The sequence below is a fragment of the Amycolatopsis sp. VC5-11 genome (assembly GCF_037034185.1).
Classification (GTDB): domain Bacteria; phylum Actinomycetota; class Actinomycetes; order Mycobacteriales; family Pseudonocardiaceae; genus Amycolatopsis; species Amycolatopsis nivea.
This window is the reverse complement of the sequence record NZ_JBAGKF010000006.1, coordinates 226821-339812: the sequence shown is the minus strand read 5'-3', so window position 1 is coordinate 339812 and position 112992 is coordinate 226821. Positions and strand designations below refer to the sequence as shown.

Sequence of the window (112992 nt, the reverse complement as noted above, 5' to 3'; positions counted from 1 at the left end):
TGCGGTCATGCCCCCCGGCGTGCTCGCCGACGCCGGCGAACTGCTCCGGGCGCTCGCCGCTCCGGTGCGGATCGCTATCGTGCTGCAGTTGCGGGAGGCGGACCGGTGCGTGCACGAACTCGTGGACGAACTCGACGTCGCCCAGCCGTTGATCAGCCAGCACCTCCGCGTTCTCAAGACCGCGGGCGTGGTCCAGGGCGAGCGGCGCGGCCGCGAGGTCGTCTACCGGCTGGTGGACGACCACTTGGCGCACATCGTCGTCGACGCGGTCGCCCACGTGCAGGAAGGGAAGTGACGATGTCCTCGGCCCCCAAACCGGTCCCGGTGCCCGGCCGGCGCTCCACGAAGCAGCGTGCGGCGGTGGTCGACCTGCTGAGCACCGTCGACGACTTCCGCTCGGCCCAGGAGCTCCACGACGAACTCCGCAAGCGCGGCGACGGCATCGGCCTGACCACCGTCTACCGGACGCTGCAGTCGCTCTCCGAGGCGGGTGAGATCGACGTGCTGCGCACCGACTCCGGCGAGGCCATCTACCGCCGGTGCTCGTCGCACCACCACCATCACCTCGTGTGCCGGGTGTGCGGGCGCACGGTTGAGGTCGAGGGTCCCGCGGTGGAGCGCTGGGCGGAGAAGATCGCCGCGGACCACGGGTTCACCGACATTAGCCACACCGTGGAGATCACCGGCACCTGCGCCGAGCACGCGAGCTGACCTTCGTCCGCGTCACGGCCCTCGTCGGCACCGCGGGCGTCGTCCGTGTCGTGACCTTCGTCCGCGTCACGGCCCTTGTCGGCACCGCGGGCGTCGTCCGTGTCGTGACCTACGCTCGCGTCGCGGCCCTCGTCGGCATCACAGCCCTCGTCTGCAGCGTGGCCCACGCTCGCGTCTCGGCCCTTATCGGCGTCGGGGCTCGTCCGCACGTGACCCACGTTCGCGTCGTAGCCCTCGTCGGCCAGGCCCGTCGGGCAGGCGACCCGACCGGTGTCCGGCGGCGGAATCGCTCCGGGCTGGGCGGAGACGCGGGCGTCCAGGGGTCGGAGCAGGCTTCCGGCAAGCGGAGCCGCTGCGAGGCCGTCGGGCCGCGGGGTTTCGCAACTCTGAGGAACTCGGGCCGACCGTGGACGGGGTCCGTTCGAGAGCTGGTCAAGCGGCGGGCTTGAAACAGCGCACGAGCAGGACGCTCCGGGGATCAGCCGAAGAAACTCAGGTGCACCGGGCGGGCCGAGGCGGCGGTCCGCGTTCCGAGGCGGGTGCGGCGGGCGTGTCGGCGGCGTTGGTCCTCTCAGTATTCATACGGATCCTTCGGCGCGGTGATCCGTTCGACTGTCACCGGGACCAGGTCCGGCGTGTAGCCGTTGGCCTGGGTCGCGGTGCCCGGGACGATCTGGCCCGCGACGCGCAGCCAGGTGTCGCTCGGGAAGCGGTCGGCGCCGCCGCCTTTGAGGTGCACAGTGACGGGGGCCGCGTCGGCTGCGCAGCAGCTGATTACCAAGCGGGCCAACAGGGTTTGGCCTCCGGTGTGCACGACGAAACCGGAGATCTCGACGGTGCGTCCGTTCATGGTGCCGTTGGCGTCCCAGCCTGCGCGCGTGACGACCTCGTTCATCGCCATCGGCACCACCGCTCCGGCGGGGAGCGGAGGGAACGCGGCAGCGGAGGTGGTCGCGGCGCTGGCGGGAAGGCGTGCTTCGGTGCGGGTGACCGAATCCGCGCCGAGTGCGGGCGGGGCGACCAGGAACACCGCCAGTACCGGGACGACGAGCAACCAGGCTGAGCGCGCGGGGTGATGGTGGTGGCCGTGCGCGTCTGGATGTTCGGTGTCTGCTTCGGATTCGTTCGCTGCTTTCGCCGCGGCGCGTGCGGCTGCGATGTCGCGGATGATGGCTGTCGCGCCCAGCACGAGCATCACTGCGCCGCCGGCGATGATCCATGGTTGCTGGGCTGGTTTTACGTAGCGCAGGTAGTCGCCGTTGAGCGCGATCTTCACCAGGGCGCCGCCCAGGAGGATCAGCAGGACGTTCTGCGTTTCGCGCCTCATTGGACGCCTCCGAGGAAGATCACGCCCGCGACGGTCCCGCACGCGATCGCCACCACGAAGGTGACCGGGGCGAACCGTGCGGCGAAGGAACGGCCGAAAGTGCCGGTCTGCAAAGCGAAAAGCTTGACGTCGATGGCCGGGCCGACCACCAGGAACACCAGCTTCGGCAGCAACGGCACGGCGGTGAGCGAGGCGGCGACGAAGGCGTCGGCCTCGCTGCACAACGCGAGGACCACGGCCAGAACTGCCATCACCACGACGCCGACGATGATCTGCCCGGACAGCACTTCAAACCACTTCGCGGGCACGAGAACGTTGAGCGAAGCGGAAATCAGCGCGCCGAGGACGAGGAATCCGCCTGCTTCCACGAGATCGGTGCGGGCGGTTTCGGCGAATACGCGCCACCGTTGCCCCGATTCGACATCGGGCAAGCGGCGCAGCGCCCGTTCGGTGATCCAGGAGAGTTTGCCCCAGCGGGCCCAGATCCAGCCCATCACCATCGCGGTGGCGAGCGAGCCGGCGAACCGCGCGAACACCATTTCCGGACGGCCGGGGAACGCGACCGCGGTGGCCACCAGCACGACGGGGTTCACTGCGGGCGCGGCGAGCAGGAAGGTGAGCGCGGCGGCGGGTGCGACGCCTTGGCCGATCAACCGGCGCGCGACGGGAACCGACGCGCATTCGCAGCCGGGCAAGGCGACTCCGGCCAGCCCGGCGACGCCGACTGCGGCCGACGCTTTCTTCGGCAGCACCCGTTCCAGCGCGCGGGCGGGCACGAAGGCGGCAATCGCGCCGCTGATCAGCACGCCGAGCACGAGGAACGGCAGCGCCTGCACGCACACCGCGACGAACACGGTGGATCCGGTGCGCAGGGCGGGCACGTCGAAGAGGTCTTGGAGCTTGCTTTGCGCCAGGACCGCGACCAGCAGGACGGCGCACAGGATCTCGATGGAGCTGATCCGGAAGCGCCGCGTGCGGGGGCGTTCCTCGGCGGCGTTGTTGGAAAGGGTTTCCACGAAGGCGATGATGCCAGCCGGGTCCGACAGAACCCCAGCCGCCGGTGGTGCGAGGGGACCCCTCGCACCGGTTTTGCGTGAATGTCACCCGATTGGGAGGGAGGAAGGGGCGGAAACGGGCGGGCGGTGCGAGAGAGAGCGGGGGCGGGGCGGGTGGCTTGGACGGAAGGGCTTGGCAGCAAAGCGGCGCATCGGGCGGGTGGCGGGGCTCCGCACGCAGCCCAAGCCGGGACAAGTAGCGGAGTGGCCTGGGCAGGAAAGCTTGGCAGCGAAGCCGCACACCGGACAGGCGACAGAGGTGCAGTCAAGCGCGCGACCCCATGGCGGAACTGCGTGAACCGAAGTGCTTGTCGGTGAACGGCCACACCGAGCAAGGGGCAAGGCTCCGCACCCAGCGCACAGACCACGCCAAAGACGAGTAGCGCAGCAGCCAGGACGGACGAGCGTGGCGGCGAAGCGGCACACTGCGCAAACGGCATTGCTCGCACGCAGCGCAATCCAAGCCGGGACGAGTGGCGCAGCAGCCTGCACAGAAGAGCAGCGAAGCCGCACACCGAACAGACAGCAGAACTCCAGCCCAGCGCGCGACCCTAGCCCAGACGGATAGCGGAGTGGCCGCGAACGCGGAAGCCAAGCAGGGCACCTGCCAGCGGCGGACTGGTCAAGGCGCGAGGTTGGGCCCGGCTAGGGAGATCCGTGATGCAGCAGAAACACGTGCGGGCGAGGCACCAGCACCGTCCGTCCGGGCCAGGCAGGGCACGAAACATGGTCTCGCCAAGGAAATTTCGCCAAGAGCCCAGGCACCAGCGACACACACGGAGCGCGAAGCCAATCAGGCAGCCAACCCGCCACCAGGCCGCTCAGACCGCTCAGACCGAGGCCACAGCAGCAGCGAAGCAAAAACCGCATGCCCAGCCGAAACCTGACTCAGGCCTCCACCCCAGGCAACTCCGTCCGCAGCTGCGAAGCAGTCGAAACCACCAGCATCAGCAGCGTCCCCAGCGGCGAAGGATCCATCCCCTCCGCCGGGAAGGCGTACCGCAGGGTCACGTCCACCCCGCGCTCCGTGTGGCCGACGCCCAAGGTCCCGAACAGCCCCTGTCCGGCCCGTTCGGCGACCGCGACCGCCAGGGCTGGGTCGTCGGGCAGGTCCCAGGCCACTACGCAGGTCAGGCTGAGCACCGTGAGGCCGTCGGCGAGGCGGGTGGCCTGGATGACGCACGGGACGTCCGCGTGAGAGAACGTGATCGCACCGTCGTCGTCGACGTGGACCTCCAGGTAGCGTTCCAGTGCTTCGCGCGCCCGGGTGAGCAGTGCGCCGGTCTCGGCGGCTTCCGCGGTGCTCATTTCGTGCTCCCTGCCTGGTCCACCGCGCCGCCGAACCGGCGGTCGCGTTTCGCGAAGTCGAGGCACGCCTGCCACAGGTGGGTCCGGTCGAAGTCCGGGAACAGCGTGTCCTGGTAGACCATCTCCGCGTACGCCGACTGCCACAGCAGGAAGTTCGACGTCCGCTGCTCCCCCGACGGCCGGAGGAACAGGTCCACGTCCGGCATTTCCGGCTGGTACAGGTACTTCCCGATGGTGCGCTCGTCGATCTTGTCCGGGTTGATCTTCCCCGCCGCGACGTCCTGGCCGATCCGGCGCATCGCGTCGCCCAGTTCGGCCCGGCCGCCGTAGTTGACGCACATGGTCATGTTGAGCTTGGTGTTGTTCTTGGTCTTCTCTTCGGCGACCTGCAGTTCCTTGATCACGCTCGCCCACAGCTTCGGGCGCCGCCCCGCCCAGCGGATGCGCACGCCGATCGAGCCGAGGTAGTCGACCTGGCGGCGGATGGTGTCGCGGTTGAAGCCCATCAGGAACCGGACTTCCTCGGGGCTGCGCTTCCAGTTCTCCGTCGAGAAGGCGTACACCGAAAGCCACTTCACGCCGAGTTCGACCGCGCCGCTCGCGACGTCGATCATCACGGCCTCGCCGCGTTTGTGGCCCTCGATCCGCGGCAGGCCGCGCTGGTTGGCCCAGCGGCCGTTGCCGTCCATGACGAGCGCGACGTGCTTCGGCACCAGGTCCGCCGGGATCTCCGGCGGCTTCGCGCCCGAGGGATGCGGATCCGGAGCCCGCAGCTCGTACCCCGCCGAGCGGGTCTCCCGTCCCCTGCGCAGCACTCCCGGCCTCCTGAAGAATGGATTTCCTACCCGGCCGACCCTACTGGGCCCGGACCGGCGGCCTCCCGGGCACGCCGCTCCACGAGCGGGAGAGACCGCAGCTGCCGTTCCAGATGCCATTGCAGATGCGCCGCGACCAGGCCGGACGCGTCCCGGCGGGTGATTCCCGGCGACGATTCCGCGACCGCCCACTCCCCCTGCAGCAGCGCGTCCAGCAGGGTCAGCACCTCGGGCGCGGGATGCACCGAACCGGCGATCCGGCAGTCCGGGCACATCGAGCCGCCCGCGGCGACGTTGAACGCGGCGTGCGGGCCGGGCAGGCCGCAGCGGGCGCATTCGGTGATGGCCGGGGCCCAGCCCGCGTAGGCCATGGCCCGGAGGAAGAACGCGTCGAGCACCAGCGACGCGTCCCGCTGCCCGCCGGCCAGCGCCCGCAGCGCGCCCACGACCAGCAGGTACAGCTTCATGACCGGCTCGCCCTCTTCGGCCGAGAGCCGGTCCGCGGTCTCCGCGATCGCCGACGCCGCGGTGTAGCGCTGGTAGTCGGCCACCAGCGGCAGCGCGAACGCGTCGACGGTCTCGACCTGGGTGATGACGTCCAGCGACCGGCCGGGATAGAACTGCACGTCCACGTGCCCGAACGGCTCCAGCCGCGCCCCGAACCGCGACGACGTGCGCCGCACGCCCTTCGCGACGGCCCGGACCTTGCCGTGCCGCCTCGTGAGCAGGGTGACGATCCGGTCGGCCTCGCCCAGCTTGTGCGTGCGCAGCACCACCCCGGTGTCGCGGTAGAGGTTCACCACCCCGACATCGTCCCACTTCGGGGGCGACGCCGGGGCGGGACACCCTGGTTCAGCAGTAGCTGCCGGTGCAGTAGTAGCTGTGCACCTCGGACGCGGCCACGAGACCCACGATGATCATGATGATCGCGACGACCCAGGCGAGCGCCCCGATGATGGTGGCGATGAGGCACAGGGTCTTCGTCGTCTGCGACGCCTGCTGGGCCATCGCGTAATTGCCCTGCATCTTGTACGACTGGACTTCGTTCGACTTCATGATCGCGAAGATCGCGAGGATCCACATCAGGAAGATGCAGCCGATCGCCCAGCCCTTGTAGTCCTTGATGGCGCTCAGGTCGCCGCCGGGCGCGCCGCCGAAAGCGGGCTGGCCGTACGGGGCGGGCTGGCCGTAGGGCTGCTGCGGGTACGGCTGCGCCGGCGTCGCACCGGACTGCGGGTACGGCTGCTGCTGGCCGTAGGGCTGCTGCGGCTGGCCGCCGTAGGGCTGCTGGGGCTGGCCGTAGGGATTGGTCATCTGGGTTCCCCCGAGTTCCTCGTACTTACCGTGATCCGGTGCGGATCAGGACTGGGCCGGACCGGGCTTCGGCGATTCCGGCTTGATCATCTGCGTCGCTTCCGGCTCGCCTGCCGGATGCACGACCTGGGTGCGTTCAGCGGCGCCGAACGCTTCGGACGGTGGTTGCTGGGGCGCGGGCGGGCGCACGACCTGGGTCGGCTCGGGCTGGTCGAACGGCGTGGGGCCCGGCTGCGGCGCTCCCGCGGACGGCTGCCCGAATCCCGGCTGCGGCTGGCCCGGCTGCCCGAACGCGGGCTGCGGCTGGCCGAATCCTTGCTGCGGCGGGGTTCCCGGGACCGGCGGCTGACCGAATCCCGGCTGCGGGGCCCCGAATCTGGGCGATGCGGCGGGAAAACCGGCGTTCGGCGCCAGCTGCGCGGGGAAGCCGCCCGAGGCGGGCTGCCCGAAACCAGGCTGCGGCGCGGCGCCAGGGAAACCGCCCGGCTGACCGGGAAAACCGCCGGGCTGGCCGAACCCTCCGGGCTGACCCGGCTGACCGAACCCGCCAGGCTGACCGGAAAACCCGCCCGGCTGCCCGAATCCGCCCTGCCCGAAACCAGCCGCGCCCGAAGGCTCTGAACCGGCGGGCAGCACCACCGTGCTGAGGATCTTGTCCGAGAACGTCTGCGCCTTGTCGTCCCACAGCGGCCACAGGTAGCCGAGCGCGAACGCCATGCTGTCCAGCGCGTGTGCGAGGTCGCGGACGAACGCCATCCCGGCCCCGATCGGTTCGCCGGTGGCCTCGCCGACGAGTTTGATCCCGACGATCCGCTTTCCCAGCGACTGGCCAGTGTTGCCGCCGTTGATCCAGCGGTTGAAGACCGTCCAGGCGAGACTGCCGAGAATCGCGAGGAGGTAGACGATCGTGCCCCCGACGCCGGAGAACAGCGACACGAGCAGGGCGATCAGCACCCCGCCGAGAAGCGGGGCGAAGTCGATGAGATAGGCGCCGGCGCGCTGGCCCCAGTCCGCGTAGACCCGGCCGTACGGCTGGCCGAAGCCGGCGGGCTGGGGGTACCCCGGTGCCTGCTGTCCCGGCGGCGCGCCGAACGGCGGTCCGCCGGACTGGCCGTAGGGATAGGTCATCGAGTGTCCCCCTCGTTGCAGCAAGCTGGGCCTGGCCGCGTCCGCTGTGGACACGTCAGTGCGCGGGAGCGTACCTCGTCTGGCGAGGCCGGGCCGAGCAGGTGTCCGCATCGGGTGATGCGGGGGACGGCACTGCCGCCGGAACCGTTCCAGGCACAGCGAAAACGGGGCTAACTCAGACGTACAGGCCGGTGAACGGCGAGAACGGAACGTTGCGCGCCACGAACCACAGGACGAACACGACCGCGACGACGTGCGGCGTCCAGCGCCAATGCAGCCAGGACCGCATCGTCCGGCCGCGCAGCCGTCCCATCGTCCAGGCGAGACCGCTCCACGCGAAGAGCGCGGCGAACACCAGCGCTACCGCGTTGTAGTGCAGTGCCGCGGAAAAATCGCCGTGCAGCACGCTGTAGGCCATCCGGAGCCCGCCGCAGCCCGGGCAGTCGATCCCGAAAAGCAGCTTGGTCGGGCACACCGGAAGCGGGCCGCCTGGGGTGGTCGGATCGCCGAACCACACCGCGACGCAGGCGAGGCCGATGCCGCCCGCCGCGGCCGCCGGGCCCGCGAGAGCCCTTGCCACCGCACGGGTTCCGCGCGCCGACTGTCCGGTGTAGACGGTGCTCAATGCCACCAGAGCACGTTCCCGGCCACCGCCAGCACGATGATCGCGACGAGCACGTACAGCCCGATCAGGATGGCGATGCTGAGCGCCGACCACATCGCCCACTTGCGCGCCTCGTCCGCCGCGCGGTGCGCTTCGGCCGCGTATCCCTGGTACCACAAGGTGTTCACCTGGCTGGCCTTGACGATCGCGACGATCCCCAGCGGGAGACAGCAGAACACCGTCGCCAGGATCGCCCACACCAGGTTGCTGTCCGGCGGCGGCGGATACTGCGGCGGGTAACCGTACGACGGCGGGTACGGGCCCTGCGGCGGATACGGGCCGGTCATGCGGTCCCCCTGGACAAATCGGATGCGGTTCGGCTCGACGTTACCCGCCCGCGCCGCCGGGCACGGCCACAACCGGTCAGAAACCCAGCCTGCGGAGCTGCTTCGGGTCCCGCTGCCAATCCTTGGCGACCTTGATGTGCAGGTCGAGGTACACCTTCGTGCCCAGCAGCCGCTCGATGTGCTTGCGCGCGGTCGCGCCGACCTCGCGCAGCCGTTCGCCCTTGTGCCCGAGGATGATCCCCTTCTGGCTGGGGCGTTCCACGTACAGCAGCGCGTGGATGTCGATGAGGTCGTCGCGGTCCTCGCGCGGCAGCATTTCCTCGACGGTCACCGCGATGGAGTGCGGCAGTTCGTCGCGGACGCCTTCGAGCGCGGCTTCGCGGATCAGCTCGGCGACGAGGGTCTGCTCGGGCTCGTCGGTGAGCTCGCCGCCCGGGTACAGCTGCGGGCCTTCGGGCAGCCGCTGCACCAGCAGGTCGGCGACCGTCTGCACCTGGAAACCGTCGACGGCGGACACCGGCACGAGGTCGGCGAACTCCATCACCTCTTGCAGCGCGACCAGCTGCTCGGCGACCTGCTCCGGCTTCACGAGGTCGGTCTTGGTGACGATGCCGATCACCGGGGTGCGCCGGGCGATCTTCTTCAGCTCGGCGGCGATGAACCGGTCGCCGGGGCCGACTTTTTCGTTGGCGGGCACGCAGAACCCGACGACGTCCACTTCGGACCAGGTCTCGTGCACGATGTCGTTGAGCCGCTGGCCGAGCAGCGTGCGCGGACGGTGCAGGCCCGGGGTGTCGATGATCACCAGCTGCGCGTCGTCGCGGTGGACGATGCCGCGGATGGCGTGCCGGGTGGTCTGCGGCTTGCTGGAGGTGATCGCGACCTTCGTGCCGACGAGCGCGTTCGTGAGCGTCGATTTGCCCGCGTTGGGGCGGCCGACGAAGCAGGCGAAACCGGAACGGTGCGGTTCGGTCACGACTGCAGCACCTCGACGACGGCGCCGGACGGGTCGGCGAAGATGATCGGCGCGGTCTTGGTCACGTCGCGGACCGCGTGCACGGACGCCTCGGCGACCAGCGCGTCCGCGGTGACCACGGCGGCGGCTTCGAGGCCTTCGGCTCCGCTGGACAGCGCGGCGGCGACGGCGGCCTGCACGGCGGTGAGCTTGAACGACGGCTGGTCGACCGTGGTCGCGGCGTAGGTGCGGCCGTCGGTGTCGCGGACCGCGGCGCCTTCGTCCGCGCCGTTGCGGGCGCGGGCCGAACGGGCCAGCGTGACCAGCTTCTGGTCCTCGGCGTCGAGGTCAGGCATGTTCGACTCTCCTGTCGTGCTCTTCGGGCTGGGGCGGGCGGGTGCGCGGGCGCGCCGACGACGGCCGGACGACCACGGAGGTGATGCGCATCCGGCCGCGGCGGTCCTTGCCCCCTTCGGCGAACAGCCGAAGACCGGCGACCTCGGCTTCGGCCCCCGGCAGCGGGACCCTACCCAGTCGCTCGGCGAGCAGCCCGCCCACGGTCTCCACGTCGTGGTCTTCGAGGTCGATGCCGAACAGTTCGCCGAGGTCGTCGACGCCGAGCCGGGACGACACGCGGACCGACCCGTCCTCGAGCTCCTCGACCTCGGGGCGTTCGTCGGCGTCGGATTCGTCGGTGATCTCGCCGACGATCTCCTCGAGGATGTCCTCGATGGTGAGCAGGCCGGCGGTGCCGCCGTACTCGTCCACCGCGATCGCCATGTGGTTGTGCGTGCGCTGCATTTCCTTGAGCAGCTCGTCGAGCCGTTTGGAGTCGGGCACGAAGCTCGCCGGGTTCATCACCGCGCCGACGACCGTGCTCGGCCCGTCCGGGCCCATGTACTCGGGCATGAGGTCTTTGATGTTGACCACGCCGACGATGTCGTCCACCGAATCGTCGATCACGGGGACCCGGGTGAAGCCGGTGCGCAGCGCGAGCGCGAGGGCCTGGCGCACGGTTTTGGTGCGTTCGATCCACACGATCTCGGTGCGCGGCACCATGACCTCGCGGGCGACGGTGTCGCCGAGTTCGAACACCGAGTGGATCATCTCGCGTTCGGAGTCCTCGACGACGCCGCGTTCCTGGGCGAGGTCGACGAGTTCGCGCAGTTCGACCTCGGAGGTGAACGGGCCTTCGCGGAAGCCGCGGCCGGGGGTGATCGCGTTGCCGAGCACGATCAGCAGCCGCGACAGCGGGCCGAGGACGGTGCCGAGGGCGCGGACCGGCCCGGCGACGATCGTGCCGACGCGGTACGGGTGCTGGCGGCCGATGGTGCGCGGGCCGACGCCGATGAGGACGTAGCTGACCACGACCATGACGACCGCGGACACCAGGATGGCGAGCCACAGCCGGTCGAACCAGGCGACGAAGGACACGGTGACCAGCACCGTGGCGGTGAGTTCGCAGGCCAGCCGGAGCAGGAGCAGCAGGTTGATGTGCCTGCGGCGTTCGGCGACGACCGCGGCGAGCTGGCGGGCTCCGACGCGGCCGTTGCGGACGAGGCCGTCGACCCGGGCTTGCGACACCGTGCCGACCGCGGCGTCCGCGGCGGCGAACACGCCCGCGAGCAGCACCAGCGTCACCGCGATGACGACCTGTGCCGGGGGGTTTCCCATCGTCGGAGCCTAGGGCGTTTCCCCGGGCCGCGGCGCGTCGAGCCCGGCGATGCCGAGCACGCGGTCGTCGACGTCGCGTTGCGCGTCGCGGGCCTGGTGCGCGGCGACCGCGGCCTGGAATTCGCCGAGGATCCGCTTCTGCAGCCCGAACATCTCGCGTTCCTCGGCGGGTTCGGCGTGGTCGTAGCCGAGGAGGTGCAGGCAGCCGTGGACGGTGAGCAGGTGCAGTTCGTCGATCAGCCGGTGGCCCGCGGTTTTCGCCTGGTCTTTCGCGAAGGCCGGGCAGAGCACGATGTCGCCGAGCAGCGCCGGGGACGAGTCGGGCGCGTCGGGGCGGCGCGAGGAGTCGAGTTCGTCCATCGGGAAGGCCATGACGTCGGTGGGCCCGGGCAGGTCCATCCAGCGTTCGTGGAGGTCTTCCATAACCTCGAGGGTGACGCACAGGATGGACAGCTCGGCGAGCGGGCTGACCTCCATTTTCTCCAGCGTGTAGCGCGCGGCGGAGACGATGGACGCCTCGTCGACGTCGACGCCGGATTCGTTGGCGATCTCGATGCTCATCGGCGGGTGCCTTTCCAGCCGCCGGTCTGCTGCTCTTGCGCGTCCTGCACGGCCTGCCACTTCTCGTACGCGTCGACGATGTCGCCGACCAGTTTGTGCCGGACGACGTCCTGGCTGGTGAGCTCGGCGAAGTGCAGGTCCTCGACGCCGCCGAGGATGTCGCGCACGACGCGGAGCCCGCTGCGCTGCCCGCCGGGGAGGTCGATCTGGGTGATGTCGCCGGTGACGACGATCTTCGCGCCGAACCCGAGGCGGGTGAGGAACATCTTCATCTGCTCGGGCGTGGTGTTCTGCGCCTCGTCGAGGATGATGAAGGCGTCGTTCAGCGTCCGGCCGCGCATGTAGGCCAGCGGTGCGATTTCGATCGTCCCCGCCTGCATCAGCCGCGGAATCGACTCCGGTTCGACCATGTCGTGCAGCGCGTCGTAGAGCGGCCGCAGGTACGGGTCGATCTTCTCGTTCAAGGTGCCCGGCAGGTACCCGAGCCGCTCGCCGGCCTCGACCGCCGGACGCGTCAGCACGATCCGCGTGACCTGCTTGGCCTGCAACGCCTGCACGGCCTTCGCCATCGCGAGATACGTCTTGCCGGTACCGGCGGGCCCGATCCCGAAAACGATCGTGTGCTTGTCGATCGCGTCGACGTACCGCTTCTGGTTCAGCGTCTTGGGCCGGATGGTCTTCCCGCGCCGCGACACGATGTTGAGGCTCAGGACCTCCGCGGGCGACGCGTCGCCGCTGGACAGCATCCCCACAGTCCGCCGCACCGTGTCGGGCCCGACCTGCTGCCCGCCGCCGGCGAGCTGCACCAGCTCGGTGAAGACCCGCTCCGCGAACGCCACATCGGCCGCGGCACCGGTCAGCGTGACCTCGTTGCCGCGCACGTGCACGTCAGCAGCCAGCAGTTCTTCGGCCACCCGCAAGTTCTCGTCCCGGGACCCCAGCAGGCTCAGCTGAGCCGCCTCCGGGATCGGGAATCGAACCTGTGCCTCGGCCGATACCCGATTGTCAGGTCGGGCGGCTCCACCCGTCTCAGTTCCGGCCACGTGGCCTCGGTCCTGCTTTCTGCGCACTTCGCAAGTCAACGTACAGGGACCCCATAGATGCTACTTGTCCCCGACACCCGCTCGCAGCCCGGTTTCAGTGCACCCCGGCCTGCGGCTTCCCGAACAACCCGAGCTGCTCCCCGCCGAGCACATGGGCATGCACATGAAACACCGTCTGCCCGGCATCGGCGTCAGTGTTGAAAACCACCCGATACCCACTGCCAGAGATCCCCTCGATCTCCGCAACCTTCCGCGCCGTCAACAACACAGCGCTCAACAACTCCGGATCCGCCTCCGCCAACTCCCCGACGTTCCGGTACCTCTTCCGAGGCACCACGAGCACATGCACCCGCGCCTGCGGATTGATGTCCCGAAACGCAAACGTGGCGTCGTCCTGATACACCACATCCGCCGGAATCTCCCCAGCAATAATCCGCTCGAACAACGTCTCCGCCGCATCGCTCATACGCGACACCCTACAAACCCCCACTCGCCAAGGCGACGAACACACGCCACGCAACCACCCCACTCGCCAAGGCGACGAACGCACGACACGCAACCACCGCACCGTGGGGGTCCGGGGGGCTCGGCCCCCCGGGAGTAATGGCGGAACCAGCGGCGGCGAAGGATCGCCGCCAGGCGATACGAAGACGCCGCGGCGCGGTGGAGCCTGGGGGTCGCTCCACCGCCGCCGCGGCTCCGCCGGACCGAGGGGGGAGGTGCCCGGCGGGGTATGGGTTCGCGTACTCAAGGGTAATGCCCGCGTGGGGGCGGGCTGAAACCCTTGTGTTCCCACGTTGCGAAGCAGAGTAGCTGGCGGGGCTGCGGCGCGCCATCACCTGGTGCGGATGTTTAGGGGTTCTGCCGGGTTTCGCGGGCGCCGGGCGGTCAGTGCCAGCGGCCGGTGAGGACGCCCAGTGCGCCTAGTGCGACGGCGGCCGCGGTGGAGGTGCGGAGGACGGTCGGGCCGAGGCGGACCGTGGTGGCTCCGGCTTGTTCGAGGGCGGCGAGTTCGTCGTCGGTGATGCCGCCTTCGGGGCCGACGACGAGGAGGAGGTCGCCGCCGTCGGGGAGGTCGAGGTCGGTGAGTTTGCTGGTGACGCCGGATTCGAGGACGAGCGTCGCGGACATCGTCGCGGCCAGTTGTGCGAGCTCGCGGGTACCGACTGGTTCCGCGACGGCGGGCACGTGAGCGCGGCGGGCTTGTTTGGCCGCCGAGCGGGCGGTGGCGCGCCAGCGGGCGAGGGCTTTCTCGCCGCGGGGTCCGTCGTCCCAGCGGGCGACGCTGCGGGCGGCGCGCCAGGGCACGATCGCGTCCGCGCCGGCTTCGGTGGCCAGTTCGACGGCCAATTCCCCGCGGTCGCCCTTGGCGAGGGCCTGGGCGACGTGGACGCGCAGCGCGGGCGGTTCTTCTTGCCAGCGCTCGAGAACCGTGAGCGTGACCGAGGCCGCCCGGCCCGCTTCGACGGCGTCCACGGCGCAGCGGGCCATCGCGCCGGCGCCGTCGGAGAGCACGAGCTGCTCCCCCACGCGCAGCCGGCGCACGGTGGCCGCGTGCCGGGCTTCCTCGCCGTCGAGCAGCGCCCGCCCTTCGGCGGGCACCGCCGGGGCGAGGAAGACCGGCAGTGTGGTGTCCGGCACAGTCAGCGGTTCTTCGCGCGGAGCTTGGAGAACAGGCCGCCGTGCTTGCTGCCGTTGGCGGCAAGCGTCGGGACCTCTTCGCCGCGCTGCTGGGCCAGGTCGACGAGCAGGTCGCGCTGGGCCTCGTCGAGCTTGGTCGGCACCACGACGTCGATGTGCACGTGCAGGTCGCCGCGGCCGTCGACGCGGCCGGACGAGCGCAGCCGCGGCATGCCCTTGCCGGTGAGCACCAGTTCGGTGTTGGGCTGGGTGCCGGGCTCGATGTCGAGTTCGTAGTCGCCGTCGACCAGGGTGGCGATCGGGACCGTCGCGCCGAGCGCCGCGGTGGTCATCGGGATGCGGAAGTTGCAGTGCAGGTCGTTGCCCTCGCGGACGAACACCTCGTGCGGGGCCTCGTCGATCTCGACGTAGAGGTCGCCCGCCGGGCCGCCGCCGGGGCCGACCTCGCCCTGGCCGGACAGCCGGATCCGCATGCCGTCGCCGACGCCGGGCGGGATCTTCGCGGTGACGCCGCGCCGCGACCGGATCCGGCCGTCGCCGCCGCACTGGCGGCACGGGTCGGGGATGACCTCGCCGAAGCCGCGGCACACCGGGCACGGGCGCGCGGTGACGACCTGGCCGAGGAACGACCGCTGCACGGACTGGACCTCGCCGGCCCCGCCGCAGGTGTCGCAGGTCTTGGTGCTGGTGCCCTCGGCGGTGCCCGCGCCGCGGCACAGGTCGCAGACGATCGCGGTGTCGACGGTGATCTCGCGGTCGACACCGGTCGCGCACTCCTCGAGGGTGAGGCCGAGCCGGATCAGCGCGTCGGAGCCGGGCTGCACGCGGCTGCGCGGCCCGCGGCCCCGTCCGCCGCCTCCGCCCGCGGCGCCGAAGAAGGCGTCCATGATGTCGCCGAGCCCGCCGAAGCCCGCGAACGGGTCGCCGCCGCCTCCGCCGCGGCCGCCCCCGTCCATCGGGTCGCCGCCGAGGTCGACGATCTTGCGCTTCTGCGGATCGGAGAGCACCTCGTACGCGGTGGTCACCTCGCCGAAGCGGTGCTGGGCGTCCTCCGACGGGTTCACGTCGGGGTGCAGCTCACGGGCCAGCTTGCGGTACGCGCGCTTGATCTCCTGATCGCTCGCGTTCTTGGCCACCCCGAGGATCCCGTAGTAGTCCCTCGCCACGTTGCTCTGCCTTCTCCTTCGTGTTCCGCCACGTCCCCGGCCTGCCGCCGGTCAGCGGCCGGACAGGATCTGCCCCACGTAGTTGGCGACCGCTCGGACCGCCGCGATCGTGCCGGGGTAGTCCATCCTGGTCGGCCCGACGACGCCCATCCCCCCGAGCAGCATGTCGTCCCGGCCGTAGCCGATGGACACGACCGAGGTGCTGCGCATCTGCTCGTCCTCATTTTCCTCACCGATGAGCACGGTGACCGCACCGGGGTTGCGGGCGGCGGCGAGCAGCTTCAGCACCACCACCTGTTCCTCGAGCGCTTCGAGCACCTGGCGCAGCGACCCGGGGAAGTCCGCGACGTTGCGGGTGAGGTTGCCGGTGCCGCCGAGCACGATCCGCTCTTCCGGGTGCTCGACCAGCGATTCGACCAGTGTGGTGCAGATCCGGGTGAGGTGGTCGCGCAGGTCCGGCGGAGCGGCCTCGGGCAGCTCCGCCACGTTCGCCGCCGCGTCGGCCAGCCGCCGCCCGGCGAGCGCGCCGTTGAGCACGGTGCGCAGGCGCAGCACGGTCTCCTCGGTGACCACGTCGCCGAGGTCGACGGTGCGCTGGTCGACCCGGCCGGAGTCGGTGATCAGCACGAGCATGAGCCGCGCGGGCGTGAGCGGGACCACCTCGAGGTGGCGCGCCACGGTGTTGGTGAGCATCGGGTACTGCACCACCGCGACCTGGCGGGTGAGCTGCGCGAGCAGCCGGACCGACCGGCGCAGCACGTCGTCGAGGTCGGTGCCGGAGTCGAGGAAGCTGGTGATCGCGCGCCGCTCGGCGGCCGACAGCGGCTTGATCTCCGAAAGCCGGTCGACGAACAGCCGGTACCCCTTGTCGGTCGGGATCCGGCCCGCGCTGGTGTGCGGCTGGGCGATGTACCCCTCTTCTTCCAGGGCGGCCATGTCGTTGCGCACGGTGGCACTGGAAACGCCGAGGTTGTGCCGCTCGACGATCGTCTTCGACCCGACCGGCTCCTGGTTCGAGACATAGTCGGCGACGATCGCGCGCAGCACCTCGAAGCGACGCTCGTCCGTGTTCGCCACCGGCACCTCCTTCGCGGTCCTCCTGCTACTCACAACGAGTTTACGGACCCGGCGGTGCCCGGCGCGCCCTCCGGTCCGGGCGAGCGGGAGTAAAAGGCTGGCAAACAATTTTTAATAGCGACGAACCGGGCAACTCGGAACTTCGCTTGCACGGGGAACCGGAACCCGGTTTTCTGCCTCGGAAAGACTATGAACCACTCGATCCGAAAGCAGTGGCCGACATGAACGCACTTTCTCCCGAAATCGCCGAAATCCGGCAGCGGGCCGCGGAGGCCCAGGAACGGCTGAAGCACGTGTCGGCGACCGCGACGAGCCAGGACGGCGCGGTCACCGCGACCGTCAACACCGCCGGTGCGCTGCAGGAACTCCAGTTCGGCTCCCGCGCGGACGAGATGCCGCGCGCCGCCCTCGCGGCCGCTGTCCTGGCCACCGCCCGGCGCGCCCAGGCCCAGGCGGCGCAGCAGCTGACCGCGATCATGGCACCGGTGATCGGCGAGAACAGCGACGCGATGAAATTCCTCGAAGAACAGATCCCGGAACCGGAAGTTCCGGAGGAAACGGCCCCGCCCGCGCCGCCGCAGCCGCAATTTTTCGACGCGCAGGACGATTCCGCGCCTCCCGCCGCTCCGCCGTCCCGTCCCGCGCGCCCGGCCCGCCCGGCACCGGACCCGACGGACGACGACGACTACTACGGCGGCGGCTCGTTCCTGGGGAGGAACTGATGGCAGACGGATCGAAGGTCGACCTCCCGGCGCTGCGCGCGCACAAGGGCGAGGTCGAGGACATCGCGGCCGGGGTGCACACCGCGGCGCAGGCGACCGAGTCCGGACAGTCCCTCGGCGACGACGCGTTCGGCCTCGTCGGCCAGGTGTTCGCGGCGCCGCTGCAGATCTGGATGTCGGTCGCGACCTCCTTCGTCCAGGACGTCGCGGACACCGCCGACGACATCGCGGACCGCCTGCAGCAGGCGCACGATCACTACGACAACCACGAGAAGCAGACCGTCGGGCACATCAACGGTCTCGGCAAGGAGCTGCCGGAATGACCGAAACACAGGAGAACCCGCTGGTCGCGAAGTCGGAATCGCCGAGCGGCCTGACCACGAACATGGGGTCGTCCTCGAACGAGCTGGACAACCTCAACGCCCAGACCGCCGGCGCCGGCATCGTCAACGACGGCGCCGCGACGCTCACCGACCTCCGGCACGGCGACTGGGGCAACTTCGGCGTCGACGTGGTCACCGACGGCCTCGACCTGCTCGGTGCGGCGATGGACCCGCTCGGCACGCTGGCCAGCGCCGGCGTCGGCTGGCTGATCGAGCACATCAGCTTCCTCAAGGAGGGCCTCGACCAGCTCGCGGGCAACCCGGAGGCCGTCACCGCCAAGGCAGTGACCTGGTCGAACATCTCGAAGCAGCTCAACGAGAGCGCGGACCAGTACACACAGGCGGCGAGCAAGGTCGCCCCCGGCTTTCAGGGACAAGGCGGCGAGGCCTACCAGGCCAAGGCGAAGGAGTACATCGGCTACCTCAAAGGCGCGGCCACTCAGGCGAGTGCCGCGTCCACCGGGATGAACGTCGCCGCCGCCCTGGTAGGCACGGAACGCGGACTGATCCGCGACATGATCTCGTCGTTCGTGGGCGAGCTGATCGTCAAGGGCATCGCCGCGTTGGCGTCGTCGTGGTGCACCTTCGGCGGCACGGTCGCCGCGTTCATCGCCGACACCGTCGTCGAGGGCGGGATCCTGGCGGAGAAGATCGGCACCCGGATCGCGAAGGTCGTGGAGAAGCTGGACAAGCTCGCGGAGAGCGCGGGCAAGTCCAAGGCCGCGATCGAGCAGGCGGCGAACGCACTGCGGAAGGCAGGCAAGGCCGCGGGCAAGGTCACGGACAAGAGCGTCGACATCGCCGCCGGTCTCGAGAAGAAGGCAGGCGATCTCAAGGAGGCGGGCAGGGCCGAGAGCGCCGCGGAAAAGGCCGATCGGTGGACCGACAACGCCAAAAAGAAGGTGCCGGGACGCGAACACTTCGAACACGCCGGCGACACGTACTCCGAGGACGGGCGCAAGTTCTTCAAGCTCCAGGAATGGGAGAAGGGGGAGGGCCGGCCGCCGTTTACGATGGCCGACGGCGCGGGGCTCGGCACCGAAGCCCGGAGGCAGGAGAACGAGCAGTACGACCGGTACTCCGAAGGATCCGAAGCCTATGAAAAGGAGCACGAGAAGGCAGAGGGCGGCGGCGAAGGCGGCACCGGAGAGTGAGCAGCGAAACCGTGCAGGCGGCCGCCGACCAGGCCAACCGGGAAGGACGCCTGCATCCGTCCCAGCGGACGATGATCCTCAACGCGGGCTTCTCGATGGCGGTCGTGTGGATCATCCTGTTCGTCGCCGCCGCGATCATGGCTCCGATCGGGATCGGAGTGAGCGCCGACCAGGTGCGGGGCCTGGACCAGTTGCACGCCGACGCCGGTCTGCCGCCGGTGTCGTACTGGTCGCTGAACTGGCAGGTGTATCTGCTGACGGTGTTCTTCCTCGCGCTCGCCGTGTTCCCCGCCCGGCTCATCTGGCGGCGGGTGGCGGAGGTGCGCAGCGGCAAACTCGACGTGGTGCCCGGCTGGACGCACGACTACGGGCACGTCACCAAGATCCCGCCGCGCGGGCAGCACGCGATGTACCTCTACGAGATGACCGACCGGATGACGTTCACGTATCTCGTCGTGCACGGCAAGACCTACCGGCTCGATTACGACATGCGGCAGCGAGTGCTCGGCAACCGCACGAACGCCGCGATTCTGACCCCGCGCAGCAAGATCCTGGTCAACGTGGTCGCCGCGTGACCGCGAAAGCCGATCCCGGCGAGGTCGCCGCCGCCAACCTCGCCGGAAGACTGCACCCGAGCCAGCGCGGGGTGGTCTTTGACGCCCTCTTCTGGGCGGTCTGGGTGTTCACCGCGGCGATAGGCGCAGTCGGGGTCGTGGGAGTGGTCAATTCCGGGTTCACTGCCTCCGCGCTGGTCGCGGTCGCGGTCGCTGTGGCGGCGATCGCGGGCGCGGTCCGGTTCAGCGTGCGGCGCTGCGCCGAGTTCCGCGAGCCCCTGACCGTGATCACCGGACCGGCACACGACTTCGGCTCCGGCCCGATCACCGACGACTACCCGATCGGCCTCAAGCACACCCCGCGCGGGCCTGGCCAGACCGAGCGGTGGCAGTTGCGCGCGGGCGGGCGCACGTATCCCGTCCAGCGCGCGCGGCGGGATCGCATGGTCGCGGAGCGGATCACCGCCGTCTGCGTGCTGGGCAACGGGCGGTGGCTGGTGAACATCGTGCTCGACGGCGGAGCCCGATGAAACCGGACGCCGTCGCGACCGCGAACTTGGCCGGGCGGCTGCACCCGTCCCAGCGGTCCCTGCTGGTCGGCGGATGGTTCCGATTCCAGCTCGGACTGGCCGCCGCGCTGATCGTGTTCGCGGTCGTCCTGCCGCTGACCACGAACGTCCTCGACGGGCCGCACCGCGCGCAGACTCTCGGCGCGGCGCCGTTCGTGCTCCTCCTCATCGTGGCCTTGCTGGTCAGCTGCCTCCGCAGCTACCAGAACCTCAGCCGCCCGCTGACCGTCATCACCGGCTGGACCCACAACTTCGAACAGGACGGCCAGTCCCACGCCTACCCGATCTGCGTGCGGCACTACTTCGCCCGCACCTCGCAATGGGAGATGAACGCGGGCGGCACCACTTACCGGCTCACCGAACGGCAATTCGAAGCCCTCCAGCCGAACCGGAACAACACCGTCTGCGTGATCCCGCGCAGCAAGATCGTGGTCAACATCCTTCCGGCGTGAGCGGAGAACAGGTGCGGGAAGAGACTGTGCAGGCGGCCGCCGACCAGGCCAACCGGGAAGGGCGCCTGCATCCGTCCCAGCGGAACATGGTGCTGGACGGCAACTTCTGGACGCTCGTCCTGGTGCTGCTCGTCCTCGTCGCGCTGGCGGTCCTGACTCCGATCTGGTTCGGCATCAGCCCCGCCATGATCCAGGCCACCAACAACATCAACGCCTACTTCGGCAAGCCGCTGGTGTCCTACTGGTCGAAGAACGCGTCCCTGTACGTGATGTCGCTCGTCTTCCTGGTGCTCGCGGTGTATCCCGGGCGCGCGATCCGACGGCGGCTGGCGGACTGGCGCGAGGGCAAGGTCACCGTGGTCCCTGGCCTGACGCACGATTTCGGGCACGTGCAGCACCGGCCGTCCGGCGTCCTGCCCCCGATGTACCTCTACGAGATCACGGAACGGATCGCCTTCACCTACCTCGTCGTGAACGGAAAGAGCTATCGGCTCGATCCCGATCTGAAGAGCCGGGTGCTCGGCGGCCGCACCAACGGTGCGATCTTCACCCCGCGCAGCAAATTGCTGGTCAATGTGGTCGCCGCGTGACCGCGAAGGCCGATCCCGGCGAGGTCGCCGCCGCCAATCTCGCTGGGAGGCTGCACCCGAGCCAGCGCGGGGAGGCGCTCGGCTGCTTCTTCTGGGCGGTCTGGGTGTTCGTCGCGATCGAGGTGGCGATCGCGGTCGTCGCGGTCGCCAAATCCGGCTTCACCGCGTCCGCGTTGGTGGCGGTGGCGGTCGCCCTGGTCGTCCTCGTGCTGGCAGTCCGGTTCGGGCGGCGGCAGTTCGCCGACTGCCGCGCGCCGCTGACGGTCGTGCCCGGGCCGGTGCACGATTTCGGCGCCGGTCCGATCACCGACGACTATCCGGTCGGGTTCAAGCACACCCCGCGCGGCCCGGGCACCACCGAAAAATGGCAGCTCCGCGTGGGCGGCCGCACTCATTCGGTCAATCCGGCCCGTGGCAAACGGCTGGCGGACGAGCGAGTCGTCGCGGTGTGCCTGCTCGGGAACAGCGGCACGGTGGCGAGCATCGTCGGCGAAAACGGCGTGTGGTGAGCCCGGGTCACGAGTTCTTCGGGAACCCCAGATTCACCCCCGCGTGCGAGGTGTCCGGCCACCGCGATGTGACCACCTTTGTCCGCGTGAAGAAGTGGAATCCCTCTGGTCCGTAGGCGTGCGTGTCGCCGAACAGGGAGTCCTTCCAGCCGCCGAACGAGTAGTAGCCGACGGGCACCGGGATGGGGACGTTGACGCCTACCATGCCTACCTCGACCTCGTTCTGGAAGCGGCGCGCGGCGCGTCCGTCGCCGGTGAAGATGGCGGTTCCGTTGCCGTACGGGTTGGCATTGATGAGCGCCAGCGCGTCGTCGAAGCTCGTCGTTCGGGCGACGGACAGGACGGGGCCGAAGATTTCGTCGGTGTACACCGCCATACTGGGCGTGACGCGGTCGAAAAGCGTGGGGCCGAGCCAGAATCCGTCGTTCTCTCCGTCTGCCTCCACGCCCCGGCCGTCCATCACGAGTTCCGCGCCTTCGGCCACTCCGGTGTCCACATAGGACGCAACTCGCTCGTGGTGCGCCCTGGTCACCAGCGGGCCCATCTCCGACGACGGTTTGCGGCCGTCCCCGACGCGCAGTTTCCGCATCCGGTCCACTATTTTGGCCACCAGTTCGTCCGCGATCGGCTCGACGGCGACCACTACCGAAACCGCCATGCACCGTTCGCCCGCCGAGCCGAAACCGGCGGACACGGCGGCGTCCGCGGCCAGGTCGAGGTCGGCGTCCGGCAGTACGACCATGTGGTTCTTCGCCCCGCCCAGCGCCTGGACGCGCTTTCCGTGGCTGGTGCCGGTTTCGTAGACGTAGCGGGCGATCGGGGTCGAGCCGACGAAGGAGATCGCCTTGACGTCCGGGTGCGCGAGAAGTCCGTCGACCGCGACTTTGTCGCCCTGCAGCACGTTGAACGCGCCGGACGGCAGGCCCGCTTCGGCAAGCAGCTCCGCGATGAACAGCGCCGCGGACGGGTCCTTCTCACTCGGTTTGAGCACGACGGTGTTGCCGCACGCCAGCGCGTTCGGCACGAACCAGAGCGGCACCATCGCCGGGAAGTTGAACGGCGAGATCACGCCGACCACGCCGAGCGGCTGAGCGATCGAGTACACGTCGACGCCGGTGGAGGCGTTCTCGCTGAACCCGCCCTTGAGCATTTGCGCCGCGCCGCACGCGTATTCGACGTTCTCGATCGCGCGCGCGACCTCGCCCGCAGCGTCCGATTCGACCTTGCCGTGCTCGCTCGTCACGATCTTCGCCAGCTCGTGTTTGCGCGCCTGGAGCAGCTCGCGGAAGGCGAACAGCACCCGCGTGCGCCCGGCGAGCGACGTTCCCCGCCAGCCCGGCAAGGCGGCGGTCGCGGCGGCTACCGCCTGGTCCACCTCGGCCGGCCCCGCGAAGTCCACCTGCGCGCTGACCTGGCCGGTCGCCGGGTCGTACACGTCGCCGGTGCGTCCGGTGCCGACGACCGGCTTGCCGTCGATCCAATGGCTGATGCGGTCGGTCACGACGTCCGCTCCTTCCGGTCGGGTGCCCCCGAGTCTCCGGGCGAGACGGGCGGGTCCGCCATCGACAACGTGTACGGACTACCCCTCTCCGCCGTACAGTCTGTGCCCTGCCGGCCAGCAAGGGGGACCGATGTACCCGACCGTCGCCGAGGCGCTCGCGTTGCCGGTGCTGCGCCAAGGGTGTCCGCGCGTGGTCGCGGGCAGCACCGGGCTCGAACGGCGGGTGCGCTGGGCGCACGCGGCCGAGGTCGCCGACATCGCGCACCTGCTGCGCGGCGGAGAACTCGTGCTCACTACGGGGGTCGCGCTCCCGGACGACGACGCGACGCTGACCCGGTACGTCGCCGATCTCGCCGAGGTGGGCGTCGCGGGCCTGGTGGTCGAGCTGGTGCGGCACTGGAACGACCGGCTGCCGCGTGCCCTGGTCACGGCGGCTGAGCAGCGCGGATTGCCGCTCGTGACGCTGTCCCGCGAGACGCGCTACGTCGCGGTGACCGAGGCAGTGAACGGGATGATCGTGGACGCGCAGCTCGCTGAGCTGCGGGCGGCGGAGCGGGTGCACGAGACGTTCACGTCATTGACCGTCGCGGGAGCTGAGCCCGCCGCGGTGCTGGCCGAGGTGGCGCGATTGACCGAGCAGCCGGTCGTGCTGGAGACGCTGGAACACGAAGTCCTCGCCTACGACACGGCGGGCACGGATCCGGGCGAATTGCTGATCGGCTGGCCGGCTCGGTCGCGAGTGGTGCAGGTCGGCGAGCGCACCGGGTACCACTCGGCGGCGGGCTGGCTGGTCACCGTGGTCGGCGCGCGGGGCCACGACTGGGGTCGGCTGGTGCTCGTGTGCGCCGAGCCGCCACCGCATCGGTACCAGGTGGTCGCCGAACGGGCCGCGTCGGCGCTCGCGGTGCACCGGCTCGTCGCGCGCGACTCCGACACCCTCGAACGGCAAGCGCACCGCGCGGTGTTGACCGAGTTGCTGAATTCGCCAGCGCCGACCGCGGAGATCCTCGCGCGCTCTTCTGCGCTCGCCGTGCCGCTGACCGGACGACAGCTGGTCGGCCTGGCGGTACGGCCACGCATCACTGCGACTACGCGCCACACGCTGTCTACGCCGCCACTGTTGCGCGAGCTAGCCGAAGCGACCGCGCTCGCCACACGCCGGGCGAAGGTGTCCGCGCTGGTTTCGACGGACGAGACTGCCGTACGCGCGCTTCTCGCACTCTCGCCGGAAGCCAATGCTGACGCCGTCCTTCAGCGCCTAGCCACCGACATCCACGACGCGCGCGCTTCCGCGCCGGCCGCGCTCGGCGTAGGCACGACTGTCACCGGACCCGCTGAGGCACAACGCACTTTGGTCGAAGCCGCACACGTCGCTGCCGCCGCCCTCGACGAGGATGACGGACAACCGTTGCACCGTCTCAAGGACGTTCGACTACGCGGTCTCCTGCACCTTCTCGCCGACGACGAGCGCGTACACGCCTTCGCCGCGCGAGAGCTGGGCCCGCTCCTCGAACGCGACGCTGCGTCGGGCAGTCGCCTCGTCCCGGCTCTGCGGCACTACTGCGCACACGGCGGCAACAAGTCCGCCGCGGCCGTCGCCGCCCACACCTCGCGGACGGCGTACTACCAGCAACTCGCCCGCATCGAACAGGTGCTGGGAGTGCGACTGGAAGATCCGGAGTCGATGTTGTCGCTGTACGTGGCATTGCTCGCGCACGACCTCGGCACCGCCACCCGTCCGAGCGAGGAAAACCCACCCGGACGAGGAGCACAGTGATCGGGTTCGCGGTGCCGATATCCCTCGTATGGTGTTCTCTTCCTTCGCTCCGGTCGCAGCGGCCGTGATCGGGTTCGGCGGCCTGGCCGCACCGCACGTCCCGGAGTCCGTGCTGCAGCTGACCGTGCACGAGACCTCCGGGCGCGTCACGAGCGCGTCCCTCACCTGCGACCCCACCGGCGGCACGCACCGCCACCGCGACACCGCCTGCGCGACCCTCACCGCGGTCGACGGCGATTTCGCCCGCATCACCCCGCACCGGCAGAAGTGCACGATGATCTACTCCCCCGTGGACGTCACCGCGCTGGGCAGCTGGCACGGCACCCGGGTCACGTACCGGGCGACGTACCCGAACAAGTGCGCGGCGGACAGCCAGTCGAACGGGGTCTTCGCGCTGTAGGTCCCGGCGGCGATCGGTTCCGGCGGCCCCGGAATCGGTTGCCGCGGCGGGAAATTCGGTGGGACGCCGACACTGTCCTCCGTAGGCTGCGTCGTCGTGATGACCCCGACGACCCTGCGCGAGCTGTACTTCGCGGTGCACGAATACACCGGCTCGGCAGTGTTCTCCGACGTGCTGTCCCCGTGGCTCGGCGAGCATGCCGCCGACGCGCGCGAGATGCTGGCTCCGCTGGCGGTCTGCGGAGAATGGCAGCGGACGGAATACGTCTGGGGCGATCTGCTCGAGCAAGCGTATGCGCTCCACCGGATCAGCGATCTCCTGCTGCTGGGCTTCCAGTCCGGCCTCCCGGACGGTGCCGCAACGCCGTGGGCGCACCGATTGCACCTGCCCGACCACGAAGTGCGCGTCACCGCGGACGAGTACGTCGGCTTTTTCTCCGCGCTGGGCATGCGACGGGTGGAAGTCGCCCGGTTCGATCCGTTTTTCCACGAGATCGCGGCCGTCGACCAGAGCGACGACCCGGACGAGCCGATCGAGCTCGTCGGCGAACAGTGGCCGTGCCTCATGCTCGGCGAACTGCTGTTCGGCCGGGCCGGGGTCGTCGTGCGGGCCGGGGAACGGCACGCGACCGCGGGGATCGCGGACCGGTCGGCGCTGGAGGATTCGTTCCTCCGCCGCCATCGGCCAACCAGCGACGGATCGCTCGGCTGGGGGCACAATTCGCAGTGGAAGACCGATTTCCGCCGCGACTACCTGACCGCGGACGCCTACCGGTTCAACGTCGACGCGAACGCGGACATCGACGGGGAAAGCCCGTTCGGAGACGCGGACCTGACCCCGGCGGAGCGCCGCGACCTGGTGCGCCATCGCTGCGCGGTGCGCCGCTCCGAGCACCTGCCGGATGCCGAAAACCCCGACGAGAACCCCCTGGTCGACTGGCGGCTGACGGTGCCCCGGAGCTGACCCGTCATTCGCACGGGGCCTGGGCCCGGAGGATCTCCCGGGCCTGGGAACGGCTCAGGTTCCAGGCAGGCCAAGAATCATCGGGCAGCGCACGGGCGATCGGGCGCAGCAGGCACGCCGCGTCGGGACGGCGTTCCGCCACGACCGGGGCCACGTCGGCGGAGAACTGGCGCAGGTAGCGGAGGTCGAGCGGCTTGCCCTGCGCCGCCCGGTCCAGGTTGGCGGTCGTGATCGCCGATTCCGGGTTCGCCGCGGCCAATCCCAGCAGCGCCAGCGCAGCGGTCGCGATCGCCGCGCGGGGCAGCCAGTTCGCGCGAAGTGTGCCCAGCGTCGCCCCGATCAGGACGAACACCACGCCCAGCCAGATCTCGCACACCTCCACCAGCAGCCGCAGCACGGTGAATCCGTAGGCCTGCTGGTAGGTCCACATGCGACTCAATGCGGACAGCACCACGACCAGGATCAGCACGGTCAGCGCGCCGAGCAGTGCCCGCAACACCGTCCGGTCGGCGCGGGTGGCTTTCGGGGCCCAGCGCAGGGCCGCGGCGACGATGCCGAGGGTCAGCACGGTGCAGGCGCAGAGTTGCCAGAAACCGCCGCGTGCGTAGTCCGCCGAGGTGAGGCCGTCGGTGCGGAGGACGTAGTCCGTGCCGCCGAAAAGGGCGGTCGCTTGCACGCCGACGTACGCGGTGAACAGGACCGACAAGGTGCCCAGCGAGGACGTCCAGGACAGCCGGTCGCCGACCGTGGTCGTCCGGTTTTCCCTAGTGGGCAAGGGATCCGCGGAGATCAGGAAGACCGCTGCCATCGCCGCGAAACCCACTCCGAACACCAGCGCGGCTTGGACGGCCGAGCCGGGACGCACCTCCGGGACGAGGCCGCCGACGAACTCCGCGAAGCGAGGGTCCGAGGTGATCAGCAACGGCAGGAACACCACCAGGACCAGCCCGGACAGCAGAACCGCGCCGAGGGCCCGCCCCGGTCGCCGACCGGACCGGGGGCTCCGGCGCAGCAGCCACGGCACCGCGCGGAACGCTTCGAGCGGGACGGCCAGCACGTCGTACGTCGTGCCGTGCACAGTCCGCTTCCCGACGACGGCAAGCGACGCCGCGACTGCCGCCGCGAGTCCGCACAAGACGAACAACCATTCGGCCGCGCGCAGGGCTCCCACCGCGAGCAGCGCGATCGCCAGCAGTGCCCAACCCGCCTGCCCCCAACGCCTCGCTTTTCCTTCTCCTGCCCCGGACAGCCGCGCGCACGCTAAGAGCACCACGGCCGCGACCAGCAACGCCAGCACCCAGCCGATGCCGGGCCGGTCCACCGGCACGACGACCGCCGCCACGACCGCGACCGCCAGCGCGGCCACCTTCGCCCCGACGGGGACCCCGGCTTCGGCCCGCTCGAACAACGGCCTCGGCCCCGGCTGCCGGACGATGCGCACCGCCCACGGCGGAACGGCGTGCGCGGGGTGATTCTGGACCTGCTCGGACATGGAACCTCTCTTCGCGATAGCAAATCACAGTGGGTACGGCGGGCGCGGATTCTCACCTGCCGATACACGCGCCTCGGCGGTACGTGAGGGGAACCCTGCGGGAATCAGATTCCGTGCGGGGAACCCTCACTCACCTCAGCGGGAGCGCGGCCAGCAGCTCAAGCGGGCAGGGTCACCCGGATCCGGCATCCGGGCCCGCCGCCAGCAGCAAGACCTCCGCTAGGCACCGGATCGACCACCGCGACGGTCCCCCCGTGCAGTTCCACCACCCACCGCGCGATCGCCAAGCCCAGCCCGGTCCCGCCGCCGCCAGCGCGTTCTCCCCGGGTGAACCGTTCGAACACCCGTTCCCGGTCGGCTTCCGGAATCCCCGGCCCCTGGTCGTGCACCTCGATCCGCGCCTCCCCGGGCTCGACCCGCGCCAGCACCGCCACCTCTCCCCCGGCCGGGCCGTGCCGCGCGGCGTTCTCCAGCAGGTTCAGCACCACCTGGTAGATCCGTTCCCGGTCGGCGGGCACCGTCGCGCCGGACGGGGTCACCGAGATCGCGAACCGGACGCCCCGGCCTGCCGCCGCGGCCATGGCTTCCGCCTCCGCGGCGACCTCGGCGAGCAGGTCTTCGAGATCGACCTGCGAACGGTCCAGCGGCAGCGTTCCGGCGTCGATCTGCGACAGGTCCAGCAGTTCGGTGACCAGCCGCCCCAGGCGTTCGGTCTGGTGCAACGCCGTGCGGAGCGTCGCGGGATCCGGCGAAGCGACGCCGTCCACGAGGTTCTCCAGCACGGCGTTCAGCGCGGTGATCGGCGTCCGGAGTTCGTGCGACACGTTCGCGACCAGTTCGCGGCGCTGCCGGTCCGCGGTGGACAGGTCGGCGGCCATCTGGTTGAACGCCGCGGCCAGCGAGCCGACCTCGTCGCGGGCGGTGGCGCGGATCCGGCGGGTGTAATCGCCCTTCGCCATCGCCCGCGCGGCCGCCGTCATCTCGCGCAGCGGCCTGGTCATGCCGTGCGCCAGGATCTGCGACGTCAGCAGCGCGATCACCACCGCGGTCACCGTCGTCCGCGGCGGCAGCCAGCCGATCTGGTAGCGGAAGAACGCGAACGCGATCCCGCCGGACGCGACCATCAGGATCGCCAGTTTCAGCTTGATCGACCGGATCCGGTCCAGCGGTCTCGGCAGGAAATCGACGGCCTTCGCGACGAACGGCTTCACGCGGGAACCTCCAGCGCGTACCCGACCCCGTGCACCGTCCGGATCAGGTCGGCCCCGAGCTTCCTCCGCAGCGCCTTGATGTGGCTGTCCACCGCCCGGGTGCCGGCTCCGGTCGCGTGCACGTCCCAGTCCCACACCTCGCTCAGCAGCCGTTCCCTCGGCTGCACCGCGCGCGGACGGCGCGCGAAATGCACCAGGAGGTCGAATTCGATCGGCGTCAGCTGGGCGGGTTCGCCCCCTCGGCGAACCCGCCGTTCCGCGATGTCGATCTCCAGATCCCCCAGCACGATCCGTTCCTCCGCCGCCGCCGAGGACCGCTCCACCCGCCGCAGCAGCGCCTGGATCCGCGCGGACAGCACGCGCATCGAGAACGGCTTCGTGAGGTAGTCGTCCGCGCCGACGCCGAGCCCCACCAGCAGGTCGGTCTCGTCGGCGCGCGCGGTGAGCATGAGCACCGGCACCGGACGGCGCGCCTGGATCCGGCGGCACACCTCGAGACCGTCGAAACCGGGCAGCATCACGTCGAGAACCACCAGGTCGGGACTAGTCGCCGCCTCGGCGTCGACCGCCGCGGGGCCGTCGTGCGCGACCGTCACGGAGAACCCTTCCGCGCTCAGCCGGGCATCGATCGACGCGGCGATGGTGAGGTCGTCCTCGACGACCAGCACCCGTCTTCCCCCGTTGTCCATGCCGCCGACTTTAAGCAATCCCCGTGGAGGCCATCCGGGTGAGATGTGGAGATCCGGTGGAGATGTTTCCGCCGTTTTGCCCGGACGTCACGAGCGGGTTGTGACGTACGTCATGCATCCCGGCGCGGTTCGGCGCAATCGACAGACTGCGCCAAGGGCGGCCGAACAGTGAACAGTCTGTCTCTGCCCCCGGCCCCCGCCCGGCGCGCAGGATTCCGCAATGGAGCCGACGACACGTGAGCACAGCCGGGTGGACCTCGGCGACGTGCGGGCGCTGCGAGGCAGCCGGTTCTTCAACGACGAACTGGCCCCGGTCCTGGTCGAGAAGCGGACCTGGACGACCTACAACTATTTCGCGCTCTGGATGGGGATGGCGCACAACATCCCCTCGTACGCACTGGCCGCGTCGCTCATCGCGCTCGGCATGAACTGGCTGCAGGCGCTGATCACGATCACCATCGGCAACCTGATCGTGCTCGCGCCGATGCTGCTCAACAGCCACGCCGGCACCAAATACGGCATCCCGTTCCCGGTGTTCGCCCGCGCGTTCTACGGCCTGCGCGGCGCGAATCTCGCCGCGTTGCTGCGCGCGTTCATCGCCTGCGGCTGGTTCGGCATCCAGACCTGGGTGGGCGGCGAGGCGATCTACGTGATCGTCGGGCGGCTCGCCGGGTCCGGCTGGCGCGATTCGGCGGTGATCGCCGGGCAGCACTGGACGATGTGGCTGTCGTTCGCGGTGTTCTGGCTGCTGCAGATGCTGATCATCTGGCGCGGCATGGAGGCGGTCCGCAAGTTCGAGAACTGGACCGCGCCGCTGGTGTCGGTCGGGTTCCTGATCCTGCTCGGCTACGTGCTGGTGAAGGCGGGCGGGCTCGGCCCGATCCTGCACGACAGCGGGAAGCTCGGCTGGGGGCCGGGATTCTGGAAGGTGTTCGCGCCGTCGCTGATGGCGATGATCGCGTTCTGGTCGACGCTGTCGCTGAACATGCCGGACTTCACCCGCTTCGGCGGAAGCCAGCGCAAGCAGATGCGCGGCCAGATCCTCGGGCTGCCGACGACGATGACGTTCATCGCGATCGTCGCCATCCTCACCACGTCCGGCGGGCACGTGCTCTACGGGCAGGACATCTGGGACCCGGCGCAGCTGGCGGACAAGTTCTCCAGCCCGGTCGTGGTGGTCGTCGCGCTGGTCGCGCTGGTGCTGGCGACGATTTCGGCCAACCTGGCGGCGAACGTCGTCAGCCCGTCCTACGATTTCTCCAACGCCTTCCCGAAGCGGATCACCTTCGCGCTCGGCGGCCTGATCACCGGCGTGATCGGCGTCCTGATCCAGCCGTGGCGGCTGTACTCCGACCCGGACATCTACATTTTCGCCTGGCTCGGCTTCTACGGCGGTCTGCTCGGCGCGGTCGCCGGGGTGCTCGTCGCCGGGTACTGGGTGGTCAAGCGGACCCGGTTGAAGCTGGCCGACCTGTACCTGCCGAGCGGGCAGTACTGGTTCACCGCGGGCTGGCACTGGCGCGCGCTCGTCGCGACGCTGATCGGCGCGGTGCTCGCGGTCGGCGGCGCCTACGGCGGTCCGTTCCCGGCGGACGGGCTCATTCCGTTCCTGAAACCTTTGTACGACTACAACTGGGCAATGGGATTTGTCGGCGCCTTCGTCGCCTACATCCTGTTCAGCCTTCCTTTGAACGCGCACCGGAACGAGGAGGAAACCAGTGTCTGACACGGTCCGAGCCGGCTTGATCCAGCAGCGGTGGACAGGCGACAAGGAGTCGATGATCGCGAACGCGGTCGACGCCATCGGCAAGGCGGCTTCGCAAGGCGCACAGGTGGTGTGCTTGCAGGAACTGTTCTACGGCCCGTATTTCTGCCAGGTGCAGGACGCGGATTTCTATTCCTACACCGAAGCGATCCCGGACGGCCCCACCACGAAGGTCATGCAGGAGGTCGCCGAACGACATGGCGTGGTGCTCGTAGTTCCGATGTATGAACAGGAACAGCCGGGCGTCTACTACAACACCGCGGCGGTGATCGACGCCGACGGGAAATACCTCGGAATGCACCGCAAGAACCACATTCCGCAGGTGAAGGGCTTCTGGGAGAAGTTCTACTTCAAGCCGGGCAACCTCGGCTACCCGGTCTTCGACACCGCGGTCGGCCGGATCGGCGTGTACATCTGCTATGAACGGCACTTCCCCGAAGGCTGGCGCGCGCTCGGGCTGGCCGGGGCGCAGATCGTGTTCAACCCGTCGGCGACGAGCCGCGGACTGTCGGAGTACCTGTGGCGGCTGGAGCAGCCGGCGGCCGCGGTGGCGAACGAGTACTACGTGGGCACGATCAACCGGGTCGGCGTGGAACCGCTGGGCGACAACGACTTCTACGGCCAATCGTACTTTGTGGACCCACGCGGCCAGCTCGTCGGCGAGGCGGCTTCGGACACCGAAGAGGAGATCGTGGTCCGCGACCTCGACATGGGGCGGCTCGCCGAGGTCCGCGATCTGTGGCAGTTCTACCGCGACCGCCGCCCGGACAGCTACGGCCCGCTCGCGGAGGCCTGATGACCACCCTCATCCAAGGCGGGCAAGTCGTTTCGCCGTCCGGCGCGGTCGCCGCCGACGTGCTGGTGGACGGCGAAACCATCGCGGCGGTCGGCGCACCCGGCACGCTGACCGGCGACGAAACGATCGACGCGACCGGCAAGTACGTGCTGCCCGGCGGGATCGACGCGCACACGCACATGGAAATGCCGTTCGGCGGCACACATTCGGTCGATTCCTTCGAGACCGGCACCATCGCCGCCGCGTGGGGCGGGACCACGACGATCATCGACTTCGCCGTGCAGGCCAAAGGCACGTCCCTGCTGTCCACACTGGACAAATGGCATGCCAAAGCGGACGGCAACTGCGCGATCGACTACGGGTTCCACATGATCGTGTCGGACGTCAACGACTCCTCGCTCAAAGAAATGCGGGCGTGCGTCGACGGCGGGGTCGGCAGTTTCAAGATGTTCATGGCCTACCCCGGCGTTTTCTATTCCACCGACGGGGAAATCCTGCGCGCCATGCAGCAGGCGCGCGAGATCGGCGCGACGATCATGATGCACGCGGAAAACGGCATCGCGATCGACGAACTGGCCGCGCAGGCGGTCGCCGCCGGGCACACCGACCCGGTGCAGCACGGCCTGACCCGGCCGCCCGAACTGGAAGGCGAGGCGACCTCGCGAGCGATCCGGCTCGCCCAGGTGACCGGATCCCCGCTGTACATCGTGCATCTGTCGGCCGCACAGGCGCTCGCCGCGGTCGCCGAGGCGCGGGACAACGGGCAGAACGTCTTCGCCGAGACCTGTCCGCAGTATCTGTATTTGTCCATTGAGGACTTGGCGAAACCCGATTTCGAGGGTGCCAAGTTCGTCGCTTCGCCGCCGCTGCGGGAGAAATCGCACCAGGCGGACCTGTGGCGCGGGCTGCGCACGAACGACCTCTCCGTGGTGTCCACGGACCATTGCCCGTTCTGCTTCAAGGACCAGAAAGAACTGGGGCGCGGCGATTTCCGGGCGATCCCGAACGGGATGCCGGGCGTCGAACACCGGATGGACCTGCTGCACCAGGGTGTGGTCGCGGGCGAGATCTCGCTGGGCCGCTGGGTCGAGACGTGCTCGGCGACGCCCGCGCGGATGTTCGGGCTGTACCCGCGCAAGGGCGTGATCGCGGCGGGTTCGGACGCGGACATCGTGGTGTACGACCCTTCCGCGCCGCAGACGCTGTCCGCGGCGACCCATCACATGAACGTGGACTACTCGGCGTACGAAGGGTTTTCGCTCACCGGGAAGGTCCACACTGTCCTGTCGCGCGGTCGTGTCGTGGTCTCTCCGGACGGTTTCCACGGGAGCCCTGGGCACGGCAAGTTCTTGTCCCGCGAACTCAATCAGTATCTGAATTGAGGGTTTCCTGATGGATTTCGGGATCGTGCTGCAGACCGACCCGCCCGCGGCGGAGGTCGTGCGGATGATGAAGGCCGCCGAGGACGCCGGGTTCCGGTACGGCTGGACGTTCGACTCGTGCGTGCTGTGGCAGGAACCGTTCGTGATCTACTCGCGGATCCTCGAAGCGACGTCCGCGCTGGTCGTGGGCCCGATGGTGACCAGCCCGGGCACGCGGGACTGGTCGGTGATGGCGTCGACCTTCGCGACGCTCAACGACATGTTCGGCAACCGCACGGTGTGCGGCATCGGCCGCGGCGACTCCGCGCACCGGGTGGTCGGCCGTCCGCCGTCCACTTTGGCCACCGTGCGGGAATGCATGCGCGTGGTGAAGGATCTCGCCGAGGGCCGCGAGGTCACGATGAACGACACCGCGGTCCGGATCCCGTGGATTCGCGGCGGACGGCTGGAAATGTGGATGGCCGGGTACGGCCCGAAGGCGTTGCGGACCGTCGGCGAACACGCGGACGGTTTCATCCTGCAATGCGCCGACCCGGCCATCGCCCGCTGGACGATCGGCGCGGTCCGGGACGCCGCCCGGGCGGCCGGGCGCGATCCGGGCGGGATCACGATCTGCGTCGCGGCCCCGGCGTACGTCGGCGAAGACCTGGCGCACCAACGGGAACAGCTCCGCTGGTTCGGCGGAATGGTCGGCAACCACGTCGCGGACCTGGTGGCCCGGTACGGCTCGTCCGGCCCGGTGCCGCACGAGCTGACCGACTACATCCGCGAGCGCGAAGGCTACGACTACTCCCACCACGGCCGCGCCGGAAACCCGTCGACCGCGTTCGTGCCGGACGAGATCGTCGACCGGTTCTGCCTGCTCGGCCCGGCCTCGGCGCACATCGCGCGGCTGGAGGAACTGGCGGAGCTGGGGGTGGACCAGTTCGCGCTGTACCTGATGCACGACGAGCGGGAGGAGACGATGGCCGCGTACGGGGCGCAGGTGATTCCTAAGCTGACCGCCTGATCAGTCCAGCATCGCCTGGTACACCAACTGCCGCAGCTGCTGCCGGATCGGATGGGTCGACGACGGCAGCAGCTGCGTGTAGAACGCGACCGTCAGGTCCTCGTCCGGATCCACCCAGAACGCCGTCGACGCGGCCCCGCCCCACGCGTATTCGCCGGGCGTGGCAAGGGTTTTCGCCTTCACCGAGTCGATCAGGACCGAGAAGCCCAGCCCGAAGCCGTACCCGTCGAAAGGCATCTCCGCGAACAGCGGGCGCCCGTACGCCTCCAGGTCCACATGGCCTGGCAGGTGGTTGGCCGTCATGAGATCCACCGTGCGCGGGCTCAGCACCCGCACGCCGTCGAGTTCGCCGCGGCGCAGCAGCATCTGTGTGAAGCGGTGGTAGTCCGCCGCCGTCGAGACCAGGCCGCCGCCGCCCGAAAGGCACGTCGGACGCGACGTGCCCACCGCGCCGAAGGCGTCGTTGCGGACCAGCTTCTTCGTTCCCGGCGCGGGCAGGTACAACGCCGCCAGCCGGTCGGTGTCCGAAGTCCAGAACCCGGTGTCTTCCATGCCCAGCGGGCCGAAGATCCGTTCGGCGAACACCTCGTCGAGCGGCTTGCCCGCGAGCACCTCGACCAGCCGGCCGAGGACGTCGCTCGCCACCGAGTAGTTCCATTCCGCGCCCGGCTGGAACACGAGCGGGAACCGCGCCCACGCCTTGGTGCATTCCGCCAGGTCCAGCCCGGGCGGCGTGCCCCATTCGTACCCGCCTGCCCGGTAGACCGCGTCGACCGGGTGCGTGTGGTGGAAGCCGTAGGTGAGGCCCGCGGTGTGCGAAAGCAGGTGCCACAGCCGGATCGGTTCGGTCGCCGGCTCGGTGACCGGAGCCAGCGCCGAACCCTTCGCGTATACCCGCGGCTCGGCGAATTCGGGCAGCCACCGGGAAATCGGGTCGGTGAGGTCGATCAGGCCCTCCTCGACGAACGTCATCGCCGCCACCGAGGTGACCGGCTTCGTCATCGAGAAGATCCGCCAGATCGTGTCGGTCTCGACCGGGACGCCCGCCTCGACGTCGCGCGAGCCCTGCGACGCGACGTGCACGATCCGGCCGTGCCTGCTCACCACCGCGAGGAAGCCCGGCAGCAAGCCGTCGTCGACGTACCGGGCGAAATGCCGGTCGATCCGCTGCAGTCGTGCCCCGTCGAAACCCGCGTCGGCCGGATCGGCCTCCACCTTCACCTCGGTCGCCATGGCGGCGACCTTACGCCGGACTGGCCGCTTTCCGCTCCGCCGCCTTTTCCTCGCGCCAGGCCTCGTCGTTCTTGCCCTCGCGCCAGTATCCGGACAGTGACACCGCGTCCCGCGCGACGCCGCGCTCGTCGAACAGGTACCGCCGCAACTCCCGCACGAACCCGGCCTCGCCGTGGACGAACGCGTGCACGTCCTCGTCCGGCCACGGCAGCGCCTTCACCGCGGCGACCAGATCGTCGGACGCCGAGCGGTGCAGCCACGTGACCTGCGCGTCGGCCTTGGTCGCGAGCGGCTGGTGCTCCGATTTGTCCGCCACGAGCAGGAACACGTGCGCCCGCGCCCCCGCCGGCAGCGCCTCCAGCGCGGCGGCGATGGCGGGCACCGCCGATTCGTCGCCCACCAGCAGATGCCAGCCGGCGTCGGCGCGCGGCGCGTACGCCCCGCCCGGACCGGCCAGCAGCAGCTCGTCGCCCGGCTGTGCGCGCTGCGCCCACGGCCCGGCGAGTCCCTCGTCGCCGTGCACGACGAAGTCGAGCACCAGTTCGCCCGCGGCCTCGTCGTACGAGCGGACGGTGTACGTGCGCAGCCGCGGAGCGTGCTCGCGCGGCAGTTCTTCGCGGATCCGGTTCAGGTCGAACGGCTCCGGATACTCCACCCCGGCCACCTTGAAGATCACCTTCACGTACGCGTCGGTGAACTCGTTCGGGCGGAAATCCTTGAGCCCCTCGCCGCCGGCCACGATCCGGATCATGTGCGGCGTGAGGTGCTCCTTGCGCAGCACCTCCAGCCGCACCGCGGTCCTCCCCTTGCGCGCCGGACCTTCGGCCATCGAACACCCCTGTTTCAGTAAGGTTTACCTAAGTCGCGGCTCCCACGGTACGCGCCTTCACCCGTTCCGCCCAGTGCCGCCGTCCCCGAGTCCGGCGAGCGTCGCCCGGAATCCGGCGCTGACCCGATCCCGGAACCCGAGGAAGAACCGGTTCGCCAGCAGCACCGCCCACCACTGCCCGGTCGCGGCGTTCCGGACGCGGTGCGTGACGCGGGCTCCGGCCGGGTCGTCGGCGACCTCGTACTCGCCGCGATACCACCAGCCGCCTTGCGCGGCCAGGAACCGGCGATCGCGATCCGCTTCCAGCTTCATCGAGCAATCCGCCGCGGTCAACCGCTTTTCCAGCCGCGCGAACACCTCCGCGGGCGCGGCCGAGACGACTCCGGAGACCTCGACGATCGTTCTCACGCTTCCCACGGCTTCGACACCCGCGTGTTCTGGAACGCGGTGATCCGCCACCCGTCGTCGCCCCGCACCAGGACGTAGGTCAGCGTGCTTTCACGGCCTTCCGCCACCGGGTCGTCGCCTCCGGTCAGCGACGAACCGCCGCCGGTCACGATGACCGCGACGTCGTCCCGCAGGAAACGCACCCGCGGTTCGCCGAAGCCGGTGAGCTTCGAGCCTTTCAGCGGCCCCTGGAACAGCTCCCGGTGCGCGTCCGCGATCGCCTGGCGACCCTCGGACCGGAACCCGAAAAACGTCACGTAATCGGCGTCTTCGGTGAACAGGTTCCCGTAGGCGGTGGCGTCGCCGCTGTTCCACGCGTCGGCGAGGCGGGCGAGGACGGACAGGACTTCTTCGCGCTGCGACATGCTGATACTCCTTAACGAACGTCGTTCGTGTACGAGGTCCAGTTGTACTCACGAACACCGTTCGCGTCAAGCGCGGAGGTCGTCTAGGCTTCGGGAATGACCGCACCGCCCCCGCCCTGGCGCCGGACGCCGAGCCCGCGCCGGCGCGCCGCGAAGCAGATGCTGTCGCAGGAACTGATCGTGAAAACCGCGCTCGAAATCCTCGCCGCCGAGGGCATCGACGCCGTCTCGATGCGCCGGGTCGCGCAGCAGCTGGAGACCGGGCCCGCGTCGCTTTACGCGTACGTGGCCAACAAAGAGGAACTGGACGAGCTGATGCTCGACGCGGCGCTGAGCGAGGTGCCGTGCCCCGAACCGGATCCGCAGCGGTGGACCGAACAGGTCAAAGAGCAGGTTCGGCACCAGATCCGGGCGATGATGGCGTATCCGGGCATCGCGAAGGTCGCGTGGCAGACGCCGATCCCGGTGACGCCGAATTCGTTGCGGCAGGGCGAAATCATGCTTCAGCTGCTGCGCGCGGGCGGCCTGGATCTGCGGCAGGCGGTGTTCGCCGGCGACGCGTTGAGCACGTACACCAAGGCATTCGCCTACGAAGCGAGCGGCTGGACGTTCGGCGATTACGACCCGGAGAAAATGAGCGAACGCGAGCGGCAGATGGCCGACTACATGCGGTCGCTGCCGGCGAGCGCGTTCCCGAACCTGTTGCAGGCCGGGGAATTCTTCACCGCGGACACCAGCCAGGCCCGGCTCGAATTCGCCTTGGAGGCGTTCGTGGCCGGGCTGGCGGCGATGGTCAGAAAGTAAGCACGATCTTTCCGCGCGCGTGTCCCTGTTCCAGCTCGCGGTAGGCGGCTTGGACCTCCGCGAGCGGGTACGTCGCGGCGATCGGGACCTCGAGCAATCCCTTGTCCGCCAAGGCAACGAGGTCGCGCATGACCTCGGCGCTCGCGCCGGCGATATTGCCCTCGGTCTTCACCCGGTACTTCTCCGCGGCGTCGAAGTCGACCACCGTGTCGATCCGGCCGGGGTAAACGCCGAGCCGCAAGGCCAGTTCGACGTAACCGTCGCCGTAGGTGTCGATGAACGCGTCCACCCGGTCGCCGGTCAGCTCGCGGAGCCGCTCTTCGAGCCCTTCGCCGTACGCGATCGGGACGATCTCGTGCTCGCGCAACCACTCGTGGTTCGCTTCGCCGGCAATGCCGATGACGGTCGCGCCGGTGAGCTTCGCCAGTTGCACGGCGAGCGAGCCGACCCCTCCGGCGGCTCCGGACACGACGATCGTCTCGCCCTCGCGCGGGCACACCGCGCCGACCGCGGCGTACGCGGTCGTTCCGGCCACGAACAAGCCGCCCGCGACCTCCCACGACAGCCCGTCCGGCTTCGGGACGAGATGCTCCGCCGGGACGAGCACGTACTCGGCGTGGCTGGAGCGGGTGTGCACGAAGCCGACGACCTCGTCCCCCACCTGGATTTCTTCGACGTCCGGGCCCAGTTCGGCCACCACTCCGGCCAGGTCGCTGCCCTGCCCGGACGGGAAGGTGGACGGCCAGCGCTCGGCCAGCGCACCCACCCGGATCTTCGTTTCCCCCGGATTGATCCCCGCGGCCCGGACCCGCACGAGCACCTGTCCGGATTCCGGCGCCGGCCGGGGCACTTCGGCCAGCTGCAGCACTTCGATCCCGCCGTGTTCGCCGTATCTGACCGCCTGCGGCATACGCGTCTCCCTCGCTCGTATGGTTAGTCCAACAAACGATCGGACGATTTTATGCCCGGCGGGCGGAAATTCAGCCGGCGAGCCTCCGGACCACGGCGTCCGCGAGCAGGCGGCCGCGATCCGTGAGCACCGCGCGACCCCGACTGTCCAAATCGGACTGTTCGAGCAAGCCCTCCGCGGCGGCCGCCCGGGCCTCCTTCGCTCCGGCCTCGTCGAGCGCGGACAGCGCCAGTCCGTCGGAGATCCGAAGCTCCAGCATGATCCGCTCCAGGTGCTGATCCTCCGGGGTGAGCACCTCGCGGTCGGCTTCCGGGCTCTGTCCCTCCGCGAGGAGGCTGGAGTACTTCGCCGGATGCTTGACGTTCCACCACCGCACGCCGCCGACGTGGCTGTGCGCGCCCGGTCCGGCACCCCACCAGTCGCCGCCCTGCCAGTAGCCGAGGTTGTGGCGGCACCGAGCCGCCTCGCCTGTCGCCCAGTTCGACACCTCGTACCAGGTCAGGCCCGCGCCGGCGAGGACGGAGTCGATCATCTCGTAGTAGCTGGCCAGCGTGTCGTCGTCCGGTGCGGGCAGTTCGCCGCGCCGCACCCGGCGGGCCAGCGCCGTGCCGTCCTCCACGATGAGCGCGTACGCCGACACGTGGTCGACGCCCGCCGAAAGCACCGCGTCGAGCGACGCGCGCAGGTCTTCGACGCGCTCCCCCGGCGTGCCGTAAATAAGGTCGAGATTCACGTGCTCGAACCCGGCGGCCCGGGCCTCGCGCGCGGCGTCGACCGGACGGCCGGGCGTGTGCACGCGGTCGAGCACCTTCAGCACGTGCCGGGCGGCGGACTGCATGCCCAGCGAAACCCGGGTGTAACCCGCGTCACGGATGCCCGCGAAGAACTCGGGCGAAGTGGACTCCGGGTTCGATTCGGTCGTCACCTCCGCGCCCGGCGCGAGCCCGAACACCGACCGGACGCCGTCGAGCACCTCGGCCAGCCCGTCCGCGCCGAGCATGGACGGGGTCCCGCCGCCGACGAACACCGTTTCGGCCTGCGGTGCGTTGCCGAGGATCTCCGCGCCGAGCTCCAGCTCGCGGCGCAGCGCGTCCAGCCACGAGCGCGGCGAGGCGGCGGAGCCGAGTTCGCCCGCGGTGTAGGTGTTGAAGTCGCAGTAACCGCAGCGGGTCGCGCAGAACGGCACGTGGACGTACACGCCGAACGGACGGGTGCCGAGGCCCGCGAGCGCGGTCTCGGGCAGTCCGGCGGAAGGACGGTGGGTGTCGGGAACAGGCACGACGTCCATTCTCCCCCGCCGCGCCCGGGTCCCCGCGCGCCCCTGCGCCACCCGGCGGAAAGTTCGGCCGCCGAACGATGCAACGCCGGGCGCGTGCTCCGCCGCCAAGCCGCCGATACCGTCTCACCAAGAGTCCGAAAGACGGGAAAGACCTGGCAGATCGCCCGCCCCAGGCACATCCGGGACGGTTTCGCACCGCTGGAGTGAGCCTTCTCCCACGATCCGGACGCCCTTGGACGACGTTCGGCCCGCGTGGCAATCTGAGCCGGTGAGTCCTGCCGGTGTCCTTCTCGTGGCGCGCCGCCACGTCGACCTTCTCCGGGTCGCGAGCGCGCTCTGCCGGCCTGTTCGCTGACTCCCGCGCCAAGCCTGCCCAGCCCACCACCTGGACCACCGGCCCGCTGCCGCCCGCGCCGACGCCGCGGCGGAGCCGCCTCGACAACCCCGCCCGGAGGATCTCCATGTCCGCACCCCCGCGTGAAACGCCCGCGAAGGGCCGCACGCCTCGGACGCGCCAGAAGCGCGGCGAGGGCCAGTGGGCGCTCGGCTACCGGGAGCCGCTGAACCCGAACGAGCAGTCGAAGAAGGACGACAACCCGCTCAACGTCCGCGCGCGGATCGAGAACATCTACGCGCACCGGGGCTTCGACGCGATCGACCCGGGCGACCTGCGCGGCCGGTTCCGCTGGTTCGGCCTCTACACCCAGCGCAAGCCCGGCATCGACGGCGGCCGCACCGCGCAGCTGGAGCCGGAGGAGCTGGAAGACAAGTACCTGATGATGCGCGTCCGCACCGACGGCGGCGCGCTCACCACCGAGCAGCTGCGGGTGCTCGGCGAGCTGTCGCAGAAGCACGCGCGCGACACCGCGGACATCACCGACCGGCAGAACATCCAGTACCACTGGATCGGGATCGAGGACGTGCCCGCGATCTGGTCGCGGCTCGAGTCGGTCGGCCTGACCACCACCGAGGCCTGCGGCGACAGCCCGCGCGGCATGCTCGGTTCGCCGGTCGCCGGGATCGCCGAGGACGAGGTGCTCGACGCCTCGCCCGCGCTCGAGGAGATCCGCCGCCGCTACATCGGCGACCCGCGGTTTTCGAACCTGCCGCGGAAGTTCAAGACCGCGATCTCCGGGCTGCCGGACATCGTGCACGAGATCAACGACATCTCCTTCGTCGGCGTCGACCACCCCGAGCACGGCCCCGGCCTCGACCTGTGGATCGGCGGCGGGCTGTCCACGAACCCGATGCTCGCCCAGCGGCTCGGCGTGTGGGTCCCGCTGGACGAGGCGGCCGACGTCTGGGAAGGCGTCGTCTCCATCTTCCGCGACTACGGCTACCGGCGGCTCCGTTCGCGGGCGCGGCTGAAGTTCCTGGTCAAGGACTGGGGTCCGGAAAAATTCCGGGAAGTTCTCGAAACGCAGTACCTGAAGCGGAAGCTGATCGACGGACCGGCGGTGCAGAACCCGGCCGTCCCGGTCGACCACGTCGGCGTGCACAAGCAGAAGGACGGCAAGTTCTACCTCGGCGCCGCGCCGATCGCCGGCCGGGTGTCGGGCAGCACGCTGCTCGCGGTCGCCGACGCGGCCGAGCGCGCCGGGTCGCGCCGGGTGCGGCTGACCCCGCTGCAGAAGCTGGTCGTGCTCGACGTGCCGGAGGCGGAAGTCCCGGCGCTGCAAGCGGAACTGGCCGAACTGGGCCTGCAGACCAAGCCGTCGCCGTGGCGGCGCAGCGTGATGGCGTGCACCGGGCTGGAGTTCTGCAAGCTCGCGATCGTCGAGACGAAGGTGCGCGCGCAGCAGCTGGTCGCGGATCTGGAGAAGTCGCTCGCCGACATCAACGCGCAGCTCGAAACGCCGGTGACGGTGCACCTCAACGGCTGCCCCAACTCCTGCGCCCGCGTGCAGACCGCGGACATCGGGCTCAAGGGCCAGATCGTCACCGACGCCGACGGCAACCAGGTCGAGGGCTTCCAGGTGCACCTCGGCGGCGGGCTCGGCGCCGACGCCGGGTTCGGCCGGAAGCTGCGCGGCCACAAGGTCACCGCGGGCGAACTGGTCGAGTACGTGGAACGCGTGGTGCGCGCGTACGTCGCGGGCCGCGAACCGGGCGAACGCTTTCCGCAGTGGGTGCTGCGGGCGGACGAAGGGGTGCTGCAGTGACCGCGGTGGCGGACTACCGGGCGCTGGCCGAGCGCGCCGAAAAGGAACTGGCCGACGCGACCGCCGAAGAGGCGCTGCGCTGGACGGCCGACACCTTCGGCGACGACTTCATCGTGGCGTCGAACATGCAGGACGCGGTCCTGATCGACCTCGCCACGAAGGTCAAGCCCGCGGTGGACGTGCTGTTCCTGGAGACCGGCTACCACTTCGCCGAAACCCTCGGGGTGCGCGACGCGGTGCAGACGGTGTACCCGGACGTGCGGATCGTCAACGCGCAGGCCGAGCAGAGCGTCGCCGAACAGGACGCGGAGTACGGGCCGAAACTGCACGAACGCGACCCCGGCCAGTGCTGTTTCCTGCGCAAGGTCGTGCCGCTGCGGCAGACGCTCGGCAAGTACTCGGCGTGGGTCACCGGCGTGCGCCGGGTGGACGCGCCGACCCGCGCGAACACGCCGATCGTCACCTGGGACGAGCGCAACGGCCTGGTGAAGATCAACCCGATCGCGGCGTGGACCGACGACGAGTTCAACGGCTATCTGCACGAGAACGGCATCCTGGAGAACCCGCTGGTGTCGATCGGCTACCTGTCGATCGGCTGCGCGCCCTGCACGGCGAAGGTCGAGCCGGGCCAGGATCCGCGCAGCGGCCGGTGGGCCGGGCAGTCGAAGACCGAGTGCGGATTGCACGGCTGAGAGAGGACGCATGACGACTTTGGAACCGGCGGCCGACGCGGCCGTCGACAACCTGGCCGCCCTTGAGTCCGAGGCCATCCACATCTTCCGCGAGGTCGCGGGCGAGTTCGACCGGCCGGTGATCCTGTTCTCCGGCGGCAAGGACTCGACGCTGATGCTGCACCTGGCGATCAAGGCCTTCTGGCCCGCGCCGGTGCCGTTCCCGCTGCTGCACGTGGACACCGGGCACAACTTCGACGAGGTCCTGGAGTTCCGCGACCGCGTCGTCGAAAAGCACGGCCTGCGCCTGGTCGTCGCGAAGGTCCAGGACTGGATCGACGACGGACGGCTCGAGGAACGCGCCGACGGCCTGCGCAACCCGCTGCAGACCACGCCGCTGCTCGAGACCATCGCGGAGAACAAGTTCGACGCGGTCTTCGGCGGCGGCCGCCGCGACGAGGAGCGGGCGCGGGCGAAGGAGCGGATCTTCAGCCTGCGCAACGCTTTCGGCCAGTGGGAGCCGCGCCGGCAGCGGCCCGAGCTGTGGAACCTCTACAACGGGCGGCACCGTCCGGGCGAGCAGGTCCGCGTGTTCCCGCTGTCCAACTGGACCGAGGCCGACGTGTGGAACTACATCGCGCGGGAAAAGGTCGAGCTGCCCTCGATTTACTACGCCCACCAGCGCGCGGTCTACCAGCGCGACGGCATGTGGCTCAGCGAGGGCCCGTGGGGCGGGCCGCGTCCCGGCGAGGACGTGCGCGAGCTGAGCGTGCGCTACCGGACCGTCGGCGACGGTTCGTGCACCGGCGCGATCGAATCCACGGCGTCCACTGTGGAGGAAGTGATCGCCGAGGTCCAGGCTTCGCGGCTCACCGAACGCGGCGCCACCCGCGCCGACGACCGGATGTCCGAAGCGGCCATGGAAGACCGCAAACGGGAGGGCTACTTCTGATGTCGAGCCTGCTGAGGCTGGCCACCGCGGGCAGCGTGGACGACGGCAAGTCCACGCTGGTCGGGCGGCTGCTGTACGACACCAAGTCCGTCCTCGCCGACCAGCTCGACGCGGTCACCCGCGCGTCTGTCGACAAAGGACTGTCCACTCCGGACCTGTCGCTGCTCGTCGACGGCCTGCGCTCGGAGCGCGAACAGGGCATCACGATCGACGTCGCGTACCGGTACTTCGCGACGCCGAAGCGGTCGTTCGTGCTCGCCGACACCCCGGGGCACGTGCAGTACACGCGCAACACGGTCACCGGCGCGTCCACCGCGCAGCTCGCGGTGCTGCTGGTCGACGCGCGCAACGGCGTGGTCGAGCAGACCCGGCGGCACGCGGCCGTGCTCGCGCTGCTCGGCGTGCCGCAGCTGGTGCTGGCGGTGAACAAGATCGACCTCGTCGACTACGACGAGAACACCTTCAGCGTCATCGCCAAGGAGTTCACCGCGCACGCGGAATCCCTCGGCTACGACTCGGCGTCCGTCGTCACCATCCCGGTTTCCGCGCTGGTCGGCGACAATGTCGCGACCCGGTCCGAGCGGACCCCGTGGTACGACGGGCCGTCGCTGCTGGAGCACCTCGAAAACGTGCCGGTGGCACCGGATCCGCACGATTCGGCGCTGCGGTTCCCGGTGCAGTACGTGATCCGCCCGCGCACCGCCGAGTATCCGGACTACCGCGGCTACGCCGGTCAGATCGCCGCCGGAACGGTGCGTCCGGGCGACGAGATCGTCGTGCAGCCGCAGGGTATCCGCAGCCGGGTCGAGCGGATCGACACCGCGGACGGGCCGTTGGAAGAAGCAGGCGCCGGCACCTCGGTGACCCTGCTGCTCTCCGACGACATCGACATCAGCCGCGGCGACCTGATCGCTGCGGCCGACGCGTCGCCGGAGGTCACGGACGAGATCACCGGCACGCTGTGCTGGCTGTCGTCGAAGCCGCTCAAGACCGGCGCGCGGGTGCTGATCAAGCACGGCGCCCGGACCGTGCAGGGGCTCGCCACCGAGTTGCACGCCCGGTTCGACGAGCAGACCCTGTCCAGTGTGGACTCTCCGGCAAGCCTGGAGCTCAACGACATCGGCAGCGTCAGCCTGCAGCTGGCCGAGCCGCTGCCGGTGGACGACTACGGCGTGAGCCCGCGCACCGGCGCGTTCCTGGTGATCGACCCGAAGGACGGCGACACGCTCGCCGCCGGTCTCGTCGGCGAGCGGTTCTCGTGACGCCGCCCCTGGTCGCCGTCGCGCACGGCAGTCGCGATCCCCGCTCCGCCGCGACGGTGCGGGCGCTGGTCGACGTCGTCCGTGCGCAGGCGCCGGGGCTGGACGTGCACGAGTCGTTCCTCGACCTGTCGGAGCCGCGGGTCACCGACGTGCTCCGCGGGCTTTACGCACAGGGGCACCGCTCCGCGGTCGTCGTGCCGTTGTTGCTGGGCAGCGCTTTTCACGCCCGGGTCGACCTGCCCGCGCTGGTCGACGAGGTGACCGCGGACTGCCCCGGGTTCCGGATCCGGGTGTCGGACGTGCTCGGCGCCGACCCGGCTCTCGAAGCCGTCGCCCTCGACCGGCTCGCCGGAGCCCGCCGCCGCGGCGGAACCGGGGTGCTGCTGAGCGCGGTCGGCTCCTCGAACCCCGAGGCCAACGCGGTCGTCGCCGGAGTGGCCGCACGCTGGGAAAAGCGGCTCGGCCTGCCGGTCAGCGAGGCGTTCGCCAGCGCGACCCAGCCGGACATCCCGGCCGCCGCGGCCCGGCTGCGCGACCGCGGCGCGCGGCATCTCGTGGTGGCGTCGTGGTTCCTGGCCCCCGGCCTGCTGCCGGACCGGATCGCGGCGCTGGCCCGCGAGGCCGACCCGGGCGCGTTCATCGCCGAGCCGCTCGCGGACGACCCGCGCGTGGCGGACGTGGTGATCGGCCGGTACGCCGCCGCGATTTCCGGGCTGCTGCGCACCGCCGCCTGACCTTCACACCGGGCAATCCACCCCGGTCGCCCGCAGCGAGGCCTCCCACAACCGCTTCTGCAGGTCGGCGTCGTGCGAGCGCGCGCTGGACTTGACCAGCTCCGGGTAGCCGCGGATCTCGAAAAGCCCGCCGGGGCCGTAATACTCGCCGTTGCGCGCGCCGGGATCGGTCGCCGCCCGCAGCGTCGGCAACGCACCCATCGCGGGCGTCCGCCCGAACAGCCGCGCGATCGCCAGGTTCGCGCCCCGGAAGACGGACGACGAGTGCCGGAAAATCTCGGTAGTCGCCCCGCCGGGATGCGCGGCCAGCGAGACGGTTTCGGTGCCCTGCAAGCGTTTCGCGAGTTCGTAGGCGAACAGCAGATTGGCCAGTTTCGACGCCGGATACCCGCCCGCCGCACGCAAGTCTTCCGGGTCGATCCGGCCGAACCGGTGCCCGATGCTGCTGACCGTCACCACCCGCGAGCCCGGCACTTCCAGCATCCGGTCGAGCAGCAGCGCGGTCCACGCGAAGTGGCCGAGGTGGTTCACCCCGAACTGCATCTCGAACCCGTCCGCGGTCCGGCCGGGCGCGTTGGTGACGCCCGCGTTGTTGATCAGCAGGTCGATCCGGTCGTGCCGGACGCGCAGCTCGTCGGCCGCCTCCCGCACGGAGTCCAGCGACGCCAGGTCCAGCCGGACGACCTGGGTTTCCCGGCCGATCCGGCTCGCCGCGTCGTGTGCTTTTTGCAGGTCCCGGCAGGCCAGCACGACGCTAGCCCCGTGCTCAGCCAATGCGCGGGCCGTGGCGAAGCCGAGGCCGGTGTTCGCTCCGGTGACCACCGCGACGCGTCCGCTCGCCAACCTGAACAACTCGTTCATGTTGTATAGTGAACCATCAGTTCACCTTTACCGGCAAGGAGCGAGCAGTGCGGGCAGACGCGGCACGAAACCGGGCAGCGATCCTCGCGGCCGCGCGACGATTGCTGGTGACTCGCGGACCCGAAGCCGGAATGGACGAGATCGCCGCCGAAGCCGGGGTCGCCGTCGGCACCCTCTACCGGCATTTCCCCACCAAACAGGACCTGGTGCGGGAGATCGCCGAAGACCTCGGCGCCGCGATCGCCGACGTGCTCGACAACGCCGCCGCCCGCGTCGCCGCCGAGCAGACCACCGCGGCCGACGAGCTTCTCGGCCTGATCCGCCGCGTCGTCGTCGACCTCAGCGAAGAACGCCTTCTCCGCACCGCACTCTCGAACCTGTCGCCCGAGCCGCTGCAAGCGATGCGCCAGCACGCCACCCGCGCGATCGAATCCCTGATCACCGCCGCCCACCGGGACCACGCCTTGCGCCCGGGAATCTCCGCCGACGACGTCGGGTTGCTCCTCGCCACCTCGCCGGGCGCGGACGTTCCGGAGCCCGGCCGGCAGCGCTGGGTCGAACTGGCCTGGCTCGCCCTGTCGGACCACCGTCGGTAGGCCCGAACGGCCGATCAGCCCACTGTTACCGCCACAAGGTGAGCAGTATTCACATTTTTCGTCACCGTGCGCTGCTGTGAACGGTCAATCCTTGACGCGCTACTTAACTTGCCGGTAACTCTCTAATCGCTGCGCAGCTTTCTCTCTCCCCCGTGAAACCCGCAGGTAGGAGCACACAGATGAAAGCACCTCACTTTTACCGACTGGCTGCGCTGACGGCGGCCGCCGCCCTTCCGCTCGCGCTGGCGGCCCCGGCGTCCGCCGCGACCGCCATCAATTTCGACTGCCAGGCCGACGCGCCGGTGGTCGGCCCGCAGCAGGTGTCGCTGACCCAGAACGCCGACGTCACCGCACCCGCGACGGTCGCGCCCGGCGGCGCGTTCGACGTCGTCATCGACCCCGCGCCCAACACCGTCCCGAGCGACGTCGGCGGCAACAAGGTCAAGAACATCAACACCTTCGCGCTGAAGTTCCCCGTCCCGGCCAACTCGACCTACGTCAGCGCCGACCTCGCCGGCGGCTCCGGCCTCGGCGACACCGCGCCGACGATCAGCGTGGCCGACGGCGTCGCGACGCTGAGCTTCCCCGGCCCGATCGCCGGCGGTTCGACCTTCGAACTGCCGACCATCACCGCACACCTCAAGGCAGGCGACTCCGGCACGATCGAGACGAAACTGTCCGGCACCAGCTACAGCGACCCCGGCCTGACCTTCAAGGCCGTGGCGAGCAGCATCATCGGCGACGTGACCGCGCCGACGGCGTGCTTCCCCAACCCGAGCCCGGTTTTCACCACCACGACCATCGGCTGACCCGGACCGCGGCCACCCGCTGCGCCCGGGTGGCCGCGACCGGTTCACGGCAGCAGCAGCCCCCAGTAGACCGCCCACGGCACGAACACCAGCCCCGCCGCGAGCGGCGCGATCGCCCCGCGCCGCCGGTCCGGTTTCCGTAGCCCGGCAAGGGTTACCGCCCACGCAGCCACCGTCGCGACCGCCAACACCTGCACCGCCAGCCACGGCAACGGCCGCCCGCCGATGACCGGTCCGAGATCCTCCATCCCGGACATCTGCGCCCAGCCGAGCATCCCGACGAATCCGGCGACCGTCGCCGTCCCCAGTCCGGCCAGCCACCGCGACGATCTAGTCCCCCGGCGACGCACCAGGGCAACCACCCCGCCGACCACAAACCCGGCCAGCAGCAGGGCAAGCGCAATCCCCTGCGCCGCAACAGATTCCCACCAGGCCAACGGCGGGAGCGCTTCCGACGGCCGCTGTGCGAAGGCCGCGGTCTCGACGTGCACGCCCTGCCGATCCGCCAGCCAATCCGCGACCGCTGCCGGATAGCCCGGCACGACCCGAGGCAGCCGGTCGAACCCGGCGTCGCTGGTCGCGTACATATCCGGCCCGCCCCCGGCGATGAACCGGATCGTGTGATTCGGGTGCTGCGCCAACGCTTCCGCGAAAATCCGCGAACTCTCGACCGGTACGTGGTTGATGTCGAGGTCGCCCCACAACGCCAGGATCGGCTGTTTCAGCCGTCGCAGCACCGGCACCGGGTCGTAGTCCGCCTCGGGAAACAGTCCCGCTCCGACGGCGAACCGCGTTCCCCGCACCGGCAACGCCGTCAACAGCGAACCGGAAATCCCTTGGTGGCGAAGGACATTGCCCCAGTACCACGAGGTCTGCCGGGCACCGCCCATACCGGATCCGCCGACGGTGATCACATACGAGATGTCCGCTGTCCGCGTCGCGGCGAGCGGCGCGACCCACGCGCCCTCGCTGACGCCCCAGACGCCGACCTCAGCGGCTCCCGAATGCGCCCGCAACGCGCGGACCGCCGAGACCAGATCGTCGGCCAGCACGCCGTAATCGCGCTGGGTCTTGGAATAACCGCTGGTACGCCGGTCGTACACGAGCGTCGTGACGCCGAGCCGCCTGAACATCTCGGCCTGCACGCGAAGGTTGTCCCGCGTCCGCCAGTCCGAACCGCCTTGCAGGACGATCGCGGATTTCGCCGGACCGTCCGGCCGGAATACCGTGCCGTGCAACGTGATTCCGCCCGAACCGGTGAAGCTGACGTCGCCGGACGGTGGTGCTGATACCGGCTGGGCGGTCGGCAGGACCGAGCCCAGCACGAGGATCGCGGCGGCGAGCCGCGATTTGCCCCAGGGCAGCATGAAGTGTTCTCCTTGCTTCGGGAGATCGTGCGCGTTTTCCCTTATTCCTGGGTGCCGAGTGGCCGCTCGGCACCCAGGGCCTTCCTCGGGTTCAGTCCCGGGCGGCCTCCTCTCCGCCCGGTGCCGGGAACGCGAGCATCCGCGTCTCGACCCGGCGCGCCCCCTCCGGCATCTCGTCGTCCGGCCGCTGATACCGCCGCAGCAAAGCGAGATACGCCTCGAAGAAGTCGCCCAGCTCGTCCAGGGTCACGGTGATCGCGCCGCGCGAGTACGGGATCGCGTCCGCCCACTCCCCCAGCTGCGGCCGCGCGCGCTCGAACCGTTCGTACAGTTCGGTGTCGCCCGCGAGCCACAGCCGGTGCAGCTCGCCGATCGCCGCCTTCGCCGGATCGTCCTCGGCAGGCGGCAACCGCACGTCATGCGGCACGGCACGCCACCAGCGCTCCCGCCCGCGCGCACGTTCGGGAAGCTCCTCGACGAACCCGTTCTCCGCCAGCACTCGCAGGTTGTAACTGGTCCCGCCGCTGGTCACGCCCAGCCGCTCGGCGAGCGTCGTGGAGGTCGCCGGTCCGGACGAGGCCAGCAGTTCGAGTATCCGCTGCCGCAACGGGTTCGCGAGCGCCTTGAGCGCCTTCAGATCAGCGCGACGAGGTTCTGCCATGCCCCCAAGGTAGCGGTGCACGAGTTTTGATGCACGAGTTTTCGTGCATGAACTTCACACCCGCTCCTGGACGGACGGTGTGCGAAAGTGTCAGGCATGGCTGACGAACTGGTGCACTACGAGGTGGCGGCCGGCATCGCCACGATCACCCTGGACTCCCCGCACAACCGCAACGCGCTGTCGGCGCAGCTGCGGCGGGAACTGAGCGAGTCGCTGACGAAGGCTCGCGAGGACGACTCGGTGCGCGTGGTGCAGCTGACCCACACCGGCCCGGTCTTCTGCGCGGGCATGGACTTGAAGGAGGCCCGCGGCGCCGGTTCGTCCGACCAGGGCGTGAACGAGTTCCCGCGGATCCTGGACCAGTTGTGGACGAGCCCGAAGCCGGTCGTCGCGCGGCTGGCGGGCCCGGCTCGCGCGGGCGGCATCGGCATGGTCGCCGCGTGCGACATCGCGGTCGCGGTCCCGGAAGCGACGTTCGCCTTCTCGGAGGTCCGGATCGGCGTCATCCCGGCGGTCATCAGCCTGACGGTGCTCCCGCGGCTGAACGCGCGGGCCGCGCACGAACTCTTCCTGACCGGCGACGTCTTCGACGCGAAGCGCGCGGTGGAGATCGGCCTGCTGAACGCCTGCGTCCCGGCGGAAGACCTGGACAAGACGGTCGAGGGCTACCTCAAGTCGCTGACCCTCGGCGGCCCGAAGGCCCTGGCCGCCACGAAGGAGCTGCTGGCCCGTCCGCGCCCGGCGACCCCGGCCGAAGGCTTCGCCGACATGAACGCCCTGTCCGCGGGCTTCTTCGCGAGCGAGGAAGGGCAGGAAGGCATCCAGGCCTTCGCGCAGAAGCGCAAGCCGAACTGGGTCCCGCAGGACTGACGCTGCCTGTGAGGGGAACCCCGGGGTTCCCCTCACGGCTTTTTTAAGAATCCACCAGCACCAAAGTCAGCCGATGCGCCCCGGAGCCCATCGCCCGCTGCGCGTCCGAAAGCACGCTCCGCACCGCCAGATACGCCTTGGGCTCGGCCGCCTTCAACCCGTCCGACCCGGTCCAGATCAGCACGTGCTCGCCGGCCGGCAGCCACGACAAATCCGTGAGCATGTCGTACAAGGCGTCCAGATTCCGCCCGAAATAAGACGGGAAGGAAAGCGCCTCGCCGATCGCGTCCAGCGCCGACAGTTTGTCCAGCGTCCGCGTTCCGTCGACCCGGTGCGGATAAGCCCCGCGCGCGAACGCCGCGTCCGCCGCGGCCTGCGCCGTCTCCCCGCTCACCGCGCGGGATCCACAACGACGAACGACGCGTAATGGTCGGCTGTGTAATACAACTCTTTCCCCGCCCCCGTGATCAGCCTGCGCGCCCCTCGGTCCGGGCTGCCCGGCGTTTTCACGGTGTACTCGTGGTAATAGCCGTTCTTCTCCGCGGGAAGCACCTTTTCCCGGTTCTGGAAGACGACGTCGTCATTGCGCGGATACGGGTAGGGCCCGCCCTTTTGGATCAGGTTCCACGTGTCCTTCGCCTGCGAAGGCAGCGAGGACAGCGGTTTGACCGGCAGCTTGGAGTCCGCCCCCGGCACCTTCCCGGAAGCGGCGGCGGGAGCGCCCGACGAGGACGAGGGCGCCGGCGAATCCGAGGAGCCGGCGGTTTCCTTGACGAGCCACCCGCCGAGCACCAGCACGAGGAGACCGACGAGCGCAGCGGTGATCCGCCTACGGTTGACCATGGTGTGCCAGCTTAGGAGCGGCCGGGACCGTCGTCGTCACGGGCCGTGCCGAACCAGCGGCCGAAGCGTTCGACCAGCTTGTCGATGGCCCACGCGGCGAGCAGGCACAGCGGCACGAGCACCGCCATCACCAGCACGAACTGCACGGGGAACCAGGCTTGGGCAAGCCACAGCTCGACCCCGTCCCACCAGTTGGCCAGGCCCTCGAACACGAGTGTGAGCCTACGCGCGCTCGACTGCGCCGGGTCGGGCAGGGGAGGTAGGTTGCTGCCATGTTCGCCGTATACGCGCAGGAACCCAACGCCGAGTCCCCGCTCGATTCGCTGGTCGTCGGCGAGCGGCCGGAACCCGAGGTGCCCGAAGGCTGGGTCCGGGTGCACGTCAAAGCCGCCAGCCTGAACATGCACGACCTGTGGACCTTGCGCGGCGTCGGCATCAAGCCCGACCAGTTCCCGATGATCCTCGGCTGCGACGGAGCGGGAACGCTCGACGACGGCACCGAGGTCGTGCTGCATTCGGTGATCAACGCGCCGGGCTGGCAGGGCGACGACACGCTCGACCCGAAGCGCACCCTGCTCACCGAAAAGCACCAGGGCACGTTCGCCGACCAGGTCGTGGTCCCGGCCCGCAACGCGGTGCCGAAGCCGGCCGGCCTGAGCTTCGCCGAGGGCGCGACGATGGGCACCGCGTGGCTCACCGCGTACCGGATGCTGTTCGTGAAGTCGGGTCTGCGGCCCGGCCAGACGATGCTGGTGCAGGGCGCGTCCGGCGGGGTGTCGACCGCGCTGATCGCGCTCGGCCGCGCGGCCGGGTTCCGCGTGTGGGTCACCGGGCGCACCGAGGAGAAGCGCGCGCTGGCCGAGAGCGTCGGCGCGCACCAGACGTTCGAGTCCGGCGCGCGGCTGCCCGAGCGGGTGGACGGGGTGTTCGAGACCGTCGGCAAGGCCACCTGGGGACACACTCTGAAGTCGCTGAAGCCCGGCGGCGTGGTCGTGGTGTCCGGTTCGACCAGCGGCCCCGACCCGTCGGCCGATCTGCAGCGCGTGTTCTTCCTGCAGCTGCGGGTCCTCGGCTCGACCATGGGCACCCGCGACGAGCTGGCCGACCTGCTCGCCTACCTCGATCTGAAGGGCATCAAGCCGCAGATCGGCACCGAGCTCCCCCTCACGGAGGCCCCCGCGGGATTCGCCGCGATGGCCGCCGGGGAGACCGCGGGCAAGATCGTCTTCACCCGCTGATCCTGGTCGCACCGCGCTGGCCTGGGCTTTTGTTCGTCGAACGAGCCTGGGCCAGCGCTTTTACCTGTTCTCCGGTGAATCGTCAACACCCCTGCTTCGCAATCAGATAGTGACCCCCGAAGTTCCACCAGAACTCGACCTTGGGCGGTTAACCTGGAGAACATGACCGCGACGCAGCGGCCCGCACCCGCCGACCGGGGCGGCCGGCACCCCAGCGACCCGGCGCCCGTCCGGGAGTCGTTCCGGCGCTTCGCCGGGATCCGCACGCGCGTGCTCGAGGTCGGGCCCGCCGTCGCCGAGGCGCCCGCACCGAAGCGCACGCGCCGCAAGGGTGCCGAGAAACCGCGCGCTCCGCGGCTCGTGTTGCTCCACGGGTATTGCGACAGTGCCGACACGTGGCGTCCGGTACTCGGAGAACTAGCCGCCGCGGGCATCGCCGCGATCGCCGTCGACCTTCCCGGTTTCGGCGACGCGCAGCCGCTGCGCCCCGGCCCGATGCTGCCCCAGCTCGACGCGTTCACCGCCGCGGTGGTGCGCGAGCAGGCCGTGCTCGGCCCGGTCGTGCTCGCGGGCAACTCGCTCGGCGGCACGATGAGCCTGCGCGCGGCGCAGAACCACCGGCTGCCGACCACCGGCGCGGTGTCGATCGCCGCGCCCGGTTTCGTCGACTCGTGGCTGGTGCGCACGGTCGGGCGCAATCCGCTGCCGCTGCGGCTGTATTCCTCGCTTCCGTTGCCGGTGCCGGGTTTCCTGGTCCGCGCGGTCGCCGAACAGCTCGTGCCGCGGATCCTCTACGCCGACTCGCGGCACGCGGACGCGGGCCAGGTCCGGCGGTTCACCACGCTGTTCCCCGACTACCGGGCCACCACGTCCCGGCTCGAACAGGCCCGGCAGCTCGTCGCGGAGCTGGCCGACGCCTACCGGCTCGACCAGATCAAGATCCCGCTGCTCGCGGTCGCGTGCGGCAAGGACAAGCTGGTGACGGCCGCGTCCGGGCGGAAGCTGCACACCCTGGTGCCGCACAGCAGGCTCGTCGTCCGCGAGGACTGGGGCCACTGCCCGCAGCTGGACGACCCGGCCGAGGTCGCGGAGCTGCTCGCGTTCTTCGCCGCGGGCGCGGTCCGCTCGGCCGCGCGCCCGGCGCCCACGGTCAGCGACGTCGAGGACGATTCCGCGACTGGGTGACGCAGGGCCGCCGAGATCGTCACACTATGGAGTCGGTGACAGGCGCGGCGCCTCCGGGTACGGTGCCCTGCCAGGGCCCGGAACCCGGGCTCGGCGAACCACCAGTCTGAGGAGACATCGATGTCAGCTCCGCGCGGCGGCCCTAACCTGGGCTCCGGGTCCGGGATCTTCCGGCGGAAGCCGATCGAAACCATCGAGAGCGTCGGCGAAAGCGGCCTGCAGCGCACGCTAGGCCTGCGGCAGCTGACCGCGATCGGCGTCGGCGGCATCATCGGCGCGGGCATCTTCTCGCTCGCCGGGGCTGTCGCGAACAAGACCGCGGGCCCGGCCGTGCTGATCTCGTTCCTGATCGCGGGCATCGCGAGCGCCGCGGCGGCGTTCTCCTACGCCGAGTTCGCCGGCCTCATCCCGCGCGCGGGTTCGGCCTACACCTACGGCTACGCGGTGCTCGGCGAGATCGTCGGCTGGTTCATCGGCTGGGACCTGCTGCTGGAATACACCGCGATCGTGTCCGTGGTCGCGATCGGCATTTCCGGTTATTTCAACGATTTGCTGGGCTTCCTGCACGTGTCGCTGCCGCACTGGATGTCCGGCGCACCAGGAACGGAACCGGCGGGCGTCCCGTCCGGGTCCTACAAGGTCAACCTGTTCGCGGTGCTGCTCTGCCTGCTGATCGCCTTCATTCTCAACCAGGGCATGAAAAACGCGGCGCGCTTCGAAACGCTGCTGGTGTACCTCAAGGTCGGCCTGGTGCTGCTGGTGATCGTGGTCGGCGCCTTCCACATCCAGAGCGGCAACTACAGCAACTTCTTCCCGTTCGGTCTCAGCGGTGCATTCACTGGTGCGGCAACGGTATTCTTCGCGGTCTTCGGCTATGACGCCATGTCCACCGCGGCGGAAGAGTCGCAGGACTCCCAGAAACACATGCCGAAGGCGATCATCTACTCGCTGGCGATCTCGATGGTGCTGTACGTGCTGGCCTGCCTGGTCCTGACCGGTATGGTGAAGTACACCGACATCAACCCGGAAGCGGCCTTCTCGAGCGCGTTCGCGAAGGTAGGCCTCGGCTGGCTGGGCGCGATCATCGCGGTGGGTGCCATCATCGGCATCCTGACGGTCCTGTTCACATTCCTGATGGGCGCGACCCGCGTGGGCTACTCGATGAGCCGAGACGGCCTGCTGCCGAAGTGGTTCTCGAAGACCCATCCGGTGCGCAAGGTCCCGTCCCGCATCACGTGGATCCTGGGCGGCGCTTCGGCATTGATCGCCGGCGTGCTGCCCATCGGCGAGGCCGCGGAACTGACGAACATCGGCATCCTGCTGGCTTTTGTGGTCGTGTGCATCGCGGTGATCGTGCTGCGCTACAAGCGCCCGGACCTCCCGCGCACGTTCAAGACCCCCGGCATGCCGGTGGTCCCGATCATCGGTGTGGTGTTCTCGATCTGGCTGATCACGTTCCTGAAGCCGGAAACGTGGCTGCGCTTCGCGATCTGGTTCGTGATCGGCATGGCCATCTACTTCGCCTACGGCAAACGCCACTCCGCAATGGAACGCGGCTCCGGCGACGACGAGCAGGGCGGGTTGAAGTCCACTTCGGACTGACCGCTTTCGCCTGGTTGAGCGGGTTGTGATGCGGGGGACGCCTTTTGGTGGCGTCCCCCGCGTTTCTTTTTGTGCTGCTGGTGATCTCGCTCCTGGGGCTCGTATGCTCGGGGACTCGCGCGGTGTCCGTGCACGATCGGGCATCGTTCCCGGTCTACGAGCGCACTTCGTCTCCACAGTTTTCCGCGGCTGGATCACGCATAGTTGCTCGATCTGCTTCGCCGCCGAGTCAGCCCGCGAAGGCATGACTGCTGAGGGATTCCACGGCCAGGAACTCCGACGCGCGACCGGATGACGGCAACCGCCAAGCCGTTGTGGTCCCCTGCCCTCGCCGCGGCGGGCTCTCCAACGCAACCGCGGAGCCACCGTGACCCCGGTACCCACCGCAGCAGGCACTCAACGCAACCGACCAAGCCGTCGCAGCCCCAGCCCTCGCCGCCGGAGGTCTCAGCGCAACCGGTCGAGCCGTTCCGCCGCTGCCTTTGCCTCGGTGCGCAGGCGGGCGACGATCGAGGCCGCCGAACCGTCACCGGCGAGGGGGTACGTCTGGCCAGCCCACAGCGACATCGCCTCCGGGTCACCGGCTTTGGCGGCCGCCCCGCGGACCGGCTTGCTCAGGTGGTGCAGTTGCGGGTAGGCGGCGGGGGCATCGGCGGAGAGGTCGCTCAGGACGCGGTTCACCATGCCCCGCGCCGGACGTCCGCTGAACGCGCGCGTGAACGCCGTCGGCCGGCCAGCTTCGGCGAGTGCGCGTCGCTGGGTGTCGCCGGTGCCGGCTTCCGTCGCGAGCAGGAAAGCCGTGCCCAGCTGCGCCGCCGACGCACCGGCGGCCAGCACCGCTGCCACGTCGGCGCCGTTGACCAGTCCCCCGGCGGCGACCAGGGGCAGGCTCGTCCGCGCGCCGAGCAACCGCAGCAGCGCGAGCAGGCCGTACTCCTCGCCGCCGGCCGGGTTGCCCGGGTCGTCGATGAACAGCCCTCGGTGCCCGCCGGCTTCGAAGCCCTGCACGACCAGCGCGTCGGCTCCGCGCGCGGCAGCGAGGTCGGCTTCCTCCGGGTTCGTGACGGTGACCGCGACCTTGCCGCCCGCCTCGTGGATCCGCTGCACCTCGGCGGACGTCGGCGCGCCGAAGGTGAACGACACCACCGGAACCCGGTGCCGCACGACGAGGTCGAGCTTCGCCGGGTACTCGTCGTCGTCCCAGACCGGTTCGCCGAGTTCGACTCCGTAGCGGACGGCCTCGGCGAGCAACCGTTCGCGGTGCGCGCTGAGGTCGGCCACCGACCGGCCGCCGGGGACGAACAGGTTCACGCCGAACCGGCCGCCGGTGAGGTCGGCGGTCTGCGCGATCCGGGCGTCCAGCGTCTCCGGGCTGAGGTAGCCCGCGGCGAGGAAACCGAACCCGCCCGCGTCCGTGACGGCGCCGACCAGCTGCGGAGTCGTCGGCCCGCCCGCCATCGGAGCCACGATCACCGGGAACTCGAGATCATCGAACATGTCCCCGAGCCTAGTGCCGTACCGGAAATGCGCCGGGCCGCCGCCGCGTTGCAGAAGAGCATGACGGCAACCCTGGAACAGCTCCGCGCACTGACGGTGCAGGAGAACGGCCTCGCCACCGTGGCCACGACCCGCGCCGACGGCACCGTGCACGCGTCCGTCGTGAACGCGGGCATCCTGGACGACCCGGTGACCGGCAAGCCGAGCGTAGGCTTCGTCGCCGTCGGCGGCGCACGCAAACTCGCCCTGCTGCGCCGCAACGGCCACGCGACCGTCACGTTCCGCCGAGGCTGGCGCTGGCTCTCGGTGACCGGCCCGGTCCGCCTGATCGGCCCGGACGATCCCGACCCCGCCTTCCCGGCCGACGGCCTCCCGCCGCTGCTGCGCGAGGTGTTCCGCGCCGCCACCGGCACCCACGACGACTGGGCGGAGTACGACCGCGTGATGGCCGCCGAACGCCGAGCCGCGGTGTTCGTGGAAGTGGGCAAGATCATCGGGAACGGCTGAGCACTTCTCATGACGCGCACAATGAAGCAGGCCGTCCGAACCGTTTAGCTCCTTCCGGCGAGTACCTCGGGCACGACGCGGACAGGGAACGGCCGCTGCGCTTCGAACACCTCAGCTCCCGCCGCCTTGGCGACCTGGCAGTAACTGCCGTCCTCGTCAAGTTCGAAGGCAGTCAGTTCAGGCGCCGCCGGGTCGATCACCCAGTAGCTCGGCACGCGTAGCCGTTCGTAGAGCGCCTTCTTGGTGTTCAGGTCGTGAATCGACGTGCTCGGCGACAAGACCTCGACTGCGAGAACCGGCGGCACTGGAAGATCCTTGGCGGTGAAGTCCTCGGTCCGGCCGACCAGCACATCCGGCTGAAGTTCTATCCGGTCGCCCACATGCACAGCGAACGGCGCACCGACGACGAACATGTCCTCGGGGCAGGCTGCGTAAAGCACGCCGTACAACTGATAGCCGATCGTCTGGTGTCTCAGACCTGGCGCGGGGCTCACGAGGAGCGTCCCGTCGATGAGTTCGTAGCGACGGCCGTCATCCGGCATCCCCTCGAGGTCGTGCACCGTCATGGGCCCCGACCCGGGAGGATTCTGGATTTCCGCCATAACCGTCATGGTGCTCTCCTTTCCCTGTTCGCGCCAGAGACTCCCTGTCCGCAATTGAGAACACCAGCCACCACCGACAAAAAACGGCGGCCCCGGAAACCCGGAGCCGCCGTTCACCCGAAAGTGACGCTACTTCTTGTTCTTCCCGTTGTCCTCAGTGGACAGTGCCGCGACGAACGCCTCCTGCGGCACCTCCACCCGGCCGACGGTCTTCATCCGCTTCTTGCCTTCCTTCTGCTTCTCCAGCAGTTTCCGCTTCCGCGAGATGTCGCCGCCGTAGCACTTGGCGAGCACGTCCTTGCGGATGGCGCGGATCGTTTCGCGCGCGATGATCCGCGAGCCGATCGCCGCCTGGATCGGGACCTCGAACTGCTGGCGCGGAATCAGTTCCCGCAGGCGCGTCGCCATCCGGTTTCCGTACGTGTAAGCGGCGTCCTTGTGCACGATCGCGGAGAACGCGTCCACCGTCTCGCCCTGCAGGAGGATGTCGACCTTCACCAGGTCCGCCACCTGCTCGCCGGACTCCTCGTAATCAAGCGACGCGTAGCCGCGCGTGCGTGACTTCAGCGTGTCGAAGAAGTCGAAGATGATCTCCGCCAGCGGGATCGTGTAGCGCAGCTCGACGCGGTCCTCGGACAGGTAGTCCATGCCCAGCAGGGTGCCGCGTTTCGCCTGGCACAGCTCCATGATCGTGCCCACGAACTCCGACGGCGCGAGGATGCTCACCTTCGACACCGGCTCGTGCACCTCGGCGATCTTGAGCCCGGTCGGCCAGTCCGACGGGTTCGTGACGACGACCTCGCTGCGGTCCTCCAGCACCACGCGGTACACCACGTTCGGCGCGGTCGAGATCAGGTCGAGGCCGAACTCGCGCTCCAGCCGGTCCCGGGTGATCTCCAGGTGCAGCAGGCCGAGGAAGCCGCAGCGGAAGCCGAAGCCCAGCGCGACCGACGTTTCCGGCTCGTAGGTCAGCGCGGCGTCGTTGAGCTGCAGCTTCTCCAGCGCCTCGCGCAGCTCCGGGTAGTCCGAGCCGTCCACCGGGTACAGCCCGGAGAACACCATCGGTTTCGGTTCGCGGTACCCGGCGAGCGGTTCCGTCGCGCCGTGCCGCTCGGACGTCACGGTGTCGCCGACCTTCGACTGGCGCACGTCCTTCACGCCGGTGATCAGGTAGCCGACCTCGCCGACGCCGAGTCCCTTGCTGGCCTTCGGCTCCGGCGAGATGATCCCGACCTCGAGCAGTTCGTGCGTCGCCCCGGTCGACATCATCTTGATCTTCTCGCGCGGCGTGATCTTGCCGTCCACCACGCGGATGTAGGTGACGACGCCGCGGTAGGTGTCGTAGACCGAGTCGAAGATCATCGCGCGGGCTGGCGCGTCCGCGTCGCCGACCGGCGGCGGGACCTGCCGCACGCATTCGTCGAGCAGCTCGGTCACGCCCATGCCGGTCTTCGCCGACACGCGCAGCACGTCCGAGGGCTCGCAGCCGATGATGTGCGCGATCTCCGCCGCGTACTTCTCCGGGTCCGCCGAGGGCAGGTCGATCTTGTTCAGCACCGGGATGATGTGCAGGTCGTTCTCGAGCGCGAGGTACAGATTCGCGAGCGTCTGCGCCTCGATCCCCTGCGCGGCGTCGACCAGCAGGATCGCGCCCTCGCAGGCTTCGAGCGCCCGCGAGACCTCGTAGGTGAAGTCCACGTGGCCGGGCGTGTCGATCAGGTGCAGGACGTGGTCCTTGCCGTCCACCTGCCACGGCAGCCGGACGTTCTGGGCCTTGATCGTGATGCCGCGTTCCCGCTCGATGTCCATGCGGTCGAGGTACTGCGCGCGCATGGCCCGCTCCTCGACGACGCCGGTGAGCTGCAGCATCCGGTCCGCCAGCGTCGACTTGCCGTGGTCGATGTGGGCGATGATGCAGAAGTTGCGGATCAACTCCGGCGGCGTGAAGGTGGTGTCGGCGAACGTCTTGGGCGCTGTCACTCGGGCTGTCCTCGGGATGGTGGGGGATGTCCGTACCCCATCGTCCCATGGACCTCCGGGTGCGGGTGGGGGTCATCCCCGATGCGGCCCCGCTCGTCTCGTGATGACCTCGAAGCATGAGCACTTCACCCTCCCCCTCGCCGCCCGGCCCCGGCGTGCTCGACGCCGCGCTCGACCGGGCTTTCGGCCATCCCAGCGGGCTGCTGGGCAGGCTCGGCGGCAAGCTGATGGCGATCGGCAACGCCACGACCGAGCACCGCATCGTCGACCTGGCGCGCCTCGAACCCGACGAGACCGTTCTCGTCGTCGGCCCCGGGCCCGGGGTCGGCCTCGACGCGGCGAGCAAACTCGCCGGCGAGGTGATCGGCGTCGAACCCTCCCCGCAGATGCGCGACCTCTGCACGGACCGCTGCGGCGACCGCGCCGAGGTGCGCGCGGGCAGCGCGGCCCGGACCGGCTGCGCGGACGCGTCCGCCGACGTCGTGCTGACCGTGAACAACGTCCAGTTCTGGGAGGACCGCCCGGCGGCCTTCGCCGAGCTGTTCCGCGTGCTCCGGCCGGGCGGACGGCTGCTGCTTTCGGCGCACGAGAAGTGGCTTCCGGTGACGCGGCACGAACTGGCCGACGAAGCCGCCGCAGCGGGATTCACCGACCTGCAGACCTGGACCTGGGACCCGCCCGGATTCGCCGCGCTCGCCGCCCAGCTCCGGGCCGTGAAACCGGGCTAGCGCTTGTCGCGGCGCAACGGATGGTCCTCCGGTACCTCGACGAGCACGATCCGCAGCCCGTCCGGGTCGGCGATCCACGCCTCGTCGGTGCCCCACGGCTCGCGCCGGGCTTCACGCACCGGTTCGACCCCGCGTCCGGCCAGTTCGGCCAGCGTCGCGGGGAGATCGCGGACCTGCAGGAACAGATTGACGTCCGGACCGGGCCCCTCCTCGCCCGTGCCGACCACCTCGATCGACCCGCCGCCGGCGAAAAACCGCGTGCCGCCGGGGAACTCGCGCTCGATCGCGAGGCCGAGAGCGTCGCGGTAGAACGCGGTGGACACCTCGTGGTCGCGGGGGTGGATCAGCACCCGGCTGCTCAGTACGTCCATGGTTCCTGCCTACCCGAGCGGCTCAGGCGACCGCAATCGCAGCGATCCCGGCCAGCACGACCAGCGATCCGGCGAGGCGGCGGACCGCGTTGCGCTCGCGGAGCACGAGCCAGGCGGCGACCCCGCCGAAGACGATCGACAGCTCGCGCGCCGGCGCGACCAGGCTGACCGGCGCGATCCGCAGGGCGTACAGGACCAGCAAGTAGCTGGCCGGCGAGGCGAGTCCGACGATCAGCACCTCCCGCCGGTGGTCGCGCCACAGCCGCTTGATCTCCGACCGGCCGCGCGCCGCGGTCGGCGCGAGCAGGATGCTCTGACCGATCGCGCCGCCGCCGAAGTAGACGAGCGGAGGCACGCCGAGCGACGTGACCGAGTGCGCGTCCCAGAGCGTGTAAGCGGCGATGACGACGCCGGTCGCGACGCCGTAGAACACCCCCGCGCGGCGGGCCCGGGCGTTGCCGGTGCCGCCGCCGAGGCTGATCACCAGGACGCCCGCGACGACGAGGAACGCCCCGATCAGCCCGAGCACGCCCGGCCGTTCGCCCAGGACCGTGACGGCCACGAGCACCGACACCAGCGGCCCGGTCCCGCGAGCCAGCGGGTAGACGATGGACAGGTCGCCGACCTCGTATCCGCGCTGCAGCACGATCCCGTACGCCACGTGCAGGACCGCGGTGCCCGCGGCGGCGAGCAGCCAGGTCCACTGTGGACGTTCCGGTTCGACGGCCAGCGCGACCGCGATCACCGGGAGCATCGCCGCCGCGGAGACCGTGTAGTACAGCCAGACGAACCGCGGGCCGCCGGAAACCCGTTTGGCGGCAAGGTTCCACACGGCGTGCACGACCGCGGCGACGAGGACCATGGCGAGGGCTGTGGTGTTCATCCGGACCCCTTCAGGTATTCAGCGCACGCTGAAGACCGGGTCCTCCAGGCTTTTGTCCCGTCAGATGAACGGCGGGGCTCTGTCTCCCGCCGAAGGTGCCGCTCGGACCAGGCCCGCCCGCCCTCGTTGTCTTCGCGACCCGCTCTGCGGGACCACGGGCAGGCGACGGAACCCTAGGCACTACCGGACCCCACCGTAACCGAGACGGGGCCGCGATGCCGAACGTTTACCTGCTCCGGGGCCGTCGACAACGCCGCGAACAGGGCTGTTAAGATTTTCGACTGTTGCCGTGCGGCATTCCGTCAGGGAGGAAACCCGGCAGTCCCTCGGGACTGATCCGGAGCCACACGAACGCGGCAACGACCTTCACCGAGTGAAAGAGGAACGCCTCCATGGCCAACATCAAGTCGCAGGTCAAGCGCATCACGACGAACGAGAAGGCGCGGCAGCGCAACCTGGCGATCCGGTCCTCGGTGAAGACCGCGATCCGCAAGTTCCGCGAGGCCGCCGAAGCCGGTGACAAGGACAAGGCCCTCGAACTGCAGCGCGACGCCGCTCGCAAGCTCGACAAGGCCGTCACCAAGGGCGTCATCCACGCCAACCAGGCCGCGAACAAGAAGTCGGCTCTCGCGAAGCGCGCGAACCAGCTCTGAGCGCAGTCTTTCCGGAAGGCCCGGCGGCTTCGGCTGCCGGGCCTTTTCCGTGTCCTGGGGACCGGCCTGGCTGTCCTCAAGGCGTTCCCGGAACTGGGACGTCAGCGGTCGCCCTTGGCCGCGACCACGTCGAGGACCGCGCGCTGCAGCGCGTAGTTCGCGTCGGCCGCCGCGCCCTTGACCTCGGCGTTCAGCCGCGCCACGACGCGCATCGCGGTCGCCAGGCCGTCCTGGCCCCAGCCGCGGGACTGCCCTTGCGCCTTGCGGATCTTCCACGGCGGCATGCCGAGTTCGCCCGCCATCTGGTTCGGGTTGCCGCGCCCGGCCGCGGACACGCGAGCGATCGTGCGAACCGCGTCGGCCAGCGCGTCGGCGATCAGGACGTGCGGGACGCCCAGCTGCATCGCCCACTGCAGCGACTCCATCGCGGCGGCCCGGTCGCCCGCGACGGCCTTCTCCGCCACCGCGAAGCCGGTCACGTCGGCGCGTCCGGTGTGGTAACGGCGGACCGCCCGCTCGTCGACGACTCCCCCGGTGTCGGCGACCAGCTGCGTCGCCGCCGAGGACAGTTCGCGCAGGTCCGAGCCGACCGAGTCGAGCAGTGCCATCAGGCCCGCGGCGTCGATCTTGCCGCCCGCGCGGCGCACCTCGTTGCGGACGAACGCCTCGCGCTCGGCCGGTTTGGTGAGCTTCGGGCATTCGGTGATTTCCGCGCCCGCTTTTTTCAACGCGCCCGGCAGCGCCTTGGCGGCTTTGCTCCGCCCGCCGCCGCTGTGCACGACCACGAGGACGATGCCGTCGGCAGGCGCTTTCACGTACGCGAGGACCGCGTCGGAAAGCTCCTGCGAGATGTCCTGCGCCGACTCGAGCACGATCACGCGCCCCTCGGCGAACAGCGACGGGCTCACCAGCTCGGCCAGCACAGGCGGTGTGAGATCGGACACCCGCATGCGCGTGAGGTCGGCCGTCGGGTCCGCGGCTTTGGCCGCGTCGAGGGACGCTCGCACAGCCCGTTCGATGAGCAGTTCTTCCTCGCCCGTGACGAGGTGCAGCGGCGCGGGTGCGGTGGTCACCCGGCCATCTTCTCACCCGGCCGCCGGGCCGCCCGCTCCGGTGATGTGGGCCGCCTCCGTGGCACGAGCTGATCGGGATGTCGTACGGTGTAGCCGAGGACGCGCCCACCGGCGCTCCGACAACCGAATACCGCTCATCCAGAGGGGCAGAGGGAACGGCCCGACGAAGCCCCGGCAACCGGCGTACAGCCTGTCATCCCGCGATCGCGGGGTAGCTGACGACCACGGTGCCAATTCCGGCCCGCTTCGGCGGGGCAGATGAGGAAAGGAACCTCGCGATGACTGCAGCCCTCAGCGCCACCTCCGCCAATAAGACGATCGACCTCGGTCCGGCCGTCGAACTGGTGTCGAAGGAAGAAGGGCACCGGCAGCCGCTCGCTCCGGAATTCGTCTCCGTCGACGACTTCTCGCCGCTCGAGGTCGCCTACGACTTCGGCCGCGTCCGCCGCGAGGACATCGAGTCGGGCCCGCGCAACATCTGGCGCTACAAGAAGCTCCTTCCCGTCCCCTCGACCGTCGAGGAGACCCCGAACACCGAACCCGGCTGCACCCGGCTCGTGCGCGCCGACCGGCTCGCGAAGGAGCTCGGCCTCAAGCGCGTGTGGGTCAAGGACGACACCGGCAACCCGACGCACTCGTTCAAGGACCGCGTGGTCGCCGTCGCGCTCGCGGCCGCCCGCGAGTTCGGTTTCGAGGTCCTGGCGTGTCCCTCGACCGGCAATCTGGCCAACGCGACCGCCGCCGCGGCGGCCCGCGCCGGCTGGCGGTCGGTCGTGCTGATCCCGAAGAACCTCGAACGCGCGAAGATCCTCACCACCGCGGTCTACGACGGCGACCTGATCGCCGTCGACGGCAACTACGACGACGTGAACCGGCTCGCCACCGAACTGGCCGGCGAGCACCCGAAGTGGGCGTTCGTGAACGTCAACGTCCGCCCGTACTACTCCGAGGGCTCGAAGACGCTCGCCTACGAGGTCGCCGAGCAGCTCGGCTGGCGCATCCCCGAGCAGATCGTCGTGCCGATCGCCTCCGGTTCCCAGCTCACCAAGGTGGACAAGGGTTTCCGCGAGCTGGGCCAGCTCGGTCTCGTGGACGCCAGCCCGTACAAGGTGTTCGGCGCGCAGGCCACGGGCTGCTCGCCGGTCTCCACCGCGTACCGCAACGGCCACGACGTGGTCCAGCCGGTGAAGCCGGACACCATCGCCCGTTCGCTCGCGATCGGCAACCCGGCCGACGGCCCGTACGTGCTCGACGTGGTCAACCGCACCGGCGGCGCGATCGAGGACGTCACCGACGAAGAGGTCGTCGAAGGCATTCGGCTGCTCGCGCGCACCGAAGGCATCTTCACCGAGACCGCGGGCGGCGTCACCGTGGCGACCGCGAAGAAGCTCGTCGAAACCGGCAAGCTCGACCCGGACGCGGAAACCGTCCTCCTCATCACCGGCGACGGCCTCAAGACCCTCGACGCGGTCGAGAACCACATCGGCCCGAAGGCCACCGTGCCGCCGTCCGCCGCGGCCGTCGCCAAGGCACTCGGCTACTGACGCACCGGCCCGGGGTCCGCCGCACTACCGCGGCGGACCCCGCGGCTCGCCCCGGCGCACCACCGCCGGTCCGCTTCCTCCGGGCAGAACGGCGGTGTCCCCGTCGATATCGGTCCGGGTGACCAGCACTCCCATCGTTCCGAGAACGTCCACTGTGGACTTGCTCGGATGTCCGTATCCGTTGCCCGCGCCGACACTGATCAGCGCCGTGCGCGGCCGCACCGCCGCGAGAAACTGCGGCAGCGAATACCTCGACCCGTGATGCGGCACCTTCAGGACGTCTGCCCGCAGGTCGACGCCCTCGGCAAGCAGATCCGCCTGCGCCGCCAGCTCGACGTCTCCGGTCAGCAGAACCCGGCCAGCCGCGGTGTCGGCGCGCAGGACGACCGAACTGTTGTTGATCATCGTGCCGTCCTGCAACGCCGGTGCACGGGTAGTGGCGTAGCGCGGACCGATCACCTCAAGCGACAGCCCCGGCCACTCCAGCCGCTGCCCGTCGCTCAACTGCACCAGTGGCACGCCGCGACGCCGCGCTTCGCCGGAGACCGACTGCCACGCCCACGCGGGCGCACGCCCTGGCCCTACCGCGATCGCCCCGACCGCCCGTCCGTCGAATACCGAGGCGAGACCGCCGATGTGGTCCGCGTGCAGGTGACTCAGCACAAGCAACGGCACCCGTTCGACGCCCAGCCTCCGCAGGCATTCATCGACCGGCCCTGGCTCCGGCCCGGTGTCGACGACCACGGCGCGACCAGGCTCGGCCGTGGCCAGGACGACCGCATCTCCTTGTCCGACATCGCATTCCACCATCGCCCAGCCGTCCGGCGGCCAGCCAGGCACCAAGACTTTGGCCGGCACGACTGTCAGCAGCACGACGACCAGTCCGATCGCCACTAGCAGCCGCAGCCGGCGAAACCGCGCCGCCACCACGATTGCGACCAGCAGGACCGCCGCGCACAATCCTCCCCACCAGCCTCCGGGCCACGAGAGCGCCGCGCCCGGCGCTCTCGCGCCATGCCGGGCGACGGTGATCAGCCATCGGGCTTCCGGATCCGCTAGATGGATCAGCAGATGCCCCGCACCTGGCCACCACGGGCCGACGACCGTTGCCAGCACTCCCAGCACGGTGACCGGCGCGACCACTGGTGCCGCAAGAACATTGGTCACGACCGAAACCAGGCTGACCGTGCCCGCCATTCCGGCGATGACGGGAGCGGTGACCACGAACGCGGCTAGCGGCACGGCTAGCCCTTCGGCGTAACCGGGCGGGACTCCCCGCCGTACCAACGAATCTGCCCAGCGCGGCGCGAACAGCACCAGCCCTGCCGTGGCGAGAACCGAGAGGGCGAAACCGAAATTGCCCGCCATCGTCGGATCCCACGCCACCAGTACGCACACGGCGAAGGCCAATGCGGGCAACGCTGAACCACGCCGCCCCAGAGCCAGCGCGAGCAGGCCGATGCCGCCCATGACGCCAGCCCGCACCACACTCGGTTCAGGACCCACCAGGACGAGGAATCCCACTAGGCAGGCTCCAGCCGCTGTTGCGGAAAATCTCGGACCTGCTCGGACCAATCGGCACAGCAGCAGGACAGCTCCGCCGATGATGACAAGGTTGCCACCGCTCACTGCCATCAGGTGGGTGAGTCCGGAGGCTTTGAACTCCCCTTCGACCCGTTGCGGCAATGCGCTCGTGTCGCCTAGCACCAGTCCGGGCAGGAGGCCCGCCGGTTCCTCCGGCAGGATCGCGCACAGCGAATGCAAGCTGTTCCGCAGAGCTGCGGCGGCTTGCTGCCACCACGGTGCCGGGCCGATGTCGGCCGGTGCGGCCCGCACGGAGAGGACTGCTGCGGTTAGTTCGCCGCCGCGTGCGGGCAGGAGACGACCGGACGTCGTCACCTCCTGGCCGGGCAACAGACGACTCCATTCCGCGACCGGTGCCAGCAACAGAACCCGGCCCGTCGAATCGACTGGCTGACCGTCCACTGTGGCCGTTGAGACTCGGGCGGGGATCGCCACTGACCGGGTTCCTGCCTGTTGGTCGGCGTATCCGGCTTGGTGGATCGGCCGCGGGCGCTCGCTGATCTCGACCCGCAGCGTCGCGGTGACGCCATGTGTGGCAGCGGCTCCCAACGGGTCGGATGATGCATCGTGGATCCGCAGAGCGGTTGGCACTGCGGCAATGAGCCCGACCAGCAGCAACGCTCCCCCGGCACCGAGGTATCTGGCACGGCCGCGCACTAGAAGCACTGCCGCGCCGATTACCGCTACGGCACCGATCGCTGTCGCGACCCACCAGCCGAGTTGCAGTCCGGCGAGGGTGGCCGCCCATCCGGCGACAGCAGCGGGGACGAGACGGAAATCGTGGTCACGCCGGGCCGTTTCCTCGGTTTCCAGCTTCATCCGATGGTCACCTGCTCACGGAGCTTTTGGAACTTGCTCTCGCCAATGCCGTCGACGTCGCGAAGTTGTTCCACACTCGAGAATCCGCCGTGCTGGGTGCGCCAGTCGGTGATGCGCCAGGCGGTGACCTCGCCGACGCCCGGGAGACTGTCGAGTTGTTCGGCGGTCGCGGAGTTCAGGTCGATCTTGCTGGCTGCGGCTCCTGAACCGACCGGTGCCGCTTGCGCGGCTGGAACACCGACCGCCAACTGCTCGCCGTCGGTGAGTTTGCGGGCGAGGTTCAGCGCGGTCAGGTCGACGCCTGGGTTGGCACCGCCGGCCGCGCGGAGGGCGTCGGCGACGCGGGAACCTGACGGCACGGTGACTAGCCCTGGCGAACGCACGTGCCCGACCACGCTGATTACCAGATTCTCGTTCGTCTTCGACGCGCGTGGCACCTGCGCACGGGCAGTCGGGAGCGGCGGGGCGATCTCGGCTGCGGGCGAGCGGCCGAAGATGGCCAGGCCTCCGGCAATGACGGCGGCGGCTGCCAGCAATGCCAGGGCGAAGATCATTCCCCGGCGGCCCAGGAAGCCGGGCAGGCCGGTCGAACCGGGGAGCCAGCGCCGGGTCAGGCGGTGTTCGATGTGTTCTGGCAGCCAGCTGCGGACCAGTTTGCCGCCGGGCAACGAGCTTTCCGGCGGGGGCGGGTTGTCGGCCAGTGCAGACAACCGGGCTTTGCGACCCGTGGGCCGCAAGAGCGGCGTACCGTCCGCCAGCTGGCCGCCCAATAGCGGTGCATTGTCCACAACTGCAGACAGCTCAGTGTCCGGACCCGCTGCGCGAGAGTGCCGCCTTGAGTCGACCACCGCACCGTCCATGCCTGCGGACAGGCGAGGATTCGGTTCCCCGCCGGGCACCTCCTGGCTGTCTGCAGTTGCCGACACACTCGTCCGGCTTCGCGCTGACCGGCCCGCGCGGCCGAGGGGCAGCCAGCGGCGGACCGGCCCGCTGCCGGGTCCGGCGAGGTGCGGGACCGCGGCCAGCTGGTCGGCCAGCCAGGTGAGCCTGACGTTGACGGGAGTGCCCTGGTCTCGGGCGGAGTGCTCGAACACACGATCGACGCTAGGCGTCGGCCGGTCCGACTGCGAGAGGGTTCCGCGCGATCTGTGGACAACCCTCCCCTTGGGGACAACTCGGCCGTCAGCGCAGGTGACGCGCCGGAATTTGTCGGTGCACGCGGCCATACTGGCGGGTTTGGCGTGCGGCACCGGTGATCGAAAAGCGTTCGCGTCCGGCGCGCTCGTCCGCCAGCACCCGGTCTCCGGTCTACAACCGGATGATTCCCGTTGACTGGCGAGGAAAAGCCGAGACCCGAAGCGCGGTCGAAGACCGGATGGGCGCGCTCGAACAGACCCGCGCGCGACTGCTCGCCGAGCGGTTGCGCTTCAAGTGGCGGCCACGGACTCCGGTCGCGCCGCCGCAAACCGCCTGGTCTTCCGAGAGATCCGCGGCTTGGACGGAACGCTCGACGCGCACAGCCGCGACGACCTGACCCGGATGTCCGCCCGTGCAGCGGTAATCCGGCACTACGAGGACGAATTGGCACCCTACCGCATGGCGAGTCGCCACGCTGCCCGAGCATCGCGGCAATGGCTACCTCGGCGAAATTCTCGCCGAGGGCACCAGAATTCTTGCTGCACAAGACGTTCCTCGCATCCGAACGGCGACACATCTCGGCAACGTCCCGATGGCGAACGCGTTCCGGCGCGCCGGATACCTCACCTTCGAGCGCACGATCACGATGTCTTGGCCGTGATTCGAGTGGAGGCTTGGGAACGCGCGGTCGCCCACGTCGCCACGATGGCGGCTGGTGGGCCAGCGGAACCGTCGTAGCGGGAGTTCACCGCACTCGGTGCCGAACTCGCCGAGGAACGGCGTCTCGATCCACGAATACTCGGGAAAGCCGCTGGCCACGACGAGCAAGACCTCAAACGCGTCTGGCACCTGCTCGCGCGATTCGGCAACCAGGAAACCAGCTAGGCGCGCTGCACGACCACGCCGAGCACGCCAGGTCCGGTGTGCGCGCCGATGACCGCGCCGATCTCCGACACCACGCATCCCCCGGCACACCCCGGGATCGCTTCCTCGAGCCGGTTCGCCAATTCGACAGCTCGCTCCGGCGAGGCGAGATGATGCACCGCCAATTCGACCGGTCCGGTGCCCGCTGCCTGCACGGACAACTCGACCAATCGCCCGATCGCGCGGTTCATCGTGCGCACTTTCTCGAGCGGCAGGATCCGGCCGTCGGACATGTGCAGCACCGGTTTCACCGCGAGCGCGGTGCCGAGCAACGCCGCGGCCGAGCCGATCCGGCCGCCGCGGCGCAGGTGTTCCAACGTCTCTACCACGAACAACGTCGACGACCGCTCGGCCGCTTTCGTCGCGACCTCTTCGACTTCCGCCGGGCTGGCTCCGGAAGCGGCGGCGTCCGCGGCGTGCAGGGCAGCGAATCCCAAACCCATCGCTGTGGTGCGGGAATCGACGACCCGGACCCGGTCCGAGCCGACTTCTTCCGCTGCCAGCACTGCGGCTTCCCAGGTGCCGGACAGCTCGCTCGACAGGTGCACGGACACGACCGCGTCCGCGCCAGCGTCGAGTGCGGCCCGAAACGCGGTGGCGAACTCGGCCGGGGTGGGCCGGGAAGTCGTGACGATCTTGCGCTCCCCCAGCGCTTCCGCGAGCGCGGCGGGGCCCATCTCGAGGCCGTCGAGCGAACAGACGCCTTCCACGAGGACATGCAGGGGCACCACCCGCACCGAGTGCCGCTCGGCGAAGCCTTCGGGCAGGTGCGCGGTGGAGTCCGTGACCACGGCGACCGACACGTCGTCAGCCTACGTGGCCGGAGCCGAGGTGCGGGGCAACGAGTTTCGCCATCGCGGTGCCGACTGCTTCGTGTCCGGCCCATCCCCAGTGCATGCCGTCGGGATTTCCCGCGCCGCTCAAGACATGTTCGCCAACCACGCCGGGCGTGTCGAGCAACGGCACTTCGCGGCGCGCGGCCCACGAAGCGATTGCAGCGGCTGCTTCGGCGCGTCCTGTGTGTACGCGTCCGTACGCGTCGGCGCGGTGCACTGACGGCAGCATTCCGAACACAGGCAACTCAGGCCGCAACGCGCGCAACGCTTCGACAGACTGGTCCAGATAGCTCACGGTCAGCCGCGCAGGAAGCACGCGAGGACGTCCGCGCATCACGACAGACAACCGTGGCTGCGCAGCGAGATAGGCACCGCGTACAACGCGACGCACGCCGTCGGGGCGAAGGTAGCGAAGGCCCTGACGCAAGTACGTCGGCAACGGCGACGGCAGTGTGTCCATGTGGCCGACAGCGAGCACGACAGCGTCGACGCGGCGCAGATCCGCCCACACGCGCGGGTCGCCGGTGAGAGACCACCACAGGTCGCGTGCGGTCCAGCCGATGCCTGCGACGAGATCGGCTTGTCCGGACAACGCGTTCGCGGCGACGTTGGGCCACAGGCGCGGATCGTCGGCCGCGCAAGGGCCCTCGGGGCCGTGGAAACAGAGTGAATCGCCGAAGACGAGCAGCTGCGGGCTCATCGGGTCAGCCGGTGATGCCCGCGTTGTACGCGTGCAACCGCCACTTCCCCTCGCGGTGGCCGAGATCGACCCAGTGGCAGTTCATGATCCCGCCGAGCGACGGCCAGACCTCGACCGGAAGGCCGAGCAGCTTCGCCGTCAGCGCGAGGATCAGGCCGCCGTGCGAGGCGAGCAGGACCGATTCCCCGGCACCGGAGTTCGGCTGCATCAGGTCGTCGACCACTTCGGCGGCGCGTTCGGCCACGTCGACCCGGGACTCGCCGCCCGGCGGGGCCCACGCGGCGTCGCTGCGCCACAGCTCGCGGTCGCCCGGGTAGCCCTCGTCGACCTCGGCCCCGGTCAGGCCCTGCCACTCGCCGAGGTGCGTCTCGCGCAGCCGCTTGTCGATCTGCAGCGGCACGCCGATCGCCTCGGTGAGCACCGTCGCGGTGTCGGTGGCGCGGCGCAGGTCGGACGCGATCACCAGCTCCGGCGCGAACCGCGCGAGCGCGGGCACGGCGAAGCGGGCCTGGTTCCAGCCGACCGGGGTCAGCGCCGAATCGAGGTGTCCCTGCATGCGGCCGGCGGCGTTGTAGTCCGTCTCGCCGTGCCGCCAGAGCAGCAGCCGCCGCGGGCTCACGCCTCCGGGCCGTCCGCGTCGCCGGTGTCGTCGGCGGGGACCGTGGCCAGCCCTTCGACCTCGATCCGCGGGCAGTCCTTCCACAGCCGCTCGAGGCCGTAGAACGAGCGCTCGTCCGCGTGCTGGACGTGCACGACGACGTCGACGTAGTCGAGCAGCACCCACCGGCCCTCGCGCGCGCCTTCGCGCCGCACCGGCTTGTGCCCCTCGATGCGGAGCTTCTCCTCGACGTTGTCGACGATCGCGCCGACCTGCCGCTCGTTCGCCGCGGACGCGATCACGAACGCGTCGGTGATCACGAGCTGCTCGGACACGTCCAGGACGACCACGTCGCTGGCCAGCTTGTCCGCCGCCGCGTGCGCGGCCGCCACCGCCAGGTCCCGTGCCTCGGACGTCGCTGCCACAGTGCTCCTTCAAGATTTCGGGTACGCCCGGACGAGGGTACCCGGTCAGGCCTCGGCGTCCTTGCGGTAGAGGTCCTTCTTGGCGATGTAGCGCACAACGCCGTCGGGCACGAGGTACCAGACCGGCTCGCCGCGCTCGACGCGTTCGCGGCATCCGGTGGACGAGATGGACATCGCGGTGACCTCGACCAGGCTCACCTTGCCGCTCGGCAGATGGTGCGAGTTGAGCCGGTAGCCCGGCCGGGTGACGCCGATGAAGTGCGCGAAGTCGAACAGCTCGTCGGCCTTGTGCCAGGTGAGGATCTGCTCGAGCGCGTCGGCCCCGGTGATGAAGAACAGCTCGTCGTCCGGGTATTCCTCGTGCAGGTCCCGCAGCGTGTCGACGGTGTAGGTCTGGCCGCCGCGGTCGATGTCGACCCGGCTCACCGAGAAGACCGGGTTGGACGCGGTGGCGATGACCGTCATCAGGTAGCGGTCCTCGGCGCGCGTGACGCGGCGGCCGGACTTCTGCCACGGCTGCCCGGTCGGCACGAAGATGACCTCGTCGAGCGCGAACCGCGACTGGACCTCGCTGGCCGCGACGAGGTGGCCGTGGTGCACGGGGTCGAAGGTGCCGCCCATGACCCCGATCCGGCGTGGTGACATAGCCGGTGAGCCTATACGCGCGGGCACGCGAGGGCTCCCCGTCGCGACTGCGAGCTAGGTTACTGTTGTGACATGAGTCACATAACTCTGCGTTTCCGGTCGGAAACTGTCGGTTCCGGTCCGGGCGGCTCCGGGATTGTCGGGGGCATGGGGTAGACCGGGGGACGTGGACATCACCGACACCACCCCAGACCTCCGGACCCGCGCGGAAACCCTGCTCCGGGCGCTCGCCGGGGACAACGCCGCCCTCCGGGAAGACCAGTGGACCGCCATCGAGGCACTGGTTGCACACCACCGGCGCGCGCTCGTCGTGCAGCGCACCGGCTGGGGCAAGTCGGCGGTGTACTTCCTGGCCACCGCGCTGCTGCGGGAACAGGGAGCGGGGCCGACGGTCATCGTGTCGCCGCTGCTCGCCCTGATGCGCAACCAGATCTCCGCCGCCGCCAGGGCGGGGATCCACGCGGCCACCATCAACTCGGCGAACGCGCAGGAGTGGGACCAGGTCCAGGCGTCGGTGGCCGCGGGCGAGGTGGACGTGCTGCTGGTCAGCCCGGAACGGCTCAACAACCCGGACTTCCGCGACAGCGTGCTGCCGAAGCTCACCGCCAGCGCCGGCCTGCTGGTGGTGGACGAGGCGCACTGCATTTCGGACTGGGGCCACGACTTCCGGCCGGACTACCGGCGGCTGCGCACGCTGCTGGGCGACCTGCCGGAAGGCGTGCCAGTGCTGGCCACCACCGCGACCGCGAACGACCGGGTGGCCACCGATGTCGCCGAGCAGCTCGGCATCGGCGGCGAGACGGACACGCTCGTCCTGCGCGGTCCGCTCGACCGGGAAAGCCTGCGGCTGGCCGTGGCCGAACTGCCCAGCGACGAGGCGCGGCTGGCCTGGCTCGCCGAGCACCTGGCGGAGCTGCCGGGGTCGGGCATCATCTACACGCTCACCGTCGCCGCCGCGCACGACGTCACCGCGCTGCTGTCCGACCGCGGTTATCCGGTGGCCGCCTACACCGGGAAGACCGATCCGGCCGACCGCCAGGCCGCGGAGGACGACCTCCTGGAGAACCGGGTCAAGGCGCTGGTGGCAACGTCGGCGCTCGGGATGGGGTTCGACAAGCCGGACCTCGGGTTCGTGGTGCACCTCGGCGCGCCGTCGTCGCCGATCGCCTACTACCAGCAGGTCGGGCGTGCCGGCCGCGGCGTCGAACGGGCCGAGGTGGTGCTGCTGCCCGGGCGGGAGGACAAGGCGATCTGGGCGTACTTCGGGTCGCTGGCGTTCCCGGACGAGCTGCGCGTCACGCAGGTGCTCAACGCGCTCGCGTACGCCGACCGTCCACTTTCGACAGCCGCGCTGGAGCCGTCGGTCGAGCTTTCCCGGTCCCGGCTGGAGATGGTGCTGAAAGTGCTCGATGTGGACGGTGCGGTGCGCCGGGTGCGCGGCGGCTGGGAAAGCACCGGCCAGCCGTGGGAGTACGACCGGGAGCGGTACGAACGCGTCAGCGTCGCGCGGGCGGCCGAGCAGGAGGCGATGCTCGGGTACATCCGCACCAGCGGGTGCCGGATGGAGTATCTGCGGCGGCAGCTCGACGATCCGGAGGCGGTGCCGTGCGGGCGGTGCGACAACTGCACCGGGGAGCACTGGAGCACCGCGGTGTCCGACGAGATCGCAGGTGCCACGCGGGAACGGCTGGACCGGCCCGGGGTCGAGGTCGCGCCGCGCAAACAGTGGCCGAGCGGGATGAAAGGGCTCGACGTGCCGCTGTCGGGCCGGATCAAGACGGAGGAGCAGGCCGAGCCGGGACAGGTGCTGGGCAGGCTCACGGACGTGGGCTGGGGTGGCCGGCTGCGCGAACTGCTCGGCCCGGGCGCGCCGAACGCCGAGGTCCCCGACTCGGTGTTCGACGCGTGCGTGAAGGTGCTCGCGGGATGGCAGTGGGCGCAACGTCCGGTGGCGGTGGTGGCGATCCCGTCGGCGACGCGGCCGCAACTGGTGGACAGCCTCGCACTGCGGCTGTCGGCGATCGGCAGGCTGGACTATCTGGGCGAACTGGCGTCGGCCGGACCGCCGCCGCGACAGGCGAACAGCGCCCAGCGGCTGGCGGATCTGTGGCGGGGGTTGAGCCTGCCGGAGGACGTGGCGGCGAGCATCGCGCAGACGCGCGGGCCGGTGCTGCTGGTGGACGACCTGATCGACACCGGCTGGACGATGACCCTGGCGGCGCGGCTGCTGCGCCAGGCCGGAGCGGAGGGGGTGTTGCCGTTCGCGTTGGCGACCACTGCTTGAGGTGTGCTGGGTCTGGGCGGCTGGGCGAGGTTGCTGGGGCGGCCGTGTGAGGTTGCTGGGGCGGCCGGGTCGGTTGCTGGCGGGTGCCCCCTTGTCTGCGGGGCCGGGCGATGATGGCTAGGCAGCCAGGCAGGATTGGCTTCGAGGCCAGGCGGGATTGGCTGGGATGGCCGGAGGCGGCTGCTGGCTGGCGAGTGCGGCGGGCCGGGACTAGCCGGGTGAAGTGGGCCCGCGCTCGACGAGCTGCCCGCCGCGGTTGCGAGAAGCGCGGGTCGAGGCACGACAACGCCTGCACTACCCCACGAGCCCGTGCAGCTTCCGCCATCGCACGATCCTCCGCAGCCTGCACCACCGCACGATCCCGTGCGGCGAAGGCGATCCCGCGTCACACACCGCAGTGGGACAAGCACCAACTGCCATCCTTCCCCGAGATCTACCGATCTCCGGGCATTTCTGGCAAAGTCCCGTTCCGCCCGTGCGGACGTGTGGAGGTTGCCCGATGGCCGGTTCGACGACCGAAGGCATTGCCCGGCATCGGTTGCCGGTGCGGAAGTTGTTCGCTGCCAGTGCGGGCAATGCGCTCGAGTGGTTCGACTGGACGATCTACGCGACCTTCAGCATCTACTTCGCCGGCGCGTTCTTCCCTCCTGGCAACGAAACGCTCGCGCTGATCAACACGTTCGCCACTTACGCGCTCGCGTTCTTCTTCCGGCCGCTCGGCGGCGTGCTGCTCGGACGGTTCGCCGACGTGCACGGGCGCAAGCCCGCCATGATTCTCACTATTTCGCTGATGGCGGGCGGGTCGGTCGCGATCGGGCTGCTGCCCACGTTCGCGCAGGTCGGGTGGCTGGCTCCGATTCTCCTCCTGCTCGCGCGGATCGCGCAGGGGCTTTCGCTCGGCGGCGAGGTTTCCAACGCTTCCGCGTACCTCGGCGAGGTCGCGCCCAAGGAACGTCGGGGGCGCTACTCCTCGTTCTTTTACATCTCCACCGGGTCCGCGGTCCTCATCGCCACCGTGCTCGGGTTCGTGCTCGCCCGCACGATGGACAAGGCGCACCTCAGCTCGTTCGGCTGGCGGATTCCGTTCCTGCTCGGCGGGGTGCTCGGGCTGGTCGGGCTGTGGTTGCGCCGCAGTCTCGCGGAAACCGAGCTGTACCACGAGAAAAAGGAGACCGCGCGACGCGTTGAGCGGCCGTTGCTCACCACGATCACCCAGCATCCGAAGGCAGTCGGGCAGCTCATCGGGTTCTCGATGCTCTCGACGCTGTGCTACTACACCTTCTTCAGCGCCCTCACGTCCTTCGCCGTCAAGGGGCGCGGCGCGAACGACGTCGACACCTTCCTCGCGCTTTCCATCGCGACCGCGCTCTTCGTCGTCCTCCAGTATCCGATGGGAGCCCTCGCGGACCGGCACGGGCGGCGGCCTCAGCTGCTGGTCTGGTCCGGCGCGACGGCACTCGTGATCGTCCCGCTCTCCTACCTCGTGCGGCCCGGATTTTGGAATCTGCTCATCGTGTTCTGCGTCGGCCTCGCGCTCTACACCGCGATGACCTCGCTCGCCCCGGCGATCATGAGCGAGCTCTTCCCCACCGAACTCCGCGGGCTCGGCATCGGCGCCTGGTACAACCTGACCGTCGCCGTGTTCGGCGGGACCGCGCCGCTCGTGCTCAGCGCGCTGTCCGCGGCTGGTGCTGCCACTGCCTTCTTCTGGTACGTCGCTGTCGGGGCGGCGATCGCGTTCTTCGTGATCCTCCGGATGCCCGAAACGAAGGGCAGTGAACTGCGGTAAACCCGCTCGCGCGCGGTCGGTAGGCTTCAACGATCGACTACGCGAAGGAGGGACACCGTGCGCAAGCCCGAGGTTAGTGAGGAACTGGCCCGACGCGTGGTGGCAGCGCTCCGCCGCGCGTTCGACGTCGACCTCGACCCGTCCGCGGCGCTCATCGCGGTGTCCACTCGCGACGGTGTCGACTACCAGTGCAACCTGGCGATGAGCCTCGGCAAACGGCTTGGCAAACCGCCCCGCGAGGTCGCGGCCGGGATCGTCGAGAACCTGGAGCTGGACGGGGTCGCCGACCGGCCGGAGATCGCCGGGCCGGGATTCCTGAACTTCGTGCTGCGCCGGGAATGGCTCGAGCAGCGCGTCGCCGAGCAGGCCCTCGACGACCGGCTCGGGGTGGCCGAAGCCGAGCAGCCGCGCCGGGTCGCGCTCGACTACAGCAGTCCCAACGTCGCCAAGGAAATGCACGTCGGGCATCTGCGTTCCACGGTGCTCGGCGACGCGATCAGCAGGTTGCTGCGCTTCGTCGGGCACGAGGTGCTGCCGCACAACCACCTCGGCGACTGGGGCACGCCGTTCGGCATGCTCATCGAGCATCATCTGGACGAACCGTCCGGCGACCGCAGCGACCTCAACGCGTTCTACCAGGCCGCGCGCCGGAAGTTCGACGCCGACGAGGCGTTCGCGACCCGCTCCCGCGAGCGGGTGGTGAAACTCCAGGGCGGCGACCCGGACACGCTCGCTTTCTGGCAGGAACTCGTCGACGAATCGACACGGCACTTCAACGCGGCCTACCGCAAGCTCGGCATCACGCTCACCGACGAAGACATCTACGGCGAGAGCTTTTACAACCCATACCTGGGCGAAGTCGTCGACGAACTCGAGGCCGACGGCCTCACCGAAATCAGCGACGGCGCGGTCTGCGTGTTCCCGGAAGGCTTCACCAACCGCGAGGGCGACCGTCTCCCGCTAATCGTCCGCAAGCGCGACGGCGGCTACGGCTACGCGGCCACCGACCTCGCCACCATCCGGTATTGGACCGCCGAACGCGGCGCGACCGACCTGCTGTACGTCGTCGGCACCCCGCAGGCGCAGCACTTCGCGATGATCTTCGCGGTGGCCCGTGCGGCCGGCTGGCTCGACGGCGTGCACGCCGAGCACATCGGGTTCGGCTCGATCCTCGGCGCGGACGGCAAGGTGATGCGCACCCGCGCCGGCGAGACGATCAAGCTCTCCAGCCTGCTCGACGAAGCCGTGGCGCAGGCCGCGGAAGTCGTTGCCGAGCGGAGTGAACTCAGCAAGGAAGAGCAGCAGGAAGTCGCGCGCGCGGTCGGGATCGGCGCGGTGAAGTACGCCGACCTTTCCAGCGACCGCGAACGCGACTACGTGTTCGACTGGGACCGCATGCTCGCCAAGGACGGCAACACGTCCGTCTACCTGCAGTACGCGCACGCGCGGATCGAGTCGATCCTCGCGAAAGCCGGAGAGCCTGCCGAGGACGCGCCGATCCTGCTTCAGGAGCCTGCGGAACGCGCGCTCGCGCTGACGCTGCTGCGGTTCAGCGAAGCGATCAGCGCGGCGACGTCCGCGTACGCGCCGCACAAGCTGTGTACGTACCTGTACGACACCGCCGTCACCTTCTCGCGCTTCTACGAACAGTGCCCGGTGCTGATCGCGGAAACGCCAGAGCTGCGCGCTTCGCGGGTACAGCTGGCCACGCTCACGTCGCGCACACTCGTGCAGGGCTTGGCGTTGCTCGGCATCGAAGCCCCGCGCCGCCTCTAGCACACCGTTCGAGCTAGCCGGACTGTCCGATGTGGACGAGCGCCAGCAATGTATCGGCGACCTCGTCCACGGCTTTCCCCCGCGCGGCGGACGGCAGTTCACCGCACCACGTCGGCGCCTGGCTCATCGCGGCGTGCATGCACTGCAGCACGGTGTCGACGCTGGTGACGGTGAACTCGCCGCTCGCCACGCCCTCCTCGATCAGCGCGCGGAAAAGCGCGTCGTGGCGGAGGCGGAGTTCCTTGATGCGCTCGCGTTGCGCGCTCGGCCACTCGCGCGGCATCAAGAACAGCCGCAGCGCCGCCGGATAGTCGTTGACCGCGATCGTGACGTGTTCGTGGATCAGCGCGCGCAGCCGGGCTTCCGGCGTGCCCTCGGTGCGGTCGAGCAACTGCTCCAGCCGGGCCGTCCACTCGTCGCCGAGCGTCTCGATCGCCGCTGTGCCCAGCTCGTCCTTGCTGGAGAAGTAGTAGTACAGCGAGCCCTTCGTGACGTCCAGGCGCTCGGCGACGTGCTCCAGGCTCACCGCGTCGTAGCCGCGTTCGCCGAACAGTTCGGCCGCCGCCGTCAGGATCTCCTGGATCCGCTTGCCCCGCTTGCGCCGCACGCGCTCGGACGGCGGTTTCACCGCGCCCATCCTGCTCCTCCCGGTTTTCCGCTGTCCCGGAAGCCTACCGGTTGACTGTAAGTTCAACTCTTGACTCGACAGTCAAATTTTGTCACCGTGGTCAGACGACAGACGGGAGCGAACGATGGAGTTCGAGGACATCCGGTACGAGATCGACGGTCCGGCCGCGGTCGTCACGATCGACCGGCCGGAGCGCTACAACGCCTTCCGCGGGCGGACGGTCGACGAGCTGATCAAGGCGTTCCGCTTGGCGTGGGCGGACAAGCACGTGCAGGCGGTGATCCTCACCGGCGCCGGCGAGAAAGCGTTCTGCACCGGCGGCGACGTCAAACAGCGCGCGGAGACCGGCGACTACGGCCCGACCGAGAGCGGCATGTTCGAGATCGGCAACCTGCACAAGCTCATCCGCGACATCCCGAAGCCGGTGATCGCCGCGGTCAACGGCGTCGCGGTCGGCGGCGGGCACGTGCTGCACGTCCTGTGCGACGTCACGATCGCCAGCGAGACCGCGCGGTTCGGCCAGGCCGGTCCGCGGGTCGGGTCGTTCGACGCCGGGTTCGGCTCGGCTTATCTCGCTCGGGTCGTCGGCGAGAAGAAGGCGCGCGAGATCTGGTTCTTCTGCCGCCAGTACGACGCGGCCGAGGCGGAGCGGATGGGTCTGGTCAACGCCGTCGTCCCGCCGGGCGAACTGCTCAAGACCGCCAAGGCGTGGGCCGGCGAAGCCGCCGAGAAAAGCCCGACCGCACTGCGCTTTCTCAAGCAGTCCTTCAACGCGGACACCGACCACCAGGCCGGACTGTCCAATTTGGCCATGTCCGCGCTCGACCTGTTCACTGCCTCGCCGGAAGGCTTGGAGGGTGCGCAAGCGTTTGCGGAGAAGCGCAAGCCGGACTTCGTCTCGCACGTGAACTGGCACTGACCATGGACTTCACCTTCACCGGCGACGAGGACGCTTACCGGCACGAGCTGCGCCGGTTCGCAACGAAAGTCCTTGCACCGCATTACCAATCCGACGACAAGGCGGCGAAGCTGCGACCCCAGCTCGTCGCGGACCTGGCCTCGATGGGCCTGACTGGCTTGCGCATCCCGGAACGGCACGGCGGCCAGGAGGCCAGCGCGATTGTCGCCGGGATGGCGGCCGAAGAGGTCGCGCGCGGCGACTTCAACGCGGCTTACCTGATCATCGTCAGCGCGCTGGTCAGCGACATCCTCACCCGCAACGCGACCGAGGAGCAGCAGGCCGCGTGGCTGCCGCCGATCGCGTCCGGCGAGGTCGTGCCTGCGTTCTGCATCACCGAACCCGGACACGGCACCGACGCCGCGAAGCTGGAGATGAAGGCCGAACCGGACGGCGACGGCTGGCGGCTCACCGGCGAGAAAACGTCGATCACCTTGGGCATGTCCGCCGACGTCGCGCTCGTGCTCGCCCGCACCGGCGGCCCGGGCGCTCGCGGCGTCAGTGCGTTCTGGGTCGAACTGGACGACGCGTACGTCTCGCGGGCAGCGTTCGACGACCTCGGCAGCCGGGCGATCGGCCGCGCTTCCCTGCACTTCGACGGGCTGCCCGTCCCGAAGGAAGCGTTGGTCGGCGGAGAAGGCCAGGGGTTCGTCTCCGTGATGCAAGGTTTCGACTACTCGCGCGCGATCATCGGGCTCGCCTGCCTTGGCGCAGCGCAGGTTTCGCTCGACGAGGCGTTGCAGTGGTCTCGCGACCGCGAAGCGTTCGGCAGTCCGATCGGCACCTTTCAGGGCGTCGCGTTCCCGCTCGCTGAGCAGGCGACGTACCTGCGCGGCGCCCGGCACGTCTGTTACGAGGCGTTGTGGCGCAAGGACAACGACGCCGAGCACAGCACCGAGGCCGCGATGGCGAAGTTCTGGGCGCCGAAGCTCGCCGCCGAGACCATCCACCAGTGCCTGCTGACGTTCGGGCACCTCGGGTACTCCAGCGAAAGCCCGGTCGGTCAACGGCTTCGCGACGTGATCGGCCTCGAAATCGGCGACGGCACCGCGCAGGTGTCGAAGCTCGTCATCGCGCGCAACCTGCTCGGCCGCGCCTACGCACCCTAAGGAGAGCACCATGCTCAAGGACAAAGTCGTCATCGTGACCGGCGCGGGCCAGGGCATCGGCCGAGGTATCGCCGAGAAGCTGGCCGCCGAGGGCGCGACCGTCGTGGTCAGCGACATCAACGAGACCACCGCGAAGGAAACCGCGGCCGCGATCGGCGGGATCGGCGTGAAGACCGACGTCACCTCCCCCGAATCCGTCGCCGGCGCGGTCGAGCAGGTTCGCGCGCAGTTCGGCCGGATCGACGTGCTGGTCAACAACGCCGGCTGGGACAAGGCGGGTCCGTTCGTCGAGTCCGACCGCGCCGATTGGGACCGCGTCGTGCAGATCAATCTCTACGGCGTGCTCAACACCTGCCGGGAAGTGCTGCCGGTGATGGTCGAGCAGGGTTTCGGGTCCGTGGTCAACATCGCCTCGGACGCCGGTCGCGTCGGCTCGTCGGGCGAGGCGGTGTACTCGGCGGCGAAGGGCGGCATCATCGCGTTCACGAAGTCGATCGCCCGGGAACTGGCGCGCAGCACGGTCAACGCCAACGTCGTCTGCCCTGGTCCCGCGGACACCGAACTGTTCGCCTCGCTCGGCGGCGACAACCCGAAGCTGCGCGAAGCACTGACGAAAGCCATCCCGTTCCGGCGGCTCGCGCAGCCGTCCGACATCGCGAACGTGGTCGCCTTCCTGGCCTCCGACGAGGCCGCCTACGTCACCGGCCAGACCGTCAGCGTCAGCGGCGGCCTCACCATGAGCTGACCCGGAGCCCGCCATGTTCGCGACGATCCTCGACGACGAGACGATCGAAGCCCACACCCGCGCCGGGTACTGGGCGAACCGCACCATCACCGACTATCTCGACGACGCCGCGGCGGCCGCGCCGGACAAGACCGCGTTCGTCGATTCGCAGCGCAGCGTCACGTTCGGCCAGCTCAAACAGGAGGTCGACCGGTGCGCGCTCGGGCTGCTGGAACTGGGCGTCCGGCCTGGCGACGTCGTGTCCTTCCAGCTGCCGAACCGGATCGAGTGGATCGTCGTGCACTACGCGGCGAGCCGGATCGGCGCGGTCAGCAATCCGCTCATCCCGATCTACCGGGACCGCGAGGTCGGCTTCATGGTGGCGCTCGCGAAGTCGAAAATCCTGGTGGTGCCGCGGGAATTCCGCGGTTTCGACTATCCGGCGATGGCGGAGCGGCTCCGTCCGCGGTGGCCGGACCTGGAGCACGTGCTGGTGGTCGGGTCGTCCTGGGACGAGTTCGCCGCGACCCCTTGGGAAGAGCGGCACGAGCTGCCGTCGTGGCGGCCTGATCCCAACGACGTCACCCTGCTGATCTTCACCTCCGGCACCACCGGCGAGCCCAAGGGCGTGATGCACACGCACAACACGGCCGTCGCCGCGAACAACCCGCTCCCCGACCGGCTCGGCATCACCTCCGACAGCGTCCTGCACATGGCGTCGACGCTCGCGCATCTCACCGGTTTCCTTTACGGCGCGAGGCTCGGCGTGCAGAACGGCGCGACCTGCGTGCTGCAAGACGTGTGGGATGCCGCGCGGTTCGTGGAACTGGTCGCCGAGCACGGCATCACCTACACCTCGGCCGCCACGCCGTTCCTGCACGACCTGCTGTCCGCGCCGAATCTCGCCGACCACGATCTCAGTTCCCTGCAACGGTTCTGCTGCATGGGCGCACCGATCCCCCGCGCGCTCGTACGGCAGGCGCGGCAGAAACTGCCCGGTCTCGTCGTGCTCGGCGGCTGGGGGCAGAGCGAAGACGCGCTGGTCACGCTCGGCATCCCGGGCGATCCGGACGACAAGCTGATCGACACCGACGGTTATCCGTGGCCCGGAATGCGGATCCGGACCGTCGACGCGGACGGGGCCGAACTGCCGCCGGGCGCGGAGGGCCGCCTGCAGGTCGCCGGGCCGTTCCTGTTCGTCGGCTACGCCGAACGGCTCGAACTGGCCCGCGAGAGTTTCACCGGCGAGTGGTTCGACACCGGCGACCTCGCGACCATCGACGCCGACGGCTACCTCCGCATCGCCGGCCGCACCAAGGACGTGATCATCCGCGGCGGCGAGAACATCCCGGTCGCGTATGTGGAGAACGTCCTTTACGAACATCCGGACGTCGAAGCGGTCGCGGTGGTCGCGGTCCCCGATCCGCGGCTTCAGGAACGCGCGTGCGCCTGTCTCGTGCTGAAACCCGGCGCGCACCTGGATCTGGAGAAGCTGCGCGGTTTTCTCGCCGAAAAGGGCGTCGCCAAGCAGTACTGGCCGGAGCGCGTGGAACTGTTTCCGGAACTCCCGCGGACTGCCAGCGGCAAGATCCAGAAGTTCCAGCTCCGGTCGCTGGTGGACAAGCAGAGCGGGACCGGTCCCCGGCCGGGTCAGTAGCTTCGGGCGCGAGAGAGGGGAGGATCTCGTGTCCCGCAACGATCCCGACTACGCCCGTGCCCTCGCGTTGCTGGAGGAAGCACGGTCCCGGCTGCACGGCCCGATCCGCCGCGAACGACGGCGGCTGCGGTGGGAGCGCTGGTGCAGGCGGCCGTACTACCGCTTCGAACCGGACGGCAAGAAGCCGCAGCTCGTGCATCTCGCCGGACTTCGGGTCACTCCGCTGTGGACGATCGCGGGCACCGGGGTTTCCGACGTCGACGTGCGGTATCCGGTGTCCGCCCGCCGCCGGTTCACGATCGGGTGGCGCTGGCTCGTGCGACACGACTACGACGAGTACCGGATACCGATCTCGCTGGTCGCCGACGCGAACGGCCGGGCTGTGCTGATCGCGCCGGGCGGCCGGACGTTCACCGCCGACAAAGCCGGCTGGCAAACCCTGGCTGCCCTTCTGTACACGGAGTACGCCATGCCACCGGGCGGACGCTGGTACGGCGCGGGCTGACGTCAGCCGCGCAGTTTCCGTCGCAGCGAGAGGGCCGCTCCCAGCGCGGTCATCGACGCGCGTGTCATCCCGCGGCTGAACCGGCTTTCCGTCACGAACTGCTTAGCGCTGCGGAGCGAACCACGCACTTGCGGGTACGCGCACTTCCGCATCTGCCGCTCGTAATCGGCGACCGCAGCGGTCACGTCGCCGCCATGGGAAAGGTTGCGGCACAACACTTGTGCATCGCGCAGAGCGATGTTCGCGCCGATGCCGCGGAACGGCGTCATGCTGTGCACGGCGTCACCGAGCAGGGTGACCGGGCCGGTCTCCCAGTCGCGGACCGGCACCGACGTGCGGATCGGCAGCATGCTCACCGTGCCGTCCGGCGAATCCCGCACCAGTCGGCTGAACGCCGGATGCCAGTCGCGGATCCGGTCCAGGATCAGCGAACGGAGGGCGGGAGCGTCCAGTTCGGCGAGATCGGCCGGGAAGCGTTCAGCTTTCGCACCGTAGGACCACATCACGTAGCTGCCGGTGTTGTCGAACAGCACCGGGTCGACGACCGCGGTCTCGTCGTTGACCGAAGCCGCTGGAAACTCGTGCGGCGCGGTGAACATCCCGCAGCCGGGCGGGGGCAACACGAGCGTGGGGGCCGTCGCGAGCTGCCGCGGAAGCTGCGTGCGAGCCGCTTCGGTCAGCGGAAATTTGCCGATGACAGTCCGGATTCCGGTATCCACGCGCTTCGCGTGCGGCAACAGTTGCGCACGGACGCGGGAGCTCGCACCGTCCGCGCCGACGACCAGGTCCGCCTCGGCGGTGGTGCCGTCCGCGAAGTGCAGGCTGACGCCCTTCGAATCAGTCTCGTAGCGCACGAATTCCTTGTCGTACCAGAGGATTCCGTCCAATCCGGACGACAGGACCTGGTGCATCGAAATCCGGCTGACCGAATGGTGCGCGGCGGTCGGGTCAGTGCTGGGCGGAGCGTCGAAGGCCGCCAGCTCACGCATCTTCTCGGTGACGAAGCCGAATGTGCCCTCGCTGACCCCCGTCGTGGCCAGGAACTGGTCCCACGCCGCAGGCGGGAGGCACTCGTGCAGCGCGGCGGAACCCATCGGCGCGATGTGCACGCGGTAGCCCTGCAGGCGCTCGGTTCGGGTGCGACTGCGCTCGTACACCGCCACCTCGACTCCGGCTCGCGACAGGCCGTGCGCGAGACACAACCCGCCGGTGCCGCCGCCTACCACTGCCACCTTGATCTTTTTCACGGTCATCCCCTCTCGGTCGGTCTCCATAATCATCCTCGTGGATGATTGTGTCAACCTTCAGGATGATTAATGCGTCGGTTAGGCTGCCCAGGTGTCCGAGACCACCCCGCGCCGCGCGCCGCGCCCCGGTGAGCGCCAGCGCGATCCCGAGCGCACGAAGGCCCGCATTTTCGAGGCGGCCAAGGCCGAGTTCGGCAGCAAGGGGTACGCGGCCGCGCGGGTCAGCGACATCGCGCAGCGCGCGGGGGTGAACAAGCAGCTGATCTCGTACTACTTCGGCGGCAAGGAAGGCCTGTACGCGGAGGTGGCGAGCGAACCGTTCGCCGGGTTCTCCGCGATGACCACGCCGGACCGTCCGCTCGCGGACGTGGTCGCGGATTTCGCCAGGAGCGGGCTCTCCGACCAGGACCAGGCGCGGTTGTTCCTGCGGGAGAACATGGCTGAGGGCGCCCCGAGCGAGGCGGGGGCGGAGTCGCAACGCGAGTTCCTGCAGGGGCAGCTCAAGTACATGCGGGCGCGGCAGGAGGCGGGCGACTTCCCGTCCGATGTGGACCCTCGGACGCTGCTGCTGATGCTGATGGCGGCAGCGAGCGCGCCGACGTCGCTCCCCCGGATCGCCGAGGCGCTCACCGGGGAGGATCCGTCGTCAGAGTCCTTTGTGGAGCATTACGCGGAGCAGCTCGCTCGCGTGGCTCGGCATCTCTCGGGGTCTTAGCGGCGCAGCGGTACGAGGTCGTCCGCGTGCACAACCTCCCGGCGATGCTCCACCGGGACCTCATGACTCGACCGGCCGATCAACGCAGGCAACTCCCCCGCATCGAACCCGACCACACCACGCGCCACCGGGACATCCGCCGAATCCACCAGATCGACGACATCACCGGCCTCGAAATCGCCGTCCAAACCGGTGATTCCCGCCGCCAGCAGCGACCGGCGGCGCAAGATCGCTCGCACGGCGCCGTCGTCCAAGCGGAGGCGGCCGGAGGTGTCTGCGGCGTACCCGAGCCAGAAGCGGCGGGCCGACAGGCGGGTGTCGGCGGGCGCGAACGCGGTGCCCACGTTCGCCTCGCGCAGTGCGTCTCCGGCGTCGTCGGCGGCGGCCAGCAGCACCGGGATTCCGGCGCCGGCCGCGGTGCGCGCGGCGGAAAGTTTCGAGACCATGCCGCCGGTGCCGAGGCCCGAGGACGACATGCCGACCGCGATGCCCTCCACATCGGACTCGCCGCGCACCTCGGTGATCTTGCGGGTCGCGCCGTCTCGCGGGTCGCCGTCGTACAGACCGTCCACATCGGACAGCAGGACCAGCGCGTCGGCGCCGACGAGGTGCGCCACGAGGGCAGCGAGCCGGTCGTTGTCGCCGAAGCGGATCTCTTGCGTGGCAACGGTGTCGTTCTCGTTCACGACCGGCACCGCGCCGAGCGCTAGCAGCCGGGAGAACGTGCGCTGCGCGTTGCGGTAATGCGAGCGACGGACGACATCGTCGGAAGTGAGCAGCACCTGGCCGACGGTCAGGGAGAAGCGGCCGAACGATTCCGCGTACGCGTGCGCCAGCGCGAGCTGCCCGACGCTCGCCGCGGCCTGCTGGGTGGCCAGGTCGCGCGGGCGCTTGCCCAGCTTCAACGGCGCGAGCCCGGCGCCGATCGCGCCCGAGGACACGAGGACGATCTGCGCGTCGCGGGCCACGCGGTCCGCGATGGCGTCCACCAGGGCGTCGAGCCGGGCAACGTCGAGCCCGCTGCCCGCGGTCGTCAGTGCCGAGGAACCGACCTTGACGACCAGCCGGCGGGCTTCCGCGATCTCCTGGCGCGTGCCGCTCACCGGTCGCGCTCCGCCTGCTCCTCGTCGTCCCACACGTCGTCCAGTTCGGCATCGATGGACGGGGTGGTCTCCTCGTCGACCAGGTCCTCGTCCTCGCCGGTGCCGTCGCGGCGGATCCGGCGGGCTTCCTTGCGGTCGGACGCGCTGACGCGGTCGGTGCGCTCCAGCCGGACGTCCGTGCCGCGGCCGGACAGGTGCACCGCCACACCCGGAGTGGAGGGCTGCCATTCGAACTGGATGTCGCCGATGGTGACCGGGCTGCCCGGGCGGGCGCCGTTCTTCGCCAGCGCTTCCTCGACGCCGAGCCGGTTGAGCCGGTCCGCCAGGTAGCCGACGGCCTCGTCGTTGGCGAAGTTCGTCTGCCGGATCCACCGCTCCGGGCGCGCACCGCGGACGATGAACCCGCCCTCTTCCTCCGGGTCGCGTTCGACGGTGAACCCGCTGTCGTCGATCGCGAGCGGGTGCAGCACGATCTTCTCCGGCTCCAGCACCGGCTGCGCTTCGCGATAGGTCTCGACGACCTCCGCCAGCGCGAAGGTCAGCTCCTTCAGGCCCTTGCGCGACGCGGTCGAGACCTCGAACACGCGCAGCCCGCGCGCCTCCAGGTCGGGACGCACGAACTCGGCCAGCTCGGCCGCTTCCGGGATGTCGATCTTGTTCAGCACCACCACGCGCGGGCGTTCCTCGAGCTTGCCGCCCAGCCCCGGCGTGTAGCGGGCCAGCTCCTCCTCGAGAGCGTCCACATCGGACAGCGGATCGCGGCCCGGCTCCAGCGTCGCGCAGTCGACCACGTGCACCAGCACGGCGCAGCGTTCGATGTGGCGCAGGAAGTCCAGGCCGAGCCCGCGGCCCTCGGACGCGCCCGGGATCAGGCCCGGCACGTCGGCCATCGTGAAGACCGACGACCCGGCGGTGATGACGCCGAGGTTCGGCACGAGCGTGGTGAACGGGTAGTCGGCGATCTTCGGCTTCGCCGCGGACAGCACGGAAATCAGCGACGACTTGCCCGCGGACGGGAACCCGAGCAGGCCGACGTCGGCGACCGACCGCAGCTCCAGCACGAGGTTCCGGCTCTCGCCGGGCTCGCCGAGCAGCGCGAACCCCGGTGCCTTGCGGGCCTTCGACGCGAGCGCGGCGTTGCCGAGCCCGCCGCGGCCGCCCTGCGCGGCGATGAACCGCGTGCCAGGGCTGGTGAGGTCCGCGACGAGTTCGCCGTCCTCGGTGAACACGACGGTGCCCGGCGGGACCTTCATCTCCAGGCCCTCGCCGGCGGCGCCGTTGCGGTTGCTGCCCATGCCCATTTTGCCGTTGCCGGCGCGGGCGTGCGGGCGGAAGTGGAAGTCGAGGAGGGTGTGCACGTTGGCGTCGACGACGAGGGTGACGTCACCGCCGTTGCCGCCGTTGCCGCCGTCCGGGCCGCCGAGCGGCTTGAACTTTTCGCGGTGCACCGAGGCACAGCCGTTTCCCCCGTCCCCGGCGGTCAGATGGATGACCGCGCGGTCCACGAACCGGGACGCCATGGTTCTGCCTCACTTCACGTGCGAATGTGCGAAAAAGTATCCGGACAAAAACAAACGAGGGGTGGTGCCGGAGTTATTCCGGTCCCACCCCTCGCTTGGAGGTTCTGACGCTATCGAGACCGAGAATCAGGCCTCGACTGGCACGATGTTGACCGTCTTGCGGCCGCGCTTCGAGCCGAACTCGACCGCACCGGCGGCGAGCGCGAACAGCGTGTCGTCGCCGCCACGGCCGACGTTCACGCCCGGGTGGAACTTGGTGCCCCGCTGGCGGATCAGGATCTCGCCCGCGTTCACCTCCTGGCCGCCGAAGCGCTTCACGCCCAGTCGCTGGGCGTTCGAATCACGACCGTTGCGGGAGCTGGACGCACCCTTCTTGTGAGCCATCGCTCATGCCCCTTCTTGAAAGCTTCAGTCCCGAAGATCCGAAGAACTACTTGGAGATGCCGGTGACCTCGACGCGGGTCAGCTTCTGCCGGTGACCCTGGCGCTTGTGGTAGCCGGTCTTGTTCTTGAACTTGTGGATCCGGATCTTCGGACCCTTGGTCTGCTCGACGACCTTGCCGATGACCGAGACCTTCGCCAACGCGTCGGCGTCCGTGGTGACCTCGCCACCGTCCACGAACAGCACGGCGGGAAAGGTGTGCTCGGTGCCCGGCTCGCCCTCGAGCTTCTCGACCTCGACGACGTCGCCGACGGCCACCTTGTACTGCTTGCCGCCGGTCTTGACGATCGCGTACGCCGACACGGATGTCTCCTGCATTACTCGACAATGGGTTAGGGGGCTGGCGCGGCCGGCCCGCCCGAAGACGGTCCAGGTGCTCGCGCAGCAACTCATGCTTGCGATGAGCCGTACTACAGGTTACGGGAGGCCCCGGGCGCTGCTGCACCCGGGGTACCCGTGGTGGATCAACTCTGGTCCGAAGCCTTCACCGGCGGCCCTGCCGGGCGCGAAGCTGCGCGGCGCGGACGGCGCCGGGTGCTGCGCACGGCCGGGGCCGGGACGTCGACCTCGGGTTCTTCGCCGGAGTCCGCTTCCGCGGCCTCCTTCGGGGCTTCCGCCTCCGGCGCGGCCTGGCTGGCCGCGGGCTCCGGCTGCTTCGCTTCCGGCTGCTGGACGGCGGCCGGGGCCTCCGTCTTGTCCTCGGCCTTGTCCGGCGCGGCGGCCTGCTCGACCGGCTGCTTGGCCGTCTCCTGGTCCTTCGCTTCGGCTTCTGGAGCGTGGTGCTCGTGCTTCGCCTTGGACGCGTTGGCCATGGCCTGCACCGCCGACACCACGGATTCGCGCTGCACCGGAGTCGGGGCCGGGGCGGCCTGCTCCGGCTTGGGCTCGGAGTGCTGCTCCTCGCCCTTGCCGCGGCCGCGGTTGCGCCGCGAGCTCTTGGTGTCGCCGCCGCCGTGGCTGTGGCCGTTGTGCCCGTTGCCGCCGTTGTGGCCGTTCCCGTTGCCGCCGCCGGTGCGCTGCGGTTCGGTGGACACGACGACGCCGCGGCCCTTGCAGTGCTCGCACGGCGTGGAGAACGCCTCGAGCAGCCCGGTGCCGATCTTCTTGCGCGTCATCTGCACCAGGCCGAGCGACGTGACCTCGGCCACCTGGTGCCGCGTGCGGTCCCGGCCGAGGCATTCGGTGAGCCTGCGCAGCACCAGCTCGCGGTTGGACTCGAGCACCATGTCGATGAAGTCGATGACGATGATGCCGCCGATGTCCCGCAGCCGCAGCTGGCGGACGATCTCCTCCGCCGACTCCAGGTTGTTGCGGGTCACCGTCTCCTCGAGGTTGCCGCCCGAGCCGGTGAACTTGCCGGTGTTGACGTCGATGACGGTCATCGCCTCGGTGCGGTCGATGACCAGGTAGCCGCCCGAGGGCAGCCAGACCTTGCGGTCGAGCGCCTTGGTGATCTGCTCGTCGATCCGGTGGTCGGCGAACGCGTCGCCGGTGCCGGTGTAGCGCTTGAGCCGGTCGGCGAGGTCGGGCGCGACGTGCTGGACGTAGTCGTTGATCGTGTCCCAGGACCGGCTGCCCTGGACCTCCAGCTTGACGAAGTCCTCGGTGAAGAGGTCCCGCACGACCTTGACCAGCAGGTCCGGCTCTTCGTAGAGCATGGTCGGCGCGCTGCCCTTCTTGCCGGAAGCGGCCGCCGCCTTGTCCTTGATGACGTCCCACTGCGCCTTGAGCCGGTCGACGTCGCGGCCCAGCTCCTCCTCGCCGATGCCCTCCGACGCGGTGCGGATGATGACGCCCGCGTCCTCCGGGACGATCCGCTTGAGGATGTCCTTGAGCCTGCGCCGCTCGTTCTCCGGCAGCTTGCGGGAGATGCCGGTGGCCCCGCCCGCGGGGACGTAGACGAGGAAGCGGCCGGGCAGCGAGATCTGCGTGGTGAGCCGGGCGCCCTTGTGCCCGACCGGGTCCTTGGTGACCTGCACCAGGACGCTGTCGCCGGTGGAGAGCGCCTGCTCGATCTTGCGCGCCTTGCCTTCCAGCCCGGCCGAGTCCCAGTCGACCTCGCCGGCGTAGAGCACGGCGTTGCGGCCGCGGCCGATGTCGATGAACGCGGCCTCCATGCTGGGCAGCACGTTCTGGACGCGGCCGAGGTAGACGTTGCCGACGATCGAGCCGGTGCCCGACGACGTCAGGAAGTGCTCGACCAGGACCCCGTCCTCGAGCACGGCGATCTGCGTGGAGTCGCCCTTCTCGGCGACGACCATGGTGCGCTCGACCGACTCGCGGCGGGCGAGGAACTCGGCCTCGGACAGGATCGGGGCGCGGCGGCGGCCCGCCTCGCGGCCGTCGCGGCGGCGCTGGCGCTTGGCCTCCAGCCGCGTGGAGCCGCGGACGCTGCGCACCTCGTCGCGCGCCGGGCGCTCGGCCTCGGCGGCCTTGGCCTGGCGGACGTGCGTGACGGTGTTCGGCGGGTCGTCGGTGCCGGTCGTCTCGGCCCCGTCGTCGTCCCCGCCCTTGCGACGGCGGCGACGGCGGCGGCGCTTGCTGCCGCCGTCGGACTCGGCGTCGTCGTCGGACTCCGCCTCGGCGTCGCCCGCCTCGTCCGGCTTTTCGGTCTTGCCCTTGACGTCCTTGGCGTCCTTGCCGCCGTCTTTGGCACCTTTGTCCTGCTGGTCTTCGGAGGTTTCGTCCTCGTTCTCGGACTGGGCCTCGTCGCCGCCCTTGCCCCGGCCGCGGCCGCGGCGTCCGCGACGGCGCCGGCGACGGCCGCTCGCGTCGTCGCCGTCCTCGTCGGAACGCTCGTCGCGGGCTTCGCCGGAGGTGTCTTCCTCAGCGGTTTCGGCGGTGCGGTCGGGGCGCTCGGCCTGCGCCGGAGCCTCGCCGACGCCGAACAGCGGCTCGGGCTTGCTCCGCGTCTGCTGCGCGGGCTCGGGCGGCAGAAAGACCGGCGAGGGCGCGGCGAAGACCGGCACGTGCACCGGGCCGCGGGCCGGGGTGGCCTGCTCGGTTTCCTGCTGGTCGGCCGGGATCGCGGGCGCGACGGCGCGGCGCGAGCGACGGGTCCGGGTGCGCTTCTCGCCCGATTCCTGAGCGGCTTCCGGCTCGGCGGATTCGGCCGAGAACGGGCGGGCCGACCAGCCGGGGGCGGCGGCGCTGGCTTCCGAGGCGGCTTCCGGAGCGGTGCTCTGCTCAGCGGCGGTTTCCGGCGCGGGGGTTTCCGAGGCGGTGCCCGCTGCCTGCGCGGCGGTCTCCGGCGCGGTGCCCGTCGCGTCCGCGGCGGTTTCCGGCGCGGTGCCCGTCGCCTGCGCGGCGGCGGCTTCCGGGGCGCCGGATTCGCTCGGAGCAGCGCCCTGGTCGGCGGCTTCGGAGGACGCGGGGGCCGGTGCGGCGGAGTCGTCCTGCGCGGCAGCACCCTGGGTGGCTTCCGGGGTCTCGTTCTCCTGCGAAACGCCGCCCTGGGCGGCGGCGTCCGAAGCAGCGGCCGTCTGGGCGGCATCGCCGCCCTGGGCGTCCGCGGTCGCCTGGTCGCTGGCCTGCTCGGCGGCGTCGCCGGTCTCGCCGGCGGCCTCCGCGTCGAGGATGACCGCGACGCGGTGCGCGACCTCCTTGGTCACGCTCGACTGGGCGCTGCGGGGGCTCTCCCCCAGCTCGGCGAGCTTGCCGAGCAGGTCGCGGCTGCTCAGGCCGAGCAGCTTCGCCAGCGCGTGCACGCGGATGCGCGGCGGCAGCTCGCCCAGCCTGCTGGTCGTGGGTGCGACGGTATTCCCGCCGGTCTGATCGGCGGGTGTGTCCGCGTTCGACATATGTCTCCTCCGCCCCCGGGCGCGTCAGCCGGTTCGCACCGGTGGTGACGCGGCCGCGCAGGGGCCCTTTCTGTTCCGTGCCCGCCGTGGTGGTGACCAGCGGCGGGAATCCTGCTGGCAGCCGTGCGGTCCGCCGGGTCGGCGGCCGCTCGGTTCCTGGTCTGCTCGGCGGGGTGCCGGCCTGCTCGCGACCCCCGGGCCACCCGCCACGACATCGACCTTGGCCCGGCCTCCCGGGGGCGACGCGCGTGGTGCCGGTCCGGCACTCCTCCGGGCCGCTCACGACGCGAGCGGGATGCCCGTCGGCGCAGCGGCCAACGCGAGTATCCCACACCCGGGGGGACACCCGGTGTAGTCGGTGTCCCGCGGCAGGCGCCCGGGCGTGCCGCGATCATGCGCCCGGGCGAACTTCCGCGCTTCGCTTGTCGCGCCGGGCCCGGGGTGGTTAGCGTGCGGGCTCGGGCGCTCGCGCGGGCGCCCGGCACAACCCTGCGCGCGGTGGGAGGTCCGGTGTCTGTGCTGGCGCGGCCGCTGCGGGCGGCCGTGTGCTCCTTGCTGGTCCTCGCCGGCTGCGCGGCGGTCTCCCCGGCCGCCGTCGCGAGCCCCGGATGCGCCTCGGGCGGGCGGGCGGTGCGCTACGTCGTCGCGTTCGACCGCGGGACCCCGGAATCTTCCGCCCGCCAGCAGGCGAGCGCGGGCTGCGGGCAGCTCGTCGGCTACTACCCGCAGATTTCCGTGGCGGTCGTCACGTCAGCCGATCGGGCGTTCGCGGACCGTCTCGGCCCGGAGCGGGCGTTCAGCGCGCAAGCCACCCGGACGGCCGCCGAACAGCCAGGCGCCGCCGCCCAGCCCGCTCGGGCCACACTCCCGCTCAGCGACCCGGCGCGAGTGCCGGCGACAGACCTGTCCGCCCAGCAATGGGACATGAACCTGATCGGCGCTCCGGCCGCGCACCAGGTCACCGAAGGCAGCCGCTCAGTGGTCGTCGGCGTCCTGGACTCCGGCGTCGACCCGAAACACCCCGACCTCGCCGCAGCGATCGACCCGGACGATTCGGCGGGTTGTCTCACTGGCGTCCCGGACCCGAGCCCGGCCGCGTGGCAGCCGACGACCTCCGCGCACGGCACGCACGTCGCGGGCATCATCGCCGCGGCCGACGACCGCAAGGGCATCACCGGCGTCGCGCCGGGCGTGCGGATCGCGTCGGTGAAGGTGATCGACGACCGCGGCTACGCCGATCCGGAGGCGGCGGTCTGCGGGATCATGTGGTCGGCGGCGCGGCATCTGCCGATCGCCAACAGCAGCTGGTTCGTGAACCCGTGGTCGCTGTCCTGCGTGCGCGGCAACGACCGCGGCGTGGTGCACGAGGTGCTGGCGCGAGCCGTGGAGTACGCGACTTCCCAGGGCACGCTGAACGTCGCTGCCGCGACCAACGAGGCGGTCGACCTCACGCCGTCGGGCCGCTCGGGTTCGCCGTCCGCCGCCGGGAAGTGCGAGGCGCTGCCGGCCGGGCTGCGGGACGTGGTGACGGCGTCGGCGATCAGCCCGGACCGGGTGAAGTCGAGCTACAGCTCGTACGGGCTCGGTGTGGTCGATGTCACGGCCCCGGGCGGCGACGACGACCGCTGCGTGGTTTCGACCGTTCCGGGCGGTTACGCGCCGATGTGCGGGACGTCGATGGCCGCGCCGCACGTCGCCGGGGTGCTGGCGCTGCTCAAATCGGTGCATCCCACGTGGACGGCCGCCGAGCTGCGCCGTGCGCTGGACTCCCGCGCGACGTCCATGCCGTGCCCGGACGACTACGACCTCACCGGCGACGGCGCCCAGGACGCCTACTGCTCCGGCTACGACGGATACAACGGCTTCTACGGCCATGGTCTAGTCGACGCCCGGACCGCGGTGGCGCCCGCGCAGAACGGACTGCCCAGCCCGGCCCGCTGAGCCGCGTTCAGCGTTCGGTATTCAGGTAAGCAGCAGTTTCGCGATCCTCCTTGTCGCGCCCCAGATCCCGATCGCGGCGAGCACCAGCAGGTACGCCAGATTGCCGAGCATGCTCCAGGAGAAGATGCCGGTCGCGAGCCCGCGCATCAGCTCGATCCCGTGGTAGAGCGGGAAGCAGCGGACCGCCCACTGCAGCGCCTCCGGGTAGACCGTGATCGGGAAGAACGTGGTGGAGAACAGGAACATCGGCATCAGGACGAGCTGGATGTAGTCGAATTGCGACGTCGACTTCAGGAAGCTGACCAGCGCGATGCTGATGGCCGCGAACGCGAACGACACGAGCAGCGCGGCGGGCAGGAGCAGCAGCGCCCACCACGACGTGAGCAGCCCCATGACGCCGGTGACCGCCAGGAACGCGACCGAATACAGGCCGCCGCGCATCATCGCCCACGCGATCTCGCCGAGCGCGACGTCGAGCGGGCCGACCGGGGTCGCCAGCATCGCGTCGTACGTCTTGGCGTAGCGCAGTTTGAAGAACAGGTTGTACGTGCACTCGAAGACCGCGCCGTTCATCGCCGACGACGCCAGCAGCGCGGGCGCGACGAACGCGACATAGCTCATCGGCTGCCCGTCCGGCCCCGGCACGGTGGTGACCAGTTTGCCGAAGCCGACCTGGAACGCGAGCAGGTAGAACAACGGCTCGAGCGCGCCGGACGCGAGCATCGTCCACGACCGTCCGTAGACGGTGAGCGCGCGTTCGATCAACGCGGTGGCGCGGCCGCTGTACATGCCCGCGGGCAGGACGCGGAGCAGAATTCCGCGCCGCTGCGGGAGAATCGGGGCGCTCTGCAGGTCGGTCATCACGCCACCAGCCGTCGGTAGAAGCCGCGGTGCGCGATCGTCCAGCCGATCGCCACCAGTGCTGCCAGATACGCAAGGTGCCCGAGCACCGGGAGCAGCTCCCGCCCGCCGAGCGTGGCGGCGCGGGAAAGCTCGGTGCCGTGCCACAGCGGGGAAATCCAGGCGAGCCAGCGCAGGTACGGCGGCAGCTGAGTGATCGGGAAGAACGTGCCGGAGAACAGGGTCATCGGGATGACGACGAACCGGAAGATCAGCCCGAACCGCTGTCCCTCGTCGAAGGTCCACGCCGCCAGCCCGGCGATCAGCGATCCGCACGCGAGCCCGGTGAGGACGCCGACGAGGACCACCAGCAGCGCCCCCGCGTTGTCCCAGGCGCCGAACAACCACGCGATGAGCGCGTAGACCGTGCCGGAAAGGGCGAGCCGCAGCATGGTCCAGATCTGGTGCCCGCCGAGGACCTGGCCCGGGGACACCGGCGTCGCGGTGACCGCCAGATAGTCCTTCTGCCATTTGAATCCGCTGAGGACCGGATAACTCGATTCGCTGACACCCTGCTGCGCGGCGCCGGCGACGAGCAGCGCCGGGGCGACGTACACCAGGTACGACACCCCGCCGGTCGCCGGACCGGCCTTGACCTGCGAGCCGAACCCGAGCCCCATCGCGGCGAGGAACAGCACCGGTTGCAGGCCGGTGGAGTAGAGCGTGCTGAGCCAGTGCCTGCGGTACCAGGTCCAGTAGCCCTCGACGCGCAGCCAGGCGCCGTGGAACCGGCCGACGACGCGGCCGGTGGCGGGAATGGTCATCAGTCCACCAACGTCCGGCCGGTGAGGCGGAGGAAGACGTCCTCCAGGGAACTGCGCCGGACGAGGCTCGACAGCGGGCGCAGGCCGCGTTCGTGCGCGCGCTCGAGGGTGGCCTCGCCGGTCATCGTGTAGAGCAGCACCCGGTCCGGGAGGACCTCGACGCGCTCGGCCAGCCCGTCCAGCCGGTCGGCCGCGTCCTGCTGCTCCCCCGGCGCGAACCGGAGTTCGACCACTTCCCGGGTGGAATGCCGCGCGATCAGGTCGGCGGGCGAGCCTTCCGCGGCGATCCGGCCGCCGTCCATGACTACAAGCCGGTCGCAGAGCTGTTCCGCTTCGTCCATGTAATGGGTGGTGACGATGAGCGTGGTGCCGCGGGCCTTGAGCCGGAAAAGCCGGTCCCACAACAGATGCCGTGCCTGCGGATCGAGCCCGGTGGTCGGTTCGTCGAGCAGCAGCAATTCCGGATCGTTCACCAGCGACCGGGCGATGGTGAGCCGCCGCTTCATGCCGCCGGACAGGGAATCGACCGGTTTCTCGGCACGGTCGGACAGCTGCGCGAACTCCATCAGCTCGACCGCCTTCCGCCGCACGTGGGCGCGGGAAAGGCCGAAATAGCGGCCGTAGACGTGCAGGTTCTGCCGGACGGTGAGCTCCACGTCGAGGTTGTCCTCCTGCGGCACCACGCCCAGGCGCGCGCGGATCCGCGGCCCGTCCGCGTTGGGGTCCATGCCGAGGACGCGCAGATCGCCGTCGCTGCGCGGGGACACGCACGCGATCATCCGCATCGTCGACGACTTCCCCGCGCCGTTGGGCCCGAGGAAGCCGAACGCCTCCCCTCGCCGCACCTCGACGTCGATGCCGCGGACTGCCTCGAATTCTCCGAACCGTTTGACCAGCGCCTTCGCTTGCACGAGGGCTGGTTCCGATGCCGACTCTCCCACGAGGAACGACAGTAGAGGGAGGCACCGACAATTCTCGACCGGTTTCCCCGCCGCGGGTACGGCATCCGGGTGGATCTTCGGCCGGGACGGGAAAACGACGAGCCCGCGGCCCAGCGAAAAGGCGGGCGGCCCGAAGACCGCCCCGCCCCTCAAGAAAACTCAGCGCACCGTCAACGACACCGACCGGGACACCCCGTTCACCGTCACCGAGATCTCCGCCGTCCCCGGGCGCAGCCCCCGCACCGTCCCGGTGGCCGGGTCGAACGACACTACGTCCCACGGCGCGGGCGGCCAGCTGCCGATGTGCACCCCGCGACCGCCCCAAGCCGCGCTCACCGGGTACGCCACCGGAATCGACCGGCCCTCCTGCGTCACCGCGGCGATCACCTTTCCGGTGCCGCCCCACGAAAGAGTGCCCGGCCCGGTCACCGTCAGCGCGTCGACGTTCGGGCGCGTTTCGAAGCGCACCGGCTGGCCGCGGTCCGAGGGGTCCACTCGCACCAGGGTCCAGCCGACGAAGCCGCCGTCGCCGGGGGCCGCGGCGGGGGTCTTGCCCGAGTTGCCGTTCACCAGGTACGGCACGCCGTCCGTGCGCGACAGGCCGAACACTCCCGCGTGCGAAGCCAGCGAGGCGGCCGGTTTTCCGGACTTCTCCTCGAAACCGGTCAGCCACGTCTGCAGCAGCGCGGCCTCCTTCCGGTCGCCCAGCTGCGAATTGCCGGTCGGGCTCGGGTCCTTCACCGGATGGTGCATCGCGACGACCACACCCCGCACGGAACGGTCCTTCGCCGCGTTGTCGAGTGCCTCGCGCAGCATGCGCACCTGGTCGAATCCGCCCGCGCGCAGCGAGCCGCGCGAGGAATCCATCAGGATCAGCCGCACGCCGTGGACGTCGACCACGCGGTGCGTTTCCCCGAACGCGTCCTGGAAGTTCTTCAGGCCGTTGCCGCCCTCGGCTTCGTGGTTGCCGGGCACGTAGTACCAGGGGACGCGGCCGTCCAATTCTTCGGTGATGATTTTGCGGGCCAAGACGAAGTCCGGCGCGGTGCCGCGGTCCACGAAGTCGCCGTTGATCAGCACGAGATCCGGTTTCGCGGCAACCGCCTCGCGCAGTGCCCGGCGTGCTTGGGCGACGAGCGGACCGTCCGGAGCGTCGGCGGTGAACTGGGCGTCGCTGACGACCGCGATCTTGAGGCCGCCCTTGCCGAGGGTTCCATTGGTGACCAGCGCCGGGTCCGGGACGGCCGGATCGTGCGGCACGGCCGTGGTCGGCGCGACCTCGAAGGTGAGGTCGTTGAACACCAGTCTGCCCTCGTACTGCTTGCCCGCCGCGGTTTCCACGGCATAGAACCGGGTGAGGCGCTGCCCGTCCGGCAATCCGGCGGGCACCGCGGCGGTCACGTACCGCCAGCCGGTCCAATTCACACTCAGCGCAAGGTCCACAATGGACGCGGTGTTGGCGCCGTCGCGGAGTTCCGCGCGGATCCAGGCGCCCTTGCCGTCGCCGTTGATCCACATGCCGATCTTCTGCGTGCCAGCCGGAACCGAGATCGGGTTGGCAGCGTTGACATACGCGGCGCGCGTGGCAGCCGTGCCGGTGAGGCGGTAGTCGAGCGCCAGGCCCTTGCCGCCGTTGCGTCCCTCTGCCGACGAAAGCGCGGCACCGACGACGGCCGGATACACCGTGGCAGACCAGCCGTCCGGACCGGCCAGCGGTGCCGCGACCCTAGCCTCGGTGCCCACCGAAGCCGCCAGGTGCATGGTCTTCCCGCCCGCGTGCACGGTGATCGCGGTGGCCCCGGAAGCGGTCTTCGCGGTAACTGCGAAACCCTTGCCCGACGGCTCGATCTTCACCACGGCGGGGTCGTATTCGAGCTTCACGTCCGACGGTTCGATCCAGGTGCCGTAACCGTCCGCGTCGTAGCCGTAGACCTGGAACTCGCCGCGCGCCTCCGCACCCGACAGCGCGACCTGCTTCGTGCTCGCGCCTAGGCGCACCGGCTTACCCAGCACGGTCAGCTTCGTGCGGCCGTTCACGAAGTTCTGGTGCGCGGTGACCGTCACGTCGGCTCGCGCGTCCGGGTGCAGGAAGTCGGGCTGCGCGGTGAAAACGTTCTTCGTGACCGTGCCGCGGAACGGGTTCGACGTGGTCCAGAACGGGCGCGACGCCACTGCGGCACCCGTCTCGTCGTGGCCGTTCGGCACGAGCGCGCGGCTCAGGCCGGACAGCACGCGGGTCGAGTTGTCGCCCTCCTGCGCGGGGGCAGGCGCGAAACCAGTCAGCCGTCCGCTGCCGGCCACCGTCGCGAAGCCGATGCCGTTGGGCACCAAGCGTTCCCCGCCGTCCGAAGGCGAGTTGCGCACCGACGGCGCAGCCTCTCCTTCGTTGCGCGCGAGCAGCGTCGAGGAGCCTCCGCCGTCGAGGTTGATCGCGTCGTCGGCACCGAGCCGCTTCAGCTGCCGGGCCATTTCCAGCTCCGTCATCCCACGGCTGTCGGCCTGGCGACCGTCGACCGTGACGAGCCACATCCGCTTGCCGTCAGCGGAAAAGCCGACGCCGGTACGCGGCGCGAGGGTGACGTCGTCAAGCTGCTGGAGCTGTCCGTCCTTCAGCAGGGTCTTGTTCCCGCCGACCGCGACCGCGATCTTGCCCGCGTCGGTCCGCGGCGCGTACGAAACGCCCACGCGATCACCGACGTGCAACGCCGACAACGCGTCCGCACCAGCTTCGCGACCGAGCAGCAGCGTGCTTCCCGCCGGGATCGGGCCGTCCGCGGGCTTCGGACGCACCTGCGTCACCACACCATCGCGGACCTCTACCTCGATGACCTTCTGCGCACCGGCGACCGACGTCGCGCGCGCCGAAGCACCCCAAAGCGGCGTGTAAACACCCAGAGCGTCCTTGCCGAGCACCGGGCTGTTGAAGTTCGTGGCGGGGACAGCTCGGCCGTCCGGCAGCGTGACCGACGCTTCGAGGAAGATGTCGGCGAGTTTCGCGCGTCCCTCCGCGGTGATCGCCGCGGTGGTGTTGTGCCCGGACGCGGGCGCGTTGTGCAGCTCGCCGTTGTCGATGCCGACGCCGAGCGGCGCGCCGGAGGCGTTGATGTCGAAGAAATCGCCGTTGACGCCCGCGACCGCCCCGGCGCGAGCGACCTGCTGAGACAGCGGGGTGCGCGCGGAAACGGTGCCCGGGCTGAGGTAAGTCGGCTTCAGGACCTTGCTGGTGAGGTCGACGCTCAGCGCGTCGCCGCGGATCCAGCCCTTCGGGTCGAAGCGGTCGAACTGGGTGAGGTTCAGACCAGGCGCCACCGCGTTGGTGGCGCTGCTGGTCTCGAGGCCGTCGTCGGCGGCGGGCGCCGCGGCGATCGCCGGGGCCTCCCGGGCCGAGGAGAAGGCGGAGGCGCTCTCGACCGGCGGCGGGCCGAGCGGAGCGGAGAGCGGGCCGGCATGCGCAGGCGTGGCCAGCGTCAGCACCAGCAGGGCGCTGAGCAGCACGGATCTTGATCTTTTCACCAGGTACCCCACGATCGCGAAAATGGCTCAGGTCAGCCAAATCCATCGGCGCGACCGCCGGAAGGCCCTGCGGTGAACGGGACCTGAATGGCGCAGGATTATCCGCTCAGGGGGTCATGCGCGCGGCGAGAAACTCCTTCGCGACGGCCTCGTCGCCGTCGATCTCCGGCTGCGCGTCGGTGCGCTTCCACAGCGACACCAGCAAATCCTGCGCGGGTGCCGCGACCGTGGCCACCGCTTCGCCCTCGCCCAGCTCGGGCGGTTCGCCGGGGACGACGGTCCACGTGTGCCCGGTGTCGGTGGTGCGCAACGTGATCGGCGCGGCCAGCGGAACCTCGTGCTTCCAGCGCGCGACGCGCGGCAGCATCGTGCCCAGCACCTCGAAGACGCCGTCCGCGGCGATCAGCGGATCAAGCCGGGTCGTTGCGCCGCGTGCGCCGAACAAGTCGACCAAATGCACGGAAGTTTCGTGCACCTGACGGCGGAACCAGAACGCCTTCGTCTTCTCCGCGGCGCCGAAAACCCAGCACGCGTCGGCGGGATCGGCCGCGTCGAGCGCGTCCAGCAGTTCGGCCGCGCTCTCGGCGTACCAGGGCGCGAGGTCGCCGCTCGGCGTGACGTCGAAGTCCTGCTTGCTCAGCTCTCCGGTGCGGACGATGCCGGCGGCCCACCGGTGCACGTTGCCCAGATGCGCGACGAGGTCGCGCTTGGTCCAGTCGCCGCAGTACGGGACCGGGTTGACCAGGTCGCCCTCGGCTTCCGCGGCGAAGGCCTCGGTGAGCGAGCGCAGGTGCGGCAGGTAATCGCGCGGCGGCAGCGGCAGGGCAGTCACCGGTGGAGGTTAACCGATGCGCCGAGTCCCCGGCAGCGGATTAAGCGGCCGGAAACACGAACGCCGGGCCGGGACCGCAGTCCCTGCCCGGCGTTCGCGAGGGTCAGTGCCGGTTCAGTGCCGGTTCAGCCGGTTCACAGGTCCGGGAACCACAGCTTCAGCTCGCGCTCGGCCGACTCCGGCGAGTCCGAACCGTGCACCAGGTTGTACTGGGTCTCCAGCGCGAAGTCGCCGCGCAGGGTGCCCGGGGTGGCCTTCTCGACCGGGTCGGTGCCGCCGGCGAGCTGGCGGAACGCGGCGATCGCGCGCGGGCCCTCGACGGCCAGCGCGACGAGCGGGCCGGACGTGATGAACTCCAGCAGGTCGCCGAAGAACGGGCGCTCCTTGTGCTCCGCGTAGTGCTCCTCGGCGACGGAGCGCTCGACGGTGCGCAGTTCCAGCGCGGCCAGCTTCAGGCCCTTGCGCTCGATGCGCGAAACGACCTCGCCGACGAGGCCGCGCGCGACGCCATCGGGCTTGACGAGGACCAGCGTGCGTTCAGTCACGACGGTATTTCTCCTTGTGCGGATTCGTGTTATTCGGCGCTGAGCCTATCCGACGCGCCTGCCGGGCCGGTCAGCGCCGCTGCGGCTGCAGCGTCTTGGACCACAGCGAGGCCCCGGTCGCGTCGCGCAGGTCGACCGTCAGCGCCCCGCTCGCACCGTCCACATTCACCTCGCCGAAGTGCTGGAACCCTTGCACCGGCGAGGAATTCTGCGTCTGCGGGGCGTGCACGAAGACCGCTTCCGGGCCGAACGTCGGGTCGAGCTTGTTCGGGCCGAAGGCGCCGGCGTTGAGCGGGCCGGAGACGAATTCCCAGAACGGGTCGAAGTCCTGGAACGCGGCGCGCTCGGGCGAATAATGGTGCGCGGCGGTGTAGTGCACGTCGGCGGTCAGCCACACGACATTGCGCACGCGGTGGCGCGAGATCCGGTTCAGCACCCAGGCCAGTTCGGTCTCGCGGCCGCCGGGCGCGCCGGGCAGGCCGTTGGCGACCGCCTCGATGTCCTTGCCGTCCGGCACGACGAGGCCGATCGGCATGTCCGCCTGGACGATCTTCCAGGTCGCGGTGCTGCGCCGGAGCCCGTCGGCCAGCCAGCGGGCCTGCGCGTCGCCGAGGATGTGGCCGGCCTTGGTCTGGTCCGAGGTGTTGGCGTCGCGGTAGGTGCGCATGTCGAGCACGAACACCTCGACCCGGCTGCCGTAGCGGAAGCTCCGGTAGACCCGGCCGTCGACGGCCTGGCGGCGGTCGATCGGATGCCATTCGTGGAACGCCTGGAACGCGCGCTGGGCAAGCACATCGGCGCGTTTTTCGGTGTATTCGGGGCGGTCGTTGAGGATTTCGCCCGGATACCAGTTGTTGACCACCTCGTGGTCCCACCACCTTTGACAACTAACTACACTGACAGGGCGTCTACCAGCGAGGATAGCGACGATGAGCGCACCAGCACCACGGAAGCGGCGGCGGTTCAAGAAGCAACTGAGCGAGCGGCCGCCGGTCGTCCCGTTCACGCCGGAAGACGACGCAGCAGTCTGCTACGCCCGTCAGTCGCACTTCTCCGACGAGAGCATGTCCAGCGAAGTGCAGGTCAGGGACACCCACCGGTGGACCAGCGCGTACGACGTGCCAGTCGTCGCGACTGTGGAGGATCTGCACGTCTCCGGCGACCTGGAGCCCCACAAGCGGGACGGGCTCAGGCTCTGGCTATCGGATGCACCACCTCAGCCGTGGAAGACCCTGGTCGTGCCCAAGCTGGACCGGCTCGTGCGCAACGTCATGGACGCACTCACCCTGCTGGAGTGGCTCCGGGCACGTGGCAAGCGCCTGATCTGCATCGCCGAGGGCATCGACTCCAGCAACTCGATGTCCGAGTTCATGATCACCTTGATCGCCGCGTTCGCCCGCATGGAACGCGAACGCATGAGGGAGCGCTTCCGCTCGGCGAAGGCGGCCCTCAAGGAGGCTGGTCGCTGGGGCGGCGAGGGCCATATCTACGGCTCCATGCCGGTCGAGTTGCCCGGCGGCGGCTGGGTCCTTGGAATCGACCAGTATGCCGTCAAGATCCTTCACCAGCTGTCCAAGAAGGCTCGGTCGGGCGACGGCCTTACCGACATGTCTCGGTGGCTGAACAAGAACAACATCGTCACGCCGAGGGACCGTCAACTTCAGCTGGGGGCCGAGCGACGCGGGCAAGATCCCACCACGGTCGAGCTGAAGGGCTACAAGTGGCAGTCGAACACTCTCGGCCGCCTGCTGACGGATCCAGCGCTAGTGGAGTTCGGCATCTTTGAGCCCGCGGAGCAGGCAGAGATCGTCGCCCGGCTTGCGGAGAAGTCACGCCGCAAGACGCGTGGCAGCAATCAGCCGTACGAGTTCTCTGGCATCTTGGTTTGCCCGGAGTGTCACGAGAACCTTTGGCATCGCCTCACCTGCGTCAAGCGGAAAGGCAAGGACGGTGCCCCGGTCGAGTACCTATACAGGCACTGGCAATGCCCATCCCGAAAGCACGGACCGGCGATGAAGGCTGAAGAAGTCGAGCCGTTGGCCACGCAGGCTTTTTACAAGATCTTCGCCATGGTTCCGGTCCGCGAGCGCATCATCCTGCCGCCGACCAACCACGCCAACCAGATAGCGAAGCTGGAACGGGAGTACGGCAAGTTGATGTCCGAGGTCGCGCGGGCCAAGTCTACGGCGGACCGGCGTCGGATCATGGATGATGGAGACAAGATTCTGTCCGACATCGATACTCTCCGGGCACTTCCGGCCGATCCCGGGGGTGTGCAATGGGTGCCAACTGACCGGACTTGGCAGCAAGAACTAGAGGGGATGACACCGGAGGACCGGCGGCTCAGGTGGCTTGAACTGGGCTTCTCGTTCGCGGTCCAGAAACGCAGCGACGGCACATGGTCTGCTGGGTGGCGACTGCCGGACGGCTGGCGAGAGGCCATGCCCGAAGTATCCAAATGGCTCGACCAGGCCATCGAGGGCCAACAAACACTCGATATACCCCCCCTGCTCCGCTCAATCTGACAAACCTCGACCAATCGTATTAGGAAGCCTAATGCTAGAGCGACTGAACCCCTCGTCGATCCGCAGCAACAGAAGGCGAGAGGCACCCCTATTTGCGAGTCGATCTCAACTTCGAGAGATGAAAGTACTTATCGACGCGGACCTTCTAGAGAGCTTAGTTACACCAACGGTTACGCCAGCATTAATACTAGCAGGACTGCTTTCCCATCCGATGATATCTTTATACCGATACGCAGACGATGGCCCTCCACCCGAAATCAAAGCTCGCAAATACGGCGATTGGACCACAGCCTACGAAGGCTGGGCGACACTCGGCCCCGAGGAACCCGAAATGGGAGGCCGACTCGCTACGTGCGCCAGCGGGGATTCTGTTCTTAACTGCGGGATCCTACCCAGAGACTTTATCCACCTTGCACAGATCGCCGATCCAAGCATCTATGAAGAACTGGGCACCGATAATGCAGCCGCACAACGCGAAGCTGACGCCATTGCCGCACAGGTTGCATCGTCGATAGATGCCGACCTGTTTATCACTGGCAGAAAGCTTCTTCACGAGGGGCATGAAGCCTTCACCCGCGACATTACTGTCCTAAGCCCCGAGAAGGCGTTACCAGTGGTGTCGCTTTACCTCCGAACTCAAGGCGAGTTCATCACTTACCGCTCACCGGATTCGAGGTCGACGTTCCGATCCAACAAATGGTCTTTCACTTGGGTTGGCGCGCGGGAATTGCTCCCCGCCAGCTGGAAATGGTTCAGCTCTTGCGTTGCAGAATCACAGAGCAGGCGAGACGACACGCTTCTCTACCTAGGTCAATCATCCATTCAGCGAGTGCAACGCGCCCTCATTGCAAGAGACACCGTCCACTCGGTTATCAACCAGCCGCAGGACAACAATACCGCAGACGAGATCCTGTCCAATCTCGATGTCATCTTTGTCCTCTTGATGGGAGCACTTGATGCGACCGCACGCGTTGCTCACATAACCCTCGAACTCCCCAGCTCAAAGAACCGGATACGCAAGGCTGGCTGGCACGTTACAGACTGGCTAAATACCGTTCGCGCAGCCGACCAGAGCCTTGCAAATATCGTAGCAGAAGGCACACCTGAACAAAATCTCATCACAATTATTCGACTACTCAGAAATTCGGTTCACGGCGAGGCTTCACAGTCACTGGCAGTCTCCAATAGCGGAAGTCGGACCGAAACAATGTTCAGCCTCCCTAGCGCGGACATGGCTGAACTAATAACAGCAATGGAAGCCCTGGGTGGCACGGAAAAATGGGGTGTCAAGGAGATGATACCCGGCCGAATGCATGCCGCTCCACACATCCTACTTGAAGCAATTCTGCCTCCGGCAATCAGTCTCTTAGATTCAATAATGATGCAAACTCCAGTAGAGCGCCTACCTAGTTATAATGCCAGCGAAGTAACCCTCGCCCCTCCTAGCAACGATCCACTTTCCCCCTTCAGCGAAAACAACAGGAAAAGTATTCGATGGCAATTAGGACTCTAGGCGGACGACCATTCCTTAGCAGTATAGATTTCCACCTCTTAAATCCCCTGACAAGAAGCGCTTCTCTGAAACAGAGAAGCGGAACCGCGTCTGCTTTCTGACCTTGTGCGGCCTAACAGAGGAAGAACTCAAAGTATGGTTAGACTGTCGAACGGAGCAGGCAGCCTAGAACATCCCCCGCACAGAGAAGGCCCAGTCATAACATCCGGCTAGACTGAGCATATGCAAGCACCCTGGTGGACCACGATTGCAGCCGCGGCAGCGGGCGGAATCATCGCACTACTGGCAACAATTCTCACTTCAGGCATGAACGCTCTCACCTCCCGACGTCGGCAGCGTCTGGAATTAGCACACACACGAAGCTTGGAACGCGAGAAACTACTCTACGATCAGCGGATTGAACTTTATCTAAACATAATAGAGGAGATGTTTCAGGTTGACAACAAGCTGAGAGAACTCCGACGGGACTGCACAGCCCTTAACTCAATATACTTGACCACTGAACTAAAAGAACTGGCACACTCTGTACAATCAGATGCAGCAAACCTGAGTGGCAAGCTGAGCAAAATCATCATTTTAAGCGACAGAGAAGTCGTAGACGCTTTTATGGATTTCTGCTCAAGTATCGAGTCCGAGGCGGAATCTTTAATAAAAGGCGATCTTCGCGCAGACCTCGAATCCGACGATTCAGAGCCTCCCGGAAAGCGCCGCCTAATTCCAAAGCGAGCAAGAGCGTACGACGATCTCATTGAGTCTATCCGACGAGAAGTTGGATCAAGGACCGACTACCTGGACGGACGACAGCCTGCCTACTACACCATCGCGTAGTCATACACGAAACGTCGAGGAATCCAATTTTCGCAAATCGGGAGCCCTTCCAAGATTAGAGGAAGGGCTCCCGGCTCGCGGTCATTGGATCAGCGAATCACATGCTGCATTGATCCGAGCGGCCACCTCCTCAAGGTCTGCGCCGTCAACAGCAATCCAATGCTCGCCGTCTGGCCCGGCGGTAAGTCTCGCCATTGCTCGCCGCTCGTCAAACGGCTCGCCAGCCTCGGCAGGATGGTCCCGTCGGCGTGACGGTCCCCGGTCCGCAGCCCCTTGGGTGCTTCCGTTGGAGGTGCTCGGCCGTCGACGCCGGAATCGAGTGGATTTCGACCGGCACTTAAGGCCATCTGCATCATTGGCTCGATCACGTTCGTTGGAGGCACCCGACCCATGCTGATCGTCGTCGCCCCTGCCTTGTCTGGCCTCCGCCTCGCAATCGTCAATGTGACCATGTCCTTGGCCTTTCAAGTAGTGGTTCGCGGAGATATGCCGTACGTCGGTCGAGTGATCCGGCAGGACTGTCACCGTCCCTCGGCTGGCTCAGAGGGATCTCGGCGCGCCCCTGAACCAACGGTGTTCGGGTCCGGTTCCGGGGCTAGCTGGCGGCAGGTCCCTAGCCTCCCTGAATCGGATTCCCGCTGTTCGGCGCGGGGACTTTGGTGCAGGGACTCACCAGGGACAACTCCCTGGCCCCCTGCTAGCTCCCTGTTGTTCCGATCTCGGTCGGCAAACGCTGAAGCGACATCCTCCGCCCGGACCACCTTGTTCCCATCCGACTTGGCGGGCGCGATTCCGAACACGGCGAGCGCGGCCGTGAGGTCTCGGAAGGTCCACCCGTCGTACTCGCCGGGGTTGCGTCGAGCCAGTCGAGTCAAGACCACCTGCGTCCGGACCCGACGCTCTCCTTCCAGCACAGCGTCGATATCGGCTAAGTGGTCGACGGCAGGTGCCGCTTCGATCTCCGACTGCGCAGTTGATTCGACCGTCCGGCCCGCCTCTTCGATCACCGCCACGGCGCGGGCAATCACCGAGGTCACCTCATCGACCCCGTCTTCAAACGGCACGTAGAACGTACGGACCAGTTCGAACGTCTCATCAGTGATGCCGACAGCGACACAGGTTCCGCGGTCAGTGTTAATCCGCAGCTCAGTCGCGCGGACGCCAGCTGCGTACTTCCCGGAACCCAACAGGCCGTCATTGGCGACCTGATCGGCTACCGAGAACGCCACTCCGCACGAAACGTTGCGAGTGATTTCCCGAGGGATGCTGTCCTTTGTAGGCGACTGAGTGGCCAGCAGCAGCACGATGCCGTACTTGCGCCCACGCTTGATGAGCCGAACGGCCAGCTCCGCGGCCTTCTTGCCAAACTTCGGGTGCTGGAACAGTTCATGACACTCATCGATCCCGCACACCAACGGATGCAGTCCAAGCCCGCGTTTGTCCGCCAGCTTGCGCGAAACCTTCGGCGGACGGCCCGGCTGCTCCCCGAGGACCTTCCCGCGTCGCTCCATTTCAGTTAGCAAGTCCGCCAACGCCTGCGTAGCCGCCTCGGCCACGCTGTCGTCCATGCCCATCCGGTATCGGGAGAGCCTCGGTCGGAACGGCTCGAAGTCGGGAGACTCCCCCATCACGAACGCCCACAGTTCGGCCGTGGGATCGAGCGCCGCACCGAGCAGCAATGTCCGCAGCGCCGCTGACTTCCCTTGCCCCGGACGGCCTCCAATCAGCCAGTTGACCCCGAGCAACGGCGCGTTGATCACCAGGCCGCGTTGAGACAGTCCGAACGGGACGCCCTCGAAAACGTCAACTTGTCCCTCATGGACCAGTGGCCAGGCCCCGGCGCCACCCCCCAGAACGCCCTTGTCAGCGATCCACAGGTCGAGGATTCCGTCCTCATCGCCCTTGGTAGGCCAGGTTTCCAATGATGCCCGCCCGAGGTTTGCCGCCAATTTGGACCGGCGCGCGGCCACCATGTCCGCAGTGACTCCAAGCGGCAATCTGACCTGCGCGAACGTGCCGTCACCGTCTTTGCGGGCCGCCACGGTGTAGACCAGCTCGCCGCCGTCGCGATAGAACCGGTCCAGCGGGCTGATTCCCAGGTGCGCCAACGCCTTCGAGATCATCCGCTCGTCGATCCATGAATCGGCGTCGTCCCGATCAGGCCGCACCAGCCAGCCGGCACCCGGAGTCCGGTCCCGGCCTTCAAACGCCGCCGCCACAACCGCCACCAGCGGAAGCAGGACCAGCAGAAGCGGCACAACCGTTGCGAATGCCGACCGTACGGCTTCCGCTCCTGTGTAGACATTCGCCAGCCACGGCCACATGTCCGCTCGATCCATCACCGAGTCGAGCAGCCACAACGCCGCCGCCACAGGTGCGGCGACACGCAGTGTGATCGCCAACCGGCGGAGCACGATTCCGAGCTTGGCCCACCGCGCAGTGGCGTCCGACCGGATCAGCTCCTGCGCGGCACGCCGTGCTTCGGCATCCCCCGCCAGCCGGGCGCGACGGGCGTCCGCTCGCAGGTCGGAGTAGGTCGCCCAACCCCAGAACTTGACCAGCCAGCGCCAGTTGCCGCGGAGTACGAACCACACCAGCCGGGCAACATCCTGCGGAATCTTCCTTAGCCGGTAAGCGGCCACTGACCGAGCCCTCACGAGCGGACCGGACCGCCAGACCCACGCTGCCCAGTAGGCGCAGCGTTGCCACAGGTTGCCGAAGGATGGGGCTGTCACAAGGCTCGGTTTGGGCAACGTGTCATCGATCAACTCCCCATCGAGTACCGGGCCGACGTGTTCGACACCTCGACCGCCGTTCCGGGCCAACTCGGTGCTTTCGCGTTTCTCCCGGCTTGGATCAGTCATCGGCCTGCACCCCCTCGCCGATTTCGGCAGTCAAGGCCGAAGCAAGCCGCGAGGACAGACCGCGGGAGCACCCTGTCGTCTCCCGCACCCATGCCGGAGTGATCGTTACCTCGGGAGTCCACGCGTTCCGGGCATCGGTCAGGTAGTCGGCGAAGAGCTTCCGTCCGGCAGCTCGGTGCCCGGGCTGCGTCGCCGAGTCATGGACCGGGACCACCGGTTCATGAACGCCTGCCCGCTCGGTGGCGTTCATGAACGCCACCGTCACCGCCGAGGTGAGTTTGTCCCGTAGGTCAGTGACTGCCTCAGCGGCTACGAACACGACCAACGGCGGTACCGAGTGCAACACCACTCCCGCTGGCGAACCGGCCGCCCACGACGACCAGGTGTTCATGACGTAGGTCGCGGCCAGCGTCAGCCACTTCGCCGCCCTCACCCACGCCCCAGTGCGGACCTGGTACCGAGCGGTCACCTGCTCCGCACGCAGGATCGCCAGCAGGACGAGGCACACAGTCGGGTCAAGCAGCCACGCCGTCAACCACGGCAGTGACCCGAATGCGGCGCCGGCCGCGGCGAACCATTGGACATTGGCCGTGGTGAACGCCAAGCCGAGCACGATCCCGGTCCAGCACAGACGATCCACCTGCGCCCGGACGCGCTCCACCCGCAGCGCCACGACATCGGGATGGGTCTGCCAGCGGCGGACGCCGGCCGCCTCGGCGGCGTCCTCGGCCAGCCGCCGAGCACGCCCCGGCACCGTTGTGACTTTCCGAGTCTCGATGGTCATCGGCGACCACCACCCCGGCGGTGCGTGGTGGTGTCCAGCGAGGTGACTGTCAGGACGCGGGTCAGGACATAGGCCGCGATGAGGTCCGGTGTCCCGAGGACCACCAGTACCAATACCGGGTTGTGCACATGAGTGATCACCAGCCACTGAACGCCCATGAACGCCACGGCACTGAACAGGACTCGCCCTGCGAGCGAGACCACGCGGGAACCTTCGCGAGCAGCATCGGCAGCCCGCCGCGCCTTCCGCATTCCGTACCGCCACACCGCGAAAAGGGCAATCAGTGCCCCGGCCCCGACCAGAATCTGTGTGGACGTCAGATTGAGCGTCATCACGCCTCACCGCCTTCGCGGCGGTGAAGCCACACCGGATACAGGGCACGCCGGTCTGTATCCGGCAATGCACCCCACACCCCGAGCGTGACCGGCCCTCCCGTACGAAGGTCCAGTTCCCGGCACTCGTCGATCACCGGGCAACCCGCACACATGCGGAAAGCCAATTCCCGGTCCGGCGTAGCTTCGCCGGACAGTCGCGGCATGTCTGCCCGGTCGAACGCCCAGAAGCACAGGCCGTCACGGGCTACCACTTCGCTCAGGACTTCGTCCGGAACCTCGACGTATCGGTCAAGCTGAGCGGCCATCTCTGTGTAGTCGTAATCGGTCATCGCGCACCGCCGTTGAGCACGCGCCGGAGTTCGGCGGCGGAGATGACGAGCCGGGAGCGTCGACGCTCCGTGCGGAGCGTGCCGACCCGGATTGCGCGATGTAGCTCGTCGCGGTCGATGCCGAGAATCCACGCGGCATCGGCCAAGGAGTAGAACGCCGGTCGACCGGCGTCAGGAAAGTTCTTAGGCATTAGTTGAGTCCCTTTAAGTCAAGAACGATGATTTAGTCGCAAATTGTGCGCTGATTTAGTCGCATCAGAGCACGCAAATAGTCCGAATGCGCGACGCGGT

The 112992-nt window shown here is 69.3% G+C and carries 112 protein-coding genes, 2 pseudogenes and 1 riboswitch (1 of these 115 cut by a window edge); of the genes and pseudogenes, 48 read left to right on the top strand and 66 right to left on the bottom strand.

The annotated features are described in order from the left end of the window. Positions 1–295 carry the 3' portion of an ArsR/SmtB family transcription factor gene (locus WA670_RS21160; RefSeq protein ID WP_037814175.1) on the top strand. The gene continues 68 nt to the left of window position 1, outside the view, so 295 of the gene's 363 nt are visible here — the last part of the coding sequence; its start codon lies beyond the left edge, outside the window; it ends in the stop codon at positions 293–295. A 2-nt stretch (positions 296–297) separates the two neighbouring features. Continuing rightward, positions 298–711: a Fur family transcriptional regulator gene (locus WA670_RS21155; protein WP_162473063.1), complete on the top strand. Its 414-nt coding sequence runs from the start codon at positions 298–300 to the stop codon at positions 709–711. Between the two features lie 571 nt (positions 712–1282). On the opposite strand, the gene WA670_RS21150 is transcribed toward WA670_RS21155, so the two are convergent. The 18 genes from WA670_RS21150 to hrcA all read right to left on the bottom strand — a co-directional run bounded on the left by WA670_RS21150 (position 1283) and on the right by hrcA (position 16726). Continuing rightward, positions 1283–2038, bottom strand: coding sequence for a TIGR03943 family putative permease subunit (locus WA670_RS21150; protein WP_037813572.1), 756 nt, complete (start codon positions 2036–2038; stop codon positions 1283–1285). After that, positions 2035–3054, bottom strand: coding sequence for a permease (locus tag WA670_RS21145; RefSeq protein ID WP_167754346.1), 1020 nt, complete (start codon positions 3052–3054; stop codon positions 2035–2037). The genes WA670_RS21150 and WA670_RS21145 overlap by 4 nt, the downstream gene beginning before the upstream one ends. Positions 3055–3981: 927 nt before the next feature. Beyond that, the gene (locus tag WA670_RS21140) at positions 3982–4401 is read right to left on the bottom strand and encodes a YbjN domain-containing protein (RefSeq protein ID WP_037813576.1); all 420 of its coding nucleotides are present in this window, start codon (positions 4399–4401) and stop codon (positions 3982–3984) included. Further along, a complete protein-coding gene (locus WA670_RS21135) occupies positions 4398–5216 on the bottom strand; it encodes an isoprenyl transferase (protein ID WP_037813582.1) in 819 nt (272 codons plus the stop codon). Before WA670_RS21135 ends, WA670_RS21140 begins: the two co-directional genes overlap by 4 nt. Before the next feature lie 26 nt (positions 5217–5242). Continuing rightward, positions 5243–6019, bottom strand: coding sequence for a DNA repair protein RecO (gene recO, locus WA670_RS21130; RefSeq protein ID WP_037813585.1), 777 nt, complete (start codon positions 6017–6019; stop codon positions 5243–5245). Positions 6020–6068: 49 nt separating this feature from the next. Next, positions 6069–6530: a CD225/dispanin family protein gene (locus tag WA670_RS21125; RefSeq protein WP_336158611.1), complete on the bottom strand. Its 462-nt coding sequence runs from the start codon at positions 6528–6530 to the stop codon at positions 6069–6071. A 45-nt stretch (positions 6531–6575) separates the two neighbouring features. Continuing rightward, positions 6576–7658, bottom strand: coding sequence for an RDD family protein (locus WA670_RS21120; RefSeq protein ID WP_336158610.1), 1083 nt, complete (start codon positions 7656–7658; stop codon positions 6576–6578). Positions 7659–7833: 175 nt separating this feature from the next. After that, positions 7834–8289 carry a DUF2752 domain-containing protein gene (locus WA670_RS21115; protein ID WP_336158609.1) on the bottom strand — a complete coding sequence of 152 codons (456 nt, stop codon included), beginning with the start codon at positions 8287–8289 and terminating at the stop codon, positions 7834–7836. Further along, positions 8280–8609, bottom strand: a complete 330-nt coding sequence (locus tag WA670_RS21110) for a CD225/dispanin family protein (RefSeq protein ID WP_043837415.1) — start codon at positions 8607–8609, stop codon at positions 8280–8282. The genes WA670_RS21115 and WA670_RS21110 overlap by 10 nt, the downstream gene beginning before the upstream one ends. 76 nt (positions 8610–8685) lie before the next feature. Further along, positions 8686–9585, bottom strand: a complete 900-nt coding sequence (gene era, locus WA670_RS21105; protein ID WP_037813591.1) for a GTPase Era — start codon at positions 9583–9585, stop codon at positions 8686–8688. Then, positions 9582–9920 carry a hypothetical protein gene (locus tag WA670_RS21100; protein WP_043837413.1) on the bottom strand — a complete coding sequence of 113 codons (339 nt, stop codon included), beginning with the start codon at positions 9918–9920 and terminating at the stop codon, positions 9582–9584. Before WA670_RS21100 ends, era begins: the two co-directional genes overlap by 4 nt. Next, a complete protein-coding gene (locus tag WA670_RS21095) occupies positions 9913–11238 on the bottom strand; it encodes a hemolysin family protein (protein ID WP_037813598.1) in 1326 nt (441 codons plus the stop codon). Before WA670_RS21095 ends, WA670_RS21100 begins: the two co-directional genes overlap by 8 nt. Positions 11239–11247: 9 nt before the next feature. Further along, positions 11248–11799, bottom strand: coding sequence for an rRNA maturation RNase YbeY (gene ybeY, locus WA670_RS21090; RefSeq protein ID WP_043837412.1), 552 nt, complete (start codon positions 11797–11799; stop codon positions 11248–11250). After that, positions 11796–12842: a PhoH family protein gene (locus WA670_RS21085; protein WP_134733035.1), complete on the bottom strand. Its 1047-nt coding sequence runs from the start codon at positions 12840–12842 to the stop codon at positions 11796–11798. Before WA670_RS21085 ends, ybeY begins: the two co-directional genes overlap by 4 nt. Before the next feature lie 94 nt (positions 12843–12936). Further along, entirely contained in the window at positions 12937–13308 is a 372-nt protein-coding gene (locus tag WA670_RS21080) for a histidine triad nucleotide-binding protein (RefSeq protein ID WP_037813605.1), read from the bottom strand. A gap of 422 nt (positions 13309–13730) precedes the next feature. Beyond that, positions 13731–14483, bottom strand: a complete 753-nt coding sequence (locus WA670_RS21075; RefSeq protein ID WP_037813609.1) for a 16S rRNA (uracil(1498)-N(3))-methyltransferase — start codon at positions 14481–14483, stop codon at positions 13731–13733. A gap of 2 nt (positions 14484–14485) precedes the next feature. After that, positions 14486–15649, bottom strand: coding sequence for a molecular chaperone DnaJ (gene dnaJ, locus WA670_RS21070; protein WP_037813614.1), 1164 nt, complete (start codon positions 15647–15649; stop codon positions 14486–14488). A gap of 51 nt (positions 15650–15700) precedes the next feature. Continuing rightward, on the bottom strand, positions 15701–16726 hold the full coding sequence (hrcA, locus tag WA670_RS21065; protein ID WP_134733033.1) for a heat-inducible transcriptional repressor HrcA: 1026 nt from the start codon (positions 16724–16726) through the stop codon (positions 15701–15703). 221 nt (positions 16727–16947) lie between these two features. On the opposite strand from hrcA, the gene WA670_RS21060 reads away from it, so the two are divergent. The 8 genes from WA670_RS21060 to WA670_RS21025 are packed head-to-tail and all read left to right on the top strand — an operon-like array spanning position 16948 to position 21659. Beyond that, the gene (locus WA670_RS21060; RefSeq protein ID WP_051729021.1) at positions 16948–17448 is read left to right on the top strand and encodes a YbaB/EbfC family nucleoid-associated protein; all 501 of its coding nucleotides are present in this window, start codon (positions 16948–16950) and stop codon (positions 17446–17448) included. Then, positions 17448–17771 carry a type VII secretion target gene (locus tag WA670_RS21055; RefSeq protein WP_275294381.1) on the top strand — a complete coding sequence of 108 codons (324 nt, stop codon included), beginning with the start codon at positions 17448–17450 and terminating at the stop codon, positions 17769–17771. The genes WA670_RS21060 and WA670_RS21055 overlap by 1 nt, the downstream gene beginning before the upstream one ends. Next, on the top strand, positions 17768–18985 hold the full coding sequence (locus tag WA670_RS21050; protein WP_336158608.1) for a PPE domain-containing protein: 1218 nt from the start codon (positions 17768–17770) through the stop codon (positions 18983–18985). The genes WA670_RS21055 and WA670_RS21050 overlap by 4 nt, the downstream gene beginning before the upstream one ends. Beyond that, on the top strand, positions 18982–19560 hold the full coding sequence (locus tag WA670_RS21045; protein WP_275294383.1) for a hypothetical protein: 579 nt from the start codon (positions 18982–18984) through the stop codon (positions 19558–19560). Before WA670_RS21050 ends, WA670_RS21045 begins: the two co-directional genes overlap by 4 nt. Beyond that, entirely contained in the window at positions 19557–20069 is a 513-nt protein-coding gene (locus WA670_RS21040) for a hypothetical protein (RefSeq protein WP_336158607.1), read from the top strand. The genes WA670_RS21045 and WA670_RS21040 overlap by 4 nt, the downstream gene beginning before the upstream one ends. After that, positions 20066–20560 carry a hypothetical protein gene (locus tag WA670_RS21035; protein ID WP_275294385.1) on the top strand — a complete coding sequence of 165 codons (495 nt, stop codon included), beginning with the start codon at positions 20066–20068 and terminating at the stop codon, positions 20558–20560. Before WA670_RS21040 ends, WA670_RS21035 begins: the two co-directional genes overlap by 4 nt. Beyond that, on the top strand, positions 20557–21150 hold the full coding sequence (locus WA670_RS21030) for a hypothetical protein (protein ID WP_238605199.1): 594 nt from the start codon (positions 20557–20559) through the stop codon (positions 21148–21150). The genes WA670_RS21035 and WA670_RS21030 overlap by 4 nt, the downstream gene beginning before the upstream one ends. Next, complete coding sequence (locus WA670_RS21025; protein ID WP_336158606.1) at positions 21147–21659, top strand: hypothetical protein; 513 nt, start codon at positions 21147–21149, stop codon at positions 21657–21659. The genes WA670_RS21030 and WA670_RS21025 overlap by 4 nt, the downstream gene beginning before the upstream one ends. A gap of 7 nt (positions 21660–21666) precedes the next feature. Here WA670_RS21025 and WA670_RS21020 read toward each other — a convergent pair whose 3' ends face one another. After that, complete coding sequence (locus WA670_RS21020) at positions 21667–23160, bottom strand: CoA-acylating methylmalonate-semialdehyde dehydrogenase (protein ID WP_336158605.1); 1494 nt, start codon at positions 23158–23160, stop codon at positions 21667–21669. Between the two features lie 130 nt (positions 23161–23290). Here WA670_RS21020 and WA670_RS21015 point away from each other — a divergent pair, with 130 nt between their 5' ends. From WA670_RS21015 to WA670_RS21005, 3 genes are all read left to right on the top strand, one after another. Further along, positions 23291–24937 (top strand): PucR family transcriptional regulator, encoded by a 1647-nt coding sequence (locus tag WA670_RS21015; RefSeq protein WP_336158604.1) that lies wholly within the window; start codon positions 23291–23293, stop codon positions 24935–24937. Positions 24938–24965: 28 nt separating this feature from the next. After that, positions 24966–25337, top strand: coding sequence for an SSI family serine proteinase inhibitor (locus tag WA670_RS21010; protein WP_238605193.1), 372 nt, complete (start codon positions 24966–24968; stop codon positions 25335–25337). Between the two features lie 99 nt (positions 25338–25436). After that, positions 25437–26300, top strand: coding sequence for a hypothetical protein (locus WA670_RS21005; protein ID WP_336158678.1), 864 nt, complete (start codon positions 25437–25439; stop codon positions 26298–26300). Between the two features lie 4 nt (positions 26301–26304). Here the strand turns inward: WA670_RS21005 and WA670_RS21000 are convergent, their stop codons facing one another. The 3 genes from WA670_RS21000 to WA670_RS20990 form a co-directional block, all read right to left on the bottom strand. Further along, on the bottom strand, positions 26305–27792 hold the full coding sequence (locus WA670_RS21000) for a DUF4153 domain-containing protein (RefSeq protein WP_336158603.1): 1488 nt from the start codon (positions 27790–27792) through the stop codon (positions 26305–26307). Positions 27793–27950: 158 nt separating this feature from the next. Further along, positions 27951–29003 carry a HAMP domain-containing sensor histidine kinase gene (locus WA670_RS20995; protein ID WP_134733018.1) on the bottom strand — a complete coding sequence of 351 codons (1053 nt, stop codon included), beginning with the start codon at positions 29001–29003 and terminating at the stop codon, positions 27951–27953. Continuing rightward, positions 29000–29671 (bottom strand): response regulator, encoded by a 672-nt coding sequence (locus WA670_RS20990; RefSeq protein ID WP_043837387.1) that lies wholly within the window; start codon positions 29669–29671, stop codon positions 29000–29002. Before WA670_RS20990 ends, WA670_RS20995 begins: the two co-directional genes overlap by 4 nt. 241 nt (positions 29672–29912) lie before the next feature. On the opposite strand from WA670_RS20990, the gene WA670_RS20985 reads away from it, so the two are divergent. Genes WA670_RS20985 through WA670_RS20970 form a run of 4 tightly spaced genes read left to right on the top strand, consistent with a single transcriptional unit; the run spans position 29913 to position 34644 of the window. Further along, positions 29913–31418 (top strand): NCS1 family nucleobase:cation symporter-1, encoded by a 1506-nt coding sequence (locus WA670_RS20985; protein ID WP_134733016.1) that lies wholly within the window; start codon positions 29913–29915, stop codon positions 31416–31418. Continuing rightward, the gene (locus tag WA670_RS20980) at positions 31411–32253 is read left to right on the top strand and encodes a nitrilase-related carbon-nitrogen hydrolase (protein ID WP_134733014.1); all 843 of its coding nucleotides are present in this window, start codon (positions 31411–31413) and stop codon (positions 32251–32253) included. The genes WA670_RS20985 and WA670_RS20980 overlap by 8 nt, the downstream gene beginning before the upstream one ends. Next, complete coding sequence (hydA, locus tag WA670_RS20975) at positions 32253–33635, top strand: dihydropyrimidinase (protein WP_134663015.1); 1383 nt, start codon at positions 32253–32255, stop codon at positions 33633–33635. The genes WA670_RS20980 and hydA overlap by 1 nt, the downstream gene beginning before the upstream one ends. A gap of 10 nt (positions 33636–33645) precedes the next feature. Then, positions 33646–34644, top strand: coding sequence for a TIGR03842 family LLM class F420-dependent oxidoreductase (locus tag WA670_RS20970; RefSeq protein WP_037813650.1), 999 nt, complete (start codon positions 33646–33648; stop codon positions 34642–34644). Here WA670_RS20970 and WA670_RS20965 read toward each other — a convergent pair whose 3' ends face one another. The 4 genes from WA670_RS20965 to WA670_RS20950 are packed head-to-tail and all read right to left on the bottom strand — an operon-like array spanning position 34645 to position 37518. Continuing rightward, entirely contained in the window at positions 34645–35877 is a 1233-nt protein-coding gene (locus tag WA670_RS20965; protein ID WP_336158602.1) for a serine hydrolase domain-containing protein, read from the bottom strand. It lies immediately after the preceding gene. A 10-nt stretch (positions 35878–35887) separates the two neighbouring features. Beyond that, positions 35888–36706 carry a siderophore-interacting protein gene (locus WA670_RS20960; protein ID WP_043837376.1) on the bottom strand — a complete coding sequence of 273 codons (819 nt, stop codon included), beginning with the start codon at positions 36704–36706 and terminating at the stop codon, positions 35888–35890. 57 nt (positions 36707–36763) lie between these two features. Further along, on the bottom strand, positions 36764–37123 hold the full coding sequence (locus WA670_RS20955; RefSeq protein WP_336158601.1) for a hypothetical protein: 360 nt from the start codon (positions 37121–37123) through the stop codon (positions 36764–36766). Then, positions 37111–37518: an SgcJ/EcaC family oxidoreductase gene (locus tag WA670_RS20950; RefSeq protein WP_336158600.1), complete on the bottom strand. Its 408-nt coding sequence runs from the start codon at positions 37516–37518 to the stop codon at positions 37111–37113. Before WA670_RS20950 ends, WA670_RS20955 begins: the two co-directional genes overlap by 13 nt. A gap of 96 nt (positions 37519–37614) precedes the next feature. Between WA670_RS20950 and WA670_RS20945 the strand changes: the two genes are divergently transcribed. Next, positions 37615–38322 (top strand): TetR/AcrR family transcriptional regulator, encoded by a 708-nt coding sequence (locus tag WA670_RS20945; protein ID WP_107051056.1) that lies wholly within the window; start codon positions 37615–37617, stop codon positions 38320–38322. On the opposite strand, the gene WA670_RS20940 is transcribed toward WA670_RS20945, so the two are convergent. Next, complete coding sequence (locus WA670_RS20940; RefSeq protein WP_336158599.1) at positions 38312–39232, bottom strand: NADP-dependent oxidoreductase; 921 nt, start codon at positions 39230–39232, stop codon at positions 38312–38314. The two genes, WA670_RS20945 and WA670_RS20940, sit on opposite strands and share 11 nt — an antisense overlap. A 70-nt stretch (positions 39233–39302) precedes the next feature. After that, positions 39303–40520, bottom strand: coding sequence for a radical SAM family heme chaperone HemW (gene hemW, locus WA670_RS20935; RefSeq protein WP_336158598.1), 1218 nt, complete (start codon positions 40518–40520; stop codon positions 39303–39305). Between hemW and WA670_RS45215 the strand changes: the two genes are divergently transcribed. The 6 genes from WA670_RS45215 (at position 40444) to WA670_RS20910 (ending at position 46292) form a co-directional block, all read left to right on the top strand. Next, on the top strand, positions 40444–40866 hold the full coding sequence (locus tag WA670_RS45215; protein WP_442893113.1) for a putative leader peptide: 423 nt from the start codon (positions 40444–40446) through the stop codon (positions 40864–40866). The genes hemW and WA670_RS45215 overlap by 77 nt on opposite strands. Before the next feature lie 106 nt (positions 40867–40972). Then, the gene (locus tag WA670_RS20930) at positions 40973–42673 is read left to right on the top strand and encodes a nitrite/sulfite reductase (protein WP_336158597.1); all 1701 of its coding nucleotides are present in this window, start codon (positions 40973–40975) and stop codon (positions 42671–42673) included. Then, entirely contained in the window at positions 42670–43365 is a 696-nt protein-coding gene (locus WA670_RS20925; protein WP_134663019.1) for a phosphoadenylyl-sulfate reductase, read from the top strand. Before WA670_RS20930 ends, WA670_RS20925 begins: the two co-directional genes overlap by 4 nt. Positions 43366–43375: 10 nt before the next feature. Then, entirely contained in the window at positions 43376–44296 is a 921-nt protein-coding gene (cysD, locus tag WA670_RS20920) for a sulfate adenylyltransferase subunit CysD (protein ID WP_037813676.1), read from the top strand. Continuing rightward, on the top strand, positions 44296–45558 hold the full coding sequence (locus WA670_RS20915) for a sulfate adenylyltransferase subunit 1 (RefSeq protein ID WP_037813678.1): 1263 nt from the start codon (positions 44296–44298) through the stop codon (positions 45556–45558). The genes cysD and WA670_RS20915 overlap by 1 nt, the downstream gene beginning before the upstream one ends. Further along, positions 45555–46292: a sirohydrochlorin chelatase gene (locus tag WA670_RS20910; protein ID WP_037813679.1), complete on the top strand. Its 738-nt coding sequence runs from the start codon at positions 45555–45557 to the stop codon at positions 46290–46292. Before WA670_RS20915 ends, WA670_RS20910 begins: the two co-directional genes overlap by 4 nt. 3 nt (positions 46293–46295) lie before the next feature. Here WA670_RS20910 and WA670_RS20905 read toward each other — a convergent pair whose 3' ends face one another. Then, positions 46296–47153, bottom strand: coding sequence for an oxidoreductase (locus tag WA670_RS20905; RefSeq protein ID WP_336158596.1), 858 nt, complete (start codon positions 47151–47153; stop codon positions 46296–46298). Between the two features lie 47 nt (positions 47154–47200). On the opposite strand from WA670_RS20905, the gene WA670_RS20900 reads away from it, so the two are divergent. Further along, positions 47201–47749: a TetR/AcrR family transcriptional regulator gene (locus WA670_RS20900; protein WP_336158595.1), complete on the top strand. Its 549-nt coding sequence runs from the start codon at positions 47201–47203 to the stop codon at positions 47747–47749. A gap of 179 nt (positions 47750–47928) precedes the next feature. After that, the gene (locus tag WA670_RS20895) at positions 47929–48558 is read left to right on the top strand and encodes a hypothetical protein (protein ID WP_037813684.1); all 630 of its coding nucleotides are present in this window, start codon (positions 47929–47931) and stop codon (positions 48556–48558) included. A 44-nt stretch (positions 48559–48602) separates the two neighbouring features. Here WA670_RS20895 and WA670_RS20890 read toward each other — a convergent pair whose 3' ends face one another. Together WA670_RS20890 and WA670_RS20885 are read right to left on the bottom strand one after the other, a co-directional pair. Next, entirely contained in the window at positions 48603–49925 is a 1323-nt protein-coding gene (locus WA670_RS20890) for an alpha/beta hydrolase family protein (protein ID WP_336158594.1), read from the bottom strand. A 91-nt stretch (positions 49926–50016) separates the two neighbouring features. After that, positions 50017–50586: an ArsR/SmtB family transcription factor gene (locus tag WA670_RS20885; RefSeq protein WP_336158593.1), complete on the bottom strand. Its 570-nt coding sequence runs from the start codon at positions 50584–50586 to the stop codon at positions 50017–50019. Positions 50587–50682: 96 nt separating this feature from the next. Here WA670_RS20885 and WA670_RS20880 point away from each other — a divergent pair, with 96 nt between their 5' ends. Next, complete coding sequence (locus WA670_RS20880; RefSeq protein WP_336158592.1) at positions 50683–51456, top strand: enoyl-CoA hydratase-related protein; 774 nt, start codon at positions 50683–50685, stop codon at positions 51454–51456. Between the two features lie 43 nt (positions 51457–51499). Here the strand turns inward: WA670_RS20880 and WA670_RS20875 are convergent, their stop codons facing one another. The 3 genes from WA670_RS20875 to WA670_RS20865 are packed head-to-tail and all read right to left on the bottom strand — an operon-like array spanning position 51500 to position 52511. Further along, positions 51500–51850, bottom strand: a complete 351-nt coding sequence (locus tag WA670_RS20875) for a barstar family protein (RefSeq protein ID WP_037813689.1) — start codon at positions 51848–51850, stop codon at positions 51500–51502. Continuing rightward, a complete protein-coding gene (locus WA670_RS20870) occupies positions 51847–52299 on the bottom strand; it encodes a ribonuclease domain-containing protein (RefSeq protein WP_134663027.1) in 453 nt (150 codons plus the stop codon). The genes WA670_RS20875 and WA670_RS20870 overlap by 4 nt, the downstream gene beginning before the upstream one ends. A gap of 11 nt (positions 52300–52310) precedes the next feature. Further along, complete coding sequence (locus WA670_RS20865; protein ID WP_037813693.1) at positions 52311–52511, bottom strand: hypothetical protein; 201 nt, start codon at positions 52509–52511, stop codon at positions 52311–52313. 60 nt (positions 52512–52571) lie between these two features. Here WA670_RS20865 and WA670_RS20860 point away from each other — a divergent pair, with 60 nt between their 5' ends. From WA670_RS20860 to WA670_RS20850, 3 genes are all read left to right on the top strand, one after another. Further along, entirely contained in the window at positions 52572–53537 is a 966-nt protein-coding gene (locus tag WA670_RS20860; RefSeq protein WP_043837348.1) for a zinc-binding dehydrogenase, read from the top strand. A gap of 162 nt (positions 53538–53699) precedes the next feature. Next, positions 53700–54722, top strand: a complete 1023-nt coding sequence (locus tag WA670_RS20855; protein ID WP_134732990.1) for an alpha/beta fold hydrolase — start codon at positions 53700–53702, stop codon at positions 54720–54722. A gap of 120 nt (positions 54723–54842) precedes the next feature. Continuing rightward, positions 54843–56324 (top strand): amino acid permease, encoded by a 1482-nt coding sequence (locus WA670_RS20850; protein WP_037813699.1) that lies wholly within the window; start codon positions 54843–54845, stop codon positions 56322–56324. A gap of 447 nt (positions 56325–56771) precedes the next feature. On the opposite strand, the gene WA670_RS20845 is transcribed toward WA670_RS20850, so the two are convergent. Then, complete coding sequence (locus WA670_RS20845; RefSeq protein WP_336158591.1) at positions 56772–57821, bottom strand: NAD(P)H-dependent flavin oxidoreductase; 1050 nt, start codon at positions 57819–57821, stop codon at positions 56772–56774. 60 nt (positions 57822–57881) lie between these two features. Here WA670_RS20845 and WA670_RS20840 point away from each other — a divergent pair, with 60 nt between their 5' ends. After that, on the top strand, positions 57882–58328 hold the full coding sequence (locus WA670_RS20840; RefSeq protein ID WP_336158677.1) for a pyridoxamine 5'-phosphate oxidase family protein: 447 nt from the start codon (positions 57882–57884) through the stop codon (positions 58326–58328). 44 nt (positions 58329–58372) lie between these two features. On the opposite strand, the gene WA670_RS20835 is transcribed toward WA670_RS20840, so the two are convergent. Next, entirely contained in the window at positions 58373–58939 is a 567-nt protein-coding gene (locus WA670_RS20835) for a Uma2 family endonuclease (RefSeq protein ID WP_037813701.1), read from the bottom strand. 120 nt (positions 58940–59059) lie between these two features. Next, the gene (gene lepA / locus WA670_RS20830) at positions 59060–60910 is read right to left on the bottom strand and encodes a translation elongation factor 4 (RefSeq protein WP_037813702.1); all 1851 of its coding nucleotides are present in this window, start codon (positions 60908–60910) and stop codon (positions 59060–59062) included. Positions 60911–61026: 116 nt separating this feature from the next. Between lepA and WA670_RS20825 the strand changes: the two genes are divergently transcribed. After that, positions 61027–61638, top strand: a complete 612-nt coding sequence (locus WA670_RS20825) for a class I SAM-dependent methyltransferase (protein ID WP_037813703.1) — start codon at positions 61027–61029, stop codon at positions 61636–61638. Here the strand turns inward: WA670_RS20825 and WA670_RS20820 are convergent. Both WA670_RS20820 and WA670_RS20815 read right to left on the bottom strand, forming a co-directional pair. Beyond that, the gene (locus WA670_RS20820) at positions 61635–62009 is read right to left on the bottom strand and encodes a VOC family protein (protein ID WP_037813704.1); all 375 of its coding nucleotides are present in this window, start codon (positions 62007–62009) and stop codon (positions 61635–61637) included. The two genes, WA670_RS20825 and WA670_RS20820, sit on opposite strands and share 4 nt — an antisense overlap. A 22-nt stretch (positions 62010–62031) precedes the next feature. Next, positions 62032–62892 (bottom strand): DMT family transporter, encoded by an 861-nt coding sequence (locus tag WA670_RS20815; protein WP_037813707.1) that lies wholly within the window; start codon positions 62890–62892, stop codon positions 62032–62034. A gap of 392 nt (positions 62893–63284) precedes the next feature. Here WA670_RS20815 and rpsT point away from each other — a divergent pair, with 392 nt between their 5' ends. Next, positions 63285–63545 carry a 30S ribosomal protein S20 gene (gene rpsT / locus WA670_RS20810; protein ID WP_009081037.1) on the top strand — a complete coding sequence of 87 codons (261 nt, stop codon included), beginning with the start codon at positions 63285–63287 and terminating at the stop codon, positions 63543–63545. A 101-nt stretch (positions 63546–63646) separates the two neighbouring features. On the opposite strand, the gene holA is transcribed toward rpsT, so the two are convergent. After that, positions 63647–64618, bottom strand: a complete 972-nt coding sequence (gene holA, locus WA670_RS20805; protein ID WP_037813709.1) for a DNA polymerase III subunit delta — start codon at positions 64616–64618, stop codon at positions 63647–63649. 131 nt (positions 64619–64749) lie between these two features. Then, positions 64750–64883: riboswitch (SAM riboswitch) on the top strand. A gap of 13 nt (positions 64884–64896) precedes the next feature. On the opposite strand from holA, the gene thrC reads away from it, so the two are divergent. Continuing rightward, complete coding sequence (thrC, locus tag WA670_RS20800; protein WP_336158590.1) at positions 64897–66162, top strand: threonine synthase; 1266 nt, start codon at positions 64897–64899, stop codon at positions 66160–66162. A gap of 24 nt (positions 66163–66186) precedes the next feature. Here the strand turns inward: thrC and WA670_RS20795 are convergent, their stop codons facing one another. Together WA670_RS20795 and WA670_RS20790 are read right to left on the bottom strand one after the other, a co-directional pair. Further along, the gene (locus tag WA670_RS20795; protein WP_336158589.1) at positions 66187–68565 is read right to left on the bottom strand and encodes a ComEC/Rec2 family competence protein; all 2379 of its coding nucleotides are present in this window, start codon (positions 68563–68565) and stop codon (positions 66187–66189) included. Further along, positions 68562–69275, bottom strand: a complete 714-nt coding sequence (locus WA670_RS20790) for a helix-hairpin-helix domain-containing protein (RefSeq protein WP_442893112.1) — start codon at positions 69273–69275, stop codon at positions 68562–68564. The genes WA670_RS20795 and WA670_RS20790 overlap by 4 nt, the downstream gene beginning before the upstream one ends. 887 nt (positions 69276–70162) lie before the next feature. Here WA670_RS20790 and WA670_RS45210 point away from each other — a divergent pair. Beyond that, a pseudogene (locus WA670_RS45210) lies at positions 70163–70363 on the top strand (GNAT family N-acetyltransferase); the annotation flags it as partial. Positions 70364–70583: 220 nt separating this feature from the next. Here WA670_RS45210 and WA670_RS20785 read toward each other — a convergent pair. Genes WA670_RS20785 through nadD form a run of 5 tightly spaced genes read right to left on the bottom strand, consistent with a single transcriptional unit; the run spans position 70584 to position 73830 of the window. Continuing rightward, entirely contained in the window at positions 70584–71429 is an 846-nt protein-coding gene (locus WA670_RS20785; RefSeq protein ID WP_037813714.1) for a DegV family protein, read from the bottom strand. Between the two features lie 4 nt (positions 71430–71433). Next, on the bottom strand, positions 71434–72162 hold the full coding sequence (gene octT, locus WA670_RS20780; protein WP_037813716.1) for a diglucosylglycerate octanoyltransferase: 729 nt from the start codon (positions 72160–72162) through the stop codon (positions 71434–71436). Between the two features lie 4 nt (positions 72163–72166). After that, on the bottom strand, positions 72167–72781 hold the full coding sequence (locus WA670_RS20775) for a histidine phosphatase family protein (RefSeq protein WP_037813719.1): 615 nt from the start codon (positions 72779–72781) through the stop codon (positions 72167–72169). Continuing rightward, positions 72778–73185, bottom strand: a complete 408-nt coding sequence (rsfS, locus tag WA670_RS20770) for a ribosome silencing factor (RefSeq protein WP_037362547.1) — start codon at positions 73183–73185, stop codon at positions 72778–72780. Before rsfS ends, WA670_RS20775 begins: the two co-directional genes overlap by 4 nt. A gap of 45 nt (positions 73186–73230) precedes the next feature. Beyond that, complete coding sequence (nadD, locus tag WA670_RS20765) at positions 73231–73830, bottom strand: nicotinate-nucleotide adenylyltransferase (protein WP_078870493.1); 600 nt, start codon at positions 73828–73830, stop codon at positions 73231–73233. A gap of 166 nt (positions 73831–73996) precedes the next feature. Here nadD and WA670_RS20760 point away from each other — a divergent pair, with 166 nt between their 5' ends. The 3 genes from WA670_RS20760 (at position 73997) to argS (ending at position 79679) form a co-directional block, all read left to right on the top strand. Continuing rightward, positions 73997–76114, top strand: a complete 2118-nt coding sequence (locus WA670_RS20760) for a RecQ family ATP-dependent DNA helicase (RefSeq protein ID WP_336158588.1) — start codon at positions 73997–73999, stop codon at positions 76112–76114. Between the two features lie 499 nt (positions 76115–76613). Next, positions 76614–77903, top strand: coding sequence for an MFS transporter (locus tag WA670_RS20755; protein ID WP_037813724.1), 1290 nt, complete (start codon positions 76614–76616; stop codon positions 77901–77903). 57 nt (positions 77904–77960) lie between these two features. Continuing rightward, positions 77961–79679, top strand: coding sequence for an arginine--tRNA ligase (argS, locus tag WA670_RS20750; RefSeq protein WP_336158587.1), 1719 nt, complete (start codon positions 77961–77963; stop codon positions 79677–79679). Between the two features lie 13 nt (positions 79680–79692). On the opposite strand, the gene WA670_RS20745 is transcribed toward argS, so the two are convergent. Further along, a complete protein-coding gene (locus WA670_RS20745; RefSeq protein WP_037813729.1) occupies positions 79693–80316 on the bottom strand; it encodes a TetR/AcrR family transcriptional regulator in 624 nt (207 codons plus the stop codon). A 115-nt stretch (positions 80317–80431) separates the two neighbouring features. Here WA670_RS20745 and WA670_RS20740 point away from each other — a divergent pair, with 115 nt between their 5' ends. The 5 genes from WA670_RS20740 to WA670_RS20720 are packed head-to-tail and all read left to right on the top strand — an operon-like array spanning position 80432 to position 85260. Next, complete coding sequence (locus WA670_RS20740; protein WP_037813731.1) at positions 80432–81226, top strand: enoyl-CoA hydratase-related protein; 795 nt, start codon at positions 80432–80434, stop codon at positions 81224–81226. A gap of 2 nt (positions 81227–81228) precedes the next feature. Continuing rightward, the gene (locus tag WA670_RS20735) at positions 81229–82374 is read left to right on the top strand and encodes an acyl-CoA dehydrogenase family protein (protein WP_037813733.1); all 1146 of its coding nucleotides are present in this window, start codon (positions 81229–81231) and stop codon (positions 82372–82374) included. 10 nt (positions 82375–82384) lie between these two features. Further along, positions 82385–83119 carry an SDR family NAD(P)-dependent oxidoreductase gene (locus WA670_RS20730; RefSeq protein WP_134732980.1) on the top strand — a complete coding sequence of 245 codons (735 nt, stop codon included), beginning with the start codon at positions 82385–82387 and terminating at the stop codon, positions 83117–83119. 13 nt (positions 83120–83132) lie between these two features. After that, positions 83133–84755, top strand: a complete 1623-nt coding sequence (locus tag WA670_RS20725; protein ID WP_275294777.1) for an AMP-binding protein — start codon at positions 83133–83135, stop codon at positions 84753–84755. 28 nt (positions 84756–84783) lie between these two features. Next, positions 84784–85260, top strand: a complete 477-nt coding sequence (locus WA670_RS20720; RefSeq protein WP_037813741.1) for a hypothetical protein — start codon at positions 84784–84786, stop codon at positions 85258–85260. A 2-nt stretch (positions 85261–85262) separates the two neighbouring features. On the opposite strand, the gene WA670_RS20715 is transcribed toward WA670_RS20720, so the two are convergent. Further along, the gene (locus tag WA670_RS20715) at positions 85263–86534 is read right to left on the bottom strand and encodes an FAD-dependent oxidoreductase (RefSeq protein WP_336158586.1); all 1272 of its coding nucleotides are present in this window, start codon (positions 86532–86534) and stop codon (positions 85263–85265) included. A gap of 64 nt (positions 86535–86598) precedes the next feature. On the opposite strand from WA670_RS20715, the gene WA670_RS20710 reads away from it, so the two are divergent. Further along, positions 86599–87222, top strand: a complete 624-nt coding sequence (locus WA670_RS20710; RefSeq protein WP_336158585.1) for a TetR/AcrR family transcriptional regulator — start codon at positions 86599–86601, stop codon at positions 87220–87222. Here WA670_RS20710 and proB read toward each other — a convergent pair. From proB to WA670_RS20685, 5 genes are all read right to left on the bottom strand, one after another. Continuing rightward, positions 87219–88325, bottom strand: coding sequence for a glutamate 5-kinase (gene proB / locus WA670_RS20705; protein ID WP_037813746.1), 1107 nt, complete (start codon positions 88323–88325; stop codon positions 87219–87221). The two genes, WA670_RS20710 and proB, sit on opposite strands and share 4 nt — an antisense overlap. Further along, positions 88322–89845 carry a GTPase ObgE gene (gene obgE / locus WA670_RS20700; protein ID WP_134732972.1) on the bottom strand — a complete coding sequence of 508 codons (1524 nt, stop codon included), beginning with the start codon at positions 89843–89845 and terminating at the stop codon, positions 88322–88324. Before obgE ends, proB begins: the two co-directional genes overlap by 4 nt. 126 nt (positions 89846–89971) lie before the next feature. Beyond that, positions 89972–90229: a 50S ribosomal protein L27 gene (rpmA, locus tag WA670_RS20695; protein WP_009081082.1), complete on the bottom strand. Its 258-nt coding sequence runs from the start codon at positions 90227–90229 to the stop codon at positions 89972–89974. Positions 90230–90275: 46 nt separating this feature from the next. Then, positions 90276–90590 carry a 50S ribosomal protein L21 gene (gene rplU / locus WA670_RS20690; protein WP_037813760.1) on the bottom strand — a complete coding sequence of 105 codons (315 nt, stop codon included), beginning with the start codon at positions 90588–90590 and terminating at the stop codon, positions 90276–90278. Positions 90591–90751: 161 nt separating this feature from the next. Next, positions 90752–94087, bottom strand: a complete 3336-nt coding sequence (locus WA670_RS20685) for a translation initiation factor IF-2 N-terminal domain-containing protein (protein WP_336158584.1) — start codon at positions 94085–94087, stop codon at positions 90752–90754. A gap of 510 nt (positions 94088–94597) precedes the next feature. Here WA670_RS20685 and WA670_RS20680 point away from each other — a divergent pair. Next, positions 94598–96028 (top strand): S8 family peptidase, encoded by a 1431-nt coding sequence (locus WA670_RS20680; RefSeq protein WP_336158583.1) that lies wholly within the window; start codon positions 94598–94600, stop codon positions 96026–96028. A gap of 21 nt (positions 96029–96049) precedes the next feature. Here the strand turns inward: WA670_RS20680 and WA670_RS20675 are convergent, their stop codons facing one another. The 7 genes and pseudogenes from WA670_RS20675 to WA670_RS20645 form a co-directional block, all read right to left on the bottom strand. Further along, positions 96050–96889, bottom strand: coding sequence for an ABC transporter permease (locus tag WA670_RS20675; protein ID WP_037814200.1), 840 nt, complete (start codon positions 96887–96889; stop codon positions 96050–96052). Beyond that, positions 96889–97692 (bottom strand): ABC transporter permease, encoded by an 804-nt coding sequence (locus WA670_RS20670; protein ID WP_238605153.1) that lies wholly within the window; start codon positions 97690–97692, stop codon positions 96889–96891. Before WA670_RS20670 ends, WA670_RS20675 begins: the two co-directional genes overlap by 1 nt. Next, positions 97692–98633, bottom strand: coding sequence for an ABC transporter ATP-binding protein (locus WA670_RS20665; protein WP_043837293.1), 942 nt, complete (start codon positions 98631–98633; stop codon positions 97692–97694). The genes WA670_RS20670 and WA670_RS20665 overlap by 1 nt, the downstream gene beginning before the upstream one ends. Positions 98634–98792: 159 nt before the next feature. After that, a complete protein-coding gene (locus tag WA670_RS20660) occupies positions 98793–102128 on the bottom strand; it encodes a phosphodiester glycosidase family protein (protein WP_336158582.1) in 3336 nt (1111 codons plus the stop codon). Positions 102129–102252: 124 nt separating this feature from the next. Further along, positions 102253–102978 carry a maleylpyruvate isomerase family mycothiol-dependent enzyme gene (locus tag WA670_RS20655; protein ID WP_336158581.1) on the bottom strand — a complete coding sequence of 242 codons (726 nt, stop codon included), beginning with the start codon at positions 102976–102978 and terminating at the stop codon, positions 102253–102255. Positions 102979–103112: 134 nt separating this feature from the next. Further along, positions 103113–103523: a nucleoside-diphosphate kinase gene (ndk, locus tag WA670_RS20650; protein ID WP_020660996.1), complete on the bottom strand. Its 411-nt coding sequence runs from the start codon at positions 103521–103523 to the stop codon at positions 103113–103115. 70 nt (positions 103524–103593) lie between these two features. Beyond that, positions 103594–104403, bottom strand: a pseudogene (locus tag WA670_RS20645) (alkaline phosphatase D family protein); the annotation flags it as partial. Between the two features lie 49 nt (positions 104404–104452). Here WA670_RS20645 and WA670_RS20640 point away from each other — a divergent pair. The 3 genes from WA670_RS20640 (at position 104453) to WA670_RS20630 (ending at position 108389) form a co-directional block, all read left to right on the top strand. Further along, positions 104453–106048 carry a recombinase family protein gene (locus tag WA670_RS20640; protein ID WP_336158580.1) on the top strand — a complete coding sequence of 532 codons (1596 nt, stop codon included), beginning with the start codon at positions 104453–104455 and terminating at the stop codon, positions 106046–106048. Between the two features lie 118 nt (positions 106049–106166). Beyond that, positions 106167–107561, top strand: coding sequence for a hypothetical protein (locus WA670_RS20635; protein ID WP_336158579.1), 1395 nt, complete (start codon positions 106167–106169; stop codon positions 107559–107561). 222 nt (positions 107562–107783) lie between these two features. Further along, on the top strand, positions 107784–108389 hold the full coding sequence (locus tag WA670_RS20630; protein ID WP_336158578.1) for a hypothetical protein: 606 nt from the start codon (positions 107784–107786) through the stop codon (positions 108387–108389). Positions 108390–108910: 521 nt separating this feature from the next. Here the strand turns inward: WA670_RS20630 and WA670_RS20625 are convergent. The 5 genes from WA670_RS20625 to WA670_RS20605 are packed head-to-tail and all read right to left on the bottom strand — an operon-like array spanning position 108911 to position 112892. Then, positions 108911–111253: a hypothetical protein gene (locus WA670_RS20625; protein ID WP_336158577.1), complete on the bottom strand. Its 2343-nt coding sequence runs from the start codon at positions 111251–111253 to the stop codon at positions 108911–108913. Beyond that, positions 111246–112037, bottom strand: a complete 792-nt coding sequence (locus WA670_RS20620; RefSeq protein WP_336158576.1) for a hypothetical protein — start codon at positions 112035–112037, stop codon at positions 111246–111248. Before WA670_RS20620 ends, WA670_RS20625 begins: the two co-directional genes overlap by 8 nt. Beyond that, positions 112034–112369, bottom strand: a complete 336-nt coding sequence (locus WA670_RS20615) for a hypothetical protein (RefSeq protein WP_336158575.1) — start codon at positions 112367–112369, stop codon at positions 112034–112036. Before WA670_RS20615 ends, WA670_RS20620 begins: the two co-directional genes overlap by 4 nt. Then, positions 112369–112701, bottom strand: coding sequence for a WhiB family transcriptional regulator (locus WA670_RS20610; protein WP_336158574.1), 333 nt, complete (start codon positions 112699–112701; stop codon positions 112369–112371). Before WA670_RS20610 ends, WA670_RS20615 begins: the two co-directional genes overlap by 1 nt. Then, positions 112698–112892, bottom strand: coding sequence for a helix-turn-helix domain-containing protein (locus tag WA670_RS20605; RefSeq protein WP_336158573.1), 195 nt, complete (start codon positions 112890–112892; stop codon positions 112698–112700). Before WA670_RS20605 ends, WA670_RS20610 begins: the two co-directional genes overlap by 4 nt. Positions 112893–112992 lie beyond the last annotated feature (100 nt).

What these genes read in the sequence shown, in the direction of transcription:
- WA670_RS21155 (WP_162473063.1), top strand. Translation starts at nt 298, where the DNA reads ATGTCCTCGGCCCCCAAACCGGTCCCGGTGCCCGGCCGGCGCTCCACG.
- WA670_RS21150 (WP_037813572.1), bottom strand. Translation starts at nt 2,038, where the DNA reads ATGAGGCGCGAAACGCAGAACGTCCTGCTGATCCTCCTGGGCGGCGCC.
- WA670_RS21140 (WP_037813576.1), bottom strand. Translation starts at nt 4,401, where the DNA reads ATGAGCACCGCGGAAGCCGCCGAGACCGGCGCACTGCTCACCCGGGCG.
- WA670_RS21125 (WP_336158611.1), bottom strand. Translation starts at nt 6,530, where the DNA reads ATGACCAATCCCTACGGCCAGCCCCAGCAGCCCTACGGCGGCCAGCCG.
- WA670_RS21120 (WP_336158610.1), bottom strand. Translation starts at nt 7,658, where the DNA reads ATGACCTATCCCTACGGCCAGTCCGGCGGACCGCCGTTCGGCGCGCCG.
- WA670_RS21110 (WP_043837415.1), bottom strand. Translation starts at nt 8,609, where the DNA reads ATGACCGGCCCGTATCCGCCGCAGGGCCCGTACCCGCCGTCGTACGGT.
- WA670_RS21100 (WP_043837413.1), bottom strand. Translation starts at nt 9,920, where the DNA reads ATGCCTGACCTCGACGCCGAGGACCAGAAGCTGGTCACGCTGGCCCGT.
- WA670_RS21095 (WP_037813598.1), bottom strand. Translation starts at nt 11,238, where the DNA reads ATGGGAAACCCCCCGGCACAGGTCGTCATCGCGGTGACGCTGGTGCTG.
- ybeY (WP_043837412.1), bottom strand. Translation starts at nt 11,799, where the DNA reads ATGAGCATCGAGATCGCCAACGAATCCGGCGTCGACGTCGACGAGGCG.
- WA670_RS21080 (WP_037813605.1), bottom strand. Translation starts at nt 13,308, where the DNA reads ATGAGCGATGCGGCGGAGACGTTGTTCGAGCGGATTATTGCTGGGGAG.
- WA670_RS21060 (WP_051729021.1), top strand. Translation starts at nt 16,948, where the DNA reads ATGAACGCACTTTCTCCCGAAATCGCCGAAATCCGGCAGCGGGCCGCG.
- WA670_RS21055 (WP_275294381.1), top strand. Translation starts at nt 17,448, where the DNA reads ATGGCAGACGGATCGAAGGTCGACCTCCCGGCGCTGCGCGCGCACAAG.
- WA670_RS21050 (WP_336158608.1), top strand. Translation starts at nt 17,768, where the DNA reads ATGACCGAAACACAGGAGAACCCGCTGGTCGCGAAGTCGGAATCGCCG.
- WA670_RS21035 (WP_275294385.1), top strand. Translation starts at nt 20,066, where the DNA reads ATGAAACCGGACGCCGTCGCGACCGCGAACTTGGCCGGGCGGCTGCAC.
- WA670_RS21015 (WP_336158604.1), top strand. Translation starts at nt 23,291, where the DNA reads ATGTACCCGACCGTCGCCGAGGCGCTCGCGTTGCCGGTGCTGCGCCAA.
- WA670_RS21010 (WP_238605193.1), top strand. Translation starts at nt 24,966, where the DNA reads ATGGTGTTCTCTTCCTTCGCTCCGGTCGCAGCGGCCGTGATCGGGTTC.
- WA670_RS21005 (WP_336158678.1), top strand. Translation starts at nt 25,437, where the DNA reads ATGACCCCGACGACCCTGCGCGAGCTGTACTTCGCGGTGCACGAATAC.
- WA670_RS21000 (WP_336158603.1), bottom strand. Translation starts at nt 27,792, where the DNA reads ATGTCCGAGCAGGTCCAGAATCACCCCGCGCACGCCGTTCCGCCGTGG.
- WA670_RS20985 (WP_134733016.1), top strand. Translation starts at nt 29,913, where the DNA reads ATGGAGCCGACGACACGTGAGCACAGCCGGGTGGACCTCGGCGACGTG.
- hydA (WP_134663015.1), top strand. Translation starts at nt 32,253, where the DNA reads ATGACCACCCTCATCCAAGGCGGGCAAGTCGTTTCGCCGTCCGGCGCG.
- WA670_RS20970 (WP_037813650.1), top strand. Translation starts at nt 33,646, where the DNA reads ATGGATTTCGGGATCGTGCTGCAGACCGACCCGCCCGCGGCGGAGGTC.
- WA670_RS20965 (WP_336158602.1), bottom strand. Translation starts at nt 35,877, where the DNA reads ATGGCGACCGAGGTGAAGGTGGAGGCCGATCCGGCCGACGCGGGTTTC.
- WA670_RS20960 (WP_043837376.1), bottom strand. Translation starts at nt 36,706, where the DNA reads ATGGCCGAAGGTCCGGCGCGCAAGGGGAGGACCGCGGTGCGGCTGGAG.
- WA670_RS20950 (WP_336158600.1), bottom strand. Translation starts at nt 37,518, where the DNA reads ATGTCGCAGCGCGAAGAAGTCCTGTCCGTCCTCGCCCGCCTCGCCGAC.
- WA670_RS20945 (WP_107051056.1), top strand. Translation starts at nt 37,615, where the DNA reads ATGACCGCACCGCCCCCGCCCTGGCGCCGGACGCCGAGCCCGCGCCGG.
- WA670_RS20940 (WP_336158599.1), bottom strand. Translation starts at nt 39,232, where the DNA reads ATGCCGCAGGCGGTCAGATACGGCGAACACGGCGGGATCGAAGTGCTG.
- hemW (WP_336158598.1), bottom strand. Translation starts at nt 40,520, where the DNA reads ATGGACGTCGTGCCTGTTCCCGACACCCACCGTCCTTCCGCCGGACTG.
- WA670_RS20930 (WP_336158597.1), top strand. Translation starts at nt 40,973, where the DNA reads ATGTCCGCACCCCCGCGTGAAACGCCCGCGAAGGGCCGCACGCCTCGG.
- cysD (WP_037813676.1), top strand. Translation starts at nt 43,376, where the DNA reads ATGACGACTTTGGAACCGGCGGCCGACGCGGCCGTCGACAACCTGGCC.
- WA670_RS20915 (WP_037813678.1), top strand. Translation starts at nt 44,296, where the DNA reads ATGTCGAGCCTGCTGAGGCTGGCCACCGCGGGCAGCGTGGACGACGGC.
- WA670_RS20905 (WP_336158596.1), bottom strand. Translation starts at nt 47,153, where the DNA reads ATGAACGAGTTGTTCAGGTTGGCGAGCGGACGCGTCGCGGTGGTCACC.
- WA670_RS20895 (WP_037813684.1), top strand. Translation starts at nt 47,929, where the DNA reads ATGAAAGCACCTCACTTTTACCGACTGGCTGCGCTGACGGCGGCCGCC.
- WA670_RS20890 (WP_336158594.1), bottom strand. Translation starts at nt 49,925, where the DNA reads ATGCTGCCCTGGGGCAAATCGCGGCTCGCCGCCGCGATCCTCGTGCTG.
- WA670_RS20885 (WP_336158593.1), bottom strand. Translation starts at nt 50,586, where the DNA reads ATGGCAGAACCTCGTCGCGCTGATCTGAAGGCGCTCAAGGCGCTCGCG.
- WA670_RS20880 (WP_336158592.1), top strand. Translation starts at nt 50,683, where the DNA reads ATGGCTGACGAACTGGTGCACTACGAGGTGGCGGCCGGCATCGCCACG.
- WA670_RS20870 (WP_134663027.1), bottom strand. Translation starts at nt 52,299, where the DNA reads ATGGTCAACCGTAGGCGGATCACCGCTGCGCTCGTCGGTCTCCTCGTG.
- WA670_RS20860 (WP_043837348.1), top strand. Translation starts at nt 52,572, where the DNA reads ATGTTCGCCGTATACGCGCAGGAACCCAACGCCGAGTCCCCGCTCGAT.
- WA670_RS20855 (WP_134732990.1), top strand. Translation starts at nt 53,700, where the DNA reads ATGACCGCGACGCAGCGGCCCGCACCCGCCGACCGGGGCGGCCGGCAC.
- WA670_RS20850 (WP_037813699.1), top strand. Translation starts at nt 54,843, where the DNA reads ATGTCAGCTCCGCGCGGCGGCCCTAACCTGGGCTCCGGGTCCGGGATC.
- WA670_RS20845 (WP_336158591.1), bottom strand. Translation starts at nt 57,821, where the DNA reads ATGTTCGATGATCTCGAGTTCCCGGTGATCGTGGCTCCGATGGCGGGC.
- WA670_RS20840 (WP_336158677.1), top strand. Translation starts at nt 57,882, where the DNA reads ATGACGGCAACCCTGGAACAGCTCCGCGCACTGACGGTGCAGGAGAAC.
- WA670_RS20835 (WP_037813701.1), bottom strand. Translation starts at nt 58,939, where the DNA reads ATGACGGTTATGGCGGAAATCCAGAATCCTCCCGGGTCGGGGCCCATG.
- WA670_RS20825 (WP_037813703.1), top strand. Translation starts at nt 61,027, where the DNA reads ATGAGCACTTCACCCTCCCCCTCGCCGCCCGGCCCCGGCGTGCTCGAC.
- WA670_RS20820 (WP_037813704.1), bottom strand. Translation starts at nt 62,009, where the DNA reads ATGGACGTACTGAGCAGCCGGGTGCTGATCCACCCCCGCGACCACGAG.
- WA670_RS20815 (WP_037813707.1), bottom strand. Translation starts at nt 62,892, where the DNA reads ATGAACACCACAGCCCTCGCCATGGTCCTCGTCGCCGCGGTCGTGCAC.
- rpsT (WP_009081037.1), top strand. Translation starts at nt 63,285, where the DNA reads ATGGCCAACATCAAGTCGCAGGTCAAGCGCATCACGACGAACGAGAAG.
- thrC (WP_336158590.1), top strand. Translation starts at nt 64,897, where the DNA reads ATGACTGCAGCCCTCAGCGCCACCTCCGCCAATAAGACGATCGACCTC.
- WA670_RS20795 (WP_336158589.1), bottom strand. Translation starts at nt 68,565, where the DNA reads ATGAAGCTGGAAACCGAGGAAACGGCCCGGCGTGACCACGATTTCCGT.
- octT (WP_037813716.1), bottom strand. Translation starts at nt 72,162, where the DNA reads ATGAGCCCGCAGCTGCTCGTCTTCGGCGATTCACTCTGTTTCCACGGC.
- nadD (WP_078870493.1), bottom strand. Translation starts at nt 73,830, where the DNA reads ATGTCACCACGCCGGATCGGGGTCATGGGCGGCACCTTCGACCCCGTG.
- WA670_RS20755 (WP_037813724.1), top strand. Translation starts at nt 76,614, where the DNA reads ATGGCCGGTTCGACGACCGAAGGCATTGCCCGGCATCGGTTGCCGGTG.
- WA670_RS20745 (WP_037813729.1), bottom strand. Translation starts at nt 80,316, where the DNA reads ATGGGCGCGGTGAAACCGCCGTCCGAGCGCGTGCGGCGCAAGCGGGGC.
- WA670_RS20740 (WP_037813731.1), top strand. Translation starts at nt 80,432, where the DNA reads ATGGAGTTCGAGGACATCCGGTACGAGATCGACGGTCCGGCCGCGGTC.
- WA670_RS20735 (WP_037813733.1), top strand. Translation starts at nt 81,229, where the DNA reads ATGGACTTCACCTTCACCGGCGACGAGGACGCTTACCGGCACGAGCTG.
- WA670_RS20730 (WP_134732980.1), top strand. Translation starts at nt 82,385, where the DNA reads ATGCTCAAGGACAAAGTCGTCATCGTGACCGGCGCGGGCCAGGGCATC.
- WA670_RS20725 (WP_275294777.1), top strand. Translation starts at nt 83,133, where the DNA reads ATGTTCGCGACGATCCTCGACGACGAGACGATCGAAGCCCACACCCGC.
- WA670_RS20715 (WP_336158586.1), bottom strand. Translation starts at nt 86,534, where the DNA reads ATGGAGACCGACCGAGAGGGGATGACCGTGAAAAAGATCAAGGTGGCA.
- obgE (WP_134732972.1), bottom strand. Translation starts at nt 89,845, where the DNA reads ATGGCGTCCCGGTTCGTGGACCGCGCGGTCATCCATCTGACCGCCGGG.
- rpmA (WP_009081082.1), bottom strand. Translation starts at nt 90,229, where the DNA reads ATGGCTCACAAGAAGGGTGCGTCCAGCTCCCGCAACGGTCGTGATTCG.
- WA670_RS20685 (WP_336158584.1), bottom strand. Translation starts at nt 94,087, where the DNA reads ATGTCGAACGCGGACACACCCGCCGATCAGACCGGCGGGAATACCGTC.
- WA670_RS20675 (WP_037814200.1), bottom strand. Translation starts at nt 96,889, where the DNA reads ATGACCGACCTGCAGAGCGCCCCGATTCTCCCGCAGCGGCGCGGAATT.
- WA670_RS20670 (WP_238605153.1), bottom strand. Translation starts at nt 97,692, where the DNA reads ATGACCATTCCCGCCACCGGCCGCGTCGTCGGCCGGTTCCACGGCGCC.
- WA670_RS20640 (WP_336158580.1), top strand. Translation starts at nt 104,453, where the DNA reads ATGAGCGCACCAGCACCACGGAAGCGGCGGCGGTTCAAGAAGCAACTG.
- WA670_RS20635 (WP_336158579.1), top strand. Translation starts at nt 106,167, where the DNA reads ATGAAAGTACTTATCGACGCGGACCTTCTAGAGAGCTTAGTTACACCA.
- WA670_RS20630 (WP_336158578.1), top strand. Translation starts at nt 107,784, where the DNA reads ATGCAAGCACCCTGGTGGACCACGATTGCAGCCGCGGCAGCGGGCGGA.
- WA670_RS20625 (WP_336158577.1), bottom strand. Translation starts at nt 111,253, where the DNA reads ATGACTGATCCAAGCCGGGAGAAACGCGAAAGCACCGAGTTGGCCCGG.
- WA670_RS20620 (WP_336158576.1), bottom strand. Translation starts at nt 112,037, where the DNA reads ATGACCATCGAGACTCGGAAAGTCACAACGGTGCCGGGGCGTGCTCGG.
- WA670_RS20615 (WP_336158575.1), bottom strand. Translation starts at nt 112,369, where the DNA reads ATGACGCTCAATCTGACGTCCACACAGATTCTGGTCGGGGCCGGGGCA.
- WA670_RS20610 (WP_336158574.1), bottom strand. Translation starts at nt 112,701, where the DNA reads ATGACCGATTACGACTACACAGAGATGGCCGCTCAGCTTGACCGATAC.
- WA670_RS20605 (WP_336158573.1), bottom strand. Translation starts at nt 112,892, where the DNA reads ATGCCTAAGAACTTTCCTGACGCCGGTCGACCGGCGTTCTACTCCTTG.